This is a genomic window from Pseudomonas brassicacearum (assembly GCF_009601685.2).
GTDB classification, from domain to species: domain Bacteria; phylum Pseudomonadota; class Gammaproteobacteria; order Pseudomonadales; family Pseudomonadaceae; genus Aquipseudomonas; species Aquipseudomonas kilonensis_B.
The window spans coordinates 631,622-746,964 of sequence record NZ_CP045701.2; the positions used below are offsets into that span (position 1 = coordinate 631,622).

Annotated in this window: 98 protein-coding genes, 2 tRNA genes, 2 pseudogenes and 1 riboswitch (2 of these 103 running past the window's edge); of the genes and pseudogenes, 73 read left to right on the forward strand and 29 right to left on the reverse strand. The window is 61.4% G+C overall.

Features of this window, described 5'->3' with window-relative positions:
* The 9 genes from GFU70_RS02705 to GFU70_RS02745 all read left to right on the forward strand — a co-directional run.
* Positions 1 to 296 carry the 3' portion of a lipopolysaccharide kinase InaA family protein gene (locus tag GFU70_RS02705; RefSeq protein WP_153387561.1) on the forward strand. 457 nt of this gene lie to the left of the window's left edge, so the window shows 296 of its 753 coding nt (coding positions 458-753); its start codon lies off the left edge, out of view; its stop codon occupies positions 294 to 296.
* Positions 296 to 1,756: a lipopolysaccharide kinase InaA family protein gene (locus GFU70_RS02710; protein WP_153387562.1), complete on the forward strand. Its 1,461-nt coding sequence runs from the start codon at positions 296 to 298 to the stop codon at positions 1,754 to 1,756. The genes GFU70_RS02705 and GFU70_RS02710 overlap by 1 nt, the downstream gene beginning before the upstream one ends.
* 369 nt (positions 1,757 to 2,125) lie before the next feature.
* A complete protein-coding gene (locus GFU70_RS02715; protein WP_058543033.1) occupies positions 2,126 to 3,883 on the forward strand; it encodes a carbamoyltransferase in 1,758 nt (585 codons plus the stop codon).
* Positions 3,867 to 4,997 (forward strand): glycosyltransferase, encoded by a 1,131-nt coding sequence (locus GFU70_RS02720; protein WP_058543034.1) that lies wholly within the window; start codon positions 3,867 to 3,869, stop codon positions 4,995 to 4,997. The genes GFU70_RS02715 and GFU70_RS02720 overlap by 17 nt, the downstream gene beginning before the upstream one ends.
* On the forward strand, positions 4,998 to 5,894 hold the full coding sequence (locus tag GFU70_RS02725; protein WP_153387563.1) for an antimicrobial resistance protein Mig-14: 897 nt from the start codon (positions 4,998 to 5,000) through the stop codon (positions 5,892 to 5,894).
* A gap of 8 nt (positions 5,895 to 5,902) precedes the next feature.
* Positions 5,903 to 7,303 carry a PIG-L deacetylase family protein gene (locus GFU70_RS02730; RefSeq protein ID WP_153389143.1) on the forward strand — a complete coding sequence of 467 codons (1,401 nt, stop codon included), beginning with the start codon at positions 5,903 to 5,905 and terminating at the stop codon, positions 7,301 to 7,303.
* A gap of 84 nt (positions 7,304 to 7,387) precedes the next feature.
* The gene (locus GFU70_RS02735; protein WP_116643303.1) at positions 7,388 to 8,344 is read left to right on the forward strand and encodes a glycosyltransferase; all 957 of its coding nucleotides are present in this window, start codon (positions 7,388 to 7,390) and stop codon (positions 8,342 to 8,344) included.
* 55 nt (positions 8,345 to 8,399) lie between these two features.
* Positions 8,400 to 9,164 (forward strand): glycosyltransferase family 2 protein, encoded by a 765-nt coding sequence (locus GFU70_RS02740; RefSeq protein ID WP_153387564.1) that lies wholly within the window; start codon positions 8,400 to 8,402, stop codon positions 9,162 to 9,164.
* Positions 9,165 to 9,212: 48 nt separating this feature from the next.
* Entirely contained in the window at positions 9,213 to 10,316 is a 1,104-nt protein-coding gene (locus GFU70_RS02745; RefSeq protein ID WP_153387565.1) for a glycosyltransferase, read from the forward strand.
* Here GFU70_RS02745 and GFU70_RS02750 read toward each other — a convergent pair.
* Positions 10,302 to 10,907 carry a toluene tolerance protein gene (locus tag GFU70_RS02750; RefSeq protein WP_116643300.1) on the reverse strand — a complete coding sequence of 202 codons (606 nt, stop codon included), beginning with the start codon at positions 10,905 to 10,907 and terminating at the stop codon, positions 10,302 to 10,304. The two genes, GFU70_RS02745 and GFU70_RS02750, sit on opposite strands and share 15 nt — an antisense overlap.
* A gap of 107 nt (positions 10,908 to 11,014) precedes the next feature.
* On the opposite strand from GFU70_RS02750, the gene GFU70_RS02755 reads away from it, so the two are divergent.
* The 5 genes from GFU70_RS02755 to hldE all read left to right on the forward strand — a co-directional run bounded on the left by GFU70_RS02755 (position 11,015) and on the right by hldE (position 17,105).
* Entirely contained in the window at positions 11,015 to 12,187 is a 1,173-nt protein-coding gene (locus GFU70_RS02755) for an O-antigen ligase family protein (protein WP_153387566.1), read from the forward strand.
* Between the two features lie 15 nt (positions 12,188 to 12,202).
* Positions 12,203 to 14,008, forward strand: a complete 1,806-nt coding sequence (msbA, locus tag GFU70_RS02760; protein WP_153387567.1) for a lipid A export permease/ATP-binding protein MsbA — start codon at positions 12,203 to 12,205, stop codon at positions 14,006 to 14,008.
* Positions 14,009 to 14,278: 270 nt separating this feature from the next.
* Positions 14,279 to 14,983 (forward strand): sulfotransferase family 2 domain-containing protein, encoded by a 705-nt coding sequence (locus tag GFU70_RS02765; protein WP_058543042.1) that lies wholly within the window; start codon positions 14,279 to 14,281, stop codon positions 14,981 to 14,983.
* Positions 14,976 to 15,584 carry an adenylyl-sulfate kinase gene (gene cysC / locus GFU70_RS02770; RefSeq protein WP_175360473.1) on the forward strand — a complete coding sequence of 203 codons (609 nt, stop codon included), beginning with the start codon at positions 14,976 to 14,978 and terminating at the stop codon, positions 15,582 to 15,584. The genes GFU70_RS02765 and cysC overlap by 8 nt, the downstream gene beginning before the upstream one ends.
* 99 nt (positions 15,585 to 15,683) lie before the next feature.
* Positions 15,684 to 17,105 carry a bifunctional D-glycero-beta-D-manno-heptose-7-phosphate kinase/D-glycero-beta-D-manno-heptose 1-phosphate adenylyltransferase HldE gene (hldE, locus tag GFU70_RS02775; RefSeq protein WP_153387568.1) on the forward strand — a complete coding sequence of 474 codons (1,422 nt, stop codon included), beginning with the start codon at positions 15,684 to 15,686 and terminating at the stop codon, positions 17,103 to 17,105.
* Between the two features lie 124 nt (positions 17,106 to 17,229).
* Here hldE and GFU70_RS02780 read toward each other — a convergent pair whose 3' ends face one another.
* The 4 genes from GFU70_RS02780 to GFU70_RS02795 all read right to left on the reverse strand — a co-directional run bounded on the left by GFU70_RS02780 (position 17,230) and on the right by GFU70_RS02795 (position 20,782).
* Entirely contained in the window at positions 17,230 to 18,195 is a 966-nt protein-coding gene (locus tag GFU70_RS02780) for a metal ABC transporter ATPase (RefSeq protein WP_116643298.1), read from the reverse strand.
* A 34-nt stretch (positions 18,196 to 18,229) separates the two neighbouring features.
* Positions 18,230 to 19,042, reverse strand: coding sequence for an aldo/keto reductase (locus GFU70_RS02785; RefSeq protein ID WP_153387569.1), 813 nt, complete (start codon positions 19,040 to 19,042; stop codon positions 18,230 to 18,232).
* Entirely contained in the window at positions 19,039 to 20,214 is a 1,176-nt protein-coding gene (locus tag GFU70_RS02790; protein ID WP_153387570.1) for an NAD(P)/FAD-dependent oxidoreductase, read from the reverse strand. The genes GFU70_RS02785 and GFU70_RS02790 overlap by 4 nt, the downstream gene beginning before the upstream one ends.
* A 235-nt stretch (positions 20,215 to 20,449) precedes the next feature.
* A complete protein-coding gene (locus GFU70_RS02795) occupies positions 20,450 to 20,782 on the reverse strand; it encodes a DMT family transporter (protein ID WP_003197153.1) in 333 nt (110 codons plus the stop codon).
* A 103-nt stretch (positions 20,783 to 20,885) separates the two neighbouring features.
* Here GFU70_RS02795 and GFU70_RS02800 point away from each other — a divergent pair, with 103 nt between their 5' ends.
* Positions 20,886 to 21,776, forward strand: coding sequence for a LysR family transcriptional regulator (locus GFU70_RS02800; protein ID WP_153387571.1), 891 nt, complete (start codon positions 20,886 to 20,888; stop codon positions 21,774 to 21,776).
* Between the two features lie 22 nt (positions 21,777 to 21,798).
* Entirely contained in the window at positions 21,799 to 23,079 is a 1,281-nt protein-coding gene (gene waaA, locus GFU70_RS02805) for a lipid IV(A) 3-deoxy-D-manno-octulosonic acid transferase (protein WP_153387572.1), read from the forward strand.
* Between the two features lie 155 nt (positions 23,080 to 23,234).
* Here the strand turns inward: waaA and GFU70_RS02810 are convergent, their stop codons facing one another.
* Complete coding sequence (locus GFU70_RS02810) at positions 23,235 to 24,674, reverse strand: TolC family outer membrane protein (RefSeq protein ID WP_058543054.1); 1,440 nt, start codon at positions 24,672 to 24,674, stop codon at positions 23,235 to 23,237.
* Between the two features lie 154 nt (positions 24,675 to 24,828).
* Positions 24,829 to 24,934, forward strand: a riboswitch (TPP riboswitch).
* Between the two features lie 175 nt (positions 24,935 to 25,109).
* Between GFU70_RS02810 and thiC the strand changes: the two genes are divergently transcribed.
* Positions 25,110 to 26,999, forward strand: coding sequence for a phosphomethylpyrimidine synthase ThiC (thiC, locus tag GFU70_RS02815; protein WP_116643295.1), 1,890 nt, complete (start codon positions 25,110 to 25,112; stop codon positions 26,997 to 26,999).
* Between the two features lie 82 nt (positions 27,000 to 27,081).
* Positions 27,082 to 28,374, forward strand: coding sequence for a putative hydroxymethylpyrimidine transporter CytX (gene cytX, locus GFU70_RS02820; protein WP_064107013.1), 1,293 nt, complete (start codon positions 27,082 to 27,084; stop codon positions 28,372 to 28,374).
* Here cytX and GFU70_RS02825 read toward each other — a convergent pair.
* Complete coding sequence (locus GFU70_RS02825) at positions 28,343 to 29,080, reverse strand: DUF3298 domain-containing protein (RefSeq protein WP_058546502.1); 738 nt, start codon at positions 29,078 to 29,080, stop codon at positions 28,343 to 28,345. The two genes, cytX and GFU70_RS02825, sit on opposite strands and share 32 nt — an antisense overlap.
* Before the next feature lie 214 nt (positions 29,081 to 29,294).
* On the opposite strand from GFU70_RS02825, the gene GFU70_RS02830 reads away from it, so the two are divergent.
* From GFU70_RS02830 to GFU70_RS02880, 11 genes are all read left to right on the forward strand, one after another.
* Entirely contained in the window at positions 29,295 to 29,912 is a 618-nt protein-coding gene (locus tag GFU70_RS02830; protein WP_058546503.1) for an NUDIX domain-containing protein, read from the forward strand.
* On the forward strand, positions 29,903 to 30,355 hold the full coding sequence (locus tag GFU70_RS02835) for a DUF1249 domain-containing protein (RefSeq protein WP_003186471.1): 453 nt from the start codon (positions 29,903 to 29,905) through the stop codon (positions 30,353 to 30,355). The genes GFU70_RS02830 and GFU70_RS02835 overlap by 10 nt, the downstream gene beginning before the upstream one ends.
* A gap of 123 nt (positions 30,356 to 30,478) precedes the next feature.
* Positions 30,479 to 31,294: a 3',5'-cyclic-AMP phosphodiesterase gene (gene cpdA, locus GFU70_RS02840; protein WP_058546577.1), complete on the forward strand. Its 816-nt coding sequence runs from the start codon at positions 30,479 to 30,481 to the stop codon at positions 31,292 to 31,294.
* A 359-nt stretch (positions 31,295 to 31,653) separates the two neighbouring features.
* Positions 31,654 to 33,084 (forward strand): IS1182 family transposase, encoded by a 1,431-nt coding sequence (locus GFU70_RS02845; RefSeq protein WP_116641313.1) that lies wholly within the window; start codon positions 31,654 to 31,656, stop codon positions 33,082 to 33,084.
* 846 nt (positions 33,085 to 33,930) lie between these two features.
* Complete coding sequence (locus GFU70_RS02850) at positions 33,931 to 34,263, forward strand: DUF6124 family protein (protein ID WP_064107014.1); 333 nt, start codon at positions 33,931 to 33,933, stop codon at positions 34,261 to 34,263.
* An 806-nt stretch (positions 34,264 to 35,069) separates the two neighbouring features.
* Positions 35,070 to 35,678: a YqiA/YcfP family alpha/beta fold hydrolase gene (locus GFU70_RS02855; protein WP_058546505.1), complete on the forward strand. Its 609-nt coding sequence runs from the start codon at positions 35,070 to 35,072 to the stop codon at positions 35,676 to 35,678.
* Between the two features lie 42 nt (positions 35,679 to 35,720).
* A complete protein-coding gene (gene parE / locus GFU70_RS02860; protein WP_058546506.1) occupies positions 35,721 to 37,625 on the forward strand; it encodes a DNA topoisomerase IV subunit B in 1,905 nt (634 codons plus the stop codon).
* Positions 37,625 to 38,611, forward strand: coding sequence for an esterase-like activity of phytase family protein (locus tag GFU70_RS02865; RefSeq protein WP_058546507.1), 987 nt, complete (start codon positions 37,625 to 37,627; stop codon positions 38,609 to 38,611). Before parE ends, GFU70_RS02865 begins: the two co-directional genes overlap by 1 nt.
* A complete protein-coding gene (locus GFU70_RS02870) occupies positions 38,608 to 39,129 on the forward strand; it encodes a TIGR02281 family clan AA aspartic protease (RefSeq protein ID WP_153387573.1) in 522 nt (173 codons plus the stop codon). The genes GFU70_RS02865 and GFU70_RS02870 overlap by 4 nt, the downstream gene beginning before the upstream one ends.
* A 10-nt stretch (positions 39,130 to 39,139) precedes the next feature.
* Positions 39,140 to 41,404, forward strand: coding sequence for a DNA topoisomerase IV subunit A (gene parC, locus GFU70_RS02875; protein WP_058546509.1), 2,265 nt, complete (start codon positions 39,140 to 39,142; stop codon positions 41,402 to 41,404).
* Positions 41,405 to 41,583: 179 nt separating this feature from the next.
* Positions 41,584 to 42,288 carry a membrane integrity-associated transporter subunit PqiC gene (locus GFU70_RS02880; protein WP_116643292.1) on the forward strand — a complete coding sequence of 235 codons (705 nt, stop codon included), beginning with the start codon at positions 41,584 to 41,586 and terminating at the stop codon, positions 42,286 to 42,288.
* Between the two features lie 235 nt (positions 42,289 to 42,523).
* Here GFU70_RS02880 and GFU70_RS02885 read toward each other — a convergent pair whose 3' ends face one another.
* The gene (locus GFU70_RS02885) at positions 42,524 to 44,038 is read right to left on the reverse strand and encodes an AhpA/YtjB family protein (protein WP_153387574.1); all 1,515 of its coding nucleotides are present in this window, start codon (positions 44,036 to 44,038) and stop codon (positions 42,524 to 42,526) included.
* A 133-nt stretch (positions 44,039 to 44,171) separates the two neighbouring features.
* On the opposite strand from GFU70_RS02885, the gene serB reads away from it, so the two are divergent.
* The gene (gene serB / locus GFU70_RS02890) at positions 44,172 to 45,386 is read left to right on the forward strand and encodes a phosphoserine phosphatase SerB (RefSeq protein ID WP_058546512.1); all 1,215 of its coding nucleotides are present in this window, start codon (positions 44,172 to 44,174) and stop codon (positions 45,384 to 45,386) included.
* A gap of 145 nt (positions 45,387 to 45,531) precedes the next feature.
* Here serB and GFU70_RS02895 read toward each other — a convergent pair whose 3' ends face one another.
* From GFU70_RS02895 to GFU70_RS02910, 4 genes are all read right to left on the reverse strand, one after another.
* Positions 45,532 to 47,292 (reverse strand): hypothetical protein, encoded by a 1,761-nt coding sequence (locus GFU70_RS02895; protein WP_058546513.1) that lies wholly within the window; start codon positions 47,290 to 47,292, stop codon positions 45,532 to 45,534.
* 226 nt (positions 47,293 to 47,518) lie between these two features.
* A complete protein-coding gene (asd, locus tag GFU70_RS02900; protein ID WP_058546514.1) occupies positions 47,519 to 48,379 on the reverse strand; it encodes an archaetidylserine decarboxylase in 861 nt (286 codons plus the stop codon).
* Positions 48,380 to 48,398: 19 nt separating this feature from the next.
* Positions 48,399 to 49,214 carry a rhodanese-like domain-containing protein gene (locus GFU70_RS02905; RefSeq protein WP_116643289.1) on the reverse strand — a complete coding sequence of 272 codons (816 nt, stop codon included), beginning with the start codon at positions 49,212 to 49,214 and terminating at the stop codon, positions 48,399 to 48,401.
* Positions 49,215 to 49,256: 42 nt separating this feature from the next.
* Positions 49,257 to 50,795 (reverse strand): HDOD domain-containing protein, encoded by a 1,539-nt coding sequence (locus GFU70_RS02910; protein WP_153387575.1) that lies wholly within the window; start codon positions 50,793 to 50,795, stop codon positions 49,257 to 49,259.
* A 166-nt stretch (positions 50,796 to 50,961) separates the two neighbouring features.
* Between GFU70_RS02910 and motA the strand changes: the two genes are divergently transcribed.
* Both motA and motB read left to right on the forward strand, forming a co-directional pair.
* The gene (motA, locus tag GFU70_RS02915) at positions 50,962 to 51,813 is read left to right on the forward strand and encodes a flagellar motor stator protein MotA (RefSeq protein WP_058546517.1); all 852 of its coding nucleotides are present in this window, start codon (positions 50,962 to 50,964) and stop codon (positions 51,811 to 51,813) included.
* A gap of 3 nt (positions 51,814 to 51,816) precedes the next feature.
* Entirely contained in the window at positions 51,817 to 52,854 is a 1,038-nt protein-coding gene (gene motB, locus GFU70_RS02920; protein WP_058546518.1) for a flagellar motor protein MotB, read from the forward strand.
* A 189-nt stretch (positions 52,855 to 53,043) separates the two neighbouring features.
* Here motB and rsgA read toward each other — a convergent pair whose 3' ends face one another.
* Positions 53,044 to 54,075, reverse strand: a complete 1,032-nt coding sequence (gene rsgA / locus GFU70_RS02925) for a small ribosomal subunit biogenesis GTPase RsgA (protein WP_028237543.1) — start codon at positions 54,073 to 54,075, stop codon at positions 53,044 to 53,046.
* Between the two features lie 109 nt (positions 54,076 to 54,184).
* Here rsgA and orn point away from each other — a divergent pair, with 109 nt between their 5' ends.
* Positions 54,185 to 54,727, forward strand: a complete 543-nt coding sequence (gene orn, locus GFU70_RS02930) for an oligoribonuclease (RefSeq protein ID WP_058546519.1) — start codon at positions 54,185 to 54,187, stop codon at positions 54,725 to 54,727.
* Between the two features lie 196 nt (positions 54,728 to 54,923).
* Positions 54,924 to 55,535 carry a trimeric intracellular cation channel family protein gene (locus tag GFU70_RS02935; RefSeq protein ID WP_058546520.1) on the forward strand — a complete coding sequence of 204 codons (612 nt, stop codon included), beginning with the start codon at positions 54,924 to 54,926 and terminating at the stop codon, positions 55,533 to 55,535.
* On the opposite strand, the gene queG is transcribed toward GFU70_RS02935, so the two are convergent.
* Positions 55,517 to 56,596 carry a tRNA epoxyqueuosine(34) reductase QueG gene (queG, locus tag GFU70_RS02940; protein ID WP_058546521.1) on the reverse strand — a complete coding sequence of 360 codons (1,080 nt, stop codon included), beginning with the start codon at positions 56,594 to 56,596 and terminating at the stop codon, positions 55,517 to 55,519. The genes GFU70_RS02935 and queG overlap by 19 nt on opposite strands.
* 63 nt (positions 56,597 to 56,659) lie before the next feature.
* Between queG and GFU70_RS02945 the strand changes: the two genes are divergently transcribed.
* The 13 genes and pseudogenes from GFU70_RS02945 to GFU70_RS28985 all read left to right on the forward strand — a co-directional run bounded on the left by GFU70_RS02945 (position 56,660) and on the right by GFU70_RS28985 (position 71,669).
* Positions 56,660 to 58,159: an NAD(P)H-hydrate dehydratase gene (locus tag GFU70_RS02945; protein ID WP_153387576.1), complete on the forward strand. Its 1,500-nt coding sequence runs from the start codon at positions 56,660 to 56,662 to the stop codon at positions 58,157 to 58,159.
* Entirely contained in the window at positions 58,147 to 58,614 is a 468-nt protein-coding gene (gene tsaE, locus GFU70_RS02950) for a tRNA (adenosine(37)-N6)-threonylcarbamoyltransferase complex ATPase subunit type 1 TsaE (protein ID WP_058546523.1), read from the forward strand. Before GFU70_RS02945 ends, tsaE begins: the two co-directional genes overlap by 13 nt.
* 3 nt (positions 58,615 to 58,617) lie before the next feature.
* Positions 58,618 to 60,048, forward strand: coding sequence for an N-acetylmuramoyl-L-alanine amidase (locus GFU70_RS02955; RefSeq protein WP_153387577.1), 1,431 nt, complete (start codon positions 58,618 to 58,620; stop codon positions 60,046 to 60,048).
* Positions 60,045 to 61,958 carry a DNA mismatch repair endonuclease MutL gene (gene mutL, locus GFU70_RS02960; RefSeq protein ID WP_058546525.1) on the forward strand — a complete coding sequence of 638 codons (1,914 nt, stop codon included), beginning with the start codon at positions 60,045 to 60,047 and terminating at the stop codon, positions 61,956 to 61,958. The genes GFU70_RS02955 and mutL overlap by 4 nt, the downstream gene beginning before the upstream one ends.
* On the forward strand, positions 61,958 to 62,929 hold the full coding sequence (miaA, locus tag GFU70_RS02965; RefSeq protein ID WP_153387578.1) for a tRNA (adenosine(37)-N6)-dimethylallyltransferase MiaA: 972 nt from the start codon (positions 61,958 to 61,960) through the stop codon (positions 62,927 to 62,929). The genes mutL and miaA overlap by 1 nt, the downstream gene beginning before the upstream one ends.
* 91 nt (positions 62,930 to 63,020) lie before the next feature.
* Entirely contained in the window at positions 63,021 to 63,281 is a 261-nt protein-coding gene (gene hfq / locus GFU70_RS02970; protein WP_058546527.1) for an RNA chaperone Hfq, read from the forward strand.
* Positions 63,282 to 63,293: 12 nt separating this feature from the next.
* Positions 63,294 to 64,595 carry a ribosome rescue GTPase HflX gene (gene hflX / locus GFU70_RS02975; protein ID WP_003197227.1) on the forward strand — a complete coding sequence of 434 codons (1,302 nt, stop codon included), beginning with the start codon at positions 63,294 to 63,296 and terminating at the stop codon, positions 64,593 to 64,595.
* Between the two features lie 85 nt (positions 64,596 to 64,680).
* Positions 64,681 to 65,853 (forward strand): FtsH protease activity modulator HflK, encoded by a 1,173-nt coding sequence (gene hflK / locus GFU70_RS02980; protein ID WP_058546528.1) that lies wholly within the window; start codon positions 64,681 to 64,683, stop codon positions 65,851 to 65,853.
* On the forward strand, positions 65,853 to 66,722 hold the full coding sequence (gene hflC / locus GFU70_RS02985) for a protease modulator HflC (protein WP_058546529.1): 870 nt from the start codon (positions 65,853 to 65,855) through the stop codon (positions 66,720 to 66,722). The genes hflK and hflC overlap by 1 nt, the downstream gene beginning before the upstream one ends.
* A 325-nt stretch (positions 66,723 to 67,047) precedes the next feature.
* Positions 67,048 to 68,235 carry an ATP phosphoribosyltransferase regulatory subunit gene (locus GFU70_RS02990; RefSeq protein WP_058546530.1) on the forward strand — a complete coding sequence of 396 codons (1,188 nt, stop codon included), beginning with the start codon at positions 67,048 to 67,050 and terminating at the stop codon, positions 68,233 to 68,235.
* Positions 68,236 to 68,289: 54 nt separating this feature from the next.
* The gene (locus GFU70_RS02995) at positions 68,290 to 69,582 is read left to right on the forward strand and encodes an adenylosuccinate synthase (RefSeq protein ID WP_003186407.1); all 1,293 of its coding nucleotides are present in this window, start codon (positions 68,290 to 68,292) and stop codon (positions 69,580 to 69,582) included.
* A 968-nt stretch (positions 69,583 to 70,550) separates the two neighbouring features.
* A pseudogene (locus GFU70_RS28980) lies at positions 70,551 to 70,811 on the forward strand (HAMP domain-containing protein); the annotation flags it as partial.
* Positions 70,812 to 70,919: 108 nt separating this feature from the next.
* A complete protein-coding gene (locus tag GFU70_RS28985; protein WP_413468845.1) occupies positions 70,920 to 71,669 on the forward strand; it encodes a methyl-accepting chemotaxis protein in 750 nt (249 codons plus the stop codon).
* A gap of 214 nt (positions 71,670 to 71,883) precedes the next feature.
* Here GFU70_RS28985 and GFU70_RS03005 read toward each other — a convergent pair.
* Together GFU70_RS03005 and GFU70_RS03010 are read right to left on the reverse strand one after the other, a co-directional pair.
* Positions 71,884 to 71,970: transfer RNA gene (locus GFU70_RS03005), tRNA-Leu, on the reverse strand.
* 177 nt (positions 71,971 to 72,147) lie between these two features.
* Positions 72,148 to 72,234, reverse strand: a tRNA-Leu gene (locus tag GFU70_RS03010).
* A 226-nt stretch (positions 72,235 to 72,460) separates the two neighbouring features.
* Between GFU70_RS03010 and rnr the strand changes: the two genes are divergently transcribed.
* The 16 genes and pseudogenes from rnr to GFU70_RS03090 all read left to right on the forward strand — a co-directional run bounded on the left by rnr (position 72,461) and on the right by GFU70_RS03090 (position 93,092).
* Complete coding sequence (gene rnr, locus GFU70_RS03015) at positions 72,461 to 75,079, forward strand: ribonuclease R (RefSeq protein WP_058546532.1); 2,619 nt, start codon at positions 72,461 to 72,463, stop codon at positions 75,077 to 75,079.
* Positions 75,076 to 75,837, forward strand: a complete 762-nt coding sequence (gene rlmB, locus GFU70_RS03020; protein WP_153387579.1) for a 23S rRNA (guanosine(2251)-2'-O)-methyltransferase RlmB — start codon at positions 75,076 to 75,078, stop codon at positions 75,835 to 75,837. The genes rnr and rlmB overlap by 4 nt, the downstream gene beginning before the upstream one ends.
* A gap of 309 nt (positions 75,838 to 76,146) precedes the next feature.
* Complete coding sequence (gene rpsF / locus GFU70_RS03025) at positions 76,147 to 76,575, forward strand: 30S ribosomal protein S6 (protein ID WP_003186395.1); 429 nt, start codon at positions 76,147 to 76,149, stop codon at positions 76,573 to 76,575.
* Positions 76,576 to 76,603: 28 nt separating this feature from the next.
* Positions 76,604 to 76,834, forward strand: a complete 231-nt coding sequence (rpsR, locus tag GFU70_RS03030) for a 30S ribosomal protein S18 (protein ID WP_002551829.1) — start codon at positions 76,604 to 76,606, stop codon at positions 76,832 to 76,834.
* 36 nt (positions 76,835 to 76,870) lie between these two features.
* Positions 76,871 to 77,761: a hypothetical protein gene (locus GFU70_RS03035; RefSeq protein WP_116643286.1), complete on the forward strand. Its 891-nt coding sequence runs from the start codon at positions 76,871 to 76,873 to the stop codon at positions 77,759 to 77,761.
* Positions 77,762 to 77,779: 18 nt separating this feature from the next.
* Complete coding sequence (rplI, locus tag GFU70_RS03040) at positions 77,780 to 78,226, forward strand: 50S ribosomal protein L9 (protein WP_058546534.1); 447 nt, start codon at positions 77,780 to 77,782, stop codon at positions 78,224 to 78,226.
* Between the two features lie 117 nt (positions 78,227 to 78,343).
* Positions 78,344 to 79,741 (forward strand): replicative DNA helicase, encoded by a 1,398-nt coding sequence (dnaB, locus tag GFU70_RS03045; protein ID WP_027911801.1) that lies wholly within the window; start codon positions 78,344 to 78,346, stop codon positions 79,739 to 79,741.
* A 251-nt stretch (positions 79,742 to 79,992) separates the two neighbouring features.
* Positions 79,993 to 82,293 (forward strand): YgiQ family radical SAM protein, encoded by a 2,301-nt coding sequence (locus GFU70_RS03050; protein ID WP_058546535.1) that lies wholly within the window; start codon positions 79,993 to 79,995, stop codon positions 82,291 to 82,293.
* 360 nt (positions 82,294 to 82,653) lie between these two features.
* Positions 82,654 to 83,571: pseudogene (locus GFU70_RS03055) on the forward strand (NAD synthetase).
* Positions 83,571 to 84,032: a hypothetical protein gene (locus GFU70_RS03060; protein WP_153387580.1), complete on the forward strand. Its 462-nt coding sequence runs from the start codon at positions 83,571 to 83,573 to the stop codon at positions 84,030 to 84,032. The pseudogene GFU70_RS03055 and the gene GFU70_RS03060 overlap by 1 nt, the downstream one beginning before the upstream one ends.
* A 19-nt stretch (positions 84,033 to 84,051) precedes the next feature.
* Entirely contained in the window at positions 84,052 to 84,507 is a 456-nt protein-coding gene (locus GFU70_RS03065) for a hypothetical protein (protein WP_153387581.1), read from the forward strand.
* 96 nt (positions 84,508 to 84,603) lie between these two features.
* On the forward strand, positions 84,604 to 85,530 hold the full coding sequence (locus GFU70_RS03070; protein WP_058546537.1) for a hypothetical protein: 927 nt from the start codon (positions 84,604 to 84,606) through the stop codon (positions 85,528 to 85,530).
* The gene (locus GFU70_RS03075; protein WP_058546538.1) at positions 85,527 to 85,988 is read left to right on the forward strand and encodes a hypothetical protein; all 462 of its coding nucleotides are present in this window, start codon (positions 85,527 to 85,529) and stop codon (positions 85,986 to 85,988) included. Before GFU70_RS03070 ends, GFU70_RS03075 begins: the two co-directional genes overlap by 4 nt.
* A gap of 174 nt (positions 85,989 to 86,162) precedes the next feature.
* Entirely contained in the window at positions 86,163 to 89,453 is a 3,291-nt protein-coding gene (locus GFU70_RS03080; protein ID WP_153387582.1) for a DUF2126 domain-containing protein, read from the forward strand.
* Positions 89,454 to 89,712: 259 nt separating this feature from the next.
* Positions 89,713 to 92,199 (forward strand): circularly permuted type 2 ATP-grasp protein, encoded by a 2,487-nt coding sequence (locus GFU70_RS03085; protein ID WP_058546540.1) that lies wholly within the window; start codon positions 89,713 to 89,715, stop codon positions 92,197 to 92,199.
* Positions 92,199 to 93,092 (forward strand): transglutaminase family protein, encoded by an 894-nt coding sequence (locus GFU70_RS03090; RefSeq protein ID WP_153387583.1) that lies wholly within the window; start codon positions 92,199 to 92,201, stop codon positions 93,090 to 93,092. Before GFU70_RS03085 ends, GFU70_RS03090 begins: the two co-directional genes overlap by 1 nt.
* Before the next feature lie 278 nt (positions 93,093 to 93,370).
* On the opposite strand, the gene GFU70_RS03095 is transcribed toward GFU70_RS03090, so the two are convergent.
* Positions 93,371 to 93,559: a hypothetical protein gene (locus GFU70_RS03095; protein WP_057448273.1), complete on the reverse strand. Its 189-nt coding sequence runs from the start codon at positions 93,557 to 93,559 to the stop codon at positions 93,371 to 93,373.
* A gap of 68 nt (positions 93,560 to 93,627) precedes the next feature.
* Entirely contained in the window at positions 93,628 to 94,215 is a 588-nt protein-coding gene (locus tag GFU70_RS03100; protein ID WP_003197276.1) for a TIGR00730 family Rossman fold protein, read from the reverse strand.
* 341 nt (positions 94,216 to 94,556) lie between these two features.
* On the opposite strand from GFU70_RS03100, the gene azu reads away from it, so the two are divergent.
* Entirely contained in the window at positions 94,557 to 95,003 is a 447-nt protein-coding gene (azu, locus tag GFU70_RS03105) for an azurin (RefSeq protein WP_058546542.1), read from the forward strand.
* A gap of 186 nt (positions 95,004 to 95,189) precedes the next feature.
* Here the strand turns inward: azu and nadE are convergent, their stop codons facing one another.
* From nadE to GFU70_RS03120, 3 genes are all read right to left on the reverse strand, one after another.
* A complete protein-coding gene (gene nadE / locus GFU70_RS03110) occupies positions 95,190 to 96,017 on the reverse strand; it encodes an ammonia-dependent NAD(+) synthetase (RefSeq protein ID WP_153387584.1) in 828 nt (275 codons plus the stop codon).
* A gap of 4 nt (positions 96,018 to 96,021) precedes the next feature.
* Complete coding sequence (pncB, locus tag GFU70_RS03115) at positions 96,022 to 97,248, reverse strand: nicotinate phosphoribosyltransferase (RefSeq protein ID WP_058546544.1); 1,227 nt, start codon at positions 97,246 to 97,248, stop codon at positions 96,022 to 96,024.
* A 279-nt stretch (positions 97,249 to 97,527) separates the two neighbouring features.
* Positions 97,528 to 98,436, reverse strand: a complete 909-nt coding sequence (locus GFU70_RS03120) for a LysR family transcriptional regulator (protein ID WP_058546545.1) — start codon at positions 98,434 to 98,436, stop codon at positions 97,528 to 97,530.
* A gap of 178 nt (positions 98,437 to 98,614) precedes the next feature.
* Between GFU70_RS03120 and GFU70_RS03125 the strand changes: the two genes are divergently transcribed.
* From GFU70_RS03125 to GFU70_RS03160, 8 genes are all read left to right on the forward strand, one after another.
* Positions 98,615 to 100,105, forward strand: a complete 1,491-nt coding sequence (locus tag GFU70_RS03125) for an aldehyde dehydrogenase family protein (RefSeq protein ID WP_058546546.1) — start codon at positions 98,615 to 98,617, stop codon at positions 100,103 to 100,105.
* Positions 100,106 to 100,274: 169 nt separating this feature from the next.
* Entirely contained in the window at positions 100,275 to 101,558 is a 1,284-nt protein-coding gene (locus GFU70_RS03130) for an NAD(P)/FAD-dependent oxidoreductase (protein ID WP_058546547.1), read from the forward strand.
* Positions 101,559 to 101,928: 370 nt separating this feature from the next.
* The gene (locus GFU70_RS03135) at positions 101,929 to 103,062 is read left to right on the forward strand and encodes an ABC transporter substrate-binding protein (protein WP_058546548.1); all 1,134 of its coding nucleotides are present in this window, start codon (positions 101,929 to 101,931) and stop codon (positions 103,060 to 103,062) included.
* Between the two features lie 174 nt (positions 103,063 to 103,236).
* The gene (locus GFU70_RS03140) at positions 103,237 to 104,151 is read left to right on the forward strand and encodes an ABC transporter permease subunit (protein ID WP_058546549.1); all 915 of its coding nucleotides are present in this window, start codon (positions 103,237 to 103,239) and stop codon (positions 104,149 to 104,151) included.
* Between the two features lie 3 nt (positions 104,152 to 104,154).
* On the forward strand, positions 104,155 to 105,438 hold the full coding sequence (gene livM, locus GFU70_RS03145; RefSeq protein ID WP_116643277.1) for a high-affinity branched-chain amino acid ABC transporter permease LivM: 1,284 nt from the start codon (positions 104,155 to 104,157) through the stop codon (positions 105,436 to 105,438).
* Entirely contained in the window at positions 105,435 to 106,307 is an 873-nt protein-coding gene (locus GFU70_RS03150; protein ID WP_058546551.1) for an ATP-binding cassette domain-containing protein, read from the forward strand. The genes livM and GFU70_RS03150 overlap by 4 nt, the downstream gene beginning before the upstream one ends.
* A complete protein-coding gene (locus tag GFU70_RS03155) occupies positions 106,304 to 107,020 on the forward strand; it encodes an ABC transporter ATP-binding protein (protein ID WP_058546552.1) in 717 nt (238 codons plus the stop codon). The genes GFU70_RS03150 and GFU70_RS03155 overlap by 4 nt, the downstream gene beginning before the upstream one ends.
* Before the next feature lie 764 nt (positions 107,021 to 107,784).
* Positions 107,785 to 108,549, forward strand: coding sequence for an SDR family oxidoreductase (locus GFU70_RS03160; protein WP_058546553.1), 765 nt, complete (start codon positions 107,785 to 107,787; stop codon positions 108,547 to 108,549).
* Positions 108,550 to 108,711: 162 nt separating this feature from the next.
* Here the strand turns inward: GFU70_RS03160 and GFU70_RS03165 are convergent, their stop codons facing one another.
* The 8 genes from GFU70_RS03165 to GFU70_RS03200 form a co-directional block, all read right to left on the reverse strand.
* A complete protein-coding gene (locus GFU70_RS03165) occupies positions 108,712 to 109,845 on the reverse strand; it encodes an AGE family epimerase/isomerase (protein WP_153387585.1) in 1,134 nt (377 codons plus the stop codon).
* A gap of 130 nt (positions 109,846 to 109,975) precedes the next feature.
* Positions 109,976 to 110,548, reverse strand: coding sequence for a HupE/UreJ family protein (locus GFU70_RS03170; protein WP_153387586.1), 573 nt, complete (start codon positions 110,546 to 110,548; stop codon positions 109,976 to 109,978).
* 31 nt (positions 110,549 to 110,579) lie between these two features.
* A complete protein-coding gene (gene ureG / locus GFU70_RS03175) occupies positions 110,580 to 111,194 on the reverse strand; it encodes an urease accessory protein UreG (RefSeq protein ID WP_003197309.1) in 615 nt (204 codons plus the stop codon).
* 9 nt (positions 111,195 to 111,203) lie between these two features.
* Positions 111,204 to 111,893: an urease accessory protein UreF gene (locus GFU70_RS03180; protein ID WP_058546555.1), complete on the reverse strand. Its 690-nt coding sequence runs from the start codon at positions 111,891 to 111,893 to the stop codon at positions 111,204 to 111,206.
* On the reverse strand, positions 111,890 to 112,390 hold the full coding sequence (ureE, locus tag GFU70_RS03185; protein WP_058546556.1) for an urease accessory protein UreE: 501 nt from the start codon (positions 112,388 to 112,390) through the stop codon (positions 111,890 to 111,892). The genes GFU70_RS03180 and ureE overlap by 4 nt, the downstream gene beginning before the upstream one ends.
* Positions 112,391 to 112,613: 223 nt before the next feature.
* Positions 112,614 to 112,997: a DUF6124 family protein gene (locus tag GFU70_RS03190; RefSeq protein WP_058546557.1), complete on the reverse strand. Its 384-nt coding sequence runs from the start codon at positions 112,995 to 112,997 to the stop codon at positions 112,614 to 112,616.
* 474 nt (positions 112,998 to 113,471) lie between these two features.
* Positions 113,472 to 114,104, reverse strand: coding sequence for a TetR family transcriptional regulator (locus tag GFU70_RS03195; RefSeq protein ID WP_058546558.1), 633 nt, complete (start codon positions 114,102 to 114,104; stop codon positions 113,472 to 113,474).
* A 156-nt stretch (positions 114,105 to 114,260) separates the two neighbouring features.
* A complete protein-coding gene (locus GFU70_RS03200) occupies positions 114,261 to 114,755 on the reverse strand; it encodes a hypothetical protein (protein WP_064107017.1) in 495 nt (164 codons plus the stop codon).
* Between the two features lie 378 nt (positions 114,756 to 115,133).
* Here GFU70_RS03200 and GFU70_RS03205 point away from each other — a divergent pair, with 378 nt between their 5' ends.
* Positions 115,134 to 115,343, forward strand: the 5' portion of a protein-coding gene (locus tag GFU70_RS03205) for an AsmA family protein (protein ID WP_153387587.1). 1,866 nt of this gene lie beyond the right edge of the window; 210 of the gene's 2,076 nt are visible here — the first part of the coding sequence; its start codon is at positions 115,134 to 115,136; the stop codon falls past the right edge of the window.

The window sequence follows — 115,343 nt, forward strand, 5'->3', positions numbered from 1 at the left end:
TGCACGGCATGCATCAGGTGCACGGTTGCTTCTATCCAAAACACATCTTCCTGCAAGCCACCGCCGACGGCTTCCAGGCGCAACTGATCGACCTGGAAAAGACCCGGCCGCTACTGTTCGGTCTGCGGGATCGAGTCAAGGACCTGGAGCCTTTGCTGCGGCGTGCCTCTGTCTGGAGTGATGCCGATGTGCGCCAGCTGCTGTCCAGTTATCTGGACCAGCCGCTCGACAGTGGGCTGGTCGACCGCTGGATGACCCGTCTGAACGCTCGGCGCAGCCACAAGGAAGCCCGTTGATGCACTTGTCCGAATTGAAGAATTCCGGCCGCAGCCCCGGCCTGCCCCTGAGCCTGGAACTGGCCGATGCCGCCGGCCCGGCGAAGTTGCAACTGCTTTCGCTGTTGCGGGTGTTGCCGGGGCAGCGTTATGTCGGTGCTGGCGTCTGGCGTGGCCGGCCGGTGTTGGCCAAATTATTGGTGGGCAACAAGGCTGCCCGGCATTTCCAGCGGGAACTGCAAGGCGTGCGCCTGCTGGCGGAGCAGGGGATGACCACGCCGTTGTTGCTGGCCGATGGCCTGAAAGAGGGTGAAGGCGGCTGGTTGTTGTTCGAATTGCTCGAAGGCGCCCAGAGCCTGGGGGATGCCTGGAAACAGGTCGAACACCTGCCCTTGCTGGCCGACGAACAGACGGCGGTGCTGGCCGAAGCCCTGGGCGCTATCGCGCAATTGCACAGCAAAGGCCTGTGGCAGGAAGACCTGCACCTGGACAACCTGCTGCGTCACGACGGCAAGCTCTACTTGATCGACGGCGCCGGCATCCGCGCTGAAATCCCAGGCCAACCGTTGTCGCGGCAGAAAGTATTGGAGAACCTGGGGGTGTTTTTTGCCCAGCTTCCCAAAGCCCTCCAGCCGTTCAATGAAGAACTGTTGGTGTATTACCTGCTGGGCAACGCCGAACATGCGCTGCCCATGGAGGCGCTGCAAAAACAGATCGACAAGGTGCAAGCCTGGCGCCTGAAGGATTTCCTCGAAAAAGTCGGGCGCGAGTGCAGCCTGTTCAGCGTGCGGCGCGGGCCGTTCGGCCTGCGGGCGATCCGTCGTGACGAAGAGGCGGCCATGATGCCGGTGCTGGAGCAGGCTGATGCCTTGCTCGACCAAGGCCACTTGTACAAGACCGGTGGCGCGGCGAGCGTCGGCAAAGTCGAGGTGAACGGTCGTACCTTGGTGATCAAGCGCTACAACATCAAGAACTTCGCCCATTGGCTCAAGCGCTTTTGGCGCCCGAGCCGCGCCTGGCATTCCTGGCGTGAAGGTCATCGCCTGGCCTTTCTCGGTATCGCCACGCCCAAGCCCCTGGCACTGCTGGAAAAGCGCTTCCTGTGGCTGCGCCGCGGCGCTTACCTGGTCACCGAACACCTGGCGGGGCCGGACATCATCGAGCGCTTCGGCCCCTACGTGCAAAACGGTGACGCCCCCGAGACGGAGTTGCTGGCGCTGGATCGCTTGTTCGCCGACCTCATCCGCGAACGTATCAGCCACGGCGACTTCAAGGGCCACAACCTGTTCTGGCAACACGACCGCTGGGCGCTGATCGACCTCGACTCGATGTGCCAACACCGCACCCACGCCAGCTTCGCCCAGGCCTACGCCCGGGATCGCGCGCGGTTCATGCGCAATTGGCCGCAGGACAGTGCGCTGTATCGGGTGATCGATGAGCGGTTGCCCAAGGATGTCGATAGCGCGCCATCTGTCTTGTAACCGGTCACTGTTGGCAGAGATTGCTTCCCGCAGGGCTGCGCCTGTAGGAGCTGTCGAGCGAAGCGAGGCTGCGATCTTGCCCAGGTACTAGAGTCTCAAGCGAAAGATCAGAAGATCGTCCGAACGCGGCCCGAGCCTTCGCCAGCACCTACAGAGCCCGGCGGGAAAAAACGCCCTCGCCAAAGGTGCGCGTGGCCCGTCAATAGCGCCAGGCGGCGCGCTCTAAACGCTCCCCACTCACCGCTAGAGGCTTGAGGCCGCTTTTAAGCTATAATCCCGCCCTTTAGCTGCCCTGCGCCTTGGGCGTGCGGCACATCAATTTTTCGAGGCGCTTGTCGCCCGTATGCAGACATAAGAGGCTAGACCCCTGTGGCATTGACGATTCTTGGCCTGTCCGGCGCCCTTAGCCATGATCCTTCCGCCGCGCTGTACATCGACGGCAAGCTGATCGCGGCGGCCGAGGAAGAGCGCTTCGTACGCGATAAACATGCAAAGAACCGCATGCCCTACGAATCGGCGAAGTTCTGCCTGGAGCAGGCCGGCATCAAGCCTTGCGACGTCGATGTGGTGGCGATCCCCTTCGCCCCGATCAGCCTGTTCGGCGAGGCGCGCTGGCACTACGCCAAGCGTTACTGGTACGCCCCGGACCGGGCCCTCGACGCGATCCTGATGGGCAACCGTCGCTACAAGCGCTATCGCCGCAAGATCGTCTGGTGCCTGGAGCAACTGGGCTTCGATCCGAAAAAGATCAAGATCGAGCCGGTCGAGCATCACCTGGCCCACGCCTCCAGCGCCTACCACTGCTCGGGCTTCCAGGAGAAAACCGCAATCCTGGGCATCGACGGCAAGGGCGAATACGCCACGACCTTCTTTGGCTATGGCGAAAACGGCAAGATCCACAAGATCAAGGAATTTTTCGACCCGGACTCCCTGGGCGGCCTGTACGGCGCGATCACCGAGTTCCTGGGCTTTGAAATGCTCGACGGTGAGTTCAAGGTCATGGGCATGGCGCCCTACGGCGATGCCACCAAGTACGATTTCTCGCGCCTGGCCTCTTTTGAAAACGGCGAGTTGGTGATCAACACCGACTACGCCAACGTGATCGGCCTGCGTCGCTATAAAGAGAAGGGCAAGGGTTTCTACTTCTCGCCGAAGCTGATCGAATGGCTCGGCCCGAAGCGTGAAGGCGACATTGCCGACGAACCGTACATTCATTACGCGGCAAGCATGCAGGCGCTGTTCGAAAAGCTCGCGCTGCAAATGATCGACCACTACCTGGGCGACGTGCTCAAGGAAACCGGCAAGCTGGCCTTCGCCGGCGGCTGCGCGTTGAACGTCAAGCTGAACCAGAAAATCATCGCCCGTGACGACGTCAAGGAGCTGTTCGTGCAACCGGCTTCCGGTGACGCCGGTACCGCGGTGGGTGCGGCGGCTTATGTGTCCCACGCCCGTGGCGTGCCGGTAGAGAAGATGGAACACGTCTACCTCGGCCCGGCCTACAGCAACGAAGACGTGATCGCCGCGTGCGCCCGTCATCCGAGCAAGCCTGCGTGGCGCAAGATCGACAACACCCCCGAGCGCATCGCCAAGATCATGGTCGACGGCAACCCGGTGGCCTGGTTCCAGGGACGCATGGAGTTTGGCCCACGAGCCTTGGGCGGTCGTTCGATCATCGGTTGCCCAAGCGCCAGCGGCGTGGCCGATCGGATCAACGAACAAATCAAGTTCCGCGAACGCTGGAGGCCTTTCTGCCCGTCGATGCTCGACACCGTTGCGCCGCAGATGATCAAGGTCGACCACCCGGCGCCGTTCATGACCTTCACCTTCGAAGTGGCCGAAGAATGGAAAACCCGTGTGCCGGAAGTCGTCCATGAAGACGGCACCTCCCGGGCCCAGGTGCTCAAGCGCGAATACAACCCGCGCTACTACGACATGATGAAGGCCCTGGAAGTCCTGACCGGCAACGGCGTGTCGCTGAACACCTCGCTCAACCGTCGTGGCGAGCCGATGATCTGCTCGCCGACCGACGCACTGAACATGTTCTTCGGTTCCGATCTGCAATACTTGATCATGGAAGACATCCTGGTGGTCAAAGACGGCGTGGACGCTTATGACACGCTCGGCTGAGCGACATGTGCTGCAGTTCTGCCACGGCTATGACGGGCCGTTCCTGGACTGCGCCCGTCAGTACGCCAGCCTGTTCGCGGGCACTGGCTATCGCGTGACCACGGTGTTTCTCACCGGGGCGGCGGATGCGCAAGTCGCCGCCGCCTGTGCCTCGGACGAGGTGCTGTTCATGGAGTACAGCTCCAGTGCCATTCGTGGCCTGAAGCTGGGCGCCATTGGCGATCTGCGCAAGATTGCCGCCTCACGCAATTTCAGTTTCTGCATTGCTCATCGCTTCAAACCGATCTACATCGCCCTGCTCGGCACCCGCTTGCCGGTGATCGGCGTGCATCATGCCTTCGGTGACTACGAGCGGCGCACCCGCCGGCTGTTCGCCCAGTTTTTTTGCAAGCGCCTGAGCCTGCTTGGGGTGTCCGATGCGGTGCGCGACGACATGCGCCGCTGCCTGCCGAAATGGCCGGCTGCCCGGATCCAGACCCTCTACAACCGAATCGACCTCGATGCCACGCAGGCCAGCCTGGTTTCCCGGGAGGAGGCGCGGCAGACCCTGGGGCTGGACGCGCATGCCTGGATTGTCGGCAATGTCGGCCGTCTGCACCCGGACAAGGACCAGGCCACGCTGTTGCGCGGCTTTGCTGCGGCGCTGAAGTATTTGCCGGCCAACAGTCAGCTGGCGATTCTCGGCAAGGGCCGTCTGGAGCAGGACCTCCGGGCGTTGGCGCTGGAATTGGGCATCGCCGACCGCGTGCTGTTGCTCGGCCAGGTGCCCGAGGCGCGCCGTTATTTCCGTGCGTTCGATGTGTTTGCCCTGAGTTCCGACCATGAGCCGTTTGGCATGGTGCTGCTCGAAGCCATGGCTGCCGGTGTACCGTTGCTGGCCACTGCTTGCGGTGGCGCCAGGGAAGTGGTCGAAGGCGTCGGTATCCTGTTTCCGTTCGGTGACGCCGAGCACATGGCCCAGGGGCTGCAACACCTGGCGGCCATGGACGATCTGCAGCGTCGCCAATGCGCCGAACTGATGCTCGACCGCTTGCGCGAACGCTTCTCGGATCGCGCCGTACGCGAGGCATTCTGGCGTTTGCCCCAAGTCACCGAACTGGCGCCGAGGGCCTGAATGTTCAATCGATTCCAAGGCTGGCGTGAGCGTGGCTGGACAGCCGTAGACGCGTCGATTTATGCCCAGGCCTGGCAACGTTTTGGCGGCAGTGTGGCGACCCATCCCCTGGTGGTCGAGCGCCTGGCGGCCTTGGCCGGGATCCCCGTGCGTTACCTGGCGTTCGAACAGGGCGGTGAGCTCAAGGCGGCCATACCGACCTGGGGCCGCGACCTGGCGTTGTCCAAAGACGTGCTCAAGCGCAGCGGCAAGAAGGGGTTGTTCGACCTGGGCAATGCCGAATTGATCCTGCCGGCAGCGCCGGATGCACAAGCGCCGTTGCGTCATCGGGGTCGTTACCTGTCGGCCCTCAATGAGGGGCGCTTCAGTGGCTTGAAGTTGCAGCAGGAACAACTGGCCATGGCCCGTACGCCGGAAGAACTGTCCAAGAAGTTTCGCTACAACCAGCGCCGTGAGCTGCGCTTGCTGGAAGAGGCGGGCGGGGTGGTCCGGCCGGTCGGCGAGTTTTCCAGTGCCGAGCTGGCCTCGATCTACTGCGACCTGTTCCTGCGTCGCTGGGGCTTTGCGGCCACTGGTGCCGAGCGCATGGGCGAGGTAATCGAGTTGCTGCGTGAATGGCTGATCGGTTCGGTGATCTTCCTCAACGATGCGCCGATTGCCATCCAGTTGGTGTATCGCGTCGAAGCGCCCGAGTGGATCAGCGTCGAGTACATCAACGGTGGCGTCGACCCACAGACTCGCGAATTCAGCCCTGGCAGTGTATTGAGCTTTCTCAACACCCAAAGCGCCTGGGAACATGCCCGTGCCGCCGGCAAGCCGTTGCGTTTTTCGTTCGGCCGGGCGGACCGGGAATACAAGGACCGTTGGTGCAACCCCGTGCCGGTGTTTGCCGTATGAACCCACCGATGAGCCGCAAGCAACAGTTGCTCAGGCGCCACCGTCGCAACAAGCGCGTGGGGCTGCTGCTGGCCCTCATCGCGCTGGTCTTGCTGGGTGTGGCAGTGGCCTGGTGGTTGCCCCTGGTGCTGGCGGTGCTGGGCTGGATCGCCCATGAGGCGTGGTTCGCCGATCATCTGTTCTATTCGCCCAGGGAGGATTACCAGTACAGCTTCCCACCGTTCACCCAGCAACCCAAGGTACATCTCAATGCCGGGCGGCTGCGGCTGGACGAAGGCGTGATCCTGGACGATGGCGCGACGCTGATTCTCGCGTTGCGGGTCAAGAGCACCTGGCTGGGGCGCTTCATCGACCCGATCGTCGAATTGTCGGGCGATGAAAGGGACCTGCAAACCTTCGAGCGCGGGGTCAACGGCCTGCGCTATCTCAACCTCAGCGAGCAGGGCCCTGCGTTGTCCCGGGGCGAGCTGCGCCTGCGCGGGCGCTTTTGTCGTTTGCTGGGCGAGCCGACGCTATGGTCCTTCACAGCGCCGCCAGTGCAGCGTCAGCGGGTGATGGTCATCGCTCCCCACGCCGACGATGCGGAGCTGGCCGCCTACGGCTTGTACAGTCAGGCTGACGAAGCTTGGGTCGTCACGCTGACCGCCGGTGAAATCGAAGCCGAGCATTATCAGCAGATGGGGCTGGACCGCGTCGAAGCAGCGCGGCTCAAGGGTCGTTTGCGCGCCTGGGACAGCATTGCGGTACCGCGTTGGGCCGGGGTACCTGAAGCGCATTGCGTGCAGTTGGGTTACTTCTGCCTGCAACTGGCCGCCATGCAAGCGGCGCCGAGCCAACCACAAGGTTCTCGCGAGGCTGACCTGAGCGATACGCGGCTGTTCCGTCAGTTGAACCCGTTCCTGCTGCCCGGCGATGCCGACGGCGCGCCGACCTGGAACAACCTGTTGGCGGACCTGCGCGAACTGCTGCTCAAGGCGCGTCCCGAGGTCATTGTGTTGCCGCATCCGACCCTTGATCCGCACCCCGATCATCTCTGCGCCCATCATGCCGTCCTCCAAGCCCTCGAAGGCCTGGAATGGCAACCGACCATGCTGTTGGGCTATGCCAATCACCTGCATGACAATGACCGTTGGCCCATGGGGAATGCGGGCACGGGCATTGCGTTGCCGCCGTGTTTCGATCCGGCCCTGCCAATGCATCCTGTCAGCCTGCCGCTGGCGGTGCCTGAACAGCGCGACAAGGCCATGGCGCTGGGCATGATGCATGACCTGCAGCCGCGCCCGCCGTTCAAACGTCGCCTGCGCCGTGGCATCCAGCGCCTGTTGGCTAGGCGCGCGGGCTCGTCATACGGCGAGAACGAATTTTTTCGCAAGGCTGTGCGTCGCCATGAACTGTTCTGGCGGCTGTAAGGGCCCTGGGCCTGGCCTGTTTGCGCTACGGCGCAAACAGGCCTCCGTTTATTTATCAAGTCGTTCGGTGCCGCAAGGAAGACGATGAAAGTTCTATTTCTGGTGCAGAAAGAACAGCGGGCCATCCTGGACCGACTATACGAAGGCGTGGCCGCTCATTGCGAGTGCGATTTGCGCTGGCTCGACAGCAAGGAGCAACGCAACCTGCGGGGATATTTTCGCCGCCATGTGGACGTCTCGCGTTATGACCGGATCGTATTTTTCCTGCGCTTCAAGCAGGAGATCCGCCAGGCCGGCTTCATCCGCACGATCCCCAACCTGGTGATCCTCGAGCACGACGCCTACCAGAATTACATCCCATGCAAATACACCGGCAAGTTCAGTGCGCATTACCGTCGCCTGCCGTGGGTGCGGGTGATCAGTTCCGGCTTCATGGTGACTGAACGTCTGCGTGGCGAAGGTTTCGATGCGGTTTTCGTGCCCAAGGGCTACGATCAATCGTTATTGCAGGATCAGGGCCGTGAGCGGGACATCGAGTTGGCCTTCGTCGGCAGCACCAATAGTGTTGCTTACAGCGGTCGCAAGGCACTGCTGGATGAGTTGGGCCGCGTTGAGCCGCTGGTCGTGACCCGAACCAAGTCCGGCGAAGAGTATTGCGAGACCCTCAACCGTATCCGCTTTTTCGTCAGTGCCGACGTGGGCATGGGCGAGTTCATGATCAAGAACTTCGAAGCCATGGCCTGCGGCTGTGTGCTGTTGGCGTTTGACCAGGGCATCGACGAGGCGCGTGCATTGGGATTGCAGGACATGCACAACGTGGTGTTGTACCGTGACATCCCGCAACTCCAGGAAAAGCTTTCCCGGCTACGTGCCGACCCCGAGTTGGCGCGCAGTGTGGCGCACAACGGCCAGGAGTTGGCGCTGGAACAGTTCAGTTTCGCGCGCATCGGGCAGAAGATCGTTGAAGCGTTGGAGCCGCCCTTGCGACCTCGGGCTCCATTGAACTTGCTGGAGACATTGCGCCTGAAGCTAGGCGTTTGACACGAACCGTTCAGTCATCCGATACATGGATGGCGTTTGACTAGATGGTATTTCAGTGCAGTTTTCCGACGAGAGTGACATTACTCTGGTAGTAACCAGTTGCGGCCGGCTCGATCTGCTCAAGCGGACCCTGGAGAGCTTCGACCGTTTCAATACCGCGCCGATTCGTGAAGTCTTCATTACCGAAGATGCCGGTGATGAAGGTGTGGATGCCGTTATTCCCGCTCACTGGAAGGATCGCACGACGGCCTTCGTCAATCGACCGAAGCTGGGGCAGTTGGCCTCGATCGATCTGGCGTACGGGCACGTCAAGACGCCTTATATTTTTCACTGCGAGGATGACTGGGAGTTCTATCGTCCGGCCTTCGTGGAGGATTCGCGCACGATCCTGGAGCTGCGGCCGGATATTCTTCAAGTGTGGTTGCGCAATTATGTCTACGACTTGTCTGTACATAGCCCCTACATTCACCTGGGCCAACGTGACGTCATTGGTGGCGTGCCCTGTTATCCATTGATTTCAGACAAAGCCGAATGGCAAAGCTTTTCTCTCAACCCAGGCTTGCGGCGGTTGAAAGAGTATGAGCTCTGCGCACCTTTTTCCGGTTTTGGTGGCGAAAAAGCCCTGTCTATGCGCTATGCCCAGCTGAACTTGACGGCAGTTGCGCTGGAAGGAGATGCTATTTTGCATACCGGATTCGGGGTTCATGTAGAAGTGCCCGTGGAGCGCGAGCGAAAGGCACGCCGCAAGCGCCGCGAGCAGGTCAAGTTGTCCTTGGTTTTCTTGCTCGGAGTCTGCATTGGCTGGCTCATTAACTATTGAATGCCGCCAAGCACGGATCCTGGTCCGCGATAAAAGGTTTGCTGCTCGATGAGCGTTATCAACGTCATGTGGGCGGGCGGTTCGCCGTTCGCTTCGGTACACAAGGTTCATAATCAGATTCTCTCGCGGATGGAGCCTGCGATGCCTGTCAAGACGTGGCTCTTGCAGGGGGCGGCGGCTGCCTGTCGGGTTGATGTCGGGGCGGCGCTTGAATGGAATATGACCTCGGCCCAGCTCAAGGGACGACATGTCTGGCGCCTTCTCAAGCCCTTGATGCGCAGCCGTTTCCGCCAGGCATTTCTCGACAGTGATGCCCGTGTAGTGTTGCTTGATGGCGTTGGTGTGGCGCGTACCTTGTTGCCGGTTCTCAAGGATTTGCCGCAGATCCGCGTGGTGGTGATTTTCCATGGTGCGACACGGCTCAATCCCGCGGGCCGTGAACTGCTGCGTGGCTTCCCTGCTTCACGCCTGACCCTGGCCGCGGTCTCCGAGACCTTGGCGATGTCGCTACAGGACGAGTTGGGCATCCAGGTAACGGCGCTGCGTAGCGCGTTCGATCCGGCGGCCTTCCAGTCTGCACTGTTGTCTCGCGAAGAGGCACGTGCCCGTTTGGGATTGCCTGGCACAGAGGCGCGGGTCTTTGGCGCCGTAGGACGGTTGGTGGACAGCAAGGGATTCGCCAGTTTGCTGGAGGCGTTTAGCCGGGCCGCGGCCAGCCATCCCGACTGGCGGCTGGTGATTGTCGGCGAGGGGCCGAGACGCGAGGCGCTGCAAGCGCGGATCGCCCAGCCGGATCTGGTCGACAAGGTCTTGCTGACAGGGCATCTGGAAGATGTCGCGAAGCTCTACAGGGCGTTTGATTGGGTGCTGATCCCGTCCGTGGACGAGGGCCTCGGGCTGATCCTCCAGGAGGCTGTCCTGGCTGGTGTCCCGGTGCTTGCCAGCGAACTAGCGGTCTTTCGTGAGCAGTTGGGCGACACTGGCTGGTACGCACCGCTCAACGACGAAGTGCGCTGGAGCGAGGCGATCGGGCGGGCGGCACAGGCGCCGGCCAGTGCGGTCGCGGCGGCCCAGTACCAGGCGCTGGCACCTGACGAGGCCTGGTCGAGTTTCAGCCTGGCCGCCCGGCAGTTGATCTCAGGCAGCCAATAGGGCGTTTTCCAATGCCTGCATCGGAAAGCTCCCGTTCAGGTTCTCCCGGGCAATATAACGAGCGAAATGCTGCAAGTTTCGGCGTGCCAGGTAGCGTGGCAGCGGTGAGCGCAGGAAGCGCATGTCGGCCACATCGATCAACCCAAGTTTATTTTCCGGCGTGACGACGATGTTCCCCAGATGCAGTGAGCGGAAATAAATACCGCTGGCGTGCAGGCTGCGGATCAACTCGACCAGCGCAGGAAGGGTATGTTGCCAGCTGAAATTTTCCTGATTTGATAATTGACGCAGGGTTTTTCCCGGAAGCGGCCGATACAGTACGGCGGTCATGCCAGGTTTTTGTAATTTGTAGAAGGCCAGCACTTCGAGAGTCGGTACGCCGAGCGTCTGCAGGCGGGCTGCATTATTGATGAACCGCGTGGAATAAGGCCTTAGAAGGGCCGAAGAAAAAAACCGTTTGCGGCGAAACAGCTTGAGGATATTGCCATCCTGCAGCAGATAGACTTTTGGGCCGTAGCTATCGGCCTCCAGAATGCTGGCGCCTTCAATCAATTGATTCAAAGCGGCTTGGGGAAGCCGTGAGGATTGCATCGTAGGGAAACCTTGTTGAAAGAACCGGTACCGTGGCGGGCCATGATGCCCAAAAGTTTTTGTTTTCACCATGCCGGTTTGGCAGGTACACCGTTTAGGAGCGATAGATGCAGGCGACACGTTGGACTCAGGGTTGGATGGCCTTTGGCTTGTTATGGTTTTTGCTGGCGATAGCCCTTGCACCGACCAACAAAATCTACCAGCAAGGGTTGGTTGCATTTGTCTGGTTGCCGGTAATCGTCCTCGCCTGGCCGGCCCGGCATCGGTTGGTAGAGTTGTGGAGCGCCCAGCGGGTGATCTACACAGCATTGCTGGCGCTGATGCTCTGGGCGTTGGTCACATTGTTCTGGACCGAGGTGGCAGAGCCTGTCCGCGAAGCCAAGCGACTGCTCTACATCCTGGCGTTCCTGGTGTTTTTCCCGATTTTCGCCGACGGCCGGCCCGAGCGTGTGATTCGTATCATGCAATGGGGTGGCCTGGGGCTTGCGTTGACGGCCTTGATGGCCATCGTCCATTTCTACGGATATACGAACCATCGCTGGGATGCTCGCCTGGAAGGGCTGGGGGAGTTGTCCCATCCGATCCTCGGCGGCTACGTGATCGGGTTGGCGGCTATCTGGATGCTGCACTGGATGCCGCGTCATATCGGGCTGCAAGTGCTTTGGGCGTTAGCCCTGGGCGTGTTGGCCGTCTTCGTGGTCGCGAGCCAGAGTCGCGGCGCTGCACTGGCCTTGCTGCTTAGTGTACTGGCCATGCCGATTTACTGTCGGGACCCGCGTGTCCGGATTATCGCCGCGACGACCCTGGTACTGGCGATGCTGACCTTCTGGCTGCTCGAGCCGCTGGTCATGGCGCGCGGTGCCTCCTATCGTCCCGAGATTTTCATGTCGAGCCTGCATATGATTGCCGAGCGCCCGTGGGGCGGTCTTGGCATGGCGGCCGACTACCGGATTACCAGTCACGGCCTCAAGTTTGATCATGCCCACAATCTGTTCAGCCACGTCACCATCCAGCTCGGGCTTCCGGGGTTGTTGTTGTGGTGCATCGTCTGGTTCTCCGTGTTGCGCGAAGCCTGGCGTTCCCGGGACAGCCTGCTGGGCCAAGGGGTGCTTGGTATGTGGGTGTTTTCGTTCCTGGCGATGCAGTTCGACGCTGCGAGCTTGACCGGAACCCCCCGCGCCGAATGGTTCATTACCTGGTTGCCGATTGGCCTGGCCGGCGTTTTGACTTGGGCGCGGGCCAATTCCGGTGGCTGTGATAAAATTCCGCGTTCTTCCTAACCAGTGAGCCCGACGATGAGTGACGCACCGCCCAAAGCGGAACAGGATTCCAGCCTGAAGATTTATTTTCGGTTGCTGGGATACGTCAAACCCTACGCGGGCATTTTCCTGCTGAGTATCGTGGGTTTCGTGATATTTGCTTCGACCCAGCCCATGTTGGCCGGGATTCTTAAATATTTCGTCGACGGCTTGACCAACCCCGATGCGGTGCTCTTTCCCAACGTGCCGTATCTCAAAGACTTGAAACTGCTGATGGCAGTGCCGCTGCTGATTGTTCTGATCGCTGCCTGGCAGGGCCTGGGGTCGTTCCTGGGCAACTATTACCTGGCCAGGGTTTCCCTGGGGTTGGTGCACGACCTGCGCGTCGAGTTGTTCAATAAGTTGCTAGTGCTGCCCAATCGCTATTTCGATACCCACAACTCTGGTCACCTGATTTCCCGAATCACCTTCAACGTGACCATGGTCACCGGTGCGGCCACCGATGCCATCAAGGTGGTGATCCGCGAAGGCCTTACCGTGGTATTCCTCTTCGCCTACCTGGTTTGGATGAACTGGAAGCTGACCCTGGTGATGTTGGCGATCCTTCCACTGATCGCGGTCATGGTCAGCAGCACCAGCAAGAAATTTCGCAAGCAAAGCAAAAAGATCCAGGTGGCCATGGGCGACGTGACCCACGTTGCCTCCGAGACCATCCAGGGCTACCGCGTGGTGCGCAGTTTTGGCGGCGAGGCCTATGAAAAGCAGCGCTTCGCCAGCGCCAGCCAGGGCAATACCGACAAGCAATTGCGCATGACTCGCACCGGCGCGGTCTACACGCCGATGCTGCAACTGGTGATCTACACCGCCATGGCTGCCCTGATGTTCCTGGTGCTGTTCCTGCGCGGCGACGCGACGGCCGGTGACCTGGTGGCCTACATCACGGCGGCTGGTTTGCTGCCCAAGCCGATTCGGCAACTCTCGGAAGTCAGCTCCACCATCCAGAAAGGCGTGGCCGGTGCCGAGAGCATTTTCGAGCAACTGGATGTCGAGCCGGAGGTCGACAGGGGGACGGTCGAGCAGGAACGGGTCAGCGGTCGTCTCGATGTGCGCAACCTGAGCTTTACCTACCCCGGCGCTGACCGCGAGGTGCTCAAGGACATCAGCTTCACCGCGGCACCCGGGCAGATGATTGCACTGGTGGGCCGTTCGGGCAGCGGCAAATCGACTCTGGCGAGCCTTATCCCGCGTTTCTATCACCATGAGGTCGGCCAGATCCTGCTCGACGAGGTGGAAATCGAAGACTATCGCCTGCGCAACCTGCGTCGTCATGTCGCCCAGGTGACCCAGCATGTCACGTTGTTCAATGACACGGTGGCCAACAATATTGCCTACGGCGACCTGGCCGGGGCGCCACGGGCGGATATTGAAAAGGCGGCCCGGGATGCCTATGCCATGGACTTCATTGAGCAGTTGCCCAATGGCCTGGACACCGAAGTGGGCGAAAACGGCGTGCTGCTGTCCGGCGGCCAGCGCCAGCGCCTGGCCATTGCCAGGGCGTTGTTGAAGAACGCGCCGCTGCTGATCCTCGACGAGGCCACCTCGGCGCTGGACACCGAGTCCGAACGGCATATCCAGGCCGCGCTGGACCAGGTCATGAAAGGCCGTACGACCCTGGTCATCGCGCATCGTCTGTCGACCATCGAAAAAGCCGACATGATCCTGGTGATGGACCAGGGCCGTATCGTCGAACGGGGTACCCATGGCGAGCTCCTGGCGCACAATGGCTACTACGCGCGTCTTCATGCCATGGGACTGGACGCCCCTGCCCAGAATATCGCCTGAGTTCGAACCCCTGGCTGTGATAGCCGGCCGGCTTCGCTCAACTGTGGGAGCGAGCCTGCTCGCGATAGCGGCGTGTCTGGGCCGGTGATGTTGAACGTGCGGTTGTCATCGCGGGCAAGCTCGCTCCCACAGGGTTTGTATCGAAATATTTACCTGCCTTGACCAACCCACAATAAATCTGCGCCCCGTGACTGCTAAGGTCTGGCCATAGGATTTTCCTGGATCAACATCAGTCATCGAGGGGATCAACCCTCTCGCGCGGGGACGTGCATGCTACAACGCTATCTATGGAAGCTACTGCCCAAGTCGCAGCGCTCCTTTCTGTTGGGGCGCCTGTCGGTTGTCGACCGACAGGTGGTGAACAAATCGATGTCGGCCAATTGCCGTTTCCCCGAAGCTTTCGCCAAGCGCGGCTGCCTGTTCATCCATGTGCCAAAATGTGCCGGTAGCAGTGTTTGCGTGGGGCTTTTCGATGGCTACAGCCCGGGCCACCTGCCGTTGTATTGGTACCAAGAGCAGTTCGCCCAGCAGTACGCCGCCAGTTTCAAGTTTGCCTTTGTCCGTGATCCGCTGGAACGTGCATATTCGGCCTATGCTTTCCTGCGGGGCAACACGTTGGGGCCGCGCGACCATGCGGCTCAGGAACTGGTTGGCCAATACCGAGACTTCGATGATTTCGTCGCGCGTTGGCTGCATTCGGAGAACATCACCCGGCAAATGCATTTTGCTGCCCAGACGGACTTCCTGACCGACTCCCTCGGCCACCTGGCGATGGACTTCATCGGTTATCAGGAATACCTCGATCGGGACTATCAGCGGGTATGCGAGCATCTGGGGCTGACCGCGACGTTGCCCCATGTGAACCACACCCGGCAGCGTGCTGCGGTGCCGGTAAGGGAAATCTGCTCGGTACGGACCCGTCGGTTGGTGCGGCGGGTGTACCAACGTGACTACGAGATGCTTGGTTATGAATGAAACGTCAAAAATGTCGATGCAACAGGTGCAGATTCGTCCTTATGAGCAGGCGCTCACGCCCCAGGATCGGGCGGCCATCAAAGCCCAGCGCCCCCGCTGTATCTGGTTGACCGGGCTGTCAGGGGCGGGCAAGTCGACGCTGGCCAATGCCTTGGAAGTGCAGCTCTACCAGCAGGGCTTGCACACCGCCCTGCTCGATGGCGACAACCTGCGCCAGGGGCTGTGTCAGGGCCTGGGCATGGATGCCGAGGCCCGCAAGGAAAATATCCGTCGCATTGCCGAGGTGGCGCGCTTGATGGTCGACGCCGGCCTGATCGTCATCGTTGCGGCCATTTCCCCGTTTCGCGCCGACCGGGAAGCGGCCCGGCAGTTGTTCCCCGAGGGCACCTTCGTGGAGGTTTATGTGAGTACCCCTTTCGACGTCTGTGCCCAGCGTGACCCCAAGGGGTTGTACCGCGAGGCCCGTGCCGGGCGGATCAAGAACTTCACCGGGCTCGACAGCCCCTACGAGGCGCCGCTTGCGCCGGACTGTGAGATCAACACCAGCGAGGTGGAGCTGGCCCAGGCTTGTGCGCGGCTATCGGCGTTGCTGCAAATCTGATCGAGCACGCATCCTGGCTTCACGTTGCAGCCATGGACAAGCCTTCGCCAACCCTGTGCTAATATCGCGGCCCTGTTCATTTTGTATGTGGGATGCTCCATGAAGTTGTCCATGCCGCGATTCGATCAAGCCCCTGTATTGGTGGTCGGCGATGTCATGCTCGACCGCTATTGGCATGGCGGTACCTCGCGGATTTCCCCTGAGGCGCCGGTACCGGTGGTCAAGGTCGAGCACATCGAGGATCGCCCCGGTGGTGCTGCCAACGTTGCCCTGAACATCGCCGCTCTCGGCGCTCCGGCTTCCCTGGTGGGCGTGACCGGCGACGACGAAGCCGCCGACAGCCTGACCAATAGCCTCAAGGGCGCAGGGGTGCGGGCAATATTCCAGCGCATTGCGCACCAGCCGACCATCGTCAAGCTGCGGGTCATGAGTCGTCACCAGCAACTGCTGCGCATCGACTTCGAAGAGCCTTTCGCCACTGATCCCCTGGCCCTCGGTGCCGAGGTTGATCGCCTGCTCGAAGGCATCAAGGTCCTGGTGTTGTCGGACTACGGCAAAGGTGCGTTGAAAAACCATCAGGTGTTGATCCAGGCGGCCCGTGCCCGTGGCATTCCGGTAGTGGCCGACCCCAAGGGCAAGGATTTTTCCATCTACCGTGGTGCGAGCCTGATCACGCCGAACCTCAGCGAGTTCGAAACCATCGTCGGCGGTTGCGTCGATGAACACGATTTGGTTAGCAAAGGTGCGCAGTTGATGCAGGACCTCGAGCTCGGCGCCTTGCTGGTGACCCGAGGCGAGCATGGCATGACCCTGCTGCGCCCCGATCACCCTGCGCTGCACCTGCCGGCCCGTGCCCGTGAGGTGTTCGATGTAACGGGGGCTGGCGACACCGTGATTTCCACCCTGGCCGCCGCAATCGCTGCGGGCGAGGAGCTGCCCCATGCGGTCGCCCTGGCGAACCTGGCGGCGGGCATTGTCGTCGGCAAGCTCGGCACGGCCGCCATTAGCGCTCCCGAGCTGCGCCGCGCCATCCAGCGTGAGGAAGGCTCCGAGCGAGGTGTACTAGGCCTGGAGCAGCTGCTGCTGGCTGTTGACGACGCCCGTGCCCACAATGAAAGAATCGTCTTCACCAACGGTTGCTTCGACATCTTGCATGCCGGCCATGTGACCTACCTCGAGCAGGCCAGGGCCCAAGGCGATCGCCTGATCGTCGCGGTCAACGACGACGCCTCCGTAAGCCGTCTCAAAGGGCCGGGGCGCCCGATCAACAGCGTCGACCGGCGCATGGCAGTCTTGGCCGGCCTGGGCGCGGTGGACTGGGTGATCAGCTTTAGCGAAGGTACGCCGGAAAACCTGCTGCGCCAGGTCAAGCCGGATGTACTGGTCAAGGGGGGCGACTACGGGATCGATCAGGTCGTTGGCGCTGATATCGTCGCGGCCTACGGTGGCACCGTGAAGGTGTTGGGGCTGGTGGAAAACAGCTCGACGACGGCGATTGTGGAAAAGATCCGCAATCACTGAGCAATGTATCAGGCAAGGCGCAGAGCCTGTGGGAGCGAGCTTGCTCGCGATGGCGTTGGATCAGTCAGACTCGATCTGGTTGACACACCGCTATCGCGAGCAAGCTTGCTCCCACAGGGGTAGATTAGCGAGCCGCCTTGCGCGGCACGATCTTCTTGAGCAATTGCCGGGCCTTGCCCTTGAGTCGGGTCAGGCCTGACTCCTTGCCTGGTGGTGTCAGCCCTTGCTGGCGCAGCCAGTCCTTCCAGCGAATCCGCTCGTCGCGTACCAGCCATCCGTCCTGCCGGGCGAAACTCTCCGCCAGGTAGAGCCCCCGGGTGCTGGCCGGATACAACTGATCCTTTTTCAGGGTGTACAGCTCGGGCAAGGGTTGTCCATCCTGCAGCGGCATCAGGTACAGGTCGGGTCGCTTGCGGTCCAGGCGCGCGACCAACTGGTCGCCTTCCAGGCGCTCATCGACGTGAAACAGGCTCAGGGACTTGGCTTCCTTGGGCACATCCAGGCGCAAGTCATAGATCAGTTGCAACGATGCCGTCGGCAGATGCACGTAGGCCCGTGGTCGTTCGATCAGTTGCAGGTTGGCGCTGCGCACTGGGCGTGCCGAGCCCGAGAGTGGCGTCAGTCGAAACGGCAAGGCTTCGCGGTAATGCAGGGCCGTGGCGTAGGGGGCCGGCAGCCAGGTGTCGTTGAAGCGCCCGCCCAGCCAGCCTTCCGGGGTTTCCAGCAGGCATTCCTCGGCAATTTCGCTGATGGCGGTGAGCAGTGGCAGGTTGAGCTCGTGGGCCGGGACGTAACCGGAAATCAGCTTGAGTACCACGTCGCCGCGATCCTGCCGGCGCTGGCGCACCAGTACCCAATAGTCGCGGTTCTGCCAATGCAGGGTCAGGCGCACGGAAACGCCCAGGTTTGCCAACTCCAGGGAAAAACGCTCGGCATCGGCCACGGCTACAGGCTTGCGGCGCTGCAGGGTCTGGGCGAAATTCAGCGGCATCCCGACACTCTGGTAACTCAGGCCTTCGGGTGTCGCTTCGACGAGCAGGGGCAGGGTCTTGAAGTTGCTCGGGTTCTTTCTGATGAGCGTACGCGGCATGTCGGCTCCTTCCTTAAGGCCGCGTAGGGCGGCGTCAGTTTTTACGCAGGACCTTGGCTACGGTCGCGACGTTATGGGCGAGGTGCAGCGGATTGATGGTGCCGACAATAGCACTGGCGACCCCAGGATGCTCAAACAACAGTTCAAAGCTGGCGCGAACCGGGTCTACCCCGGGGCTCAGGCAGACGTGACCGCTGGCCAGGGCCTTCTTCACCAGGATCGCTTTGCCGTGTTCGCTGGCGTAGTCAATGACGGCCTTTTCGTTTCGTTCGTTCAGATTGTAGGTGACCATCGCACAATCGCCTTGCTCCAAGGCTTTCAAGCCACCCTCGACGGTCTTGCCGGAAAAACCGAAGCCGCCGATCTTGCCCTCGCGCTTGAGCGCCGCCAGGGTTGGGTAGACCTCGCTGTCGTTGAGGATCGCCAGGTCGTTGCCATCGGAATGTACCAGGACCAGGTCGATATAGTCGGTTTCCAAGCGCTTGAGGCTGCGTTCCACCGAGAATCGGGTGTGGGCGGCACTGAAGTCGTGGCGCGACTGACCGTCGCTGAATTCTTCGCCGACCTTGCTGACAATCACCCAGTCCTGGCGTTGGCCGCGCAGCAGCGGGCCGAGGCGCTCTTCACTGCGGCCATAGGCCGGCGCGGTGTCGATCAGGTTGATGCCCAGGTCGCGCGCCAGTTTGAGCAACATGCGCGCTTCGTCGTCATCGGGGATCCGAAAGCCGTTGGGGTATTTGACGCCCAGGTCGCGACCGAGCTTGACGGTGCCCAGGCCCAGGGGAGAAACCCGCGGGCCGTCATGGCCCAGGGGGCGATAGAGGTCATGCAGGGTCGGTTGGCTCATGGCAGCAGTTGCTCCCAGGCAGGGACGCCCATCGGCGGCTTCGGCAGGTCTGGCAGTGGAGCTGGGTGGCTTGGCTGGATGCCATCGCGTTGCAGGGCATTGACCACCCGATCGGCGAAGTCCGGGGCCAGCGCCAGTTTGGTCGGCCAGCCCACCAGCAGGCGATCCTGCTCGGCGAGGAAGGCGTTGTCCGGGCGGGTCAGGCCCGACTGCAACGGTTCGGCGCGATCCACCCGCAGCGTGGCCCATTGCGCGGTGCTCAGGTCAACCCAAGGCAACAATTGGCCGAGTTCTTTCTGGGCGGCGGCGATTTGCGCGGCAGGCTCGCGGGTCACGCCATCGCCTTCGGCCAGATCGCCCCCCACGTACCAGACCCATTGGCCATCGGCCGCCGGATGAGTGGTCACGGTGACGCGCGGCTTCGGTCCGCCGCCCAGGCAATGGGCGTAGAGCGGCTTGAGGCTGGGGCCCTTGACCAGGACCATGTGCAGTGGCCGGCGCTGCATGGCCGGCTGGTCCAGGCCCAAGGCGCTGAGCAGGTCGGCGGTGCCGCCTCCGGCGCTGAGGACAATGCGTTGGGCGCGAATCTCGCGGCCATCGACCTTGAGTCCGATCAGCTCGCCACCTTCGCGCAGCGGTTCGATGTGCTGCCCGGCCAGCAAGCTGTCGCCGGCCAGTTCCGCCAGGCGCGCGATCACGCTGGGCACGTCCACCACCAGCTCGGCCAGGCGATAGACCTTGCCCTTGAAGCGCTTGTCTTGCAGGGCCGGCGGCAATTGGTCGCCCTTGACCTGGTCGACCCGCCCGCGCACGGCCTTGCTGGCAAAGAAACTGGTGAGGTTGCCGGCCAGGGTGCCGGGGGACCAGAGGTAATGGGCATCGGACAGCATGCGCACGCCGGACAGGTCCAGCTCGCCTTCACCTTTCAGGGCTTCGCGCCAGCGGCGCGGCATGTCGGCGATGGCTTCCGAGGCGCCGGTCAGGGCGCCGTGCAGCGCGTACTTGGCGCCGCCATGGATGATGCCCTGGGATTTGACACTCTGCCCGCCGCCGAGGCTGGCGCTTTCCACCAGCACGGTCGAAAAACCCTTGCGACGCAGGCGTGCATTCAGCCAGAGACCGGCGACGCCTGCGCCGACAATCAGAATGTCGGTGGAAATAACGGATGGCATGAGCGACCTCAGTGTTCAAGACGAGGGCGCAGTATACAGACTCGATGGGTCGGGTTTGGCTACCTTTGCTGTCGCACCTGTGGCGAGGGGATTTATCCCCGCTGGGCTGCGCAGCAGGCCCAAAACCTGACGGCACTTTGCGTCAGGCCGTTTGAATTGGGGGGCGCTTCGCACCCCAGCGGGGATAAATCCCCTCGCCACAAATGTGTTTCCAATCTTGGAATATCGGTGTGTTTCAGTGCCCCGCAGTCTTGGAAAACAGCTGGATCACCACCACCCCCAACACAATCAACGCCATCCCCAGCATCGCCGGCACGTCCAGTTTCTGCCCATAGATGAACAACGCCGCCACGCTGACCATGACGATCCCCAGCCCGGCCCAGACCGCATAGGCCACGCCCACCGGTACGGTGCGCACCACCAGCGTCAGCATCCAGAACGCGGTGCCGTAGCCGACGATGACCAGCAGCAAAGGCAGAGGGGTGCTCAAGCCTTTGATCGCTTTCATCGAAACGGTGGCGATCACTTCGGCGCAGATGGCGATGGCCAAGTAGTAGTAGGCGTTCATAGGCGGTTCCTCTTCGACGGTGGCGTCTTTCGATGGGGCCATTCTAGAGATCGCTCAGATGCGGTAAAGTCATTACCTATCTGATAAAGAGATAGGTCGAACCATGAATGTTCAGTGGAACCTGGAGCAATTGCAGCTGTTTGTCGGGGTCGCCGAGAAACGTTCGTTTTCGGCCGTGGCGCGGGACCAGCGCAAGGCCCAATCGGCCATCAGCAGCGCGATTGCCTCGCTGGAGGCGGATTTGGGCGTGAGCCTGTTCGAGCGCAGCAGCGGCCGTCAGCCCCGGCTCACCGACGCTGGCGAAGCCCTGCTCGAAGAGGCCCGGGAAGTGCTGCGCCAGTGCGAGCGCCTCAATGGCCGGGCGCTGGCCCTGATGCGCGGGCAGGAGGCGTCGCTGCGTCTGGCCCAGGACGAAGCCATGCCCTATCAGCCGGTCATCGACAGCCTGGCGGCTTTGGCCGAACGATTCCCCACCCTTGAAGTGCAACTGGCCAGCGCCGCCCAAGGCGATGTGGCGCGCAAACTGGTGGAGCGGCGTGCCGACCTCGGCTTGCTGTTCTATCACGACCAGATCCCCGAGGCGCTGGAGCGTCGGGTGCTGGGCAGCGTAGAGATGGTCACGGTATGCGGCAGGGGCCATCCGCTGGCGAACCATGGTTATGTGACCTGCCGGGAAATGGCCCGGCACCGCCAGTTGTTGATGGCGACCCAGTCCAGCGTCTACCCCGGCAGTGAGCAGGCCAGCCCGCAGGTCTGGCGGGCCGACAGTTTCTATGTGTTGGCCGAGTGGCTGAGGAGTGGCCTGGGCTGGGCCTGGCTGCCTCGGCATGTGGTGCAATACCCGGCGTACCTGGGCGACATGGTCGAACTCAGCAGCGAATGGACTCCGCCGGCCCTGGTGGTGGAACTGGTCTGGCGCCGCGATGAACCCCTGGGCCCGGCCGCCCGTTGGCTGGCGGAACGTTTTGCCGTGCAGTTGCAGGCGATCGGCTGAAAAACCGATAAACTCCGCCGCCATGAACAGAACTCTCTATAGCGCGTTGTTTTACCTGGGGCTGCCACTGGTAGCGATTCGGCTGTGGTTACGGGCCCGCAAGGCACCGGCTTATGCCCGGCGTATTGGCGAGCGGTTCTCCTGGGGGCTGCCGGTCATGGTGCCGGGGGGCATCTGGGTCCACGCGGTGTCGGTGGGCGAGAGCATTGCCGCCGCGCCGATGGTCCGCGCCCTGCTGCAACGTTATCCACAGCTGCCGATTACCGTCACGTGCATGACGCCCACCGGTTCGGAGCGGATCCGGGCGTTGTTCGCCCACGAACCGCGCATCCAGCATTGCTATTTGCCTTACGACTTGCCTTGCGCCGCCAAGCGTTTTCTCGACCGGGTCCGGCCGTCCCTGGCGGTGATCATGGAAACCGAGCTGTGGCCCAACCACATTCACCAATGCGCCAAGCGCGGCATTCCCGTGGCCCTGGCCAACGCGCGGCTATCGGAGCGTTCGGCGCGGGGTTATGCACGCTTTCCCAGACTCACCCGGCCGATGCTCGCCGAGATGAGTCTGTTCGCCGTGCAGACCGAAGCCGAAGCCGAGCGTTTTCGTCAGTTGGGCGCGCGGGCGGAAACCGTTGAGGTCACCGGTTCGATCAAGTTCGACCTGACCATCGACCCGCAACTGCTCGAAGACGCCAGCGCCTTGCGCCGCCAGTGGCAGGCAACCGAGCGCCCGGTATGGATCGCCGCCAGTACCCATGAGGGTGAGGACGAAGTGGTGCTGGCCGCCCACCGTCGGCTGCTCGACAGTTATCCCGATGCGTTGCTGATCCTGGTGCCGCGTCATCCCGAGCGCTTCGACGCAGTGCACCTACTGTGTGAAAGCGAAGGGTTGGCCACGGTGCGGCGCTCCAGCGGGCAGCCCGTGACCGCACAGGCTTCGGTGTTGCTCGGTGACACCATGGGTGAATTGCTGTTTCTCTACGCGTTGGCCGACAGCGCGTTTGTCGGTGGCAGCCTGGTGCCCAACGGCGGGCACAACCTGCTCGAGCCGGCGGCGCTGGCGAAACCGGTGCTCAGCGGGCCGCACCTGTTCAACTTTCTTGAAATCGCCGCGCAACTGCGCGCTGCCGGTGCATTGGCGGAAGTGGACGATGCCCAAGGCCTGGCCCTGGCGGTCCAGCGCCTGTTCGAACTGCCCCGCGATGCCCAGCGTATGGCCGAGGCGGGGCTTGCGGTGATGCGCCGCAACCAAGGTGCGTTGCAGCGCTTGCTGGACGGGTTGGGGCGGTTGCTCGCCGGACGCTAATCGCTGGCCTGGCGCGTAGGAGCTGCCGAAGGCTGCGATCTTTTGATCTTTTGATCCTTTGATTTTTTGCTTGGGATTCAAGTGTCTGGGAAAAGATCGCAGCCTCGTTGCACTCGACAGCTCCTACACAGCTCCTACACAGCTCCACACAGCTCCTACTGCGCCGGCCGCGAGCGCAATTGCGCCGCTGCCGCCTGGGCCAGGTCCGGCGGCAGGAAGTCCTGGTCCGGGTTGTAGTCGGGCTTGAGGTAGCGCGACAGGTCCTGCAAGTCCGCCGGGCTCAACGTCCCGGCCGCCTGCTTTAGGCGCAGGTTGTCGAGGATGTAGTCGTAGCGGGCGTTGTTGTAGTTGCGCACCGAGGTGTACAGCTGGCGCTGGGCATCGAGCACGTCGACGATGTTGCGGGTGCCCACCTGGTAGCCGATTTCCGTGGCTTCCACCGCGCTCTGGTTGGAGATGATCGACTGGCGCCGGGCCTGGACCTGCTCCACGTCGGTGTTCACTGCACGGTGCAGGTTTCGGGTGTTTTCCACCACCTGCCGGCGCAGGGCTTCGCGTTGCTGTTCGGTCTGGGTGAGTTGCGAGTAGGACTCGCGCACCTGGGAACTGGTCAGCCCGCCGCTGTAGAGCGGGATACTCAGTTGCAGGCCAATGGTGCGTTGCTCGGCATCGCCGCCGTAGCGCTGGCCGGTAAGGCTCGGGTTGGTGAAACCGAGGCCATCGTTATCGCCTTTTTTGTACTGGGCTATCGCATCGAGGGTGGGCGCATGGCCGGCCTTGCGCTGACGCAGCGTATCCTCGGCGGCAGTCACCGCGTAGTTGCTGGCCAGTAAATTGAGGTTCTGCTTGGCCGCCGTATCAACCCAGGCCTTGGCGTCGTTCGGCGCCGGCGGCAGGATCGGCAAGGTGTGGACGATGCCCTGGAGCGAGTTGTACTGGCGATTGGTCAGGGTGATCAAGGCTTCGAAGGCATCGTCGACCTGACGCTGGGCGAGGATCCGGTTGGCCCGGGCGGTGTCGTAGCTGGCCTGGGATTGCAGCACATCGGTCTTGTCCGACAGGCCCACGTCAAAGCGCTCGTTGGACTGGTCGAGCTGACGCTTGAACGCCGCTTCCTCGGCCTTGGTCGAGGCCAGGTTGTCCTGGCTGCGCAGCACATTGAAATAGCTCTCGGCGCTTTGCAGGATCATGTTCTGTTCGGTGGCCGACAGTTGCAGCGATGCTTGTTCGTCGACGGACTTTGCAGCCTGTAACTGAAACCAGCGATCGGCGCGGAAAATCGGTTGGGACAGCGTGGCCTGGTAAACCGTGGAGCTGCGGTTGGCGGTCATCGCCGGCTGGTCGAGCTCGGTACGGGTGTTGTTCAGGTCGGCACCGGCCGAGAGGTTCGGCAACAACCCGGCACGCGCCTGGGGCACTACTTCCTTCTGGGCGCCGTACTGGGCACGGGCAGCGGCCAGGTCGGCGTTGTTATCCACCGCTTCCTGATACACGCTCACCAGATCGGTTTTGGTGGTCAGGGGCGCTTCGGCAGCCCAGGCCATTCCATTGGACGCACAAGACACCGCAAGGGCCAGTGAGAGTTTGCGCAGCATGAGGTGATCCCTACTTCTCAAATGATTGCGCACAAGAGGCGCGGCGTAGCGAGTGTAGTTGCGCCCGCGCATGGCAACAATCCTGTATATGCGCCATTCATCACGCCTTTTGCCCTGGCGATGGCGTTCTCTCGTAGTTGTGTCTAGACTGGCCGGGTTCTTGTCGGGGTGCCTTGCTATGAGGCTGAGATCGAATAATTTCGGATCCCGTTGAACCTGATCAGGTTAGCGCCTGCGTAGGGAACAAGATTTCTCGTCACCCGGCGAGTCCTCTTGTGCTTCGTCCGGGATGTTGTTCGACCATCGACTTTCGATTTTCGAACATGCTCGAGCAGCAAGCACAGCGTCCGCACTTTCGTGCAGGGACGCGTCCATTCGTTACAGGTTCGCTCCGACAAAAATCCACTGCCTGGATGTGTGTCTGGAGAGCCCGTGATGACGACAAAATCAAAAAACGCGACCAACCTCAGTGATTCGGCCAAGGTCGATGAGCAATCGGTTCAGCCCTTTACCCGCTCGCAAAAAATCTATGTCCAGGGCAGCCGCCCGGATATCCGCGTACCCATGCGCGAAATCAGCCTTGACGTGACCCCCACCGACTTCGGCGGCGAAATCAACGCGCCGGTCGTGGTGTACGACACCTCGGGCCCCTACACCGACCCGAACGTGACCATCGACGTGCGCAAAGGCCTGGCCAATGTGCGCTCGCCGTGGATCGAAGCCCGTGGCGACACCGAGCGCCTGGCGGGCCTGAGCTCCAACTTCGGCCAGGAACGCCTGGCCGACCCCGAGCTGACCAAGCTGCGCTTTGCCCACGTGAACAACCCGCGTCGCGCCAAGCCGGGTGCCAACGTCAGCCAGATGCACTACGCGCGCAAAGGCATCATCACCGCCGAGATGGAATACGTCGCCATCCGTGAAAACATGAAGCTGGAGGTGGCCCGCGCCGCCGGCTTGCTTGACCAGCAACACGCCGGCCACAGCTTCGGCGCCAGCGTGCCGAAAGTCATCACCCCCGAATTCGTGCGTGACGAAATCGCCCGTGGTCGCGCGATCATCCCGGCCAACATCAACCACACCGAACTGGAACCGATGATCATCGGCCGTAACTTCCTGGTGAAGATCAACGGCAACATCGGCAACAGTGCGCTGGGTTCGTCCATCGAAGAAGAGGTGGCGAAGCTGACCTGGGGCATCCGCTGGGGTTCGGACACGGTCATGGACCTGTCCACCGGCAAGCACATCCATGAAACCCGCGAGTGGATCATCCGCAACTCGCCGGTACCGATCGGCACTGTGCCAATCTACCAAGCCCTGGAAAAAGTCGGCGGCGCGGCCGAAGACCTGACCTGGGAGCTGTTCCGCGACACGCTGATCGAACAGGCCGAGCAGGGCGTCGACTACTTCACCATCCACGCCGGCGTGTTGCTGCGCTATGTGCCGATGACCGCCAAGCGCGTCACCGGTATCGTCAGCCGTGGCGGTTCGATCATGGCCAAGTGGTGCCTGGCGCACCACAAAGAGAACTTCCTCTACACCCACTTCGAAGACATCTGCGAAATCATGAAGGCCTACGACGTCAGCTTCTCGCTGGGCGATGGCCTGCGTCCGGGCTCGATTGCCGATGCCAACGACGAAGCGCAGTTCGGTGAGCTGGAAACCCTCGGCGAACTGACCAAGATCGCCTGGAAGCACGACGTGCAATGCATGATCGAAGGCCCCGGCCACGTGCCGATGCAATTGATCAAAGAGAACATGGACAAGCAGCTCGAATGCTGCGACGAGGCGCCGTTCTACACCCTCGGCCCGTTGACTACCGACATTGCGCCGGGCTACGACCACATCACCTCCGGTATCGGTGCGGCGATGATCGGCTGGTTCGGTTGCGCCATGCTCTGCTACGTCACGCCGAAGGAACACCTCGGCTTGCCGAACAAGGATGACGTCAAGACCGGGATCATCACCTACAAGATCGCCGCCCACGCAGCCGACCTTGCCAAGGGCCACCCAGGCGCGCAGATCCGCGACAACGCCTTGAGCAAGGCGCGCTTCGAGTTCCGTTGGGAAGACCAGTTCAACCTCGGCCTGGACCCGGACACCGCCCGCTCGTACCACGACGAAACCCTGCCGAAGGACTCGGCCAAGGTGGCGCATTTCTGCTCGATGTGCGGGCCGAAATTCTGCTCGATGAAAATCACCCAGGAAGTGCGCGAATACGCCGCCAACCAACGCATTGAAGCGGTGGACGTGGACGTTGCCCAGGGCTTGGCGGAACAGGCTGAGCGGTTCAAGAAGGAAGGTAGTCAGCTTTACAAGAAAGTTTAAGCGGCGCTCACCCCGTGGCGAGGGAGCTTGCTCCCTCGCCACATCAGCGACCCAAAACAATAATCTCCCCTGAGATATCTCTGTGAACATCCAACCCAGCACATACTCCCCAGACACCGCCGTGCCCCTGGACAAACGCGTCTTCGGCGCCCGCGATCTGTTTTCCCTGTGGTTTTCCCTGGGCATCGGCCTGATGGTCTTGCAGGTCGGCGCCTTGCTTGCGCCGGGCCTGGGCTTGAGTGGCTCGTTGCTGGCGATTTTCCTCGGCACGCTGGTGGGCGTGCTGCTGCTGGCGGCCGTCGGCGTGATCGGCAGCGACACCGGCCTGTCGGCCATGGCGGCCCTCAAGCTCAGCCTCGGCGCCAAGGGCGCGAGCGTGCCGGCGGTGTTGAACCTGCTGCAGCTGATCGGTTGGGGCTCGTTCGAAATCATCGTCATGCGTGATGCCGCCAGCCTGCTCGGTGCCCGGGCCTTCAGCGAAGGCAGCCTGGGGGCGAATCCGTTGCTGTGGACGCTGTTCTTCGGCGCCCTGGCGACTTTGCTCGCGGTCAGCGGGCCGCTGACGTTCGTGCGCAAGGTCCTGCGCAAGTGGGGCATCTGGCTGCTGCTGGCGGCGTGCATCTGGCTGACCTGGAACCTGTTCGCCAAGGCCGACCTGGTTGCGCTGTGGGCCCAAGCGGGCGACGGCTCGATGCCGTTGGCGGTGGGGTTTGATATCGCCATTGCGATGCCGCTGTCGTGGTTGCCGCTGATCGCCGACTACTCGCGCTTCGGCAAACGTGCCAAGAATGTCTTCGGCGGTACTGCCGTGGGATTCTTCATCGGTAACGTCTGGCTGATGAGCCTGGGCGTGGCCTACACCTTGGCGTTCGCGCCGAGCGGTGAAGTCAACGCGTTGCTACTGGCCTTGGCTGGCGCCGGGTTGGGCATTCCGCTGCTGCTGATTCTGCTGGATGAGTCGGAAAACGCCTTCGCCGACATTCACTCGGCGGCGGTCTCCAGTGGCATGTTGTCGGGGCTGAAGGTCGAGCATCTGGCCTTGGCGATCGGCGTACTCTGCACCTTGATCGCCTGCTTCGCGCCGTTGGCGCAATACCAGAACTTCCTGTTGCTGATCGGCTCGGTGTTCGCGCCGCTGTTCGGCGTGGTGCTGGTGGACCACTTCATCCTGCGCAAACGCAGCAGCCAGGTGCTGTCAGCCGCGTTGCGCTGGCCGGCCCTGCTGGCCTGGTTGGGTGGGGTGAGCACTTATCACTTGCTGGCCAACTTCTATCCGGACATCGGCGCAACCCTGCCGTCGCTGATCCTGGCAGGGTTGCTGCAACTGTTGCTGGGCCGGGCTTTCAGCTACGGCCAGGGAACAGCTCGGGCTTGAGGATGCCATTGAGGCGTGGGTAAGCGATCTTCAATTCGATGTGGCCCAGGGCGTACGGCGCAATGGTGCTCACTTCGTACTTGAGGATCACCCCGCCATAGGTCAGCGCCACGTGTGGGGTTTTCTGGAAGGACCACTGTTTCAGGAATTCGGGTTCCTGATCCAGCTTGGTGCTGATCAGCCAACTGTTGTGGGCGACCTGGGCCGCTTTCCAGAAGGCTTCTTCCTGGCCCGGCAGCAGCATGTCCGACAGCGTCAGCACCTTGTGTTGCTGGCGCGAATAGTTGATGAAGCCGCGACCCGGTGTGCCGTGGGCGCCGCCGGTGTCCAGGTAGCTGGACAATTCGATGATCACCAGGCCGTCATGTTGCTCACGTACCTTGGCCTGCAAATAGCTGCTGTTGCGGGGGGCGGCACTGCGCAGGAACTGCTCGCGATAGGCGGCAAGCGTCGGCGCCACCGGGGTGGTACGGGTCATTTGCAGCAGGCGTTTTTCGACGATGCCGTCCAGGGCAGGCTCGGTGGGAAAGTGCAGGGTATCGATGTTCACCAGCGGGCAGTCGGCACTGGCGCAACCTGGTTGCAGTTGTTCCGACGCATCGCGGGTGGTTTCCAGCGGTGCGCGGTAATTGGGTTGGAACAGGCTTTGGCAAGCGCCCAGGGTCAGGGCAATGGCGGCCACGGAGGCAGTTTTGAAAAGCGACATGGGCGTCCTTCATGGAACAGGGAAAGGCGAAAAGTTACCCGCTTCGACTGCCAGCAGGACAATCAGTTCGCCACTAAGCTCATTAGAGTTCTTTCACCTTCTGCCGTCCATCCCGATGAGTGGAAAGGGGCTGCATCAAAGGGTACGGGCGCGTTAGGATGGCGCGAAGCCGAGGTTGGAACCTCGTATTGATCCATTGCACACGAGGATTGTCATGACCGATTTCGCCAACGCCGCACCGAACGCCGTGGAGATCGTCAAGCGCGAGAACTGCTTCCAGGGTTTCTACAAACTCGACCGCGTGCACTTGCGCCACGAATTGTTTGCCGGTGGCATGAGCCGCGAAATCAGCCGTGAATTGTTCGTGCGCCATGACGCGGTGTGCGTGTTGCCTTACGACCCTCAGCGCGATGAAGTGGTGTTGATCGAGCAGTTTCGCGTCGGCGCCATGGGCAAGGTCGCCAACCCTTGGCTGGTGGAATTGGTGGCCGGCCTGATCGACAAGGACGAACAACCGGAAGAAGTTGCTCATCGTGAAGCGCAGGAGGAAGCTGGGCTTGTCTTCGCTGCGCTCTGGCCGATGACCAAGTATTTTCCATCCCCGGGCGGCAGCGATGAATTCGTCCATTTGTACCTGGGGCGTTGCGACAGCACGGGGGCGGGCGGGCTGCATGGCCTGGTGGAAGAGGCGGAAGATATCCGCGTCAAGGTCTGGTCTTTCGAAGATGCCCTGCAAGCTGTGCGCGACGGACAAATCTGCAATGCACCGAGCATCATCGCCCTGCAATGGCTGGCCTTGAACCGCGAGGAAGTGAGGGGGTTATGGTCCTGAACAAGCTGCGCGATCGCTATCGCGTCGATCTGGTGGGGTTGCAGGCCGCCTGCGAGGCCAACTACGCCCGCCTGATGCGCTTGTTGCCGGACATGCGCAACGATCCGGCGCCACGGCGCATCGCCGTGACCCACGGCGACCAGATGCTGGGCGTGCTGGCCCTGGAAGTGCTGCAGACCTGCCCCTACACCACCACGCTGCAAGTGCGCCAGGAGCACAGCCTGCCCTGGCTGCCGGTGCCGCAGCTGGAGGTGCAGGTCTATCACGATGCGCGGATGGCCGAAGTCGTCAGCGCCGAACATGCACGACGCTTTCGCGGCATCTATCCTTACCCCAATGCGTCAATGCACCAGCCGGACGAAAAGGCCCAGTTGAACCTGTTTTTGGGGGAATGGCTGAGTCATTGCCTGGCGCTGGGCCACGAGTTCGAAGTCGTTCGGTAGTTGTCTTTCAAAAACTGGACACTGGTTGTGAACCGGTTCCGCTTCGCGGGTTTCCCCTTTCGATCTTCCCCAGCATAATTGCGGCTTCATCCAATGGCGCGAGTGCGCCTGGGAGAGAGCGATTTGCCGAGCGTATCCACCTTGACCCGCGCCGATGCGGCGTTGCTGGTCCAACTGTCTGACAGCCATTTGTTCGCCGATGCCGACGCCTCGTTGCTGGGCATGAATACCCGTGACAGTTTGCGGGCGGTCGTTGATTTGGTGCTCAAGCAGCAGCCGGACATCGATCTGATGCTCGCCACTGGGGACCTGTCCCAGGACGGTACGCTGGAGTCCTACGCGGCGTTTCGGCAGTTGACTGCGCGAATCGATGCGCCGGCGCGGTGGATTCCGGGTAACCATGATGAGCCGCAGGTGATGCTTGAGGCGGCGGTCAAGAGCACGTTGCTCGATCCGGTGGTGGACATTGGCAACTGGCGCGTGACGATGCTCGACTCTGCCGTGCCCGGATCGGTGCCGGGGTTTTTGGCCGAGGAGCAGTTGATTCTGTTGGCCAATGCCTTGAGTGAGGCGCCGGAGCGGCATCATCTGGTGTGCCTGCATCATCATCCGGTGTCGGTTGGGTGTGTGTGGATGGAGCCGATTGGGTTGCGTAATCCGGAGGCGTTGTTTGCAGTGCTGGATCGGTTTCCTCAGGTGCGGGCGGTGTTGTGGGGGCATGTGCATCAGGAGGTTGACCGGATGCGCGAGAGGGTTCGTTTGTTGGCTTCGCCTTCGACCTGTATTCAGTTTGAGCCGGGGAGTGAGGATTTTGCGGTGGGCTCGCAGGCGCCGGGGTATCGGTGGTTGCGGTTGTTGCCGGATGGGCGGTTGGAGACGGGGGTTGAGCGGGTGGTTGGGTTTGCGTTTACCCCGGACTATGGTTCCAACGGTTACTGAGGACGAGGCGGCCTGACAGCCGACCTGGTTCTTCCGGTCATACCCCCGTCAGATCTGTTTAAGCAGGACTTGTGGGAGCAAAGCTTGCTCGCGATGGCGGCTTGACTGAGTACATATCCATTTCTGCGGTAACGGCCACTTAGGGTTCCGCCCTGACGGCGGGTCACTTTCGAAAAGCGCGAAAGTAACCAAAGCGCTTTTGCCCCACCACTCGGTGCCTCGCCTAGGCTCGGCATGCCCTCACTCCGGCATTGCTCCGTGGGCCCGCCGCGAAGGGCCATCCATGGCCCAGAGTGTGTCAAAACCCTGAAGCCAACCCTTGCTATGATTTCCCCAGGACTTCATTGCAAGGGCTGCCCATGAAACGCTTCATCCAAGGTGAACATCGAGATCAAACTACCTTGCTCCCCGAGAGCTTGGACGACTACGTCAGCGATACCAATCCGGTGCGCGTTGTCGATGTCTTCGTGGATGAACTCGACCTGATCACCTTGGGTTTTGAAAGCGCTGTCCCCGCTAAAACGGGCCGACCGGCTTATCACCCTGCAGTCATGCTGAAAATCTACATCTACGGCTATCTCAACCGTATCCAGTCAAGCCGGCGTCTTGAGTGCGAGGCGCAGCGCAACGTCGAGTTGATGTGGCTGACCGGTCGCCTGATGCCGGATTTCAAGACCATCGCCAACTTCCGCAAAGACAACTCAAAGGCCATTCGAGGAGTCTGTCGGCAGTTCGTCGTGCTGTGTCAACAACTGGGGCTTTTCTCGGAACATTTCGTTGCCATCGATGGCAGTAAATTCAAGGCGGTGAACCACCGCGACCGCAACTTCACCAGCGCCAAGCTGAAGCGCCGGATGGAAGAGATCGAATCAAGCATTGCCCGTTATCTGAAGGCGCTGGATGAGGCTGATCGGCAAGAGCCCAAGTCTTCAGGGCCCAAAGGCGGCCTGGAAGAGAAGATCGCCAAATTGAAGGAGCAGATGAAGGCGCTCCAGGCGATTGAAATACAGCTTGAAGCATCGCCGGACAAACAGATCTCGCTGACCGACCCGGACGCGCGCTCGATGATGATGACGAGCGGTCATGGCATCGTGGGCTACAACGTGCAGACAGCAGTCGATACCAAACACCATTTGATTGTCGCGCACGAGGTGACCAATGTCGGTCACGACCGTGATCAGCTTAGCTCGATGGCCCAGCAGGCCCGTGAGGCGATGCAAATCGAATCGTTGTCGGTGGTAGCGGACCGAGGGTATTACAAAAGCAGAGAAATCCTGGCCTGTCACGAGGCAGGGATCACCGCTTATGTGCCGAAAACGCTGAGTTCGCGGGCCAAATTTGATGGCCGTTTCGGTAATGACGAGTTTATTTACGACGCGGACAAAAATGTGTATGTCTGCCCCGCCAAGCAAGTGCTGATCTGGCGCAACTCTTATGTCGACAAGGGCAAGAAGCTGGACGTTTACTGGCACTCCAACTGCCAGGCCTGTTCGATAAAGGCGCAATGCACGCCGGCCAGAGAGCGAAAGATTCGGCGCTGGGAACATGAGGCGGTACTGGAGGAAATGCAGGTCCGCCTGAACAATGAGCCGCAGATGATGAGCATCCGCAAGCGAACGGTCGAACACCCCTTCGGGACGCTGAAGCAATGGATGGGGGCGACGCATTTTCTGACGCGGCGGCTGGCTGGGGTAAGCACCGAAATGAGCTTGAATGTGCTCGCTTACAATTGGAAAAGGGTGATGAAAATCCTTGGTGCGCAGGGTCTGATGAAAGCGCTGGCGGCCTGAAGCCTGCCGTTTTGCCCCGTTAATCAAGCCTACGGAGCCTTGCTAGCGCTTGTAGGGGCCGTTTGGAGCTACAAGAGCGCTTTAGGTTTTAATCAATTGGCCAACACCTGTCGGCACTACGTGCCGACGATGTTTTATTTGTTTTTACACACCCTGGGCCCAGCGCGGCTATCCCGGCATCCATGCCGGGATGCCCACTGCGCAATACCTGCGTTCGGCCATCGTGGTTAACGGGGCCTCAAGATCAAAAGCCAAGCCGAGGCGGCCTTATAGCCGACCTGGCTCTTGCGGTCGTACACCCATCAGACTTCTTTGAGCAGGACCTGTGGGAGCAAAGCTTGCTCGCGAAGGCGGCGGCACATTCAGCATTGATGCAAGCAGACCCACCGCCATCGCGAGCAAGCTCGGCTCCCACAGGGATCGGCGGTGGACACTGATCTTATAAACGACCCAAAACCTGTGTGTGAGCGAGCTTGCTCGCGATGGCGGCCTGACAGCCGATCAGGATTGTGGGAATGGTCGGACAATCCTCCGGGCTGCAGCAGATTTTTCCGACGAGCTCTGGCGGTTGCCGGGTGGGAAGGGCTGTCGCTAGTCTTTTCCCGTCGCTGCAAATTCAGCGGCCGGGCCTGGAAACCCGATAAGTGAGGGTGCAACAGCGCGTCACATGAGATACTGCATCGCTTTTTTGCGTGTGCAGTTCTGCGTTATGGCGGCTGTGCGCGGGAGACTTTCGAGTCTGCCGGGTTTTGCTCCTTCACTCCGGTTTTCCAGCCCGCGCATAGCTGCCACCCTCTCGCCTGGAAACGGGAGATGGCGGTTCCACTACGTTAGAGGAGCTGCATCATGTTCAAAGCCACACCCAATCCCCCCGAAACCGATCCCCAAAAATTCGATGAAGCCGCCAAGCGCGCCATCGACCACTATCTCGACCCCAAACCTCAAGCCAAAAAGAAAAAGCCCTCAGGCCAACTGTTCACCGTCGTGGACGGCGTCGACACCGAAAGCCTGCTGGCCAACCTCAGCGAAACCCTGGCTTCAGCCGATGCCATGGTCAGCGACCTTGCCTTCGACCTGAAAGGCTCGCGACGCCATGTTGCCCTTGGCATTCAGCAACTGATCGAGCTGGGCGCTTTATTGGCGAATCGGATGCTGGACAACGTCAATACACAACCCTGACCACACCGCGTGCAGAAGCCCGCAAGATCGCTCCCACACAGTTTTTTGGTCGGTTACAAGATCAATGCCCACCGCCGATCCCTGTGGGAGCAAAGCTTGCTCGCGATATCGGTGGGTCTACTTGCATTAATGCTGAATGTGCCGCCGTCTTCGCGAGCAAGCCCGCTCCCACAATGGGATCGGAGTACGACCGCAGAACCAGGCCAGCTGTCAGGCCGTCTCGCGAGCAAGCTTTGCTCCCACAGGACCTGCTCAAACAGATCTGATGGGCGTACGACCAGGAGAATCAGGTCGGCTACTAGGCCGCCTCGTGGTGGACGTTGATCTCGGCGCCCCGTTAACCACGCTGGCCGAACGCAGGCATTGTGGAGTGGGCAACCCGGCATGGATGCCGGGTTAGCCGCGCTGGGCCATGGATGGCCCTTCGCGGCGGCCCACGGAGCAATGCCGGAGTGAGGGCATGCCGAGCCTAAGCGAGGCACCGAGTGGTGGGGCATGAGCGTTTTGCTTACTTTTGCGCTTTTCAAAAGTGAGCCGCCGTAAGGGCGGAACCCTAAGTGGCCGTTACCGCAGCAATGGATATGTACTCAGTCAAGCCGCCATCGCGAGCAGGCTCGCTCCCACAGTTTGATCGAAGTACAACAGGGAGTACCAGGTCGGACACCAGGCCGCCATCGCGAGCAAGCTTTGCTCCCACAGCCACCGTGATCGACGATTCATAGGAGGCAACTACACGGTCAAATCCCCCCAACCACCGCAATCTCCCTGTAAACTCCGGCCTTTGCCCAACACCCAGGGAGTCGGCAATGTCGGGTTCGATCCTTTATATCCATGGCTTCAACAGCGCCCCAGCGTCGACCAAGGCCAGCCAGTTGACCCAAGTGATGGCACGCCTGGGCCTGAGCGACCAGTTGCAGGTGCCCGCCTTGCATCACCACCCCCGCCAAGCCATCGGTCAGCTGGAGCAGGCGATTACAGAACTGGGGCGCCCGCTGCTGGTCGGCAGCTCGCTCGGCGGCTACTATGCGACTCACTTGGCCGAGCGCCACGGCCTCAAGGCCCTGCTGGTCAACCCTGCCGTCAGCCCGCATCGGATGTTCGACGGCTACCTGGGCACGCAGAAGAATTTGTACACCGACGAAGCCTGGGAGTTGACCCACGACCACGTCACGGCCCTGGCCGAGTTGGAAGTGCCGGCGCCCCGGGATCCGCAACGGTATCAGGTATGGTTGCAAACCGGTGACGAAACGCTGGATTATCGCCACGCCCAACAGTATTACGGCGCCTGTGCCTTGCGCATCCAGGCCGGCGGCGACCACAGTTTCCAAGGGTTTGCCCAGCAGTTGCCGGCGCTGTTGAGTTTTGCCGGCATTGGCGCCGATTTGTACCAGGCGATCGACTTCACGTCGCTGTGAGCCCATCGCCCCTTTTTCATTGAACACTGACGACGAGACCCCATGGCCACTCCCAGCGCTAGCTCTTATAACGCAGACGCCATCGAAGTCCTCTCGGGCCTCGACCCGGTGCGCAAGCGCCCCGGCATGTACACCGACACCAGTCGGCCGAACCACCTCGCCCAGGAAGTCATCGACAACAGTGTCGACGAAGCCTTGGCCGGGCATGCGAAGTCGGTGCAGGTCATCCTGCACGCTGACCATTCGCTGGAAGTCAGCGATGACGGCCGCGGCATGCCGGTGGACATTCACCCTGAAGAAGGGGTGTCGGGCGTCGAGCTGATCCTCACCAAGCTCCACGCCGGCGGCAAGTTTTCCAACAAGAACTACCAGTTCTCCGGCGGTCTGCACGGGGTGGGTATTTCCGTGGTCAATGCCTTGTCGACCCAGGTGCGGGTGCGGGTCAAGCGTGACGGCAACGAATACCAGATGACCTTCGCCGATGGCTACAAGGCCACCGAGCTGGAAGTGGTCGGCACCGTCGGCAAGCGCAACACCGGGACCAGCGTGTATTTCGCTCCGGACCCGAAGTATTTCGATTCACCGAAGTTTTCCGTCAGCCGCCTCAAGCACGTGCTCAAGGCCAAGGCCGTGTTGTGCCCGGGGCTGCTGGTCAGTTTCGAGGACAAGGCCACTGGCGAGAAAGTCGAGTGGCATTACGAAGACGGTTTGCGCTCGTACCTGGTGGACGCGGTCAGCGGTTTCGAACGCCTGCCCGACGAGCCGTTCTGCGGCAGCCTGGCCGGTAACAAGGAAGCCGTGGATTGGGCGTTGTTGTGGCTGCCCGAAGGCGGCGAAAGCGTCCAGGAAAGCTACGTCAACCTGATCCCTACGGCCCAGGGCGGCACCCACGTCAACGGCTTGCGCCAGGGCCTGCTCGATGCCATGCGCGAGTTCTGCGAGTTCCGCAACCTGTTGCCCCGTGGTGTGAAGCTGGCGCCGGAAGACGTCTGGGAGCGCATCGCTTTCGTCTTGTCGATGAAGATGCAGGAACCGCAATTCTCCGGCCAGACCAAGGAACGCCTGTCGTCCCGCGAAGCGGCGGCGTTTGTTTCCGGGGTGGTCAAGGACGCGTTCAGCCTGTGGCTCAACGCCAACCCGGAAACCGGTTTGGCCCTGGCCGAACTGGCGATCAATAACGCCGGCCGCCGCCTCAAGGCCAGCAAGAAGGTCGAGCGCAAGCGCATCACCCAGGGGCCGGCATTGCCGGGCAAGCTCGCCGATTGCGCCGGGCAGGACCCGATGCGTTCGGAGCTCTTCCTGGTGGAAGGTGACTCCGCTGGCGGCTCGGCCAAGCAGGCGCGGGACAAAGAGTTCCAGGCGATCCTGCCGTTGCGGGGCAAGATCCTCAACACCTGGGAAGTGGACGGCAGCGAAGTGCTGGCCAGCCAGGAAGTGCATAACATCGCCGTGGCCATCGGTGTCGACCCGGGCGCCGAGGACATGAGCCAGCTGCGCTATGGCAAGATCTGCATCCTCGCCGACGCCGACTCCGACGGTTTGCACATCGCCACGTTGCTCTGCGCCTTGTTCGTCCAGCATTTCCGTCCGCTGGTGGATGCCGGCCACGTTTACGTCGCAATGCCGCCGCTGTACCGCATCGACCTGGGCAAGGAAATCTATTACGCCCTGGACGAAGCCGAGCGCGACGGCATTCTGGATCGCCTGGTCGCCGAGAAGAAACGCGGCAAGCCACAGGTCACCCGATTCAAGGGCCTGGGCGAGATGAACCCGCCGCAACTGCGTGAAACCACCATGGATCCGAACACCCGCCGTCTGGTGCAGTTGACCCTGGATGATTTCGAAGCGACGTCGGAGATGATGGACATGCTGCTGGCGAAGAAGCGCGCCGGCGATCGCAAGTCCTGGCTCGAATCCAAAGGGAACCTGGCCGAGGTGTTGGCCTGATGCGCAACGGTTTCGCCCTGGCGTTGTTGCTGTGGGCGGGGGGTGTCGTTGCCGGGCCTGCACCCGAGCTGAAGTTGCTGTCCGAGCATGCCGTCGATGGCATGCGCGGCGGCAATCTGTCAGGGCTGGCGCTGTGCGGCGACGAAATGTGGACGGTATCCGATCGCGACGATGACCGGATCTACCGCCTCAAACCCGTCGATGCGCCGGTCTGGCAAGCCGAAGTGGTTGAAATCGAGGTGCCCGAGGTGCCGGACAACGGTTTGCCATGGGGTTTGCGCTCACGGACTTGGGCGGCCTCGTTCCTGCGCGGTGGTGAGCTGGATTTCGAAGGCATCAGCTGCGACAGCGCTGGCAATCGCTATGTGGTCAGCGAGTCCCATGCCGCCGTGCTGCAGATACCGCCGACGGGGCCGGCGACCTGGTTGAAAATTGCACCAACCATGCTCCGCCAGGCCCGCGCCAGTGGCATGTTGCTGCATTTCAATGCGTTGTTCGAAGGCTTGGCCGTCAACCCGGCCGGTGACCAACTGTGGTTGGCGGCCGAGCGTGAGCGTCGCGGGCTTTTGCGGGTCAAGCGCCAGCAAACGGTGTGGGACTGCGATGGCAATTGCGTACTGCTGAGCGAAGCGGGGCTGGAGATGCAGCCGGCGCAATTTCCCAAGGCCAAGGCGGTTTCGCGCGATTTTGCTGATCTGTCATTGTTCAATGGCAAGCTGTTTACCCTGGAACGCAACGCCTTCGAGATCTGTCGGCGTGATCCGCAGACCGCCCAAGTGGAGCGGTGCTGGTCGTTCGCCGCCGAGGCGTTGCAGGAGGGTCGGCGTTACTCCCAGGACTATGGGCTGGCCGAAGCGCTGGTCGTGGACGCCGAGGGCGCCTGGATCGGCCTGGACAACAACGACGGTGCCCGCGCCGACGGCGAAACGCGGCCGATCATCTGGCGCTTCGCCGCGCCGGACGGTGGCTGGGGCGCCTCGCCATGAGTCAGCAACTGCCGGGCAAGCGTGCTGGTCGGGTGTTGATGATCGTGGCCTGGTGCGCGGCGCTGTTCCTGGCAACGCGGTTTTTTTCCCAATGGGAACAGCGCCAGCAAAACCCCAATGCCCAGGTGTATTCGCAAAGAGGCGAAGGGTTTATCGAGGTGAAGTTGGTCGGCAACAGGCAGGGACATTTCGTCGCCAGCGGCCAGATCAACGGCCAGCCGGTGGATTTCATGCTCGACACGGGTGCCACCGACGTGGCGATTCCGGTGGAGTTGGCCGAGCGCCTCAAGCTGGTAAAAGGTTTCGGCGTGACGTTGAGTACCGCCAACGGTTTGAGCGAGGGCTATCGCACCCGCATCGACCGGCTGCAATTGGGTGACATCGTATTGCGCGATGTCCGCGCCCTGGTGGCGCCAGGCCTGGGTGGCACGCAAGTGCTGCTGGGCATGAGCGCCCTGAACAAACTTGAATTTACCCAGCGCGACGGCACCATGCTGCTGCGCCAGACAACGAACTGATGAGGCCCGCATGAGCGACATTCTTGCAGACAGCTTAGACGGCGTAGAGCGCCGATCGCTGGCTGACTTCACCGAAAATGCCTACCTCAACTACTCCATGTACGTGATCATGGACCGCGCCTTGCCGCATATCGGCGACGGCTTGAAACCGGTCCAGCGGCGAATCATCTATGCCATGAGTGAGCTGGGGCTGGATGCAGATTCCAAGCACAAGAAGTCGGCGCGTACCGTCGGTGACGTGCTCGGTAAGTTCCACCCCCACGGCGACTCGGCCTGCTATGAAGCCATGGTGCTGATGGCCCAGCCATTCAGCTATCGCTACACGCTGGTGGACGGGCAGGGCAACTGGGGTGCGCCGGACGATCCCAAGTCCTTCGCGGCCATGCGTTACACCGAGGCGCGGTTGTCGCGCTATTCCGAGGTACTGCTCAGCGAGCTGGGCCAGGGCACCGCGGACTGGGGGCCGAACTTCGACGGCACCCTCGACGAACCCCTGGTTTTGCCGGCACGTTTACCGAATATCCTCCTCAATGGCACCACCGGCATTGCCGTGGGCATGGCCACCGACGTGCCACCCCACAACCTGCGGGAAGTGGCCACGGCGTGCGTGCGTCTGCTGGACGAGCCCAAAGCCACGGTGGAGCAACTCTGCGAGCACATCCAGGGCCCGGACTATCCGACTGAAGCGGAAATCATCACGCCGCGCGCCGACCTGCTGAAAATCTACGAGACCGGTCGCGGTTCGGTGCGCATGCGCGCCGTGTACCACATCGAAGACGGCGACATCATTGTCACCGCGTTGCCGCACCAGGTCTCCGGGGCCAAGGTCTTGGAACAAATTGCCGCGATGATGCAGGCAAAACCGTCGAAAGCACCGCAAGTGGCTGACTTGCGCGACGAGTCCGACCACGAAAACCCGTGCCGCATTGTGATCATCCCGGTCAACAGCCGAGTCGATCATGACGCGTTGATGCAGCACTTGTTCGCCAGCACTGACCTGGAGTCCAGCTATCGGGTCAACATCAACATCATCGGCCTGGACGGCAAGCCGCAGTTGAAAAACCTGCGGGCACTGCTGGTGGAGTGGCTGGAGTTCCGGGTCAAGACCGTGCGTCGGCGCCTGCAATTCCGCCTGGATAAGGTCGAGCGTCGCCTGCATCTGTTGGACGGTTTGCTGATTGCCTACCTCAACCTGGATGAAGTGATCCACATCATCCGCACCGAGGAGCACCCCAAGGCCAGCCTGATCGCCCGTTTTGCCCTGAGTGAAATCCAGGCCGACTACATCCTCGACACCCGCCTGCGGCAGTTGGCGCGGTTGGAAGAGATGAAGCTGCGCGCCGAACAGGACGAACTTCTCAAGGAACAGGCCAAGCTGCAAGCCCTGCTGGGCAGCGAAGCCAAGCTCAAGAAGCTGGTGCGCACCGAACTGCTCAAGGATGCCGAGACCTATGGCGATGACCGTCGCTCGCCAATCGTCGAGCGTGCCGAAGCCAAGGCGCTGAGCGAGCACGATCTGCTGCCGAACGAGAAAGTGACTGTCGTGCTGTCAGAAAAAGGTTGGGTACGCTCCGCCAAAGGTCATGATATTGACGCGACGGGGCTTTCCTACAAGGCCGGGGATGGCTTCAAGGCCCTGGCAGCCGGGCGTTCCAACCAGTTTGCGGTGTTCGTCGACTCCACCGGGCGCAGTTATTCGGTGCCGGCGCATACCCTGCCATCGGCTCGCGGCCAGGGCGAACCGCTGACCGGTCGTTTAACGCCACCACCGGGTGCAACTTTTGAGTGCGTGCTGATGCCTGATGATGATGGACTGTACGTAATTGCATCGGACGCCGGTTACGGATTCGTGGTCAAGGGTGAGGATCTGCAAGCCAAGAACAAGGCGGGCAAGGCGTTGTTGAGCTTGCCGAACAACGCCAAGGTCATTGCCCCTCGCCCGGTGGCCGATCGGGAGAACAACTGGCTGGCTTCGGTCACCACCGAAGGCCGGTTGCTGGTGTTCAAGATCAGCGACCTGCCACAGCTGGGTAAAGGCAAGGGCAACAAGATTATTGGTATTTCCGGCGAACGGGTCGCTAGCCGTGAGGAATATGTCACGGATATTGCAGTGTTGCCGGAAGGCGCCACGCTTGTGCTACAGGCAGGAAAACGCACGCTTTCGTTGAAGGCGGACGATCTTGAGCATTACAAGGGTGAACGCGGTCGGCGGGGTAACAAGCTTCCAAGGGGTTTTCAGCGGGTCGATGCACTGCTCGTCGAAAACCTCAATTAGGCGTACTAGAGGGCTCGGTCTGCGATTAAATGCCGCAGATCGATACTTTCGCGCTGGAGTCGGCGCGCATATTCACGGATGATAGGCCCTTTCAAGCGCCGGCGTGGCCGAGCGTTCTTCATAATGACCGAGTATTTTTTCATTGTGGTAAGCCTTGTGGCTGCCACCTGGACGGAACGATGACTGCTCTGCGCCTCCCTATTTTGTGGCTCGCCGGCCTGCTTGGCCTGGCGGGCTGCAGCATGAACCAGCCGGTGTCGCTGTACCAACTGGACAGCGGAACCCCAGCCCAGCCTGCGCAAAGCACAGGCATGGCAGTATTGCTGGGGCCGGTCCTGATCGCCGACTACCTGCAACGCGAAACCTTGTTGCAACGCCAGCCGGACGGCAGCCTGCAAGCCGCCACTGACGGGCGTTGGGCTGGCAGCCTGTCTTCGGACATCGATCAGTTGCTGCTACGCCAGGTTGCCGGGCACCTGGACAGCCAGCGTGTGGTGCTGGCACCTGCAACCCAAGGCTTCACCCCGGATGTACAGGTGCTGCTGTCGATTACCCGCCTGGACTCGGGTAAAGCCCAGCCGGCAGTGCTCGATGCCCAATGGCGATTGATCGACCGTCGTGGCAAGGTGCGTGAGAACCGCATCGTTCATCTGCAAGAGCAGCATACCGGCACCACGGCGGCACAGGTCCAGGCCCAGGGCGTGCTCCTGCAACGCCTGGCCGAACAGTTGTCCGTGTCGCTCAAGCCCCTGGCCAACCAGCCGCCTGTTGCAGACGTTCCACGCAAGCCTGCTCCCGCCCCAGCCAAGCCGGCAGAAAAGAACAACGACAAGATCCCGATGGCCTTGCCGATTCGTACGGACATGGAAGTGTTCAGGTTCTGATGGTGGGACCGGATACAAAACAAAGCCCGCGTTGATGCGGGCTTTGTTGTTTCTGCCGGTTGGATTTTCCGGCGCCTGTATCGGCCCTATCGCGAGCAAGCTCGCACAGGAGGTTCTCTGTATGGCCACAGGCCCCTGTGGGAGCGAGCTTGCTCGCGATGAGGCCGGCCCAGACAACAAAAAAGCCCGCAGACAATCACTCATCTGCGGGCTTCGTCATTTCAGGTCCTGAGACTCAGGCCTGACGCTCATGCATCCGTGCCAACTGCCGCTCCAGCATCGATGGATAAGGCTCCATCAACCGCTCCACGCAGCACGCGCCTTCGGGGCTGGCGATGGGGCGGATGCGGGCGCGCTGGCGGATCAGGGCGTCGTCGTTGATCTTGCGCTCCACCAGCAGCAGGTTGCGGCTGTGCTGCGACAGTGCCAGGGCGTCCTGGGCGGTTTCGGTCAGTAGCAGGTCGATCTGGCTCAGGCCGAACAAGCCATCACCCAGGGTCAGGCCCAGTTGCAGTTGCAGGGTGATGCCGCTGTCGGCGACTTCTATCTGCAACTGGTGGCCCAAGGCGCGCAGCAACTCACCGCAGCAAATGGCGTTGGTCAGGTAGTCGTCGCCGCTGTCTTCGGTGTGGAACAGCATCAGCGTGCTGCCGTCGTTCAGGGTGTGCAATTCGCCCTGATAGAGCGATGCAGCCTGGTCGAGGCAGTCGCGATAGCGCTCGAGCAATTCCTTCAGGCGCGCCTGGGGCAGGCGGCGCAGTTGGTCCTGGGCACCCAGTTGCACGGCCAGTACGGCGCTGTGCTGGGGCAGGTTCGAGACGACTGGCCTGGCGACCGGTTGAGGTGCCCCATCGACTGACTCGTCCCGCAGGTCGGCGAACGCGTCGTCGTCTTCCTCGTCCTCTACCGTGCGCACCAGGTGGCGTGGCGCCGGTCTGGAGGCGGGCATCGGCTGGCTTTCATCAAACCCTGGGTCGCGCAGGTTGCGCACTTCGAAGCCCGGTTCGGCATCGTCGTCCACATAGTCGATGTCTTCAGGTTCCGGCACGGGCTCAGGTTCCGGCGCGAAGCTTTCGTGCAGTTGCCGGGCCAGATCGCCGATTTCGTCCTGGCGCTGGGTGGCCGGCGTGTGTTCGTCGATGTCCCGCAGCCAGACACGCAATTGCAGCAGCGGCGTGGAGATGTGCCGTCCCAGGCGCAGGCTCAAGGCCAATGACAGCGCCAGCAGGATCGCGCTGAGGATACCCATGCTTTGCAGGCTGATGGTCATCGGTTGCTGGAACTGGTCCATGTCCAGGCTGATGCGCAGTTGCCCGGCGGTCACGTCCTGGAAGGTGATCTTGCTCTGGTACATGCCGCCGGACTCGCCCAGCAGGCCAGGCTTGGGGCGCTGGCCGGCCTCGGCGAGGATCCGGTTGTCCACGCTGTAGATGGCGGCGTGGGCGACCAGTTTGTTCTTGGTCAGGTTGTTGAGCAGCACGTTGAGGCTGAGGATGTCGTTGGACACCAGCAGTTCGGTGGCGGATGTGGCAGTCTGGGTGGTCAGGCTTTCACCCAGGGCATCGGCCTGCTCGTGCATGGCTTGCTTGAATTGCAAGCCCATCACGCAGGCATAGATAACCAGGGCCAGGGCGACCAGGATTACGTTATGGCTGGCAATGCGCAATGCAATCGGCACACGACGGTGACGCAGTGCACGGAAGATGAGCAGGAAGAAGTTGTCGGTTTTGACTGGCGTGGGCCGGTTCACTGAGCTCGGCTCTTTGTCCGTGAAATTGACGCGCAGTATAGCGACAGCCCCATGACCGGCAAAGCACTGGCGGTGCCCGATGGTCACTGAATGTGGGTAGAATGCGGTTTTTTTCCACCTGCGGGGGTGCGCCTTGCGCGAAATCGTCCTGATAAACATCACTGGCAGCGACCGTCCGGGTCTGACTGCGGCCATTACCGGCGTTCTGGCCCAGGGTGGTGTGAACATTCTCGACATCGGTCAGGCGGTGATCCACGACACGCTGTCGTTCGGCATCCTGGTTGAAATCCCGGACGCCGAACAAGGCAAGTCGGTGCTCAAGGACATCCTGTTCACTGCCTACAAGCTCGACCAACAGGTGCGCTTCACCCCGGTGTCCGAGGACGATTATCGGCATTGGGTGGCCGGCCAGGGCAAGAAGCGCCACATCGTTACCCTGTTGACTCGCAAGGTGACCGCCGAGCAGTTGCAGCGTGTCAGCTCGATCACCGCCAAGTATGACCTGAACATCGATCACATCGACCGACTGTCCGGGCGCATGCCGCTGGACACCCCGGAAGACAAGGGCAAGGGCTGCATCGAGTTTTCGGTGCGTGGCGAGCCGGCCGATCCCCAGGCGTTGCGTGCCGAGTTCCTCAGTGTGGCCCAGGAGCTGAACGTCGACATCGCCTTCCAGGAAGATTCGCTGTTCCGCCGTAACCGCCGCCTGGCGGTGTTCGACATGGACTCGACGCTGATCGAAGCCGAAGTCATTGACGAACTGGCCAAGGCGGCCGGCGTGGGCGACAAGGTCTCGGCCATCACCGAGCGAGCCATGGCTGGCGAATTGGATTTCCGCGCCAGCTTCAAAGAGCGCCTGGCGCTGCTCAAGGGGCTGGACGTCAGCGTGCTGGACTCCATTGGCGCTTCCCTGCGCCTGACCGAAGGCGCCGAGACGCTGTTCGCCGAACTCAAGCGCCTGGGCTACAAGACCGCCATCCTGTCCGGCGGTTTCACCTACTTCGCCAAGCAGTTGCAGGCCAAGCTCGGTATCGACTACGTGTTCGCCAACGAATTGGAAGTGGTGGATGGCAAGGTGACCGGCGTGGCCGTCGAGCCGATCGTCGATGCCCAGCGCAAGGCGGACCTGCTGCGAGAACTGGCTGAAAAAGAAGGCCTGCGCCTGGAGCAGACCATCGCCGTGGGTGACGGAGCCAACGACTTGCCAATGCTGGCGATAGCGGGCCTGGGCGTGGCGTTCCGCGCCAAGCCGCTGGTCAAGCAGTCGGCCAGGCAGGCGATTTCCACCTTGGGACTCGATGGGGTGTTGTACCTGTTGGGCTTCAGGGATCGTGACGGGCAGCTCTGAGTAACACACCGGTTTTGGAGTCATGCTTTTGTGGCGAGGGAGCTTGTGTAGGAGCTGCCGAAGGCTGCGATCTTTTGATCTTGATCTTTCGTTTGAGACTCAATTGGTGTTGGAAAGATCGCAGCCTCGCTTCGCTCGGCAGCTCCTACAGCGACTTCCACAACGAATCAAAATTCCCTTCTTGCTCGCTGCCATCCCCGGTGGCGGTTGAGTCTTCCGGGTGATAAGCAAACTGATTGAAGCTGTGGGTGCTGGTGACCCGACGGTCCAGGCCGGCGCGGCGTTCCTGGCCGTTGGTGTTGATCAACACCCGCTGGCCCTCCTGGAACGGCAGGCGCGGGGCGATCATAGTGGGGGGGAGGTCAATGGCGCTGATCTCGGGGAGTAACAGCCCGCGCAGGTAGTGACCGTGCTCATTTTCTTCCCGGACCAGTTGCAGCCCGCAAGGCTGGGCATGGGGGGCGACCAGTTCGATGCCCATCTGCATGGCGCCGTTGCGCACTTGCCGGATCCAGCGCACCACGGCAACGCTCCAGGCTTGGTCGCTGGTGTCGCGGATACCGATCATTTCCCCGGCTTGCAGTTGTTCCGGCACCTCTTTTGGCCAACCAAGGCAATAACCACCAGGGCTGTGGTTGATGATCGGCAGGTCGTAGGTCGGGAAGTGATGCTGGTTGTCGGAGCTGCTGCCGTCGTCATCGGCCGGGTTGACCGGATACTCGATTTCTTCATAGGGCAACAGGTCATTGTCGCCGGCCGGGGCGGCGTCGAAAGCCTGCTTCCAAGTGTCGTTGGTCTTGGCTGGCAAGGCTTCGAACTGTGCCTTGCGTGTGCTGGGGTTCTTCAGGATCTCGCTGAAAGAGCGCTCGCCGCCGAGGTAGTAGTGCAGCGCACTCATGCCCACGCACAGTGTCAGCGTGCCGTTGCCCTCGGTGCGCTGGAAACTGCGTTCCGCCGCTTCGCCCCAGGCGGCTTGCAGGTGATGCAAGGTGTCGACACTCATGCCTCCCGGTACTGGCAGGCTGTGCTCGGCAGGTTGTTCCAGGTGCGTGGCGATTGCGCGCACCAGAGGCTGTGGATCGAAGCCCTGCAAGGTTAGCTGCTGTTCGGCGCGGAACTTGGAGCGGTAGCGTGGCCCGACGTCCAGTTGCGGAGCGACCGCGAACAGGCCGGCAGCGCTGCTGGCGGGGTCCAGCTTGACCCACTGGCTCCAGGATTCGAGCGCTTCGGTCAGCCGTCCGATTTGGCTCTGGCGCAGTTGATTGCTGCGTGACGCCCCCAGCAACAGGGCGACGACATAGGTCTGCTCGGTGTTCAGTTGATGAACCTGGCTGGCCAGTTCATCACTCACGGCCAAGTGCTGCAGCCGATGCAGGCAGGCGATCCGGTACAACTGATGCAAGTCGAGCCAAAGCCCTTCAGGCACTGGGCTGTACAACTGACTGGCACGCAGCAGCGGGCCATTGAGGGCGTGTATCGCCCGTTGCAGCGCGGTGCTCAGCAGGCGGGCCCGGTCCTTGGTGTATTTCGACGCGATACGCGCCACGATCTGTTTGTAGCCCATCGCCAACTGGGTTTGCAGCGCCTGGCACAGGTTGACGATCTTGCGCGAGCGTTCATCCAGCACGATGGCCTGTTGCAGGAAGTGCCGCTCCAAGTGCTTGCAGACGTAATACACCTCGGGCCGTAGCAGCTCGAGCAGTTGCAGGCGATTGTCGCTGGGCGTGAGCAGTTGGTTGAGTTCACCAAGGGCTTGGTACAACAGGCGGGCTGTTTCGCCGATGTTGGCCTTGGGCAGGTTGGCGATCCAGCGCTTGAGGTCGCGTGGCGTGGCGTCGCAGAATGACAGGCGTGATTGCGTTGGGGTCAGGACGCGTAATAGCTGGAGAGGGCTGGTCTCATTCATGCCGTGTACGGGCTCCGGCGGGAAATGAACGTGATGTTTCCAACTCTAGCAGCTGACAGGCAGGTGTGTTGCCCTGAATGCGCTGTGGGAGCAAAGCTTGCTCGCGATGCGGGGGGGCGCGGTTTCTTAATCGGCCGCGTTATCGTTCATCGCGGGCAAGCCTTGCTCCCACAGGGCTGAATCCCTGCAGATCCTCTACAAGGCCTGCTTCAAGGGCGGGCGTGAATCAGGCTTTTGGCAGTGCCAGGCCCTGGCCCATCTGCACTGGCGAACCGGCCACCAGGCCTTCGGCCCATTTCACCTGGTCCGGCCCAAACAGCACGACGGCCGTCGAACCCAGCTTGAAGCGACCCAGTTCGGCGCCTTTTTCCAGATGAATCGGCGCGCGGGCAGCTTCGTCATAACGGAAGGTTTTCAGCTGGCGCTTGGGCGGCGTCACCAGCCCGGCCCAGACGGTTTCGATGGATGCCACGATCATCGCGCCCACCAGCACCACGGCCATCGGCCCGCGTTCGGTGTCGAAGATGCACGCCACGCGCTCGTTGCGGGCGAACAGCTCCGGAACGTTTTCGGCGGTGGTCTGGTTGACCGAGAAAATCCGCCCGGGGATGTAGACCATTTCCCGCAGGGTGCCGGCCAGCGGCATGTGCACGCGGTGGTAGTCCTTGGGAGACAGATAGATGGTGGCGAAGTCGCCGCCCATGAACGGCGCCGCGTTGGCCGCATCACCGCCCAGCAGTTCCAGCACGCTGAAGCTGTGGCCCTTGGCCTGGAAGACCCGACCATGCTCGATCGGGCCGAGCTGGCTGACGGCACCGTCGGCGGGGCTGAGGATCGCGCCCGGGGTGTCGTCCAGCGGGCGTGCGCCGTCTTTCAGGGCGCGGGTGAAGAAGGCGTTGAAGTGCTCGTAGGCGCTCAGGTCTTCTACCAGCGCCTGGGACATGTCCACTTGGTAGCGCTTGGCGAACCACGCAGTGAAGGCGTTCTTGAACCAGCGCACGCGGCATTCGGCAATGCAGCCGGCCAGCCGCGACAGCAGGTGGTGGGGCAGCAGGTATTGGGTGAGGATGAACAAACGGTTTTTCATTAACTGTCCTTAAGAACCTTCAAAGCTCGATCGGTGTGTCGGGGTGGTTGCCCCATTCACCCCAGGAACCGGCATAGCCTTTGACCCTTGGATAACCGAGCGCCTTGGCCACCAGGTAGGTGAAGCCGGAGCGGTGGTGAGTCTGGCAGTGGGTGATGATTTCTTTGTCAGGCGTGATGCCCAAACGTTCGAGGATTTGCGGCATGTCCTTGCGGATGCGCAGGTTGCGCGCCTGGTCCATGCCGGCAGTCCATTCGAAATTGACCGCGCCGGGAATGTGCCCGCCTCGGGCTGCGACGACTTTCTCGCCGGAATATTCCAGCGGGCCACGAGCGTCCCAGATCGCCAGGTCGGCCGCGCCGAGGCGGCTTTGCAGGTACTCGCGGGTGGCGGTGGGCTCGTCGTGCAGCATCAGGCCGACCGGGCCTGCAACCGGTGCAGGCACTTCGACGGACACCGGCAGGCCTTCATCCAGCCACGACAGCAAGCCGCCGTCGAGGTAGTGGTAGTTCGAGTGGCCGATCACGTCCAGCAGCCAGATAAACCGCCCGGCCCAGCCGCCGCCTTCATCGTCATAGACCACATAGACCGCATCCGCGTTGTGCCCGAGCTCGCCGAACAGGGCTTCCAGGTCGGCTTGGGCCGGCAGCAGGCCCGGCGCCGGCGGCTGGCCGAGCTGGGTACGCTTGGGGTCGACGAAGCGTGCGCCAGGAATATGCCCGGTGCTGTAGCGGGCGGCGCTGGTAAGGTCCACCAGAATCAGTTCGCGGGCGTCGAGGCGCGGCAGCAGTTCGCTCGGCTCGATCACCAGCGGCAAGCCAGAGAAGTCAGGCATGTGAGGTCTCCAGGGGCGCAAAGGGAAAGGATTGTAGCAAGTTCAGCGGCCGCGGTTGGTAAAGGTATGCAGGGCCCTTTCGATGCATTGCACGGTTTTGCCGAAGGCTTGCACGGTCACGTCCGAGAACGGTCCGCCACCCTGGTCCACCGCCACCAGCATGATCACCCGGCCATTGCAGGTCAGGGAGCGCAACAGCAGGTGCTCACCTCGGAACAGGCTGCGCAGGCCCGGTGGCAGCAGCGCCGAAAACTGCGCGTTGTTGTCCGGGGTCAGGCGAACCTGGGCCTGCTGGGCCAGCAGTCGCTGCACTATTTTGCTCTGGCTGATGGTAAAGCTCATGGCCGCGGCTTCTTTCGGCAGGCCGGCAGTCTGGTGAACGCGCACGCTTGTCTGGTTGCGGTCGGCCATCAGGATCATCACCCGGCGCATGCCACAGGCCACCAACACGTCCCGTGCCGAGGTGGTCAGGTGCATGGCATTGCTGAAGGGGCTCGGTTCCACCAGCAGAGCGGAACATTGCTTGCGCCACTGGCTCAGGTCCTCGGCGCTGGGTGGAGGAGGAGGTAGCAAGCGGGGATGGATGTGACGGCTGCCCCAGGGCCAGATCAGCGCCACGGCCGGATGCCAGAGGTCCGGCATGGCGTCATGACGGGCACTCGTGACGGCTTGTTGGTGCAGCTGTTGCTGGACCTCATCCATCGGCATCTGCAGATACAAACTGGTGAGGTATTGCCAGCGGGCGCTGTGGGGGCCGTCCCAGGCCTGTTGCGCTGACAGTGCCAGGCCGTTGGCCAGCAACACGGTATTGGCCGGTTGATTGAGCCAGCGCCGCAGGGTCGGGTCGTCGTCCAGGCGATTTTGCTGGCGCAGCGGGTGCTCGCTGTCCCGGGCGATGCGCAGGACTTTCACCAGCTCACGGCGTTCATTGAGCAACAGGCGATAACCTTGCGCCACCCAGATAGGCAAGCGCCAGGTCTCTGCCAGCGCCAGGCAGATGTTCAGCAGGCTGACGCCGAACAATTCGCGCTCCACCTTGCGCGCAGGCTCGCCTTTGTGGACGACCCGCAACTCCCATTCCTCCAGCAACCGCGGGTGAGTCAGGGCCAGTGGCCAGAGCGGCGAGAGAAACAACAGGCTGCCCCAGTGTATGTCCTGCCACAGCCGCGCCAGGCGGCTGGCAAAAAAACCATTGGCCTGTTGCGTGGCGTGCTGGCTGATCAATTGCAACTGGCGCAAGGCGATGGGAATTTCGTGCCCCGGCAACGACGGCAGGCGAGCGAGCAGTTCCTCGGTACGCTTGAGACCGAGGCGGTTGATGGCCACTTCGAGATTTTCCGCAGGTTCTGCAAGGCTGCCATGGGTGTGATGGTTGGCCTCGCGGATGACGCTCAGGGCCAGGGCAGGGCTGTCCTGCATCAGTTCGGCGATGTCACGCAACGAACGGCGGCTGTCGGCAATGGCCTTGCAGACCATGTCGTGGCTGGCCTGGGGCACTGGCAGGTGTACGCCACCGAGCAGCTTCACCCAGCCTTCGAGGGTGGTCGGTCGTGGCGTTGGAACCTTCGTTTCGTTAGTCATGGCTGGACGTGATCATCGTATGAATTCTCTACGCCCGGAACGGGGCAAATTGGCTTTTCGCCTGAACAGCCTATAGTCTGGCGCAGTTTTGCCGATAAGTAGAAGAAGAGATTTTTCAGCTTCCGAATATGACCTTGAACCCGACTTAAATAAGTACTTTCTATCTATGGCTAAAATTATCGGCATCATCGTCGTGTTCGCGAGCGTGCTCGGCGGATACGTGCTCTCCCATGGCAAGATTGCCGCCCTGATCCAGCCTTTCGAGGTACTGATCATCGGTGGCGCGGCCCTCGGTGCATTCCTGCAGGCCAACCCTGGCTATATGACGATGCATGTGCTCAAGAAGTCCCTGGGCATGTTCAGTTCGCGTTTCAGCCACACCTTCTACCTTGAGGTGCTGGGCCTGATCTACGAGATTCTCAACAAGAGCCGCCGCGAAGGCATGATGGCGATCGAAGGCGATATCGAAGACGCTGCCGCCAGCCCGATTTTCGCCAAGTACCCTGCGGTACTCAAGGACGCCCGCATGACGGCGTTCATTTGTGATTACCTGCGCATCATGTCGTCCGGCAACATGGCGCCCCATGAGCTCGAAGGCTTGTTCGACATGGAGCTGTACAGCCTCAAGGAAGACCTGGAGCACCCGTCCCACGCGGTCAATGGCATCGCTGACGGCATGCCCGGCTTCGGTATCGTCGCGGCGGTACTCGGGATCGTCGTGACCATGGCGTCCCTGGGGGATGGCGACCAGAAATCCATCGGCCTGCACGTCGGTGCGGCCCTGGTGGGTACCTTCTTCGGTATTTTGGCCGCGTACGGTTTCTTCGGTCCCTTGGCCCACTCCCTGGCCCACGACGCCAAGGAAGAGCTCAATGTCTATGAGGCCATCAAGGCTTCCCTGGTGGCCTCGGCCTCGGGCATGCCGCCATCGCTGGCGGTGGAGTTCGGTCGCAAGGTCCTGTACCCGGCGCACCGTCCAAGCTTCGCCGAGCTGGAACAAGCGGTTCGCGGTCGTTAAACCATGGAAAATAACCAGCCGATTATTGTAAAGCGCGTCAAGCGCATTGCCGGCGGGCATCACGGCGGCGCTTGGAAAATTGCCTTCGCCGACTTCGCGACGGCGATGATGGCGTTCTTCCTGGTGTTGTGGCTGCTGTCCACGGCAACCCCGGAACAGAAGATCGCCATCGCCGGTTACTTCAAGGACCCGGTCGGTTTCTCTGAAAGTGGCACGCCCTACATCATTGACCTGGGCGGTTCGCCGACCTTGGCGCCGGACACGACCCTCAATCCTGAGGTCAAGTCCCAGCCCCAGCCCGACAAGGTGACGGTGGATTCCGAACAGGTCGAAGGCATGGCCGAACAGGTCGAGCGCGAGCGCCTGGAATTGCTGCTGCAGGAATTGCAGAACAAGGTCGAAGAAAATCCTGAACTGCAGAAGTTCAAGGACCAGATTCTGTTCGAGATCACGCCGAACGGCTTGCGCATCCAGATCATGGACGCCGAGAACCGACCGATGTTCGACTCAGGCAGTGCGCGCCTCAAGCCTTATTTCGAAGACATCCTGCTGGCCATGGCCGACACCATCAAGGCGGTGCCGAACAAGATCAGCATCAGCGGTCATACCGATGCCAAGCCCTACATCGGCAAGGGAGACTTCGGTAACTGGGAGCTGTCCGCCAACCGCGCCAACGCGGCACGTCGCGCCCTGGTGGCGGGCAGTTACCCGGATGAGCAGGTGGCACGGGTGGTCGGTTATGCGTCTTCAGCGCTGTTCGATCGCAAGGACCCGTTCAACCCGGTCAACCGACGCATCGATATCGTGGTGTTGACCAAGAAGGCCCAGCAGGCCATCGAGGGCTCACAAACCAATGACCCGGCGCCGGATCCGGCCCAGGGCCAGGGCGCGCCAGGTGAAGTGCCGGCGACGCCGGGAGCTGCGGCGGACCCGAACGCGTTACCGGCGGACCAGCAACCCGTGCCTGCCCATGAATTGCGCGAACGCCTGAACCTGTTCGACGACGTGGCGCCGAAGCCGGCGGAACCGCCGGCGCAGTGATCTGACTGGCGCGAGCAAGTTTGTGGCGAGGGGATTTATCTGGGGCGAGGGGATTTATCCCCGCTGGGCTGCGAAGCAGCCCCTGTTGTTCATCATTCTGAATTCAGAGTGATGCACAGAAGAGGGGCGCTTCGCGCCCCAGCGGGGATAAATCCCCTCGCCACAATTGTGTCTGGCTCACATTCCAGGTCAGTAACTGCTTTCCGGCAGGCTGGCGATGATCGAGCGGTAGCTGTTCATCCGTTGCTGATGCACGCGGCCTTCTTCCAAGGCCTTGAGCAGGGCGCAACCGGGTTCGCGGTCGTGCTTGCAGTCGCGGAAGCGGCAGGTGCCGATCAGCTCGTTGAACTCGATGAACCCGGCTTCGACATCGGCCCGGCTGACGTGGCCCAGGCCGAACTCGCGAATCCCCGGGGAGTCGATCAATTCACCGCCGCCAGGGAAGTGGAACAGCCGTGCCGTGGTGGTGGTGTGGGTGCCCTGGCCGGACAGTTCGGACAGCGGCCCGACGCGCGTCTCGACGTCCGGCAGCAAGCTGTTGACCAGCGATGACTTGCCGACGCCGGACTGGCCGACGAACACACTGATGCGCCCGTCCAGCTGTTGTTGCAGTTGTTCCATGCCGTTGCCGTGGTGGGCCGAGACTTCCAGCACCGGGTAACCCAGATCCCGGTAGACCGACAGCAGCGCGTTCAGCGCCGGGGCGTTGTGCTCGTCGATCAGGTCGAATTTGTTGAGCAGCAACAGCGGACGGATGCCAGCGTGCTCGGCGGCCACCAGGTAACGGTCGATCAGGTTGGCGTGGGGTTCGGGCAGCGGGGCGAACACGATGACAATCATGTCGACGTTGGCGGCCACGGGCTTGAGTTGGCCTCGACTGTCCGGGCGGCACAGCTCGGTGTGGCGCGGCAATTGCGCCACAATCACGCCGATGCCCTGGTTGCCGGCACGCCAAACGACCTGGTCGCCCGTCACCAGCGCTGGCAGGTTGGCGCGCAAGTGGCAGCGGAACACCTGGCCGGCCAGTTCGCCTTCCCGGGCCTCGACCTCGACCTGCACGCCGAAGTGGGCGATGACCAGGCCGGTCTGTTCAGGGCCCAGGTCGCCACCCTCCAGGGCTTCGACAGCACTGGATTCGCGTTTGGCGGCGCGGGCGGCGCGCTCGCCCTGGATCTTTTCGATGCGCCAGTTTTGACGACGATTGAGTTGGCGTTTGGCCATGGGTGTTCCGTATGAAGAAATGCAGCGAATAGGGTAAAACGGCCGCGAGTTTAGCACGCCCAAGGGTCGGCCTAGGCTAAACTGCGTGGCTACGCCGAGGAGCTTCCCTATGCAAAACCCGCAAAACCTGATCTGGATCGACCTGGAAATGACCGGTCTGAACCCGGACACCGACGTCATCATCGAAATGGCCACCATCGTCACCGACAGCGACCTCAACACCTTGGCCGAAGGCCCGGTCATCGCGATCCATCACAGCGACGAAATCCTGGCTGGCATGGACGAGTGGAATACGCGCCAGCACGGCGGCTCGGGCCTGACCCAGCGGGTGCGCGAGAGCAAGATCAGCATGGCCGAGGCCGAAGCCCAGACCCTCGCCTTCCTGGAGCGGTGGGTGCCCAAGGGCAAGTCGCCGATCTGCGGCAACAGCATCTGCCAGGATCGTCGCTTCCTGTATACCCACATGAAGTCCCTGGAAAGCTACTTCCACTACCGCAACCTGGACGTCTCCACCCTCAAGGAGCTGGCCGCCCGCTGGGCGCCGCAAGTACGCGACAGCTTCCAGAAAGGCGGCAGCCACCTGGCGCTGGACGACATCCGCGAGTCCATTGCCGAGTTGCAGCATTACCGTAAGCACTTCATCAAGTTCTAAAGGCGCCCTATAGACGCTGTGTAGGAGCTGTGTAGGAGCTGTACAGGAGCTGTGTAGGAGCTGACGAGTGCAACGAGGCTGCGATCTTTCCCCTGACAATTGAGTCGTGAGTGAAGATCAAAAGATCGCAGCCTCGTTGCACTCGTCAGCTCCTACACAGCACCTACGCGCGCGTATTTCTGAAGGATCGTTGTCAATGTTGCTGATGCTTTATCTGATCGCCATCACCGCGGAAGCCATGACTGGCGCCTTGTCTGCCGGGCGTCGGGGTATGGACTGGTTCGGCGTGGTGCTGATCGCTTGTGTCACGGCGCTGGGTGGTGGCTCGGTGCGCGACGTGCTGCTCGGTCATTACCCGCTCACGTGGGTCAAGCATCCGGAGTACCTGGTGCTGACCACCGCAGCGGCGATGCTGACGGTGTTCCTGGCGCGCTGGATGCGGCATTTGCGCTCGTTGTTCCTGGTGCTCGACGCCGTGGGGCTGGTGGCGTTCACCCTGATCGGCTGCATGACGGCCCTGGAAATGGGCCATGGCATGCTGGTGGCGTCGGTCAGCGGGGTCATCACTGGGGTGTTCGGCGGTATTCTGCGGGACATCTTTTGCAACGATATTCCGCTGATCTTCCGTCGCGAGCTTTACGCCAGCGTTTCGTTTGCCGCGGCGTGGTGTTATCTGTTGTGCGTCTTCCTGCAACTGCCGAGCGAACAGGCGATCCTCATTACCTTGTTCGGCGGTTTCCTGCTGCGGCTCCTGGCGATTCGTTTTCACTGGGAAATGCCGAAATTCGTCTATAACGACGAGGTTTGACGCTCGGCATGTTGACGCAACGCCCACTCCACGTGCTCGCGCACCAGCGCTGACGGGTAGTCGCGCCGTGCCTCCAGCGCTTGCAGCACGGGAATCGTTGACGGCGCATTACCCAGGCCCACCGCGAGGTTGCGCAGCCAGCGCTCGTAACCGGCACGGCGCAGCGGTGAGCCTTCGGTGCTGCTCAGGAAAGTCGCCTCGTCCCACATGAACAGCTCGGCCAGCCCGGCATTGTCCAGGTTGTGCCGTGGCTTGAAGTCGCTTTCCCCGGATGGTCGGGCGAAGCGGTTCCATGGGCAGACGATCTGGCAGTCGTCACAGCCGAACACCCGGTTGCCTATTAATGGCCGCAGTTCCTCGGGGATGGCGCTTTTCAGTTCGATGGTCAGGTAGGAAATGCAGCGACGGGCATCGAGCACGTAGGGCCCGACGAAGGCATTTGTAGGACAGATGTCCAGGCACGCGGTGCATTTTCCGCAATGTTCGCTGGCATGGGGTGGGTCCACCGGCAGCGGCAGGTCGACAAACAGCTCGCTCAGGAAGAAATAGCTACCGGCCTTGCGGTTCAATACCAGGGTGTTTTTACCGATCCAGCCCAGGCCGGCCTGTTCGGCGATGGCTTTTTCCAATACCGGCGCGCTGTCGACGAAGGCGCGATAACCGAAGGGGCCGATGACTGCCTGAATTTTTTCTGCCAATTGCTGCACGCGTTTACGGATCAATTTGTGGTAATCGCGGCCCAATGCATAACGCGAGACGTAGGCTTTCTCCGGTTGGCCGAGCATCTGCGCCATGTGCGTGTCGCCCGACAGGTAGTCCATGCGCAGGGACACGACTCGCAATGTGCCCGGTACAAGCTCTTCGGGGTGCGAGCGTTTGCTGCCGTGGGCGCCCATGTAATCCATCTCGCCGTGATAACCCGCGTCGAGCCAACGTTGCAAATGCTGCTCGTGCTCGGCAAGGTCCAGGCCGCTGATGCCGACCTGCTGGAAACCCAGTTCGCGGCCCCACTCCTTGATGGATTGGGCGAGGGCGGGGAGGTCTGTGGGAATGACAGGCATGAGGCGAGAGAAACCAGAGCTGAGATGCGTATAATTCTGCCAGACATCGGAGCCCGAAGACGCATGCCGCACACTAAAGATGATTTTCCCGACGCGCTGTACAGCGCAGCGCAGGTCCGGGCCCTCGACGCACAACTGATCGCGGCCGGCACCGCCGGCTTCGAATTGATGCAGCGCGCCGCCCGCGCCACTTGGCGAGCCATTGTCCGGCGCTGGCCTGATGCCCGCGAGCTGACGGTGCTGGCCGGGCATGGCAACAACGCTGGCGATGGCTACCTGGTCGCGACCCTGGCCCGGCGCGCCGGTTGGTCGGTGCGGGTGCTGACGGTCGGCGAGCCCGGGCGCTTGCAGGGCGACGCCGCCAACGCCCACGCCGAGGCTGTGGCGGTGGGCGTGCCGATGGAATCATGGTCGGATGAGGCAGAGTTGCGCGGCGTGCTGCTGGATGCGCTGCTCGGCACGGGCTTGAGTGGTGATGTGCGCGAGCCTTATGTGCAGGCTATCGATACGATCAATGTCAGCGGCCTGCCGGTCGCGGCGGTGGATATCCCCTCGGGGTTGTGCGCCGATACCGGCCGGGTGCTGGGCACGGCAGTGGTGGCCGACCTGACCGTGACCTTCATTGGCTTGAAGCTGGGCCTGTTTACTGGCGAGGCGGCGGACCGGGTCGGTGAACTGGTGTTCAACGACCTGCACGCCGATCCAGATATTGTTGACGCGGCACCGGTCAGCGCCCGATTGCTCCTACCCCATAATCTGCCCCGCCTGACGCCTCGCGCTGCCACGTCCCACAAAGGCAAGTTCGGTCACGTGCTGTTGATCGGTGGCGACCGGGGCTTTGGCGGCGCGATCCAGATGAGCGCCGAAAGCGCCCTGCGGTGCGGTGCGGGGATGGTTTCGATGGCGACCCGCAGCGAGCACGTATCCGCCGCGCTGACGCGTTTGCCGGAAGTGATGGTACAAGGCACCCATTCGGCGAACCAATTGATGGGCTTGCTCCAACAGGCCAGCGTGCTGGTGGTCGGGCCGGGCCTGGGCCAGGCTGCGTGGGGGCGCAGCCTGTTGTCGGCGGCGGCCAATGCGCCGCTGCCGCAAGTGTGGGATGCCGATGCGCTGAACCTGCTGAGCAGCGGCGATGTCCACCTGCCTGGGCAGTGTGTCATCACCCCGCACCCGGGCGAGGCGGCACGATTGTTGGAGTTATCCACAGCCCAGGTGCAGGCCGATCGCCCGGCGGCGGCCCATGCATTGAGCCAGAAATACACCGCCACCGTGATCCTCAAGGGCGCCGGCAGCCTGATTGCCAGCCCGGACGGTCGCCTGGCAGTTTGCAGCCAGGGCCATCCGGCCATGGCCACGGCGGGCCTGGGGGATGTGCTGGCCGGTGTGGTCGGCGCCTTGCTGGCCCAGGGCATGGAAGGATTCGAGGCCGCGTGCCTGGCGGTCTGGCTGCATGCCAATGCCGGTGCCCGGGCCGGTCGGTCGGGTCGGGGGATGGCGGCCACCGATCTGATTCCGACCATTCGTCAGTTGTTGGAGGAGCATTCACCGTGTCTGAAGTAACCCTGTACGTGGCGGACGAGCAAGCCATGGCCCAGTTTGGCGCCCGCATCGCGCAGACGACCGCCGGCCACGGCCTGATCTTTCTCGAAGGCGATCTCGGCGCGGGGAAAACCACCTTGTCCCGCGGCATCATTCGCGGCCTCGGGCATGTCGGCTCCGTCAAGAGCCCCACGTTCACCTTGGTCGAGCCTTACGAGATCGGCGACATTCGCGCCTTCCATTTCGACTTGTATCGACTGGTGGATCCTGAAGAGCTGGAATTCCTCGGTATCCGCGATTATTTCGAAGATGACGCCTTGTGCCTGATCGAATGGCCCCAGAAGGGTGCAGGCTTTTTGCCAAAGCCCGACCTGACCATTACCATTGGCGCGCAGAACGGCGGGCGTTCGCTGAAACTGACGCCGCAAGGCTCGCGTGGCGAGTCGTGGTGTGCCGCTTTGGCATTGGAAAACTAATTGATGATGGGGTTTGGTATGCGCTTTCGCGCGGTGGTTGCTGTCGTAGGACTGTTGCTTACGGCAATGGCCGTCGATGCTGTGGCCGAGACAAAGGTCAGCAGCGTTCGCCTCTGGCGGGCGCCGGACAACACACGGCTGGTGTTCGACCTGACGGGCCCGGTGCAGCACAGCGTATTCACCCTGACCGCCCCGGATCGCCTGGTGATCGACATCAACGGTGCGTCCCTGGGCGCGCCATTGAACGTGGCGACCGCCAACACGCCGATTACGGCGATACGCTCGGCCCAACGGACGCCGACCGACCTGCGGGTGGTCATCGACCTGAAAAAAGTCGTGACCCCGAAAAGCTTCACACTGGCTCCCAACGCCCAGTACGGCAACCGGCTGGTGGTTGACCTGTTCGACAACCCGGCCGATGCCGACCCACCGGCACCACCGCCAACCAAGGTCGCCACGGTGCCAGCGGTGCCGGTGACCCCGACCCAACCTACGCTCAAGCTGCCACCGACCCCGTCGGGCAAGCGCGACATCATCGTGGTGATCGACGCCGGTCATGGCGGCGAGGACCCAGGGGCTTCGGGCTCGCGCGGGCAACGTGAAAAAGACGTGGTGCTGTCCATCGCCCGTGAATTGCAGCGTCAGGTCAACGGCATGAAAGGCTTCCGCGCCGAACTGACCCGTACCGGCGACTACTTCATTCCCTTGCGTGGGCGTACCGAAATCGCCCGCAAGAAAGGCGCTGACCTGTTCGTCTCCATCCACGCCGACGCCGCGCCTTCGAAGGCTGCGTTCGGGGCCTCGGTGTTTGCCCTGTCCGACCGTGGCGCGACTTCCGAAACCGCTCGCTGGCTGGCTGATACCGAAAACCGTTCCGACCTGATCGGCGGTGCCGGCAACGTCAGCCTCGACGATAAGGACCGGATGCTCGCCGGTGTCTTGCTCGACTTGTCGATGACGGCCTCGTTGACCTCCAGCCTGAACGTCGGCCAGAAAGTCCTGAGCAACATCGGTCGCGTCACGCCGCTGCACAAGCGGCGCGTCGAGCAGGCCGGGTTCATGGTGCTCAAGTCGCCGGACATCCCGTCGATCCTGGTGGAAACCGGCTTCATTTCCAACGCCAATGAAGCGTCCAAGCTGACCTCCGCCAATCATCAGCAGGCATTGGCCCGCTCGATCAGCAGTGGTGTGCGGCAGTTCTTCCAGCAGAACCCGCCGCCAGGCACCTACATCGCCTGGCTGCGCGACTCTGGCAAGATCGTCCAGGGCCCGCGGGACCATCGGGTCAATCCCGGGGAAACCCTGGCGATGATCGCCGTGCGTTACCAGGTGTCGCCAGCGACCTTGCGCAGCGCCAACCACCTCAAGAGCGACGAGCTCAAGATCGGCCAGACCCTGACCATTCCCGGCAATGACGTGGCGCTCCAGCAATGAGTGATGAAGCGATCGGCAGCACTGCCCGCATCGAACTGCTCAGCCCCCGGCTGGCGAACCAGATCGCCGCCGGTGAAGTGGTCGAGCGGCCGGCGTCGGTCATCAAGGAACTGCTGGAAAACAGCCTTGATTCCGGGGCCAAACGCATCGATGTGGATGTCGAGCAGGGCGGCGTCAAGTTGCTGCGGGTACGCGACGACGGTGGCGGTATTTCTTCCGACGACCTGCCGCTGGCCCTGGCGCGTCACGCCACCAGCAAGATCCGCGACCTGGAAGACCTCGAGCGGGTCATGAGCCTGGGGTTTCGGGGCGAGGCGCTGGCGTCCATCAGTTCGGTGTCGCGCCTGACCCTCACCTCTCGCACCCGCGATGCCGAGCAGGCCTGGCAGGTCGAGACCGAGGGCCGGGACATGGCCTCTCGCGTGCAGCCTGCGGCCCATCCGGTGGGTACCTCGGTGGAAGTGCGCGACCTGTTCTTCAATACCCCGGCCCGGCGCAAGTTCCTCAAGGCTGAGAAGACCGAATTCGATCATCTGCAAGAAGTCATCAAGCGCCTGGCCTTGGCGCGTTTCGACGTGGCGTTCCATTTGCGTCACAACGGCAAGACCATCCTCAGCCTGCACGAGGCCCACGATGATGCGGCCCGCGCCCGCCGTGTCGGCGCGGTGTGCGGTGCAGGTTTCCTGGAGCAGGCATTGCCCATCGAGGTGGAGCGCAATGGCCTGCACTTGTGGGGTTGGGTCGGGTTGCCGACATTTTCCCGCAGCCAGGCGGACTTGCAGTATTTCTATGTGAACGGTCGGGCGGTGCGCGACAAACTGGTGGCCCATGCGGTACGCCAGGCATATCGCGATGTGCTGTTCAATGGCCGGCATCCGACCTTCGTGCTGTTTTTCGAAGTCGACCCGGCCGTGGTGGACGTCAACGTGCACCCGACCAAGCATGAGGTGCGTTTCCGTGACGGGCGCATGGTCCACGATTTCCTCTACGGCACCTTGCACCGCGCCTTGGGCGATGTGCGCCCGGAGGATCAACTGGCGGCTCCGGCGGCGGTGGGCGGCATGGTCCGGCCAACGGGGCTGGACGCTGGTGAATTCGGGCCTCAGGGCGAAATGCGCCTGGCGGCCAATGCACTGCTGGAGCAGCCCCAGTCTCAACCGAGCTACAACACGGCTGGCAGCGGTGCCGGCAGCGGCTATCAGTATCAATACACCCCGCGCCCGCAATCCAGCGTACCGGCGGCCGAGGCCCAGGCGGCCTATCGCGAGTTCTTCAAGCCCTTGCCGGAAGCCGGAGCGGCGGCAATGCCCGACGGCCAGGGCGATATCCCGCCGCTGGGCTATGCCCTGGCGCAACTCAAAGGCATTTATATCCTCTCGGAAAATGCCCAGGGCCTGGTCCTGGTGGACATGCACGCCGCCCATGAGCGAATCATGTACGAGCGGCTGAAAATCGCCATGGCCAGCGAAGGCTTGAGCGGCCAGCCGCTGTTGGTGCCTGAAAGCCTGGCGGTCAGCCAGCGCGAAGCCGATTGCGCCGAAGAGCATGTGGCCTGGTTCCAGCGCCTGGGCTTCGAGTTGCAACGCCTGGGCCCGGAAACCCTGGCGATCCGTCAGATCCCGGCCTTGTTGAAACAGGCCGAGGCCAATCGCCTGGTCAGCGACGTGCTGGCGGACTTGATGGAATACGGCACCAGCGACCGCATCCAGGCGCACCTGAACGAACTGCTCGGTACCATGGCCTGCCACGGCGCGATCCGCGCCAACCGGCGCCTGGCCCTGCCGGAAATGAACGGCCTGCTGCGGGATATGGAAAACACCGAGCGCAGCGGTCAATGCAACCATGGCCGGCCGACCTGGACCCAATTGGGCCTGGACGACCTGGACAAACTGTTCCTGCGCGGTCGTTGATGAACCAGTTGCCACCCGCGATTTTCCTGATGGGGCCGACCGCCGCCGGCAAGACCGACCTGGCTATCGAATTGACCAAGGTCCTGCCCTGCGAGTTGATCAGCGTCGATTCGGCCCTGGTCTATCGGGGCATGGACATTGGCACCGCCAAGCCGTCCAAAGCGCTGCTGGCCGAGTATCCGCACCGGCTGATCGACATCCTCGATCCCGCCGAAGCCTACTCGGCGGCCGATTTCCGTCGTGATGCCCTCCAGGCCATGGCCGATATCACCGCGCGCGGCAAGATCCCGCTGTTGGTGGGTGGCACGATGCTGTACTACAAGGCCTTGGTCGAAGGGCTGGCGGACATGCCGGCAGCCGATCCCGAGGTGCGCGCGCAGATCGAAGAGGAGGCCGCGCGCCTGGGCTGGCAAGCCCTGCACGAGCAGTTGGCGATCATCGACCCGGAGTCGGCGGCGCGTATTCACCCCAACGACCCGCAGCGGCTCAGTCGGGCCCTGGAGGTTTATCGGGTCAGTGGCCAGAGCATGACGGCCCTGCGCCAGCGACAATCTGCGCAAAGTACTGAAGCAGCCGCTTCGGGACTGCAACAATTGCCCTATACTGTCGCGAATCTGGCCATCGCTCCGGCGAACCGGCAAGTGCTGCATCGGCGAATTGAACAAAGATTCACATTAATGTTGGAACAGGGGTTCATAGACGAGGTCGTAGCCCTGCGTGAGCGAAGTGACTTGCATGCCGGGTTGCCGTCTATACGTGCGGTAGGTTATCGACAAGTCTGGGATTACCTGGACGGCAAGCTGACGTCAGCCGAGATGCAGGAGCGTGGGATCATTGCCACGCGCCAATTGGCGAAACGCCAGTTCACTTGGCTGCGCAGCTGGACTGGCCTGCATTGGCTCGACAGTCTCGATTGCGACAATCTGCCACGCGCCTTGAAATACCTTGGGACCATCTCCATATTGAGCTGAGTCCTTGCAATTGCCGTCTATCCTTGGGGGTGTGACGGCCCAAGCCATCTGATTCCGATTTTTATTATTGATCCTTAAAGGAGTGCGGCACATGTCAAAAGGGCATTCGCTACAAGACCCTTACTTGAACACTTTACGTAAAGAAAAAGTTGGGGTGTCCATCTATCTGGTCAACGGGATCAAACTGCAAGGCACGATCGAGTCTTTCGACCAGTTCGTCATCCTTCTGAAAAACACCGTCAGCCAGATGGTCTACAAGCATGCGATCTCGACAGTCGTGCCAGTTCGTCCAATTCGTCTGCCTAGCGCAACCGAATCCGAAGGCGCTGACGCTGAACCGGGTAACGCCTGATAGGAGCCTCCTTTGTTCTTTGAGCGCCACGGTGGTGGTGAACGGGCCATTCTCGTTCACTTGGATGGACAGGACCCTGAGGCGCGCGAAGATCCGCAGGAGTTTCAGGAATTGGCACTTTCGGCCGGCGCCGAGACCGTCGCGTTTTTCAACGTGCCGCGTCATCGGCCAACCGCCAAGTTCCTGATCGGCAGTGGCAAGGTCGAGGAGTTGCGCGACCTGGTCAAGGCCGAACAGGTCGATCTGGTGATCTTCAATCACATCCTCACGCCCAGTCAGGAACGTAACCTCGAACGTGTCTTCGAGTGTCGCGTGATCGACCGTACGGGGCTGATTCTCGATATCTTCGCCCAACGCGCCCGCACCCATGAAGGCAAGCTCCAGGTCGAACTGGCCCAGCTTGAGCACATGAGTACGCGGCTGGTTCGTGGCTGGACTCACCTTGAGCGGCAGAAGGGCGGCATCGGTCTGCGCGGTCCGGGTGAAACCCAGCTGGAAACCGACCGGCGCCTGTTGCGGGTACGCCTGCGCCAGATCAAGGGGCGGCTGGAAAAGGTCCGCAGCCAGCGCGAGCAGTCGCGACGCGGCCGCAAGCGCGCGGACATCCCGACAGTTTCACTGGTGGGCTATACCAACGCCGGCAAATCGACCCTGTTCAATAACGTCACTCAATCCGACGTCTACGCCGCCGACCAGTTGTTCGCCACGCTCGACCCGACCCTGCGCCGGCTCGACCTGGACGACCTCGGACCCATCGTGCTGGCCGATACCGTGGGCTTCATCCGTCACCTGCCGCATAAGCTGGTCGAGGCTTTTCGGGCTACGCTCGAAGAGTCGAGCAACTCCGACCTGCTGCTGCACGTGATCGATGCCGCCGAACCGGACCGGATGCTGCAGATCGAGCAGGTGATGGTGGTACTGGGCGAGATCGGAGCCCAGGACTTGCCGATCCTCGAGGTATACAACAAACTCGATTTGCTCGAAGGTGTGGAGCCGCAGATCCAGCGCGATGCCGATGGCAAGCCGCAACGGGTCTGGCTGTCGGCCCGTGATGGCACCGGCCTGGACCTGCTCAAGCAGGCAGTGGCTGAGCTGTTGGGCAACGATCTGTTTGTCGGCACCCTGAAGTTGCCGCAGCGTTTCGCCCGGTTGCGTGCGCAGTTTTTCGAGCTGGGGGCCGTGCAAAAAGAAGAGCACGACGACGAAGGCGTCTGTTTGCTGGCTGTTCGCCTGCCTCGGGCGGAACTCAATCGACTGGTCAGTCGCGAAGGGCTGCAGCCGATGGAATTCATCGAGCAACACACTTTGCAATAAAAGCCTGAGAAAGCTGTGTCAGGCATTCTGTAGCATTGGTCGGCGCGCCGTGGGTGCGTCTTTGCTTTATCAGATGGAGAGCGCTATGGCTTGGAATGAGCCGGGTGGCAACTCGAATAATCAGGATCCTTGGGGTGGCAAACGTCGTAACAACGGCGACCGCAAGGGGCCGCCGGATCTCGACGAGGCCTTCCGAAAGCTGCAGGAAAGCCTGAACGGTTTGTTCGGTGGTGGTAAAAAACGCGGTGACGATGGTGGCGGTCGTCCGGGCAAGGGTGGCGGTTTAGGCCTGCTCGGCATCGGTCTGGTCGTGCTGGCGGCTGTCTGGCTGTACAGCGCGGTCTATGTCGTGGACGAGCAGGAGCAGGCCGTGGTGCTGCGCTTCGGCAAGTACTACGAGACGGTTGGGCCGGGCTTGAATATCTATTTCCCGCCGATCGACCAGAAGTACCTGGAAAACGTCACGCGTGAGCGGGCGTACACCAAGCAGGGCCAGATGCTGACCGAAGACGAGAACATCGTCGAAGTGCCGCTGACCGTGCAATACAAGATCTCCAACCTGCAGGACTTCGTGCTGAACGTCGACCAGCCGGAAATCAGCCTGCAGCACGCGACGGAAAGTGCCTTGCGCCATGTGGTGGGTTCCACCGCCATGGACCAGGTGCTGACCGAAGGTCGTGAACTGATGGCCAGCGAAATCAAGGAGCGCCTGCAGCGGTTCCTCGATACCTATCGCACCGGTATCACCGTCACCCAGGTCAACGTCCAGAGCGCAGCTGCACCGCGCGAGGTCCAGGAAGCCTTCGACGACGTGATCCGTGCCCGTGAAGACGAGCAGCGTTCGCGCAACCAGGCCGAAACCTATGCCAACGGCGTTGTGCCGGAAGCCCGTGGTCAGGCCCAGCGCATCATCGAGGATGCCAACGGCTACCGTGACGAGGTGGTCTCCCGCGCCAAGGGTGAGGCTGATCGCTTCACCAAATTGGTGGCCGAGTATCGCAAGGCTCCAGAAGTCACCCGCGAGCGTCTGTACCTGGACACCATGCAGGAAGTCTTCAGCAACACCAGCAAGGTCCTCGTGACCGGCAACAAGAACGGCCAGAGCAACCTGCTGTACCTGCCGCTGGACAAGATGGTCGAGAGCGGTCGCAATACCAGCACGCCACCGAACAGCTCGTCGGCCGCCAGCAATGAGACTGGCACCCGTGCGGCGGCGGACCTGCAGCAACAGCAAGCACGTACCAGGGAGAGTCGCTGATGAGCAATAAATCGCTGATCGCCCTTATTGTCGGTGTCGTCGTGGCGATCGCTGCCTGGAACTGCTTCTACATCGTGGCTCAGACCGAGCGCGCGGTGTTGCTGCAATTCGGTCGCGTGGTCCAGGCTGATGTCCAGCCAGGGCTGCATGTGAAGGTGCCGTACGTCAACAAGGTGCGCAAGTTCGACGGCCGCCTGATGACGCTGGATGCACCGACGCAGCGCTTCCTGACGCTGGAAAAGAAAGCCGTGATGGTGGACGCCTATGCCAAGTGGCGCGTGAAGGACGCCGAGCGCTTCTACACCGCGACCTCGGGCCTGAAGCAGATCGCCGACGAGCGCCTGTCCCGGCGCCTGGAATCGGGCCTGCGTGACCAGTTCGGTAAGCGCACGTTGCATGAAGTCGTGTCCGGTGAGCGTGATGCGCTCATGGCCGATATCACCCATTCGCTGAATGCGATGGCGGAAAAAGAGCTGGGTATCGAAGTGGTCGATGTCCGGGTCAAGGCCATCGACCTGCCGAAGGAAGTGAACCGCAGCGTGTTCGAGCGGATGAGCACCGAGCGTGAGCGTGAAGCTCGCGAACACCGCGCCAAGGGTAACGAGCTGGCTGAAGGCATCCGTGCCGACGCTGATCGCCAGCGCCGTGTGTTGCTGGCCGAAGCCTACCGTGAATCGGAAGAGCTGCGTGGTGATGGTGATGCCCAGGCCGCTGCGATCTACTCCAAGGCTTATGGTCAGGATCAGGAGTTCTACGCGTTCTACCGTAGCCTGCGTGCCTACCGTGAAAGCTTTGCGAGCAAATCCGACGTTCTGGTCCTGGACCCAAGCAGCGACTTCTTCCACTACCTGGAAAAGTCCAAGCCTTGATGCGACGTTGACCTGAGACACTCCGCCTGGCGGCTAAAGCGTCGGGCGGGGTGATCCTTTAGGAAAACGTGTGTATGATGCGGCAGCCGGGAAATTCCCGGCTTTTTTGCGTCTGCACGTTCGATTGCGGTTTATGGATGCAGGCGTCGGGTTGAACGACTCGACAGGTTTTTCGAGGGAAGTGCTGGGCGAGGCCGATTGCGGGCCATTCGTCACGTCGCTCTTGCGCGTCTTTTGCCCATGATGCGCGCCTGGCGCAGGCATTTTCTGCTTCACTCAAGGCCAGCCCGAAAGCTGGCCGCCCGGACCATAGGGGAATGGCGTAATGGCAACGGTAGACCGCTGGCTGCTGCCAGATGGCATCGAAGAAGTACTGCCACCGGAAGCTGCGCGTATCGAAGTAGCGCGTCGGCAGGTGTTGGATCTGTTCCAGAGCTGGGGTTACGAGTTCGTCGTCACCCCGCATATCGAGTACCTGGAATCCCTGCTCACTGGCGCGGGCCAGGACCTGGACCTGCGCACCTTCAAGGTTATCGACCCGCAGTCGGGCCGGCAGATGGGCTTTCGTGCCGACATCACGCCGCAAGTGGCGCGCATCGACGCCCACACCCTGCGCCGTGAAGGTCCGAACCGCCTGTGCTACGCCGGCAGTGTGTTACATGCCCAGCCGCGTGCCTTGTCGTCTTCGCGCAGCCCGATCCAGCTGGGCGCCGAGTTGTATGGCGATGCCAGCCCGAGCAGCGACGTAGAGGTCATCAGCCTGATGTTGGCCATGCTGCAACTGGCCGACGTACCGGATGTCCACATGGATCTGGGGCATGTTGGCATCTATCGCGGCCTGGCCCGTGCGGCCTGTTTGTCCGGCGAAGTGGAGCAACAGCTGTTCGATGCCCTGCAACGCAAGGCCATCGACGAAGTCATCAGCCTGACCGAGGGCCTGCCGGCTGATCTGTCGGGCATGCTGCGGGCGCTGGTGGGCCTGTGCGGCGGACGTGAAGTATTGACCGCTGCCCGTGAGCGCCTGGCCCTCGCGCCAGCGCCTGTGTTGGCGGCGCTGGACGACTTGCTGGCGATTGCCGAGCGTCTGTCGGTGCGTTTCCCCGAGTTGCCGTTGTATTTCGACCTGGGTGAATTGCGCGGTTATCACTACCACACGGGTGTCGTGTTTGCCGTTTTCGTCCCGGGCGTGGGCCAGTCCATCGCCCAGGGCGGTCGTTATGACGACATCGGTGCCGACTTTGGTCGTGCCCGTCCGGCGACCGGTTTTTCTACCGATTTGAAAACCCTGGTGACCCTGGGGCGTGCTGAAGTCGAGCTACCGTCTGGCGGTATCTGGATGCCTGACAGTACGGATGCGGCACTCTGGCAAGCAGTCTGCCAGTTGCGCAGTGAGGGTCAGCGTGTCGTCCAGGCCTTGCCTGGGCAGCCTTTGGCCGCCGCCCGTGAAGCGGACTGCGACCGGCAATTGATTCAGCAGAACGGGCTTTGGCAAGTATTGCCGCTGGCTTCTTGAGTTTTCCTGCCGGCCGCGGCCGGCACCAAGTTTGCGCGAATGAGGACAAGTGTTATGGGTAAGAATGTCGTAGTCCTGGGCACCCAGTGGGGTGATGAGGGCAAAGGCAAGATCGTTGATCTGCTGACCGAACATGCTGCCGCCGTAGTGCGCTACCAGGGTGGCCACAACGCAGGTCACACCTTGGTGATCGACGGTGAAAAAACCGTCCTGCACCTGATTCCGTCGGGCGTGCTGCGCGAAGGCGTCCAGTGCCTGATCGGCAACGGTGTGGTGGTTGCTCCCGACGCCCTGCTGCGGGAAATCATCAAGCTGGAAGAGAAAGGCGTACCGGTGCGCGAGCGCCTGCGTATAAGCCCGTCCTGCCCGCTGATCCTGTCCTATCACGTCGCGCTGGACCAGGCCCGTGAAAAGGCCCGTGGCGAGCTGAAGATCGGCACCACCGGTCGCGGCATCGGCCCGGCTTACGAAGATAAAGTCGCCCGTCGTGGGCTGCGCATCGGTGACCTGTTCCATCGTGAGCGTTTCGCCGCCAAGCTGGGCGAGTTGCTGGACTACCACAACTTCGTCCTGGTCAATTACTACAAAGAGCCGGCCATCGACTTCCAGAAAACCCTGGACGAGTGCATGGAGTACGCCGAGCTGCTCAAGCCGATGATGCTCGACGTCACGGCCGAGTTGCACGAGCTGCGTCGCGCCGGCAAGGACATCATGTTCGAAGGCGCCCAGGGTTCGCTGCTGGACATCGACCACGGTACCTACCCGTACGTCACCAGCTCCAACACCACCGCCGGCGGCATCGCCACCGGTTCGGGTTTCGGCCCGATGTACCTCGACTACATCCTGGGTATCACCAAGGCTTACACCACTCGCGTGGGTTCTGGTCCGTTCCCGACTGAGCTGTTCGACGACGTCGGCGCCTTCCTGGCCAAGCGTGGCCACGAGTTCGGTGCTACCACCGGCCGTGCCCGTCGTTGTGGCTGGTTCGATGCCGTCATCCTGCGTCGCGCTATCGACGTCAACAGCATCTCGGGCCTGTGCCTGACCAAGCTGGACGTGCTGGACGGCCTGGAAACCATCAACATCTGCGTGGGCTACAAGAACCAGGACGGTGCCGTCATCGACGCACCGACCGACGCGGACAGCTACATCGGCCTGGAGCCGGTGTACGAGCAGATGCCGGGCTGGACTGAATCGACCGTGGGCGCCAAGACCCTGGAAGAGCTGCCCGTGGCGGCCCGCAACTACATCAAGCGCGTCGAGGAGTTGGTCGGTGCGCCGATCGACATTATTTCGACGGGGCCGGACCGTAACGAAACCATCGTTCTGCGTCACCCATTTGCCTGATAAGTCGTTGATGTAAAACACAAAGGTCCCTCGTTTTGGGGCCTTTGTCGTATCTGCCTGCCGAGCGGCACGACCTTTGCTTCGCATCGTTAACAATAAGTACTTCTTTGAAGTGCCATCAAATTAATGGCGTTTAGTAGAGGGATTCCCCTGTGTCGGCCGTTCTCTCACTGTTACAAAGCCGTCTATTGCGGCCAGTGTTCGTTACCCTGGGTATCGCCCTTTTGGTGCAAGTGCTCGTAGCCGTCGCGCTGACTCGAAGCACGGTCACCGCGCTGGAGGCCGAATTAGAGGCCCGGCTAGGGGGTGACAGTCAGAAACTGTCTGATGAACTGGAGCAAGCTGGGCGTGAGGTCACCTCTAGTCTGGACAGTTTGTCTGCCAGCACTCGTCAGCGCCTCACCGCCGGTTTATCGACGCGCCTGAAAGACGAGCAGGCGCAATTGCGCACGACGCTCGAGAAATCGCTCAAGGATTCCGCCAATGATATGGCGCAACTCCTGGCCTCGGTCGCGCCACGCGCCATGTGGGACAGCGACATACCGACCCTCTCCGAATTCGCCCGCCGGGCCCAGCGCAACCCCAATGTGCTGTTCGTTATTTATGACGACGCCAGCGGTGAGCACCTGACCCGCTACCTGAATCGGCAAAACCCGATCAACAAGGCGCTGCTGGAAAAAGGCAAGGGCGAGCGGGCGTTGGACAAAGTGCTGGATGCGGCGAAGAGCGACCCGTCGGTGTATTACCTCGAAGCCTCGATCAGTCCCAATGGCGTAGAGATCGGTAAAGTCTTGATGGGGGTTTCCACGGCCGCCGTTGAAACCGACCTGAAGGCGCTGGACCAACGCTTCTCGGCCTTGATTGCCAGCGGCGACCAGTTGGTCGGCGATAGCCTAAAGGGGGCAGCGGCGGACAGCGCCACCGCCATGCGCGGTCGACTGGAGTCGGCCCAGGCCACTGCCACACAGATGCAGACCAACACCGCCAGCACCGTGCAGGAAGCGGCAGGCACCTTGCGCTGGCGCATCGGCCTGGGCCTGGCGCTGGTGGGCTTTGGTGTGCTGGTCTTGCTGGCCGTGGTGCTGGGGCGTCGGGTGGTCAATCGCTTGAAGTTGCTGATCGCGGCCATGAACGACCTGGCGGCAGGCGAGGGCGACCTGACCAAGCGTGTGCAAATCAACAGCAAGGACGAAATCGGCGACATGGCGTCGGCGGTCAATCGCTTTGTGGATAAGTTGCAACCTATCGTGCGCGAGGCGGGCGATGTGGCCCAGCGTACCGGTGTGGAAATCGGTGCGATGACCTTGCGCAACTCCGGTGCCGATGCGGCGGCCGGGATGCAGCGTGATGAAGTGGCCGAGAGCCTGCGTGCGCTGTCGCAAATGGCTGATGAGGCTCAGTCGGAAAGCCAGGCGATGCAGGCGGCCTTGCAGCAGGTGGTGGAGATCCGCCAGGCCACCGATGAAAACACCCGCACTTCGGCCAAGGTCGGGGGCTTGATCGAGGCGTTGGCCGGACAGGTCGACACTGGGGCGAAAGTGATCGAGCGGCTGGCGCAGCAGAGCGAACAGATCGAGGTGGTGTTGACGGTGATTCACGGCATCGCCGAGCAGACTAACCTGCTGGCCTTGAACGCGGCCATAGAGGCGGCGCGGGCCGGGGAAACCGGGCGGGGATTTGCCGTGGTGGCGGATGAGGTGCGGGCCTTGGCGAGCAAGACCCAAAGCTCAACGGGTGACATCCAGGCGCATATCGTGGCCTTGCAGCAGGGGGCTCGCGAGGCAGTGGCTGCTATCGGCCAGGCCGGGCGCCAGGCCAGTGAAGGTTTGTTGGTACTGCGAGACAGCGCGCGGTTGCAGCAGTCGGTGCAGGCGTCCGTAGAGCAGGTGCATGCGGCCATTGGTCTGGCGACTCAGGCCGCGGCCCATCAGGCCCAGGGCGCGCAAGCGGTGCGCGGGCGGGTGGAAACTATCCATGCCCAGGCCGAGAAAGCGGCTCAGGCCGTGGTCGAGACCACCGCCAGCGGCAAGGTGCTCGACAGCCTGGCGGCGCAGTTGAAGGCAAGCTTGGGGCAGTTCAGGGCTTGATCGGGCGGCTGGGCTGACCTCATCGCGAGCAAGCTCGCTCCCACAGGTGATTTTTAGTGGATACAGATTTTGTGTCCGGCATGAATCCCTTGTGTGCGAGCTTGCTCGCGATAGCGATGTCAGTGACTCGGATATATTTCCAGAGCCCAGAAACGCAAAAACCCGCTTTCGCGGGTTTCTGTGAAGTTCAAGGTTGTAACCTTGAAACTTGAATTGGTGCCCAGAAGAAGACTCGAACTTCCACGACCTTGCGGTCACCAGCACCTGAAGCTGGCGTGTCTACCAATTTCACCATCTGGGCAGCATCTTCAGCGTTGCCGCTGTTGATGTGGCGCACTATACGGAGCGCATTTTGATCTGTAAACCCCTGTTTTTGTTTTAGTAATTGCCAAATGCAATTGCAGGGGGGCAAAAATGCAAAAACCCGCTTTCGCGGGTTTTTGTTGAGCTGCCAGGTCATTGACCTGTTGCTCGAAATTGGTGCCCAGAAGAAGACTCGAACTTCCACGACCTTGCGGTCACCAGCACCTGAAGCTGGCGTGTCTACCAATTTCACCATCTGGGCAATATCGACATCGTGTGTACGTCGTCGATGGCGCGCACTATACGGAGCGTCTTTTTAACTGTAAACCCCTTCTGAGAAAAAAACCGCTAAATTTCACGAGCGGTGCTTTTCCGGGCTTCCAAGGCAGGCCAAATGTCTTTAGAAAAGCGATCGGATGCTTGAAATTTCCCGTTTCATTAAGCCTATGCCAAACTAACCCGCATATAGACAAGGTGAAAACTCTCTAATGGCCGATTGGCAGTCCCTCGATCCCGAGGCCGCTCGTGAAGCGGAAAAATATGAAAACCCTATTCCTAGCCGCGAACTGATCCTGGCGCATCTCGCCGATCGGGGTTCGCCTGCTAGCCGCGAGCAGTTGGTCGAAGAGTTCGGTCTGACCACCGAGGACCAACTCGAAGCCCTGCGCCGCCGTCTGCGCGCCATGGAGCGCGACGCTCAACTGATCTACACCCGGCGCGGCACCTATGCGCCGGTGGACAAGCTCGACCTGATCCTGGGCCGCATCGCCGGTCACCGTGACGGCTTCGGTTTCCTGATCCCGGACGACGGCAGCGACGACCTGTTCATGAGCCCGGCGCAAATGCGCCTGGTGTTCGACGGTGACCGGGCCCTGGCCCGTGTGTCCGGCCTGGATCGCCGCGGTCGTCGTGAAGGCGTGATCGTCGAAGTGGTGTCCCGTGCCCATGAAAGCATCGTCGGCCGTTACTTCGAAGAAGGCGGCATCGGCTTTGTCGTCCCGGACAACCCGAAGATCCAGCAGGAAGTGCTGGTCACTCCGGGCCGCAACGCCAACGCCCAGGTCGGTCAGTTCGTGGAGGTGAAGATCACCCACTGGCCAACCCCGCGCTTCCAGCCACAAGGCGATGTGGTGGAAGTGGTCGGCAACTACATGGCGCCAGGCATGGAAATCGACGTTGCCCTGCGCACCTATGACATTCCACACGTCTGGCCTGAGGCGGTCCTGAAAGAGGCGGCCAAGCTCAAGCCGGAAGTCGAAGAGAAAGACAAAGAGAAGCGCATCGACCTGCGTCACCTGCCGTTCGTCACCATCGACGGTGAAGACGCCCGGGACTTCGATGATGCGGTCTATTGCGAAGCCAAGCCTGGCAAGCTGCGCCTGTTCTCCGGCGGCTGGAAGTTGTACGTGGCCATTGCCGACGTCTCCAGCTACGTGAAGCTCGGTTCGGCGCTGGACGCCGAGGCCCAGGTACGCGGCAACTCGGTGTATTTCCCCGAGCGCGTCGTGCCGATGCTGCCTGAGCAACTGTCCAACGGGCTGTGCTCGCTCAATCCTCAGGTCGATCGCCTGGCCATGGTTTGCGAGATGACCATCTCCAAGTCCGGCGAAATGACCGACTACTGCTTCTACGAAGCGGTGATCCATTCCCACGCCCGCCTGACCTACAACAAGGTCAGCGCGATGCTGGAGACGCCGAAGCTGGCCGAGTCGCGCAAGCTGCGTGGCGAATACACCGATGTCGTGCCGCACCTCAAGCAGCTCTATTCGCTGTACAAGGTGCTGCTGGGGGCGCGTCATGTGCGTGGTGCGATCGATTTCGAAACCCAGGAAACCCGGATCATCTTCGGTACCGAGCGCAAGATCGCCGAAATCCGTCCGACCGTTCGCAACGACGCGCACAAACTGATCGAGGAATGCATGCTGGCGGCCAACGTGGCCACCGCCGAGTTCCTGAAGAAGCACGAGATTCCTGCGTTGTACCGGGTCCACGACGGTCCGCCGCCGGAGCGCCTGGAAAAACTGCGGGCGTTCCTGGGTGAGCTGGGCCTTTCCTTGCACAAGGGCAAGGAAGGTCCGTCGCCCAAGGATTACCAGGCCCTGCTGGCGAGTATCAAGGACCGTCCGGATTTCCATCTGATCCAGACCGTCATGCTGCGCTCGTTGAGCCAGGCGGTGTACAGCGCCGACAACCAAGGCCACTTCGGCCTGAATTACGAAGCCTATACCCACTTCACTTCGCCGATCCGCCGCTACCCCGACCTGCTCACGCACCGGGCGATTCGCAGCGTGATCCATTCGAAGATGAACACCCCGCACGTCAAGCGTGCCGGTGCGATGACCATTCCGAAGGCGCGTATCTATCCGTACGATGAAGCGGCCCTGGAGCAGCTTGGTGAGCAATGCTCGATGAGCGAGCGGCGCGCCGACGAAGCGACGCGCGACGTGGTGAACTGGCTCAAGTGCGAATACATGAAGGATCGCGTGGGCGAGTCGTTCCCGGGCGTGATCACCGCCGTGACCGGTTTCGGCCTGTTCGTCGAACTGACCGATATCTATGTCGAAGGCCTGGTGCATGTCACCGCGCTGCCGGGCGACTACTATCACTTCGACCCTGTGCATCACCGTCTGGCGGGCGAGCGCACCGGGCGCAGCTTCCGTCTTGGCGATACCGTCGAAGTGCGGGTGATGCGCGTCGACCTCGACGAACGCAAGATCGACTTCGAGATGGCGGAAAAAACCATCAGCGCGCCGATCGGCCGCAAGAAACGCGGTACCGAAACCACGGCGCCTGCGGCCAAGACTGCCGCCGAGCCAGCATCGTCCAGGTCTGGGCGTCGCGGTGCGGCCAAGGAAAAGGTAGTCGAAGCCTATCGTCCGAGCGATGCGGCGGCAAAAAACGCTGAGCTGCGCAAAAGTCGTGAAATGAAGCAGGCGTTGCTGGCCGAAGCCAAGAACGGTGGTAAAGCGGCGTCTGGGGGAAAGGCTGGAAGGTCGGCCCCGGACAAGGCGACCAGCAAGCCGAGCAAACACCGTAAAGGCCCGCCGAAAGCGGGCTCGGCCCCAGCCAAGAGCGGCGGGGCGCGTAAACCCAAGGCCAAGTCATGAGTCAGTTGGAAAAAATCTACGGCGTGCATGCCGTGGAGGCGTTGTTGCGTCATCACCCCAAGCGGGTCAAGCAGATCTGGTTGGCGGAGGGGCGTAGCGATCCACGCGTCCAGACGCTGATCGAGCTGGCCAGCGAAAGCCGCGTTGCGGTGGGCCAGGCCGAGCGGCGCGAGATGGACGCCTGGGTCGAAGGCGTGCACCAGGGCGTCGTGGCCGAGGTCAGCCCGAGCCAGGTCTGGGGCGAGGCGATGCTCGACGAACTGCTCGATCGCACCGAAGGCGCTCCCCTGCTGCTGGTGCTGGACGGCGTGACCGACCCGCATAACCTTGGCGCTTGCCTGCGTTCGGCAGATGCGGCCGGTGCGTTGGCGGTGATCGTGCCTAAAGACAAGTCGGCAACCTTGACGCCAGTGGTGCGCAAGGTGGCCTGCGGCGCGACGGAAGTGATTCCGCTGGTGGCGGTGACCAACCTGGCGCGCACCCTGGAAAAACTCCAGCAGCGCGGCTTGTGGGTGGTCGGTACGGCGGGCGAGGCCGAGGTCAGTATTTACGACCAGGACCTGACGGGCCCGACGATCCTGATCATGGGGGCCGAAGGCAAGGGCATGCGCCGCCTGACCCGCGAGCACTGCGATTACCTGGTCAAGCTGCCGATGGCCGGCAGCGTCAGTAGCCTCAACGTTTCGGTCGCGACCGGTGTGTGCCTGTTCGAAGCGTTGCGCCAGCGCAGCGTCAAGGCTGTCGCCAAAAAGCCCTGACATACCCTTGTAGGAGCTGACGAGTGCAACGAGGCTGCGATCTTGTCCCTGACACTTGAGTCTCAAGCGAAAGATCAGGATCAAAAGATCGCAGCCTTCGGCAGCTCCTACATTGTTCAGCTTCGCAATCGTCGGTGGTTGTTCAAATAATCGCCAATTGCCTTGCACCTCCCTCGGCCCTTCTCTACAATTGCGCCCCTTGCTGTGATGGCAGGCACTTATGTGTCTAGCGTCCACAAGTCCATAAGTGTCATTCACTCCTTGTCTGACCGTTTTTGAGCGGCAGGCTACAACCCGTAAGGAGCATTCATGCGTCATTACGAAATCATCTTTTTGGTCCACCCGGATCAAAGCGAGCAAGTCGGCGGCATGGTTGAGCGTTACACCAAGCTGATCGAAGAAGACGGCGGCAAAATCCACCGTCTGGAAGATTGGGGCCGTCGTCAACTGGCCTACGCAATCAACAATGTTCACAAGGCTCACTACGTGATGCTGAACGTTGAGTGCACTGGCAAGGCCCTGGCCGAGCTGGAAGACAACTTCCGCTACAACGATGCAGTGATCCGTAACCTGGTCATCCGTCGCGAAGAAGCCGTCACCGGCCAATCCGAGATGCTCAAGGCTGAAGAAAACCGCAGTGAGCGCCGTGAGCGTCGCGACCGTCCTGAGCACTCTGACAGCGCCGATGGCGATGACAGCGATAGCGACAGCGACAACAGCGATAACGCTGACGAGTAATCCACGGACCTTTTAAGGAGCCAATCACATGGCACGTTTCTTCCGTCGTCGTAAATTCTGCCGCTTCACCGCTGAAGACGTGAAAGAGATCGATTACAAAGATCTCAACACTCTGAAAGCCTACGTATCCGAGACCGGCAAAATCGTTCCAAGCCGTATCACCGGTACCAAAGCTCGTTATCAGCGTCAGCTGGCCACCGCTATCAAGCGCGCCCGCTTCCTGGCCCTGCTGGCCTACACCGACAGCCACGGCCGCTGAGACCGGGCAGTCGACGAGTAGTAAGGGATTGAATGCATGCGCGCCTTAGCTGACTTCATCATGCGGGGACGTGTGCAGGCCACGTTGGTTGTGGCCGGATCCGCGGCATTGCCGCTGTTGTTCTGGTTGAGTGCCGCCGCTGGGTGCCTTGTGCTCCTGCGGCGCGGTTCGGACGCCTTGAGCGTCCTGGGTATCGGGTTGTTGTCAGCGTTGGTGAGCTGGTACTTCCTGAAGGACCCGACAACACTTTTGGTGTTGCTCGGGGCTTGTGGCCTGGCGTTGGTTTTGCGCGCCGGACATACCTGGAACCGCGTGCTGCTGTGCAGCGTGGCCGTGGGGTTGTTGTGTGCGGTGAGTCTGGGAGCTGTATTCAGCTCCTTCATCGAGTCACTGGCGCAGACGTTCGAACACGTCCTGCCGCTGGCGATGGGTGAGGTCTACGAGACATTCTCGGCAGACCAGAAGGCGTCTCTCACCGCCCTGAGCGCTCCGCTGATGATCATTTCGATAGCGTCTTCGCTGCAGATCTTTAGCGTGCTGTGCCTGATTCTTGGGCGCTATTGGCAGGCGTTGTTGTATAACCCCGGTGGTTTCGGTCGCGAATTTCGCGCCATCCGATTCCCCAAGAGCGTGGCGCTGTCACTGCTGGCCGTCATGTGTGTGGCTCCGTTTTTCGGGCTGCATGCACTGATCCTGTTGCCGTTGTGCAGTGTACCGCTGGTCTTCGCCGGCCTGGCTCTGATTCACGGGCTGGTGGCGCAGAAGCGACTGGCCACGTTCTGGCTGGTGGGGTTGTACGTGACGTTGTTGCCTTTCATGCACTTGCTCGGTCCGTTGCTCGTGGTCATGGCCATCGTCGACAGCCTGATTGATTTTCGCGGTCGTATGGCGCCGAAAGACGCCGACAACGCGAACGGTGAAGGTTAAAAGTTAGAGGATTTTCACATGCAACTGATCCTTCTGGAAAAAGTCACCAACCTGGGCAACCTGGGTGACAAAGTAAACGTTAAGGCCGGCTACGGTCGTAACTACCTGCTGCCTTACGGCAAAGCCACCGCTGCGACCGCTGCCAACCTGGCTGCGTTCGAAGAGCGTCGTGCTGAGCTGGAAAAAGCCGCTGCCGACCGTAAAACTTCGGCTGAAGACCGTGCTGCCCAACTGGCCGAGCTGGAAGTGACCATCACTGCCACCGCTGGCGACGAAGGCAAGCTGTTCGGTTCGATCGGTACTCACGACATCGCTGACGCACTGACCGCCTCCGGCGTTGAAGTGGCGAAAAGCGAAGTTCGTCTGCCGAACGGCACCATCCGCAACGTAGGTGAATTCGACGTAGCCGTGCACCTGCACGCCGAAGTTGAAGCCACCGTACGCGTTGTCGTGGTAGCAGCCTAAGCAATACCTGTCGGCTGGCACCCTCGGGTGCTTGCCGGTAACATCGGGCACGATCCTGTTTACAGGTCGTGCCCTTTGTCTTTCTGCAATTCCTGATTTTCATAACCAGAAGTGGCCATGAACGAAATCACCGCTCCCGAGCAATACGATCTGCAAACCGCTGCCCTGAAGGTACCTCCGCATTCCATCGAGGCCGAACAGGCCGTGCTCGGTGGCCTGATGCTGGACAATAACGCCTGGGAGCGTGTGCTCGATCAAGTCTCCGACGGCGATTTCTACCGGCATGACCACCGCCTGATTTTCCGTGCGATCGCCCGTCTGGCCGATCAGAACATGCCGATCGACGTCGTCACCCTGGCCGAGCAATTGGACAAGGAAGGGCAGACGTCCCAGGTCGGCGGCCTCGGTTACCTGGGCGAACTGGCGAAAAACACGCCGTCTGTCGCCAACATCAAGGCCTATGCCCAGATCGTGCGCGAGCGGGCGACCTTGCGCCAATTGATCGGTATCAGCACCGAGATCGCCGACAGCGCCTTCAACCCGGAAGGCCGCACTGCCGCCGAGATCCTTGACGAAGCCGAACGGCAGATCTTCCAGATCGCCGAGGCCCGCCCGAAGACCGGCGGGCCGGTGAGCGTCAACGACTTGCTGACCAAGGCCATCGACCGCATCGACACCTTGTTCAACACGGACAACGCCATCACCGGCCTGTCTACCGGTTACACCGACCTCGACGAGAAGACCAGCGGCCTGCAACCGTCCGACCTGATCATCGTCGCCGGCCGTCCGTCCATGGGTAAGACCACCTTTGCGATGAACCTGGTGGAAAACGCCGTGCTGCGCAGCGACAAGGCGGTGCTGGTGTACTCCCTCGAGATGCCAGGCGAATCGCTGATCATGCGTATGCTTTCGTCCCTGGGGCGTATCGACCAGACCAAGGTCCGTTCCGGCCAATTGGAAGACGATGACTGGCCGCGCCTTACCTCGGCGGTCAACCTGCTCAACGACCGCAAGCTGTTCATCGACGATACGGCCGGTATCAGCCCGTCGGAAATGCGCGCCCGTACCCGTCGCCTGGTGCGTGAGCACGGTGACATCGCACTGATCATGATCGACTACCTGCAGTTGATGCAGATCCCCGGTTCCAGCGGCGACAACCGGACCAACGAGATTTCCGAAATCTCCCGTTCCCTCAAGGCCCTGGCCAAGGAATTCAACTGCCCGGTGGTGGCACTTTCCCAGTTGAACCGTTCCCTGGAACAGCGCCCCAACAAGCGTCCGGTGAACTCCGACTTGCGAGAATCCGGAGCGATCGAGCAGGACGCCGACGTCATCATGTTCGTGTACCGCGACGAGGTATATCACCCCGAGACGGAGCACAAGGGCATTGCCGAAATCATCATCGGCAAACAGCGGAACGGCCCGATCGGCTTCATTCGCCTGGCGTTCATCGGTAAGTACACCCGGTTCGAGAACCTGGCGCCGGGTAGCTACAATTTTGATGACGACGAGTAACCTGTTCGGCATCTCTTGAGGCAAACCCCTTTTTCAGAAGGTTGTGCTTCTCCTGTGGGAGCGAGCTTGCTCGCGATGGCGGTATAACAGTCAACACATGCATTGAGTGGGCTGACCCCCTCGCGAGCAAGCTCGCTCCCCCATGTGATGTGCAGTGCGCGACCAATTTCCGACCATAGCCGTCGGAATTGGTTATTTTTTGTGCTATATTCCGCGCCCGCGATTTTTCATCTTTTATACCGGTTATCGACATGCAAGCAGCCAAGCCGTTATTTGACTATCCCAAGTACTGGGCCGAGTGTTTCGGCCCAGCGCCGTTCCTGCCCATGAGCAGGGAGGAGATGGATCAGCTCGGCTGGGATTCGTGCGACATCATCATCGTGACCGGTGATGCCTACGTCGATCACCCGTCGTTCGGCATGGCGATCATTGGCCGTTTGCTGGAAGCCCAGGGCTTTCGCGTCGGGATCATTGCCCAGCCGAACTGGCAGTCCAAAGATGACTTCATGAAGCTTGGCGAGCCCAACCTGTTTTTCGGTGTCGCGGCCGGCAACATGGACTCGATGATCAACCGCTACACCGCCGACAAGAAGATTCGCTCCGACGACGCCTACACCCCGGGTGGCATGGCGGGCAAGCGGCCGGACCGTGCGAGCCTGGTCTACAGCCAGCGCTGCAAGGAAGCCTACAAGCATGTGCCGATCGTGCTCGGTGGCATCGAAGCCTCGCTGCGCCGAATCGCTCACTACGATTACTGGCAGGACCGTGTGCGCAACTCGATCCTGATCGACGCTTGCGCCGACATCCTGCTCTACGGCAACGCCGAGCGGGCGATTGTCGAAGTCGCCCAGCGCCTGTCCTACGGCCACAAGATCGAAGACATCACCGACGTGCGCGGCACGGCCTTTATCCGTCGTGACACGCCGCAAGGCTGGTACGAAGTCGACTCCACGCGCATCGACCGTCCGGGCAAGATCGACAAGATCATCAACCCGTATGTGAACACCCAGGACACTGCTGCTTGCGCGATCGAGCAGGAGAAGGGGCCGGTCGAGGATCCGAGCGAAGCCAAGGTCGTGCAGATCCTGGCGAGCCCGAAAATGACCCGCGACAAAACCGTGATCCGTCTGCCATCGGTGGAAAAGGTTCGTGGCGATGCGGTGCTCTACGCCCACGCCAACCGCGTGCTTCACCTGGAAACCAACCCAGGCAATGCCCGCGCCCTGGTGCAGAAGCACGGCGAAGTCGATGTCTGGTTCAACCCGCCGCCCATTCCGATGACCACCGAAGAAATGGACTACGTGTTTGGCATGCCTTACGCACGTGTCCCCCATCCGGCGTACGGCAAGGAGAAGATCCCTGCCTACGAGATGATCCGTTTCTCGGTGAACATCATGCGTGGCTGCTTCGGTGGCTGCACCTTCTGCTCGATCACCGAGCACGAAGGCCGGATCATCCAGAACCGTTCCGAAGAGTCGATCATCCGCGAGATCGAAGAGATCCGCGACAAGGTCCCGGGTTTCACCGGGGTCATTTCCGATCTCGGCGGCCCGACCGCGAACATGTACCGCATCGCCTGCAAGAGCCCGGAAATCGAATCCGCGTGCCGCAAGCCGTCGTGTGTGTTCCCCGGCATCTGCCCGAACCTGAACACTGACCATTCTTCGCTGATCCAGCTGTACCGCAGCGCCCGGGCGTTGCCTGGGGTGAAGAAGATCCTGATTGCCTCGGGCCTGCGTTACGACCTGGCGGTCGAGTCGCCGGAATACGTCAAGGAACTGGTGACCCATCACGTCGGCGGTTACCTGAAGATCGCTCCGGAGCACACCGAGGAAGGCCCGCTCAACCAGATGATGAAGCCGGGCATCGGCAGCTATGACAAATTCAAGCGGATGTTCGAGAAGTACACCAAGGAAGCCGGGAAAGAGCAGTACCTGATTCCGTACTTCATCGCCGCCCACCCGGGCACCACCGACGAAGACATGATGAACCTGGCGCTGTGGCTCAAGGGCAACGGCTTCCGGGCCGACCAGGTGCAAGCGTTCTATCCGTCACCGATGGCCACGGCCACGGCGATGTACCACTCGGGCAAGAACCCGCTGCGCAAGGTCACCTACAAGAGCGACGCGGTGACCATCGTCAAGAGCGAGGAGCAGCGCCGCCTGCACAAGGCCTTCCTGCGTTATCACGACCCCAAGGGTTGGCCGATGCTGCGCGAAGCGCTGACCCGCATGGGCCGCGCCGACCTGATCGGGCCGGGCAAGAACCAATTGATTCCGTTGCACCAGCCGGCCACCGACAGCTACCAGAGCGCCCGTCGCAAGAACTCGACGCCAGCCGGCAGCCACAAGGTAGGCAAGGAAACCACCAAGATCCTGACCCAGCACACCGGCCTGCCACCGCGCGCCAGCGACGGCGGCAACCCGTGGGACAAGCGCGAGCAGGCCAAGGCCGCGGCATTCGCCCGCAACCAGCAGGCCGCCAAGGAACGCAAGGACGCCGCCAAGGGCAAGGGACCGAAGCCGGCGCGCAAGCCTGTCGTGCCGCGCTGATCGCCCTGCCACCTCGCAAAACGCCAGCCTAAGTGCTGGCGTTTTGCTTTCTAGCGGCGGTGCTGGCCGTTTGTTATCGTGGCGCCCGCGTAGCCCTTGTGGCGACGGAGCTTGCTCCCGCTCGGCGGCGCAGACGCTGTGTAGGAGCTATGTAGGAACTATGTAGGAGCTGTGTAGGAGCGGTGTAGGAGCTGTCGAGTGCAACGAGGCTGCGATCTTTCTCCAGACACTTAAATCTCAAGCGAAAGATCAAAAGATCAAAAGATCGCAGCCTTCGGCAGCTCCTACAGGGCATAGCCCAGCGGGAGCAAGGTCCAGTGTGGATAAATTCTCCCCCTCCGATTCTCAAGGACGATTCATATGAGCACTCCGTTACCCGGCATCGGCATGGACAACAGCATCTCCCAGTTGATGGCCCGTCGCCGCATAGAAAGCCAAATCAACCTGCCACGGTTGTTCGCGGCCATTGATGCCGATCCAAGCATCGTCGGCGCCGGTGTGGTGTAGATCGATGCTGAATTCAATGTAGTGACCCTGCGTGAGTTCAAGCCGATCTGCAGCATCAAACCCAAACGGATCATCTTGCGCGAGGCGCAGAAGTACATTGCTCCGGCTCAGTTTGCCCAGCAGGTACAGGACAATCCTCGTGAATCGCGATTGGTAGCTGAGGCGGTGAACACCGGTTTGGCCTGCGCTGCTGCATTTATCAGCTGGACCGTTGTTCTAAGCGGTACCGTGCTGATTCCTTTCAGTGCTGGAGCCAGCACGGTGGTGTCCGCAATTGCTTATACCGCAGCCGCTGCAAGTACCGTCCAGTGTGTGGGTAGTGGTTACCGGGCTCGCAATGAAATAGTCGATCCGTCCATGAATGACTACCTTGATGGCGAAGCTTGGTATCAGAACGTGATGATTGGATTGGACGCAGCATCACTGCTGGGCGTGGGGGCTAGCGCACTCACAACTATCAAATTGGTCAATGTGGCAAAGGCAACCACAGGAAAAAGCTTGCGCGACGTTCTAAAAGGCTTGAATCGCCAGGAGCGAGCCAAACTGACCCAAGAATTGCTGAGTATCAAACACCCGGAGATGTCTCGCAGGATGATCAAGCTGAAGCAACTTGCCGGGGGGCTTCCCAAGCGCTACACACCCACTCAGCTTAGGCATGGCACTGTTACTCAGATACAGGATTCTCTGGGCGCGGCATTGGGGTTCGCCGGCAGCGCCATATCTGGCAATGTCAAAACCATTGCGGTTGGCTTGTATGAGGAGATGGAGTAATGGAGCAGAACCAGACTATCCGTAGTTTCCTGGTACGTTACCTTTTTGTTTTCATGGGAGTCATTTTTGCAGGCTGCTTCGCTGCTTCGGCGACGGTATCGTTAGCGATGAGTACTTATTTTCGAGCTGTCCCAGTGGATATCAGGGCGACTTCCGGGTGGGCGGCGACCGTTATCATCGCCATGGTCATCGTGCACAGCAACTATTTGATCGTTCGAGGGCGACCTTGGTGCGCATGGGTCATGGTCGCCATACTTGCTGCTTGCTTGCTAACCGTTTTGCCGACTATCCAATATGATCCGCACAAGTTTATATATGCGGAGGGGGTGTTTTGGCCCTTGCTTGGTGTGTTGCTGCTCAGTAGCAAACGTCACCGGGAAATGCGTGCTCGACTTTTGGAGATCCGCCACGAACGTCAGCGGATCAAGCGTGAGACCAGGCAGCAGAGCCGATCAAGCTAATGCGCGGGGGGGTTAGTTGATGGACCGCAAGCATTCATTGAACGCGTTCCTTGCTCACTATTTTCCAACCTTCATAGGCGCCTTTTTTCTAGCCTGTTTTGCGGTTTCCGCTTCGATTTCATTGGCCTCAAGTACTTATTTTCGAGGCGATCCTGAGCGGGCTAAATATTCTTTTCTGATTGCACTGGTGCTATCTCTGCTCTTGGCGTTGAGTCATTTCTTCATGATCAGAGGACGGTCGTGGGGTGTTCGGGCCATCGTTGTGTTCTATCTCGTTTGCCTCTTCATTGTCCTTCCCACCTACGGCTATAGACCATATCCCGTTGCCTACGTGACTGGGTTGTTGTTCCCCTTGCTGGGGTTGCTATTGCTCAATAGCAAACGCCACCGCGAGATGCGCAGCAAGCTCGTCGAAATCCGCCACCAGCGCGAACGCATCCTCCAGTCCGCAAAGACGTCGCGACCGCGTCGCTGAGTCGGTGTCGTCAGGCCAGAAATCTGAGCTGGCGTAGATACTTCAGGGCACGGCACAATAAAAAATCAACTCTCCAATTCTTCAAGGACGATTCGTATGAGCAGCGCCGCAACAAGCATCGGCATGGACCTGAGCTTTTCCCAGTTCATGGCCCGCAAACGCATCGAAAGCCAAGTCAACCTGCCGCGTCTGTTCGCTGCCATCGATGCCGATCCCAACATCGCCGGTGCGGGCGTGGTGTACATCGATTCCGAGTACAACGTGGTGACGCTGCGCGAATTCAAGCCGATTTGCAGCATCGCGCCCAAGCGAGTCATCTTGCGCGAGGCGAAGAAATACATCGCCCCACAGCAATTCATTGACCAGGTAAAAAGTAGTCCGCGTGAGTCAAAGCTCGGGACTGAGTCGATGAATGCCGGTTTGTCCTGTGTCGCCGCGGTCATCGGTTGGGTGGTGGTATTCAGTGGGAGCGTCGCTGTGCCCTTTACGGCCGGAGCCAGTGCCTTTGTCGTCGCCTTGGGCGCCGCTGCCGCGACGGCCAGTACCGCGCAGTGCTTTATTGGGGGGATGCGGGTGGCGAATGAGCTGACCAATCCTACTGGCAACGATGAAATGAACGACGCCGATTGGTACAACATTGTAAGCCCCATTCTTGACGGTGTTTCCCTTGTGGGCGTCGGTGGCTCGGCTCTCACGACTGTTCGGCTGCTGAAGGCCAGCAAAGCAGCGGGCACCGGGAAGAGCTGGTATCAGTTGCTCAAGGGCCTGAGTCGTCAGGAGCGCAGCAAACTGACCAAGGAATTGTTGACCCTGAAAGATCCGAGTCTTACCGCGAAGTTGCTTAAACTGCAGCAACGAGCGGGCGCCTTGCCCAAGCGTTATTCTTCCGCTGAAATCAGGCATGCCACGCTGACTCAGATAAAGGATTCTCTCGGTGGTGCTTTGGGGGTCATTGGCAGTTATACCGGCGATGGCGCCGTGAAGACTGTTGCCGTCGGGCTGTATGAGGAGTTCACCGAATGATTGGCGGCGGATCAATGAAGCGGTTCCTCGCCCATTATTTTCCGGTGTTCATGGGTACGATCTTTCTGGGCTGCTTTTCCGGGTCTGCGCTGCTCGTTTTGTCCGCAGGCACTTATTGGCGAGCCTTGGAGCCTTCCGTCAGGAGCAACTATGTTGGACTCGGCACCTTGGCTCTGGTGAGTGTCCTGGTCCTGGGCAATCTCATGATCGCACGCGGACGCGCCTGGGCGATCGGGTGGGTGGCGGGTTATTTCCTCGCCTGTCTGGCGGCGGTGCTGCCGACGTTCGCTTATGGGCCGCATCAAGGTGTGTACGTGTTTGCGGTGCTGTTGCCGCTGCTGGGACTCCTGCTGCTCAATAGCAAACGCCACCGTGAGATGCGCAGCAAGCTCATCGAAATCCGCCACCAACGCGAACGCATCCTCCAGTCTGCCAAGGCATCACGCTCGCGTCGCTGAGTCGATTCGCGCTGCCCGCGCCGCATTTATGTGCATTGCTTTGCAGATGAATTCGGGCCGCGCGCGTTTTTAGTGCTCTACTGCCTTGAGTAGACGAAGAAAGTGTCCGGCCTGCCTGCATGGCATAAGTCTTGCGCCGCTTTCGATAACGCCCAGGCTCGCAGGAGGCACGTCGTGTCGATCCATGTCGCATTGCATCACGTCACGCATTACCGCTACGACCGCGCCGTCGAACTCGGCCCGCAGATCGTTCGCCTGCGCCCGGCGGCCCACAGCCGCACGCGGATTCTTTCCTATTCGCTGAAGGTTTCGCCCGAGCAGCATTTCATCAACTGGCAGCAGGACCCTCAGGGCAACTACTTGGCGCGGCTGGTGTTTCCCGAGAAAACCCGGGAGCTGCGCATCGAAGTCGATCTGCTGGCGGAAATGGCGGTGTTCAATCCGTTCGACTTCTTCCTTGAGCCCTACGCCGAAAAGATCCCGTTCGCCTACGCGGCCGACGAGCGCAAGGAGCTGGCGCCTTACCTGGAAACCCTGCCGTTGACGCCGAAGTTCCAGGCCTATCTGGACGGTATCGACCGCACGCCATTGCCGGCGGTGGATTTTCTGGTGGCGCTCAACCAGCGCCTGAGCGAAGACATCAACTACCTGATTCGCATGGAGCCGGGCGTGCAGACCCCGGAGCACACCCTTGAGCATGCGTCCGGTTCCTGTCGCGACTCGGCCTGGCTGTTGGTGCAGCTGTTGCGCAACCTTGGTTTGGCCGCGCGTTTCGTTTCCGGTTACCTGATTCAGTTGACCGCCGATGTGAAAAGCCTCGATGGCCCGTCCGGCACCGACGTGGACTTCACTGACTTGCATGCCTGGTGCGAGGTCTACTTGCCCGGTGCCGGCTGGATCGGCCTGGATGCGACGTCCGGGTTGTTCGCCGGTGAAGGCCACATCCCGTTGGCCTGTAGTCCCGATCCGTCCTCGGCGGCACCGATCAGTGGTTTGGTGGAGCCTTGCGAGTGTGAGTTCAGCCACGAAATGTCCGTCGAGCGGGTCTGGGAAGCGCCGCGGGTGACCAAGCCTTACACCGACGCACAGTGGCTGGCGATCCAGGCACTGGGACGGCAGATCGATGCCGACCTGCTGGAGGGCGACGTTCGCCTGACCATGGGCGGCGAGCCGACCTTTGTCTCCATCGATGACCCGGACGGTGCCGAGTGGAATACCGCGGCACTCGGGCCGGACAAACGCCGGCTCTCCGCCGAGCTGTTCCAGCGCATGCGCAAGCACTATGCGCCCCAGGGACTGGTGCATTTCGGCCAGGGCAAGTGGTACCCCGGCGAGCAATTGCCGCGCTGGTCGCTCAACTGCTATTGGCGGCGCGACGGGGTGCCGATCTGGCACAACAGCGCGTTGATCGCCGATGAGCAGGAGGACTACGGCGCCGATGGCGAACTGGCTGGACGCTTCCTGGCGAGCGTCGCCGAGCGTTTGAAAATTCCGGCGCGGTTCGTGTTTCCGGCCTACGAAGACAACTTCTATTACCTCTGGCGCGAAGGCGCATTGCCTTCGAATGTCACGGCCCAGGACCCACGCCTGGAAGACGCCCTGGAGCGCGCGCGGCTGCGCAAGGTCTTCAGCCAGGGCCTGGACAAGGTCATCGGCCAAGTCCTGCCGCTGGACCGCACCGCCAAGGGCGATCAATGGCAAAGCGGTCGCTGGTACCTGCGCGACAACCACTGCCGCCTGGTACCGGGGGATTCGCCCCTGGGCTATCGCTTGCCACTGGCGTCCCAGCCGTGGGTGACGGCAGCCGAGTACCCGTTCATCCACCCCACCGACCCGAACCAGGACTTGCCCGAGTTGCCCGGTACCGAGCAACTGGCGCGTCACGGCGAGCCGGCGGCCGAACAGGAGCGTGTCCCGGAGATCGATAAATCCGCCGACTGGCTGACCCGCACCGCCTTCTGTGCCGAGGCCCGTGAAGGTCGGCTGTATCTGTTCATGCCGCCACTGGAGCGGGTCGAGGATTACCTGGAACTGGTCAGTGCTATCGAGGCGACGGCTGAGGAGTTGCACTGCCCGGTGCTGTTGGAAGGCTACGAACCGCCGAGCGACCCGCGCCTGGGCAATTTCCGCATCACCCCCGACCCGGGTGTGATCGAGGTCAACGTGCAACCCTCGGCGACTTGGGATGAGTTGGTCGAGCGCACCGAGTTTCTTTACGAAGAAGCGCGTCAGACCCGGCTGACCACCGAGAAATTCATGATCGATGGCCGGCACACCGGCACCGGCGGCGGTAACCATTTCGTACTGGGTGGCGCGACACCGGCTGACTCACCGTTCCTGCGGCGTCCCGACCTGCTGCGTAGCCTGATCAGTTACTGGCATAACCATCCTTCGTTGTCCTACCTGTTTTCCGGATTGTTCATCGGCCCGACCTCCCAAGCGCCTCGCGTGGACGAGGCGCGCAACGACGCGTTGTACGAACTGGAAATCGCTTTCGCGCAAATGCCGCAGCCCGGCGAGCAATGCCCGCCGTGGTTGGTCGATCGCCTGCTGCGCAACCTGTTGATCGACGTGACCGGCAATACCCACCGCGCCGAATTCTGCATCGACAAGCTCTATTCACCAGACGGCGCCACCGGGCGTCTCGGCCTGTTGGAGTTGCGTGCCTTCGAGATGCCACCTCACGCCCGCATGAGCCTGGCCCAGCAGTTACTGCTGCGGGCGCTGGTGGCGCGGTTCTGGCGCGAGCCTTATGCGCCGGCGAAACTGGCGCGCTGGGGCACGGAGCTGCATGACCGTTTCCTGTTGCCGCACTTTATCGAGCAGGATTTTGCCGACGTCATCCATGAACTGAACGCTGCCGGTTACCCGCTGCGGGCCGAGTGGTTTGCCGCGCACTTGGAGTTCCGCTTCCCCAAGGTGGGCGATTACGCGGTCAGCGGCATCGAACTGCAATTGCGCCAAGCCCTTGAGCCTTGGCATGTGCTGGGGGAGGAGGGCGCGGTGGGCGGCACCGTGCGTTATGTGGATTCGTCCCTGGAGCGCTTGCAGGTCAAGCTCAGCGGCCTGGCGCCACAACGCTACCTGCTGACCTGCAATGGCGTGCCGGTGCCGTTGCAACCCACCGGTCGGGTCGGCGAATTCGTTGCCGGGGTGCGTTTCCGCGCCTGGCAACCGGCCAACTGCCTGCAACCGACCATCCCGGTGCATGCGCCGCTGGTCTTCGATTTGCTCGACACCTGGATGCAACGCTCCGTGGGCGGCTGCCAGTATCACGTGGCCCATCCGGGCGGGCGCAACTACGACAGCTTGCCGGTAAATGCCAACGAAGCCGAGAGCCGGCGGATGGCGCGTTTCTTCCGTCTCGGACACACGCCTGGGAAACTGCCGATACCCAGCCTGGCAGTGGATGACGAGTTTCCACTCACGCTCGATCTGCGACGCTTTCCAGGGGCCTCAACGTAGGCGCTATGTAGGAGCTATGTAGGCGCTATGTAGGCGCTATGTAGGAGCTGTCGAGTGAAACGAGGCTGCGATCTTTCCCCTGCCAATTGAGCCTGGAGTGAAAGATGAAAGATCAAGATCCAGATCAAAAGATCGCAGCCTCGCTTCACTCGACAGCTCCTACAGGGCGCAACCCAGCGTCTGGTCACACGCTTGCACCTATCCGGGCGTCATGCGCTTGCGCTAGTCTCACCTTTCATTGCCGTCTGCCGAGCTTTCCATGCCTGACCTGCTTGACCGTTACCCGCTGACAACGGGCACCTATCATGAGCTGCTGGACGACAGCGGTGCCGTGCGGACGCATTGGCGGCGGCTGTTCGACCAGTTGCAGCGCAGCACGCGGGCCCAGTTGCTCCAGCGCCAGGCCCTGCTGGCTCGGCAGATCCAGGAAAACGGTGTCACCTATAACGTCTACGCCGATCCGAAGGGCGCGGACCGGCCGTGGGAGCTGGACCTGCTGCCCCATGTGATCGACCCGCAGGAGTGGAAACACCTGTCGGCCGGGATCGCCCAGCGTGCGCGGCTGCTCAATGCGGTTCTGGCCGACCTGTATGGGCCACAGCGGCTGATCAGCGAGGGGCTGCTGCCGGCAGAGCTGGTATTCGGGCACAACAATTTCCTTTGGCCCTGCCAGGGCATCGCGCCGCCGGATGGCAGTTTCCTGCATTTGTATGCGGTAGATCTGGCGCGCACACCCGATGGCCGTTGGTGGGTCACGGCGGATCGGACCCAGGCGCCTTCGGGGGCCGGTTATGCGCTGGAAAATCGCATGATCGTTTCCCGTGCGTTCCCCGAGTTGTATCGCGACCTGAGGGTGCGACACCTGTCCGGGTTCTTCCGCACCTTGCAGGAAACCCTGGCACGACAGGCGCCCAGCGACGGTGAGTCGCCACTGGTGGTGCTGTTGACGCCGGGGCGGTTCAACGAAAGTTATTTCGAGCATCTTTATCTGGCACGCCAGCTGGGCTATCCGTTGGTAGAGGGGGGCGACCTGACTGTGCGGGACGCCACGGTCTACCTCAAGACCCTCAGCGGCCTGCGCCGGGTCCACGCCATCATGCGCCGGCTCGACGACGATTTCTGCGACCCCCTGGAGCTGCGCACCGATTCAGCCCTCGGCGTGCCGGGACTGCTGGAGGCGGTGCGCCAGGGCCGGGTGCTGGTGGCCAATGCCCTGGGCAGCGGCGTGCTGGAGTCGCCGGGCCTGTTGGGGTTCCTGCCGAAGATCAACCAGTATCTGTTCGGTGAGGAACTGATACTGCCGTCCATCGCCACCTGGTGGTGCGGTGAGCCGCCGGTGCTGGCCCAGGCCCTGGAAAAACTGCCGCAGCTGTTGATCAAGCCGGCGTTTCCTTCCCAAAGCTTCACCCCGGTATTTGGCCGTGACCTGAACGAGGAGCAGCGCGGCCAATTGGCGGCGCGCATGCAGGCCCGGCCCTATGCCTATGTCGCCCAGGAGTTGGCGCAACTGTCCCAGGCCCCTGTCTGGCAGGCCGAAGACGGCCACATCCAGCCACGGGCGATTGGCATGCGTGTGTATGCCGTGTCCGGCAAGGATGATTATCGGGTGCTGTCGGGTGGCCTGACCCGCGTGGCCGCCGAGGCCGACGCCGAAGTGGTGTCGATGCAGCGCGGTGGCGCCAGCAAGGACACTTGGGTGTTGAGCGAGCAGGCGCCCGGCGGTGAACAATGGACGGCCCAGCGAACGGTAGGTGTCCACGACCTGGTTCGACGCGATCCGTACTTGCCTTCGCGGGTGGTGGAAAACCTGTTCTGGTTCGGCCGTTATTGCGAACGTTGCGACGACAGCGCACGGCTGCTGCGGATCATGCTGGGGCGTTATGTCGATGGCGATGACCCACAGGCCCTGCAATCGGCGGTGTCCCTGGGCGAAAGCCTGATGCTGCTGCCTGAAGAGGGCGAGCTGCACGAGCGTTTGCTGGCGGCGCTGTTGGGGGACGACTGGTCGTTCAGCCTGCGCTCCAACCTGCAGCGCTTGCAGTGGGCGGCCTCGCAGGTTCGCGGCAAGCTGTCCCGGGAGAACTGGCAGGCGCTGGTGGAGTTGCAGCGCGAAGCGATGGAGCTGGAAACCGAGGAGCCGGATTTTGGTGAGTTGCTGGATTTCCTCAATCGGCTGGTGATGTCCCTGGCGGCATTGTCCGGCTTTGCTCTGGACGACATGACCCGTGACGAGGGCTGGCGCTTCTTGATGATTGGCCGGCGCCTGGAACGCTTGCAGTTCCTCAGCAGCAGCCTGGCGGCGTTTTTGCGCAGCGATGCAGTGTTCGACCAGGCTGGGCTGGAGTGGTTGCTGGAACTGGGCAACAGCAGCATCACCTACCGTTCGCGCTACCTGGCGGTGGCGCAACTGATCCCGGTGCTGGACCTGCTGCTACTGGATGAACAGAACCCCCACGCGGTGCTCTTCCAGTTGAAGCTGGTGAACCGCACCCTCAAGCGCTTGAACGATGATTTTGCCGCACCCAGGGAAACGGCATTGCCTGACTTGGTCGCACGTCTGTCGCGCTTTGACCTGCGCTGCCTGGAAAACCCATTGTTCGGTGAAGCCAGCCTGCGCGCAGCACTCGATGGGCTGGCCGACCTGTTGCAGGAAGTGGCCGATGTCGGTGGCCAGGTATCCGATCGCCTGGCCTTGCGCCATTTCGCCCACGTCGATGACGTCAGCCAACGCACGGTGTCTGTCTGATGAACGCCCGTTACCAGATCCTCCACGACACCCATTACCACTATGACAGTCCGGTGTCCCTGGCCCAGCAGCTTGCCCATCTGTGGCCACGCGCCTGTGACTGGCAGCGTTGCACCGAACAGCAGTTGCTGATCAGCCCGGAGCCGACGACCCGTCGCGATGAACGGGATGTGTTCGGCAACCCGCTGACCCGCCTGGCTTTCGAACGGCCCCATGACGAGCTGCTGGTCAATGCCCGCTTGAGCGTCGAGGTACTGGCCCGCCCCGCGCTGGACTTCAACCTGTCCCCGGCCTGGGAGTCGACCTGTCGCGCGCTGACCTATAGCAGCCGACCGATCGCGGCACCGCTGCTGGACGCGTGCCGCTACCGTTTCGAGTCACCCTATGTGCACCTCAAGCGCAGCTTTGTCGAGTTTTCCGAAAGCTGCTTCCCGCCGGGGCGTCCGTTGATGATCGGCGTGCGGGCGCTGATGGAGAAGATTTTCGAGGAGTTCACCTTCGATGCCGAAGCGACCCAGGTGGCCACACCGCTGGTGGAGGTGTTGGAGCGGCGGCGGGGCGTGTGCCAGGACTTTGCCCACCTGATGCTGGCCTGCGTGCGTTCTCGCGGGCTGGCGGCGCGTTACGTCAGTGGCTACCTGCTGACCCAGCCACCGCCCGGCCAACCTCGGCTGATTGGCGCCGATGCATCCCATGCCTGGGTCTCGGTGTATTGCCCGGTATTGGGGTGGGTGGACTTCGACCCGACCAACAACGTCCAGCCGGCCCTGGAACACATCACCCTGGCCTGGGGTCGCGATTTTTCCGATGTGTCGCCGTTGCGGGGGGTGATCCTGGGGGGCGGCAATCATGACCCCGAGGTGCGGGTGACGGTGATGCCGCTGGAATCGTAAGGAGATCACCTTGTGCGAGCGGGCTTGCTCGCGAAAACGGACCATCATTCAACATGGATGTCGACTGAACCACCGCTTTCGCGAGCAAGCCCGCTCCCACAGGGTATGTACTGAATGGATGAGGAAGGTGCATCCCGGCAAGCACGTCTTGATTTACACGTACCGCTGCCAGTTGCCGGGCGGTTTCAAAGCGCTGGAATTGTGAGGGCCGGCAGTGGAGCTGCCGGCCCTGGACACAGAATCGGGGGGCCGGATCGGATCATCGGGCCCTGGGGGTATCAGGCGTCGGGCGCCTGATCTTTCGGTGCATCAACATCATCTTCTGCTGCCACTTCGCCTTCAGTATCCGGGGTCAGTGCAGCTTCTTCTTCAGCTGTGGCTTTCTTGCGCTGCAGCTTTTCCTCTTTCTTCTGCTCCTTGGCCAAGTCTCTCTGACGTTTGGCGAAGGAATAATTGGGTTTGGCCATGGGCGATCCTCTGGGGTCGAAGGTGAGGTTGAGCGGCGCATATTCTGCCCTGTATCGGGGCCGAGCCGTTAGCTGGGTTTTTGTTCGGCCCACTTTGGCTGCACTGACGGTTGCCATTCGTCCAGCGCATCGAGCAGGTTCTGCGCTGATTCGCTCACTTGCAGCATGTCACGATGGGGCGCGCGGACGAAGCCTTCGCCGACGATATGATCGAGAAAACCGGTGAGCTTGCTGTAGAAACCGTTCACTTCCAGCAGCCCCAGCGGTTTGCCGTGGTAGCCGAGTTGGCCCCAGGTCCAGACTTCGAACAACTCCTCCAGCGTGCCGAGGCCGCCGGGCAGGGCGATGAAGGCGTCACTCAGTTCGGCCATGCGTGCCTTGCGCGCGTGCATGCCGTCCACCACTTCCAGGCGAGTCAGGCCGCTGTGGCCGATTTCCTTGTCCTTGAGGCTTTGCGGGATGATGCCGATGACCTCGCCGCCGGCCGCCAGGGCTGCGTCGGCGACGATCCCCATCAGGCCGACGGCACCGCCGCCGTAGACCAGGGTCAATTTTCGTTCCGCCAATGCCCGGCCCAGGGCCTGGGCCGCTTCACGATACGCTGGGTCGGTGCCAGTGCTGGCGCCGCAAAATACACAAACAGACGCGATGGACATGCTTTACTCCATGATCAGTAACCGACCCAGAGTAAAGCCTGGCCTGTGTAGCGCAAAGCGATTAAACCTCGCGACGGGGTTTTTCGTAGGTGCCACTGGCGCCGCAGGCGTAGGCGGCGAGCAAGCTGCATAACAGGCTGTTGATGTTCATGATGGCGCTCCCGAGAGGTGATGAGGCCGATCATAGAGCGGCGTCATCCCTCTGGCTGGTTGATTGTGTCCATCAGGCTGATAGCCTTAAGTTGTATACAATCTTTGATTCAGGTCATAGGAACTTGTCTGAAATTCAGGCAGTCTTCCCCTTTGACGGATTTTTGTTAACCATGCCTTGGAGATTCACGATGTTTGCCAAACTTGTTGCAGTATCCCTGTTGACGCTGGCCAGCAGCCAACTGATGGCAGCGGAGTGCAAGACCACCATCGACTCGACCGACCAGATGTCCTTCAACACCAAGGCCATCGAGATTGACAAGAGCTGCAAGACGTTCACCGTTGAACTGACGCATTCGGGCAGCTTGCCGAAAAACGTCATGGGCCATAACTGGGTGCTGAGCAAAGAGGCTGACATGCAGCCGATCGCCACCGATGGCCTGGGCGCTGGCATTGACAAGAATTACCTCAAGGAAGGTGATGAGCGCATCATCGCCCACACCAAGATCATTGGTGCCGGGGAAAAAGACTCGGTGACCTTCGACGTGTCTAAACTGGATGCCGCTGAAAAATACGGCTTCTTCTGTTCGTTCCCGGGCCACATCTCGATGATGAAAGGCACCGTTACCCTGAAATAATCACTTCAGGTACAAAAAAGCGGCGCTTCTTTCAGAAATGGGGAAGCGCCGTTTTTTTGGGTTTTTTTTAGAAGCTCGGTGTTTAGTTGCTTTGGTGTGTATATCCGTTACCTAAATAACGGATATACACACCAACCCACGCCCCTCAGCCATCGCGAGCAAGCTCGCTCCCACAGGGATTACCCGTTACGGGGCATACGGCATCACCCGCTTGTGCTCAGTCTTGCGATAGGTCTCGCAAATGATCCTGAACGCCTCGTCCCGCACCGGCTCGCCGTGCAGGAACGCATCGATCTCGGCGTAGGTCACGCCGTGGGAGGCTTCGTCCGGCTTGCCTGGCGACAGGTCTTCAAGATCGGCGGTGGGGACTTTTTCCACCAGAGACTCCGGCGCACCAAAGTCACGGGCAATGGCCCGGACCTGGTTTTTGACCAAGCCACTGAGCGGGGCCAGGTCGCAGGCGCCATCACCGAACTTGGTGAAGAAACCCATCACCGCTTCGGCGGCATGATCGGTGCCGATCACCAGGCCGTGCTCGGTGCCCGCGATGGTGTATTGCGCCACCATGCGCATCCGCGCCTTGGTATTGCCCAGCACGAAATCCCGCGAAACCGCTGCCTTGCCTTCGAACGCCGCGACTTGTTCGGCCAGGGCCTTGACCGCCGGACCGATGTTGACGGTATGGCGCTCGTCCGGGTCGATGAAGTCCACGCAGGCTTGGGCTTCATGCTCGTCGAACTGGGTTTCGTACGGCAGGCGCACGGCGATGAACTTGTAGGCGTCGTTACCGGTATTCTCCCGCAGTTCGCGCATGGCACGTTGGGCCAGCAGCCCGGCGGTCAACGAGTCAACGCCACCGCTGATGCCCAGCACGAGGGACTTGAGCCCGGAGTTGACCAGGCAATCCTGAATAAAACTCACCCGACGGGCGATTTCGGCCTTGAGGGCGGCGTCATCGGCGAACGGCGGCTGGACCTTGAGCTGTTCAGCAATCTCACGCTGTACGGCTTGCATGAATTCACTCCTTGCTTGATGTATCTGAAAGGGCGGCAGGTACTTGGAAAACGTGTCGCATGTAGGCGACGAAATTCGGGTCTTTGCAGTGGGTCTTGCCGGGCTCGTCTGAAATCTTGGCCACGGGTTGCCCGTCACAGCTGATCATTTTAAGCACGATGCTCATCGGCTCTACACCTGGAATGTCACACGTCAGGTTGGTGCCAATACCGAAGCTGACATTAATGCGACCACGCAATGCCCGAAAAATCTCCAGGCATTTGGGCAATGTCAGGCTATCGGAGAACACCAGGGTCTTGCTCATGGGGTCGATGCCGAGCTTGTGGTAGTGGGCAATGGCTTTTTCGGCCCAGATCACCGGATCGCCCGAGTCATGGCGCAAGCCGTCGAACAGCTTGGCGAAGAACAGATCGAAATCCTTGAGGAAGGCGTCCATGGTGATGCAATCGGTCAGGGCGATCCCCAGCAGGCCTCGGTACTCGCGCACCCAGCAATCGAGGGCGGCGATCTGGCTGTCGATCAGCCGCGGGCCCAATTGCTGGTGGGCCATGATCCACTCATGGGCCATGGTACCCAGGGGCTTCATGTCCAATTCCCGGGACAGGTGCACGTTACTGGTGCCGACGAAACGCCCGGGGAAGTCGTGCTTGAGCACGTTGACCACTTCTTCCTGGACGCGGAAGGAAAAACGACGGCGGGTGCCGAAGTCCGCGACTTGCAGTTCGGACAGTTCCTCGGCACTGGCGTTGGCGCTCAGCCAGTCGAACTTGCGATAAAGCTGTTCCCGCGCCTGTTCCAGGACGACTTCACGATAGCGATAACGATTGCGCACCTCGCTGACAATGGCCAGCAGCGGCACTTCGAACAGGATGACGTGCAACCACGGCCCGCGCAGGCGGATGAACAACTCGCCGTTTTCGATACCGGTGTGCACGTAACGCAGGTTGAAGCGAAACAGGCCCAGGAAACGCAGGAAGTCCGGCTTCAGAAAGCTGATGCGCTCCAGGAAACCCAACTGGTCGGCGCTCAGGCTCAACTCGGCCAGACGCTCGATCTGAAAGCGGATCTCCGCCAGGTACGGGCGCAGGTCTTCGCTGTTGCGGCAGCGAAACTCCCATTCGACTTCGACGTTGGGGTAGTTGTGCAACACCGCCTGCATCATCGTCAGTTTGTAGAAGTCGGTGTCGAGCAGGTTCTGCACGATACGATCGGCAAACACACTCTCGCTCATAACGGGAATCTCCAGGCAAGCCGCTGCGGTGGGCAGCGGGGTGCAGCGGTTTGTAGTGAAAGGGCTAGTGGCGCATATCACTCATGATGATTGCCAGTTTTTTTTGGCCACTGGGTCTTTTTCGGCAAAGTAGAGCTGTTTGTGGCGAGGGAATTTATCGAAACGTCGCCCCGCCCCGCTGTGGGAGCAAGGCTTGCCCGCGATACAGGCGACTCGGTTTCCGGGAGGCCGTGGCGCGCTCTTCGCGGGCAAGCCTTGCTCCCACAGGTTCGCGTCGGGTTATGCCGGTATATCCGGGTTGTCGATCTGCTCCAGCATCCACTCCACAAAAAGCCGCACCTTGGGCACTTCCGCCGAATGTTCCGGATAGGCCAGGTAATAGGCGTTGGTGCTGGGCATCGCGTGCGGCCAGGGGATGACCAGTTTGCCGTCGGCCAGTTCTTCTTCCACCAGAAACCGCGGCAGCAGGGCGACACCGCAGCCGACCTGGGCGGCGCGAATGCACATGTAGAAGGTTTCGAAGCGCGGCCCGTGGTAGCTGTGTTCGGTGTGGTAGCCCTGGTGGTCGAACCAGTCGTGCCAGGCCTGGGGCCGCGAGGCGTTTTGCAGCAGCACCAGTTCGGCCAGTTGGGTCGGGTCGGTGAAGGGCTGGTCAGGCAGGCTGCCGGGCGCGCAGACCGGTACCAGTTCTTCGCCAAACAGCTTCAGGGATTCGGTACCAGGTCGCGAGCCTTGGCCGAAATAGAACGCCAGGTCGCTGCGCCCTTGCAGCAAGTCGTCAGCCTCCTGCTCGCTGCACAGGTCCAGGTGAATTTTCGGGTGCCGCAATCGCCAGCCCTTCAAGCGTGGGACCAGCCAGCGAGCGCCGAAGGTCGGAGGCGTGGAAACGCGCAGGACTTCGGTGTCGCCGCCGTAGGAGCGCAGGTAATGGGTAGACATCTCCACCTGCGTGAGGATTTTTCGCACTTCCCCCAGGTACAAATCACCGGCTGGCGTCAGTTGCAGGCGTCGACGTACGCGCCGGAACAGCAAGTGCTGCAGCAACTCTTCCAATTGCGCGACTTGTTTGCTGACGGCGCTCTGGGTCAGGTTCAGCTCTTCGGCGGCACGGGTGAAGCTCAGGTGGCGGGTCACCGCTTCGAAGCATTGCAGCGCCGTGATCGACGGCAAATAGCGTTTATTGAGCATGATGAGGCCTTATTTCTTGTGGCTCTGCTTATCCGGTCATGGCCAGCATGAATAAACGGAATGATATCTCGCTTAAAGGTCGTTTGTTGGCAAGTCTCGGGCCAGCTACAACTACAGGTCTGATCAGCCGTATTTGTCCGGCTGCCAATCCTTCGTCTTTCGTGTGAGGAAATTTTCCATGGTTGCTGCATTGCTTGATCGTCTGGGTGTCGACTCGGCCCTGTACCAGAACGGCACACAACCGGTGCATTCGCCCATAGATGGCAGCCGTATCGGCGCTGTGAACTGGGAAGGCGCGGCTGAAGTCGAGCAGCAGGTCAGCCGTGCCGAACACGCCTTCGACCTGTGGCGCCAGGTGCCGGCCCCGCGTCGCGGCGAGCTGGTGCGTCAATTTGGCGACCTGTTGCGTGAATACAAGGCCGACCTCGGCGAGTTGGTGTCGTGGGAAGCCGGCAAGATCACCCAGGAAGGCCTGGGTGAAGTGCAAGAGATGATCGATATCTGCGACTTCGCCGTCGGCCTGTCCCGTCAACTGTATGGCCTGACCATCGCCTCCGAGCGTCCGGGCCACCACATGCGTGAATCCTGGCATCCGCTGGGCGTGGTCGGGGTGATCAGTGCCTTCAACTTCCCGGTGGCGGTCTGGGCCTGGAACACCACGCTGGCCCTGGTGTGCGGCAACGCAGTGATCTGGAAACCGTCGGAAAAGACCCCGCTCACCGCCCTGGCGTGCCAGGCGCTGTTCGAGCGCGTGCTGAAGAATTTCAGCGACGCTCCCCCGTACCTGAGCCAGGTGATCATCGGCGGTCGCGATGCCGGTGAAGCGCTGGTGGATGACCCGCGCGTGGCCTTGATCAGCGCCACGGGCAGCACCCGCATGGGCCGCGAAGTGGCACCGAAAGTCGCCGCGCGTTTCGCCCGCAGCATCCTGGAACTGGGCGGCAACAACGCCATGATCCTGGCGCCGAGCGCCGACCTGGACATGGCCGTGCGCGCCATCCTGTTCAGCGCCGTCGGCACCGCCGGCCAGCGTTGCACCACCCTGCGCCGGCTGATTGCCCACGAATCGGTGAAGGAAGAAATCGTCACCCGCCTCAAGGCCGCCTATTCGAAAGTGCGTATCGGCCATCCGCTGGAAGGCAACCTGGTCGGGCCGCTGATCGACAAACATAGCTTCGACAACATGCAGGATGCGCTGGAGCAGGCCTTGAGCGAAGGCGGGCGAGTCTTTGGTGGCCAGCGCCAGCTTGAAGACCAGTTCCCGAATGCTTATTACGTCTCGCCGGCCATCGTCGAGATGCCCGAACAGAGCGACGTGGTGCGCCACGAAACCTTCGCACCGATCCTGTACGTGGTTGGCTACAAGGACTTTGCCGAGGCCTTGGACCTGAACAACTCCGTGCCCCAGGGCCTGTCGTCCTGCATCTTCACCACCGACGTGCGTGAAGCCGAGCAATTCATGTCGGCCGTGGGCAGCGACTGCGGCATCGCCAACGTCAACATTGGCCCGAGCGGCGCGGAGATCGGCGGCGCATTCGGTGGTGAAAAGGAAACCGGCGGCGGTCGCGAATCCGGCTCCGACGCCTGGCGCGGCTACATGCGCCGCCAGACCAACACCGTGAACTACTCGCTGGAGTTGCCGTTGGCGCAGGGGATTACCTTCGACTGAGGACGTTGGGGCCGGATCTTCAATGCGTGGAGATCCTTTGTGGGAGCGAGCTTGCTCGCGATGACGGCGGCACATTCAATAGGAAAGTGACTGTAGGGCCGCTATCGCGAGCAAGCTCGCTCCCACACTAAATAGTGTGATGGTTAGGTTTCATTTCCGGAGTCTGGCAATGCCGTTACGCGAAGAATGTCTGTGGGAAAACCTGACGCCGCAAAGGCCTGAAAACACCGCTCTGGCCGGCGAAGTCAGCGTCGATGTGTGTGTGATTGGCGCCGGCTTCACCGGGCTGTCGGCGGCGGTGCATTTGCTGGAACAGGGCAAGCGCGTTGCCGTGTTGGAGGCTCATCGGGCCGGGCACGGCGGATCGGGGCGTAACGTCGGGTTGGTCAACGCCGGCCTGTGGATCCCGCCGGACGACATCGAGGCCGGGTTCGGCGAGGCGGTGGGCAGCCAGCTCAACCGCATGCTGGGGGCTGCGCCGGCCCTGGTGTTCAGCCTCGTCGATAAATACAACATCGATTGCCAACTGCGCCGCGAAGGCACCCTGCACATGGCCCATAACGCCCGGGGCGAGGCCGACCTGCGCAGTCGCGAAGAGCAATGGAAGCGCCGTGGTGCCCCGGTGCAATTGCTCACCGGCCAGGCCTGTGTCGAGGCCACCGGCACGTCGAAAATCGCCGCGGCATTACTCGACCGTCGCGCCGGTACGCTCAACCCGATGGCCTACACCAGCGGATTGGCCAAGGCGGCCACGGACCTGGGTGGCCAGCTGTTCGACCATTCACCGGTGACGCGCCTGGAACGCCAGGGCCAGCGCTGGTCGGTGCAGACCGCCCAGGGTTCGGTACTGGCCGAGCAGGTGGTGATCGCCTCCAACGCCTATACCGAGGGCGACTGGACCGAACTGCGGCGCAATTTCTTCCCTGGTTATTACTATCAGGTCGCCTCGGTCCCGCTGACCGACGACGCCGCCCGACGCATTCTGCCGGGCGGGCAGGGCTCGTGGGATACCCGCCAGGTGTTGAGCAGCATCCGCCGGGACAAGGACGGCCGTTTGCTGCTGGGCAGCCTGGGCAACGGCAACCGCAAGCCGACCTGGTTCCTCAAGGCCTGGGCCGACCGGGTGCAGCAGCACTATTTCCCCTACCTCAAGCCAGTGGAATGGGAATGCACCTGGACCGGGCGCATCGCGTTTACGCCCGACCACCTGATGCGCCTGTTCGAACCTGCCCCAGGGTTGGTGGCAGTGACCGGTTACAACGGTCGAGGCGTGACTACCGGCACGGTGGTCGGCAAGGCGTTCGCCGACTACCTGTGCCACGGTGACGCCAAGGCGCTGCCGATCCCCTTCGCACCCATGCAGCCAGTGGCCGGGGTGGGCTTGCGCAGTTGCCTGTATGAAGCCGGTTTTTCGCTGTATCACGCGGGCCAGTGCCTGCGGATCGTCATTTGAGTGTTGAAAATTGTTGCAGGCCCCCGCGTTTTCCGGCGTAGCGTCTAGCCTGTTATGGTGCGGGTTGTAGCAATCGCGCACCGACAGTGTGCAGTTCGGTGACGTGGGTTGTTACACAGTGGTTGCACGCCGTTTCGTGCAATGGTTGCAATGATGGCTCACGGAGGGTTTCACCTATTTAAATAAAAGGTTGCACCTCGTGCGGTTTAGACGGTTGCACGCCCTATGAAAAAGGGCTCGAAACAGTCGAAATAACAATAAAGCAGCGACTTTTTTCAGAATAAAAAACCGATGGCACGGCCCTTGCTCTGAGCTTTTCAGTGAAATGAAGTCGCAGTGCCAACTAAAAAAAACCTTGGAGCACCACCTCATGTCCCAGACGTTTTACAAGAAAGGTTTCCTGGCCCTAGCAGTGGCAACTGCGTTGGGTGTTTCTGCGTTTGCTCAAGCTGATGTAAAAATTGGTGTGGCTGGGCCGATGACCGGCGCCAACGCTGCATTTGGCGAGCAGTACATGAAGGGTGCCCAAGCGGCAGCCGATGCCATTAACGCGGCGGGTGGCGTCAACGGTGAGAAGATCCTGCTGGTCAAGGGCGATGACGCCTGTGAACCGAAACAGGCTGTTACGGTGGCCAAGGACCTGACCAACCAGAAAGTGGCGGGCGTGGTCGGTCACTTCTGCTCCTCGTCGACCATTCCGGCCTCCGAGATCTACGACGAAGCCGGCATCATTGCAATCACCCCGGGTTCTACCAACCCACAGGTGACCGAGCGCGGCCTGGGCGCCATGTTCCGTATGTGCGGTCGTGACGACCAGCAAGGTATCGTCGCTGGCGACTACATCGTTGACGTGCTCAAAGGTAAAAAAGTCGTTGTGCTGCATGACAAGGACACCTACGGTCAGGGCCTGGCGGATGCGACCAAGGCTCAACTGGCCAAGCGCGGCGTTACGCCAGTGCTGTACGAAGGCCTGACCCGCGGTGAAAAAGACTTCAGCACCATTGTCACCAAGATCCGTGGCGCTGGCGCCGACGTCGTGTACTTCGGTGGTCTGCACCCGGAAGCCGGTCCCCTGGTTCGCCAACTGCGTGAGCAAGGCCTCAAGGACGTCAAGTTCATGTCCGACGACGGTATCGTGACTGACGAGCTGGTCACCACCGCTGGCGGCCCGCAATTTGTCGATGGCGTGCTGATGACCTTCGGTGCCGACCCGCGCCTGCTGCCAGATAGCAAGGCCGTAGTGGATGCGTTCCGCAAAAGTGGCACCGAGCCGGAAGGCTACACCCTGTACGCCTACGCTTCGGTGCAGGCCCTCGCGGCTGCCTTCAATGGCGCCAAGTCCAACGACGGCGAAAAAGCAGCTGAATGGCTGAAGAAAAACCCGGTCAAGACCGTCATGGGCGAGAAGACCTGGGACGCCAAGGGCGACCTGAAAGTCTCCGACTACGTGGTTTACGAGTGGGACAAGGACGGCAAATACCACCAATTGGAAAAACAGAAGTGATATGAGCTGCTGATTTGCCCGGTGCCTCGTGCGCCGGGCAATCCAACAACTCTGTCCATGCAGTACCTGTCTTTTCTCGTAGAGCTGCACTCAACTGTGTTGCGCGGGTGGTTGAACCCTCGGCTCGTCGCATCCAGCTTTTGTGCAGTCTCTCCAATTGCGTGAGATTGCGTTATGGATGGTATTTTCCTGCAGCAACTGGTCAACGGCCTGACCCTCGGGTCGGTCTATGGCCTGATCGCCATCGGCTACACAATGGTCTATGGCATCATCGGCATGATCAACTTCGCCCATGGCGAGGTTTATATGATCTCTGCGTACCTCGCGGCGATCAGTCTGGCTCTGCTGGCATACTTCGGTATTGAATCCTTCCCTCTACTGATGCTTGGCACACTGGTCTTCACCATCGTCGTCACGGCGGTGTATGGCTGGGTCATCGAGCGTGTCGCCTACAAACCCCTGCGTAATTCCACCCGGCTGGCACCGCTGATCAGCGCCATCGGGATTTCGCTGATCCTGCAAAACTATGCACAAATCGCCCAGGGCGCGAAGCAACAAGGCGTTCCAACCTTGCTGACCGGTGCCTGGCGTGTCGAAGTCGGCACAGGATTCGTACAACTGACCTATACCAAGGTCTTCATTCTGGTTGCCGCGTTTGCCGGCATGGCCCTGCTGACCTACGTCATCAAGTACACCAAGCTCGGCCGTATGTGCCGCGCGACCCAGCAAGACCGCAAGATGGCCTCGATCCTGGGGATCAACACCGACCGGGTGATTTCCTACGTGTTCATCATCGGTGCCGCGATGGCGGCCCTGGCTGGTGTGCTGATCACCATGAACTACGGCACGTTCGACTTCTATGCCGGATTCATCATCGGCATCAAGGCGTTCACCGCAGCGGTGCTCGGCGGGATCGGCTCACTGCCTGGTGCGATGCTTGGCGGGATCATTCTCGGAATTTCCGAATCTCTGTTCTCCGGCCTGGTCAACTCGGACTACAAAGACGTCTTCAGCTTCTCGCTGCTCGTTCTCGTTCTGGTCTTTCGGCCTCAAGGTCTGCTCGGCCGTCCTCTTGTGTCGAAGGTGTAAGCGATGTCATCAACCACTAAAAAAAATATTGAACTGAAAAAAAGCCTGGTTGACGCAATTCTCGCCGGCCTTGTCGCCCTGATTGTGTTCGGGCCGATTGTCGGTGTGGTGCTGGACGGCTACGACTTCAACCTGCAGCCGACCCGTGTGGCATGGATTGTCGCTATCGTCATGGCTGGCCGCTTTGCCCTGGGCCTGTTCCTGCAGACGCCCAAGGGGCTGAGAATTCTTGATGGCTTCGAAAGCACCAGCTCCGGGGTTCATGTACTGCCGCCTGATTACAAAACCCGGTTGCGCTGGATCATCCCGCTGGTGATTGTCGTCGCCGTGGTATTCCCGTTTTTCTCCAATTCATACCTGCTGGGCGTGGTCATCCTAGGGTTGATCTACGTGCTGCTGGGTCTGGGCTTGAACATTGTGGTAGGCCTGGCTGGCCTGCTCGACCTGGGCTACGTGGCGTTCTACGCCATCGGTGCCTATGGGCTGGCGCTCGGTTATCAGTACCTGGGGCTGGGTTTCTGGACGGTGCTGCCGCTGGCTGCGATCATGGCGGGGCTGGCCGGTTGCATCCTCGGTTTCCCCGTGTTGCGTCTGCACGGTGATTACCTGGCGATCGTGACCCTGGGCTTCGGTGAAATCATCCGCTTGGTCCTCAATAACTGGCTGAGCCTGACCGGTGGCCCGAACGGCATGTCCGCGCCGCTGCCAACCTTCTTCGGTCTGGAATTCAGTAAAAGAGCCAAGGACGGTGGTGTCCCCTTCCATGAGTTTTTCGGCATCGCCTACAACCCGGACGTGAAGTACTACTTCATCTACGCGGTATTGTTCCTCGTCGTACTGGCCGTGTTGTACATCAAGCATCGCCTGACCCGCATGCCGGTCGGTCGCGCATGGGAAGCCTTGCGTGAAGATGAAATCGCCTGCCGCTCGATGGGCCTGAACCATGTCCTGGTCAAGCTCTCGGCATTCACCATCGGCGCCTCGACGGCCGGCCTGGCCGGAGTGTTCTTCGCCACTTACCAAGGCTTCGTCAATCCGACATCGTTCACCTTCTTTGAATCGGCGCTGATCCTCGCCATCGTGGTATTGGGTGGCATGGGCTCGACCATTGGCGTGGTGATTGCGGCATTTGTGCTGACCGTCGCCCCGGAACTGCTGCGCGGCTTTGCGGAATACCGGGTGCTGCTGTTCGGCATACTGATGGTGTTGATGATGATCTGGCGCCCACGCGGCCTGATCCGTATCAGCCGTACCGGGGTGACGCCGCGCAAGGGGGTAGCGCCATGAGCGAAGTCGTACTCAAAGTTGAAAACCTGATGATGCAGTTCGGTGGCATCAAGGCCCTCAGCGACGTCAGCCTGCAAGTCAAACGCAACTCGATCTTCGCCCTGATCGGCCCCAACGGCGCGGGCAAGACCACGGTGTTCAACTGCCTGACCGGTTTCTACAAGGCCTCGGGCGGCAAGATCGAGCTCAACGTGCGTGGCGAGCAAACCAACGTCATCAAGTTGTTGGGCGAGGCGTTTCGCCCGACGGACTTCGTGTCGCCGAAATCCTTCGCCAGCCGGCTGTACTACAAGATGTTTGGCGGCACCCACCTGGTAAACCGCGCTGGCCTGGCGCGTACCTTCCAGAACATTCGCCTGTTCAAGGAAATGTCGGTGCTGGAAAACCTGTTGGTGGCCCAGCACATGTGGGTCAACCGCAGTCTGTTGGCGGGCGTGCTCAACACCAAGGGTTACCGCCAGGCAGAAAGCGACGCCCTGGACCACGCCTTCTATTGGCTGGAAGTGGTGGACCTGGTCGATTGTGCCAACCGCCTCGCCGGGGAGCTTTCCTATGGCCAGCAGCGGCGCCTGGAAATCGCCCGGGCCATGTGCACGCGTCCGCAGATCATCTGCCTCGACGAGCCGGCCGCCGGCCTCAACCCTCAGGAAACCGAAGCGCTGAGCGCGATGATCCGGCTGCTGCGCGACGAGCACGATCTGACCGTGGTGCTGATCGAACACGACATGGGCATGGTAATGAGTATTTCCGACCACATCGTGGTGCTGGACCACGGCACGGTGATCGCCGAGGGCGGTCCCGAGGCGATTCGCAACGATCCGAAGGTGATCGCGGCTTACCTGGGTGCCGACGAAGAGGAACTGGTATGAGTGGACCTATCCTCGAGCTCAAGGAGCTGGACGTGTTCTACGGGCCGATCCAGGCCCTGAAAAAAGTCTCGATGCACATTGACGAAGGTGAAACCGTGAGCCTGATCGGCTCCAACGGTGCCGGCAAGTCCACGCTGCTGATGTCGATTTTCGGCCAGCCCCGTGCGGCGGGCGGGCAGATCATCTACCAGGGCGTGGACATCACCCACAAGTCGTCGCACTACATTGCGTCCCACGGCATCGCGCAGTCGCCGGAAGGGCGGCGGGTATTCCCGGACATGACCGTCGAGGAAAACCTGCTGATGGGCACCATTCCCATTGGTGACAAATACGCCAGCGAAGACATGCAGCGCATGTTCGAGCTGTTTCCACGGCTCAAGGAACGCCGCAACCAGCGGGCCATGACCATGTCCGGCGGCGAGCAGCAAATGCTCGCCATCGCCCGGGCATTGATGAGCCGGCCAAAGTTGTTGCTGCTCGATGAGCCGAGCCTGGGGCTGGCGCCGATCGTGGTGAAGCAGATCTTCGCCACCCTGCGTGAGCTGGCGTCCACCGGGATGACCATCTTCCTGGTGGAACAGAACGCCAACCACGCCCTCAGGCTGTCGGACCGGGCCTATGTGATGGTCAACGGAGAAATCCGCCTGACCGGCACGGGCAAGGAGTTGCTCGCCAATGAAGAGGTGCGCAACGCGTATCTGGGCGGGCATTGAGGCTGTTGTTGCGATGAAAACAAACCGGCGAGTGATCGCCGGTTTTTTTATCTCCCCCAAACACCGCCGCTCCCACAGGGGTTTTGTATGTTTTTCACAATTGTGGACAACAATCCTGAGCCCCTGCGAAACCGCGACATAAAGTCGCCGCAAACAGTTGTTTTGTCACAGTTTTGACTTGTCCCCGTTTGCTGTGGAACTGGCTGTGGGTAACGTGGGAGTAGCTGGCTGCAAGCCTTTGAATACGTGGCTTGCAGGGCTGTGATCGTTTTTTGATCAGGTGTTTTCCGCCAGGCGGTAGTGGCTGTTGTCAACACTTTTATGAGCGCTGCGATGGGCGCTAAAGTCGGTGGGAAAGTCTGTGGATAAGTCTGTGACTAAACTCTGGAAAGACTGCGCTGAGCAGCGTCGTTACTGGCTTGGAGCCATCGTCCATCTGGTGTTGGCTTATAGCAGATAACTTGGGCTGCACAACCTCACTTGCAGGGTCAAGCGAAAAAAATTTCCAAATACCCCGCAAAGCCTTATGCACAGCGGCTTGCGGGTTTTGCACTTGCCCCCTATTACTGTGGACGTGCCTGTGGATAAGGTGCGGGCAATCGCCTGCGGGCCTTATTGAGCAAGGCCTGGCGTGGATTGGTTATTTTATGAGCAGTTGTGGTCCGAAAGCTGGCGCGCAAGCCTTGCTCCTCCCATGCCAGGCCGGGCATGCTGTGGGCCGATTTCCATTCAATGGCTTTTGAAGTTCAAACAAGGAGAACACGATGTCTGACACCCTGTTTATCACCGGCGCGACATCCGGTTTTGGTGAAGCCTGTGCCCGTCGTTTTGCCGAGGCCGGTTGGAAACTGGTGCTGACCGGTCGTCGTGAAGAACGCCTCAATGCCCTCTGCGCCGAGCTGTCGAAGCAGACCGAAGTCCATGGCCTGGTCCTGGACGTGCGTGATCGCAAGGCCATGGAGGAGGCCGTCGCCAACCTGCCGCCGTCCTTCGCCAAATTGCGCGGGTTGATCAACAACGCCGGCCTGGCCCTGGGCGTCGACCCGGCGCCCAAGTGCGACCTCGATGACTGGGACACCATGGTCGACACCAATGTCAAAGGGCTGATCTACAGTACTCGCCTGCTGTTGCCGCGTCTGATCGCCCACGGCCGTGGTGCCGGGATCGTCAACCTGGGCTCCATCGCCGGCAACTACCCGTATCCGGGCAGCCACGTGTATGGCGCGAGCAAGGCGTTCGTCAAGCAGTTCTCCCTGAACCTTCGGTGCGACCTGCAAGGCACGGGCGTGCGGGTGAGCAATATTGAGCCGGGCCTGTGCGAGAGCGAATTCTCCCTGGTGCGCTTCGGTGGCGACCAGGAGCGCTACAACGCCACCTACGCCGGCGCCGAGCCGATCCAGCCGCAGGACATCGCCGATACGATTTTCTGGGTGCTCAACACGCCGGCGCACATCAACATCAATAGCCTGGAACTGATGCCGGTGAGCCAGACCTGGGCTGGGTTTGCCATTGAGCGCAACAAGGCCTGACGAGTGTTTTGAAGTGAGCTTTTGTGGCCAGAGATTGCTCCCGCTTGGCTGCGCTGTAGGAGCTGCCGAAGGCTCGGGCCGCGTTCGGACGATCTTTTGATCTTGGAAAGATCGCAGCCTCGCTTCGCTCGACAGCTCCTACAGGTCCAGTGGGGGCAATCTCTACGCCAGATAATCGGCCAGTCCGCGATAGCAGGTCAGCAGGTGATACGGCGTGGTGGACGGCATGTCCCGGCGGCTGACAATGCCGTCGGCGTCCAGGCATTCATGCCAGCCCTTGGCATGCAGGAAATGTTGCTGCAGCGCTTGCAGTTGGCGCAGCAACAACCCCTGGCTGCCCGGGCGCAATGTGAGGGCCCGCAAGTATTCCGCCTGGGCCCAGATGCGTTGGGTGGCATCGCGTGGGTCTGCCTGTGATCCCAAGGCCAGCATTGCACACACAGCACCGGAGTCCGGGTCGATGCCGCGTTGCTCGGTATGGCCGAAGCTATGCTCCAGAGCTGTGTGCAACTTGCCGTTGCGCAACAGGGGCGATGAGGCCAGCAAGTAATACCATTCGAACTGGTGCCCCGGTTCGAACCAGTTATCCACAGCCTTGAGCGGCTTCTCCATCATTACGCCTTGCTGCGGCTCGATGAACTGCTTGGCCATTGCGTCGCACAGGCTCAGCAATGCCTGGCGGACGTTGGCGTCTTCGCGGACCGAGAGGGTGGCGAGAAACGCTTCGGCCAAGTGCATCAACGGGTTTTGCAGCGGGCCGGATCCGGTCGTTGACCAATCACGCTTGAGGCTGGCTTCGTAGAGACCGTCTGCGCTGGCGAAGCGCCGGGCAATGACCTCCAGGCTCGCGTTGAGTACCGATTCCACCAGCGGCTCGCGGACCTTGCCCCAGTAATGGGCGCAGGCGAACAGGATGAAGGCGTGGGTGTAGAGGTCCTTGCTGGTGTCCAGCGGCGCGCCTTGCGGATCGATGCTGTAGAACCAGCCGCCATGCTCGGCGTCGTGGAAATGACGCTGCAGCGAGCGGAACAGTGCGCCGGCCCGTTCCTCGGCCTGGGGCACTTCGCCAATCAGGCTGGCGAACACATACAACTGCCGCGCACAGGCCATGGCGCGGTAGCGCTGGGGTGGCAGCGGCGCATGTTCGGCATCAAGTGATTCATAGGGCAGCGCCAGTTCGGCATTCCAGCCCGGGCCTTGCCACATCGGCACGATCACGTCGTGAAAATGCTGACGCACTGTTGCGAACAGGGCGGTCAATTCAGGCTGGGGAGCGGGGCGGGAAGCATCAGGCATGGGCGGACGTCGTCACGGCTGGGGGCGATTGCGCGACATGGTAGCAGAGTGACCGACTCCAGAGAGATGGCGCCTGCAAGTCCGTCATCGCGAGCTTGCTCGCGATAGCGGCCCGGCAGGCGCTAGAGAATCAGCCCGCCAGCAACCAAACCCCAGCCGCCGCCGAAGCCGCCCCGGCCAACCGGACCAATGGCGCCGCCGCGCGCGGCAACACCCGCACCAGGGCAAACCCGGCGCCGTGCAGCGCCGCTGTCGCCACGACGAAGCCCGCCGCATAGGCCCACGGGCTCGACATGTCCGGTAGTTCCAAACCATGGGCCACGCCATGGAACAGCGCAAACAGTGCCGTCGCACCGACTGCCAGGCTCAATGGCGGACGCACCGCCAGTGCCACCGCCAGGCCCAGGGCGAGCACCGAGGCGGCGATCCCGCTTTCCAGCGCCGGCAGGTCCAGGCCTTCAAAGCCCAGTAGGCCGCCGAGCAGCATCGTCCCGACGAAGGTGCACGGCAGCGCCCAGCGCGCGGCACCTTGTTGTTGTGCGGCCCACAAACCGACCGCCAGCATCGCCAGCAAGTGGTCGAGCCCGCCGATGGGGTGGCCGAGGCCGGCGATCACGCCATTGTCGCCATGGCCGGGATGGGCGAAGGCCAGGGCTGGGGTCAGCAGCAGGGCAAGGGCGCCGAGGATACGTTTGAAGGTCATGGATAAGCTTCCTTGTGGTCAGTCGGAAAGATCAGGCGGCGGTCAGCAGACCCTGGCGCTCGATGAAGGCGATGATGTCGTCCAGGCCCTGGCCGGTCTTCTGGTTGCTGAACACGAAGGGCTTGCCGTTGCGCATCCGCCGGGTGTCGCTGTCCATCATTTCCAGGGACGCACCCACCAGGGGGGCCAGGTCGATTTTATTGATGACCAGCAGGTCGGATTTGCAGATGCCCGGCCCACCCTTGCGCGGCAGCTTGTCGCCGGCCGAGACGTCGATCACATAGATGGTCAGGTCCGACAGCTCGGGACTGAAGGTCGCCGACAGGTTGTCGCCGCCCGATTCCACCAGGATCAGGTCCAGGCCCGGGAAGCGCCGGTTCAACTGGTCCACCGCCTCAAGGTTGATCGACGCGTCTTCGCGAATCGCCGTGTGCGGGCAGCCGCCGGTTTCCACGCCGATGATCCGCTCCGGTGCCAGGGCCTCGTTGCGCACCAGGAAGTCGGCGTCTTCGCGGGTATAGATGTCGTTGGTGACCACCGCCAGGTTGTAGCGTTCACGTAGAGCCAGGCACAGGGCCAGGGTCAGGGCGGTCTTGCCGGAACCCACCGGGCCGCCGATACCGACGCGCAGAGGTTGTGTATTCATGAGTGTCTCCTAGGAACGGAATAGACGGCTGTACTGGCGCTCATGGGCCATGCACGCCAGGGACAGGCCAAATGCGGCGCTGCCGTAATGGTCAGGGTCGATGTTCGAGGCGTCGTGCTGGGCCTGTTGCAGCAGCGGCAGCAGTTCGCTGGTCAAGCGCTGGGCGGCTTGCTGGCCCAGGGGCAGGGTTTTCATCAGCACCGCCAATTGGTTTTCCAGCCAGCTCCACAGCCAGGCGGCGAGGGCGTCCTGGGGGGCGATCTGCCAGGCGCGGGCCGCCAGAGCCCAGCACAAGGCCAGGTGCGGCTCGCTGCGCTGTTGGAGGCTGAGCTGTTCAAGAAAGCCGCGCGCGGCACGGTCGAGTTCCGGCAGGCCAGCGAGCAGTTGCTGCAATGAGTAGCCCATCTGCCGGCTCTCTTGATACAGCTCACGGGTTTCCCGGCTGGCGCGGTGTTCTTGGCAATGCAGCAGCAGCGCATCCCAATCGTCAGCCGCGGCTGCGCTGCAGTGCGCCAGCAACAAGGGCGCTTCGAAACGCGCCAGGTTCAGCAGCAGTTGATCGCTGATCCAGCGACGGGCGTCGTCGGGATTCTTCACCTGGCCGTTGTCCACCGCCATCTCCAGCCCCTGGGAATAGCTGTAGCCGCCAATCGGCAACTGCGGGCTGGCCAGACGCAACAGCGCCCAGGCCGGGTTCATGTGCGCACGCCAAACTGATGCAGGCGCGGCGCGTAGTTGAACGCTTCGTCGCCGTGCCGGGAGTGATGGTGACCGCCGCCATAGGCGCCGTGTTCCGGTTGGAATGGGGCTTCGATGGGTTCGGCGCGGGCGCCCAGTTGTTCGAGCATCGCCTTGAGCACGTAGTCGTCGAGCAGGCGCAACCAGCCATCGCCCACTTGCAAGGCGACATGGCGATTGCCCAGGTGATAGGCGGCGCGGGTCAGTTCGAACGCGTTGGCGCAGGTGACATGCAGCAATTGTTCGGCGCGGGCGCAAACACGCACGATGCGCCCGTCTTCAGCTTGCAGGCATTCGCCGTCGTACAGTGGCGGTTGGCCTCGTTCCAGGAACAACCCCACGTCTTCACCTTCGGCACTGAAACAGCGCAGGCGGCTTTTGCTACGGGCGTCAAAGGTCAGGTGCAGCTCGGCGTCCCAGCGCGGTTGAGTGTCGATTCTGCGATGAATCACCAGCATCGGAGTGCTTCCAGCAATGAATAGTGCTGTGTTTAGAGCAAGGGGCTTGCCAACCGAAAGAGATGTAGGAAATAGCTGGGATGGCGTTTCAGGATGGGGCGGGATGTGTGCCAGGTTGGTGCGCATTGGAGTTTTGCGCACCATTTTGCGACCTGCGCAAAAGAACCTGTGGGAGCGGGCTTGCTTGCGATGGCGCCGGCTCAGCCTGCATCAATGCAAAGCGCTACCCCTTGGCTCCAGGCGCCGCCATCTCCTTGGTTTCCAGATGATCCAATGCCCGCTCGACCAACAACTGCACTCCATCGGCCATCCGGCTGATTGCCAGGGCGACGCAGCGGCGTGAATCGTCCACGTCGTCAGCCAGGTCGGCGGCGATGGTGCTGATGGAGAGCAGGTCTTCGGAGGCGTTGGCGAGCAGGGTTTCGGTGTCGATGTGTGGGGAAACGATGAAGAGTTGGTTTTTGTCAGGTTCGGGCGGTGAGGCGGGCTTGGGCTTGAGGTAGTAGTCGAGGGCGCGGGTGGCGGCGTCATCGAGCTTTTTTTCTTCCTGCGTTTCGACGCGGGACTTATGGCCGCTTTGTGGGGGATTCGGAGTTGCTATGAACATAGTGAAAATTCCTGGAAGTGGAGCCGGCACCCTCCGATTGCACGTCGAAAAATGGGTGGCAGCTGTACGTAGGTGTGCAAGACCGGTCCAGGAACCCGGCAGACCCGAAGGTCTCCCACGCGCAGCCGCCATAACAGTCGGCGAGCATAGAAAAATGCTCGGCGAATAGCCATAACGAATGCGTTCCTAGATCGGACTTGCACGTCCGTATCACCGTTTTTTGCGATGACGAACAAAGGTTAACGGCGCTCGAAAGCGCTGCCTAGTTCATGAACAGCCCGGCGTGTTGAAGGAAATGTCCGAGGGTTTGGCGGGGGAAAAGCACCGAAAGATCACAGCGGTCGGCAGCTCCTACAGAGATGGCCATATTTACCAGGCGGTTCTTCGGGAGGCGGTGTGTCAGGTGAGCAATCAGGGGGCTGAGACTCCGCTATCGCGAGCAAGCTCGCTCCCACAGTGGGGTACATCCGGGGTTTATTCGGTACTGCCCAACCCTTGCCAATGCTTGAGGCCAATAAAGATGAACCGCAGTTGCTGGGTGATCTTCGCCTGGGGCGTGAGGTGTTCGGGGAGGGCTTGGGCGGGTGGGTCGATGATGTCCGGCAGGGTGGCGAACACGCTCTTGACGATGAGGTCGGCCATCACGCCCAGGGCAGCCAGGTCCAGGTGCTGCAGCTTGGGCATCAAGGCCAGGTCGGCTGCCAGGTCCGAGCTGATGTCTTCGCGCAGCTGGGCGATGGCCTGGCGCACTGGCAGGGAGCCGCCGTATTGCTCGCGGGCCAGGAACAGGAACTGCGATCGGTTGGCCTGCACCACATCGAGAAAGATCCGCACCGACGCGTCGATAATGCCGCCCATGACGAATTCGTTGTGGCGCACCAGGCGGATGGTTTCGCGGAAGGTCTGGCCGACTTCGCTGACCAGTGCCAGGCCCAATTGGTTCATATCGTCGAAGTGCCGGTAGAACCCGGTGGGCACGATGCCGGCAGTCCGGGCGACTTCCCGCAGGCTCAGGCTGCCGAACCCCCGGCCGCACTCCATCAAATGGCGGGCTGCGTCCATCAGGGCAATTCGGGTCTGTTGTTTCTGTTCGGCGCGGGGCAGCATCGCAAGGCTGGCTTCTGATTCATGGGAGCGACGCACTCTAGCAAATCGGCTTTGCCGACGTCGAACGGTAGAGAGGGATCAGGCGGGAAAACGAAGGGCTTGAAAAGTCAAAAGCCCGATTGCAGGAATCGGGCTTTTTTCCGGGCCACCATGGGCTCAGCTCACTGTGCTGTTGCGTTCGATCACGCGATCACCACCGCCTTCGGCGAGGGTTTCGCCCTGTTTGGTGCGATCAAAACCGTCTTCGGCAAGGGTTTCGCCCAGCTTGGTACGATCAGAACCGTCTTCAGCGAGAGTCTGGCCAGGTGTGCGGTCAGAGCCATCTTCGGCGAGAGTCTGGCCAGGTGTGCGGTCAGAACCATCTTCGGCGAGGGTCTGGCCAGGTGTGCGGTCAGAACCATCTTCGGCGAGGGTCTGGCCAGGTGTGCGGTCAGAACCATCTTCGGCGAGAGTCTGGCCAGGTGTGCGAGAAGAGCCGTCCTCAGCCAGACCTTTTTCTTCCAGGCGATCACGGCCACCTTCGGCAACAGTCTGGCTGTAGACAGAGTGGCTGTCCTTGACCTGTGGCGTAGCTTGTTCGGAGGCTGGCAATGCAAAGGCAGTCGAGGCCAGCAGTGAAAGGGAAAGGCTCATCAGTAGTTGGCGTTTCATGATCGTTGCTCCTTGGGAGGGCGATAAAGTGGGTACGAGGGCAATGCTACTCTCGATAAGTCGATATAAAAGTTCATAAACGCAATGGTAATAATCAACGGAATTGATTGTTCGGGGCGAAGGCTCTAGGGCGGGCCTTTCCGAGGGTTGGTTTTGCACCGTGGTGGGTATTTTGTACCCATCGCTGCCTCGCAAGTGTGCGGGCGCGGTAACAGTTTGTTGTCTGATCGGTCAGCAATCTTGCAGTTTTTTGTGCCGTTCATCGGCACCTGTGGACCGTTTTACCAGTCCAACCCTTCATAACGAACCGACTGCAGGGTTGTGTTCCCAGCGGCGTCGCGGTTACGGACGCCGATCTTGTCATCAGGAGCCTTGTGCATGACGCGCACCTCGAAAATCCTCGCCTGGAGCTTTGCCAGCCTTGTTGTCCTGCTGGCCGTGCTGATCCTGATCATCGCCTTCTTCGACTGGAACCGCATCAAGCCTGCGCTCAATACCAAGGTTTCCGAGGAGTTGCATCGTCCCTTTGCCATCAACGGCAACCTGGCGGTGACCTGGCAGCGTGAGCCGGAGGAAGGGGGCTGGCGA

Coding starts and splice junctions, on each gene's coding strand:
- GFU70_RS02710 (WP_153387562.1), top strand. CDS start 296: ATGCACTTGTCCGAATTGAAGAATTCCGGCCGCAGCCCCGGCCTGCCC.
- GFU70_RS02720 (WP_058543034.1), top strand. CDS start 3,867: ATGACACGCTCGGCTGAGCGACATGTGCTGCAGTTCTGCCACGGCTAT.
- GFU70_RS02725 (WP_153387563.1), top strand. CDS start 4,998: ATGTTCAATCGATTCCAAGGCTGGCGTGAGCGTGGCTGGACAGCCGTA.
- GFU70_RS02730 (WP_153389143.1), top strand. CDS start 5,903: ATGAGCCGCAAGCAACAGTTGCTCAGGCGCCACCGTCGCAACAAGCGC.
- GFU70_RS02735 (WP_116643303.1), top strand. CDS start 7,388: ATGAAAGTTCTATTTCTGGTGCAGAAAGAACAGCGGGCCATCCTGGAC.
- GFU70_RS02745 (WP_153387565.1), top strand. CDS start 9,213: ATGAGCGTTATCAACGTCATGTGGGCGGGCGGTTCGCCGTTCGCTTCG.
- GFU70_RS02750 (WP_116643300.1), bottom strand. CDS start 10,907: ATGCAATCCTCACGGCTTCCCCAAGCCGCTTTGAATCAATTGATTGAA.
- GFU70_RS02755 (WP_153387566.1), top strand. CDS start 11,015: ATGCAGGCGACACGTTGGACTCAGGGTTGGATGGCCTTTGGCTTGTTA.
- msbA (WP_153387567.1), top strand. CDS start 12,203: ATGAGTGACGCACCGCCCAAAGCGGAACAGGATTCCAGCCTGAAGATT.
- GFU70_RS02765 (WP_058543042.1), top strand. CDS start 14,279: ATGCTACAACGCTATCTATGGAAGCTACTGCCCAAGTCGCAGCGCTCC.
- cysC (WP_175360473.1), top strand. CDS start 14,976: ATGAATGAAACGTCAAAAATGTCGATGCAACAGGTGCAGATTCGTCCT.
- hldE (WP_153387568.1), top strand. CDS start 15,684: ATGAAGTTGTCCATGCCGCGATTCGATCAAGCCCCTGTATTGGTGGTC.
- GFU70_RS02780 (WP_116643298.1), bottom strand. CDS start 18,195: ATGCCGCGTACGCTCATCAGAAAGAACCCGAGCAACTTCAAGACCCTG.
- GFU70_RS02785 (WP_153387569.1), bottom strand. CDS start 19,042: ATGAGCCAACCGACCCTGCATGACCTCTATCGCCCCCTGGGCCATGAC.
- GFU70_RS02790 (WP_153387570.1), bottom strand. CDS start 20,214: ATGCCATCCGTTATTTCCACCGACATTCTGATTGTCGGCGCAGGCGTC.
- GFU70_RS02795 (WP_003197153.1), bottom strand. CDS start 20,782: ATGAACGCCTACTACTACTTGGCCATCGCCATCTGCGCCGAAGTGATC.
- GFU70_RS02800 (WP_153387571.1), top strand. CDS start 20,886: ATGAATGTTCAGTGGAACCTGGAGCAATTGCAGCTGTTTGTCGGGGTC.
- waaA (WP_153387572.1), top strand. CDS start 21,799: ATGAACAGAACTCTCTATAGCGCGTTGTTTTACCTGGGGCTGCCACTG.
- GFU70_RS02810 (WP_058543054.1), bottom strand. CDS start 24,674: ATGCTGCGCAAACTCTCACTGGCCCTTGCGGTGTCTTGTGCGTCCAAT.
- thiC (WP_116643295.1), top strand. CDS start 25,110: ATGACGACAAAATCAAAAAACGCGACCAACCTCAGTGATTCGGCCAAG.
- GFU70_RS02825 (WP_058546502.1), bottom strand. CDS start 29,080: ATGTCGCTTTTCAAAACTGCCTCCGTGGCCGCCATTGCCCTGACCCTG.
- GFU70_RS02830 (WP_058546503.1), top strand. CDS start 29,295: ATGACCGATTTCGCCAACGCCGCACCGAACGCCGTGGAGATCGTCAAG.
- GFU70_RS02835 (WP_003186471.1), top strand. CDS start 29,903: ATGGTCCTGAACAAGCTGCGCGATCGCTATCGCGTCGATCTGGTGGGG.
- GFU70_RS02845 (WP_116641313.1), top strand. CDS start 31,654: ATGAAACGCTTCATCCAAGGTGAACATCGAGATCAAACTACCTTGCTC.
- GFU70_RS02850 (WP_064107014.1), top strand. CDS start 33,931: ATGTTCAAAGCCACACCCAATCCCCCCGAAACCGATCCCCAAAAATTC.
- GFU70_RS02855 (WP_058546505.1), top strand. CDS start 35,070: ATGTCGGGTTCGATCCTTTATATCCATGGCTTCAACAGCGCCCCAGCG.
- parE (WP_058546506.1), top strand. CDS start 35,721: ATGGCCACTCCCAGCGCTAGCTCTTATAACGCAGACGCCATCGAAGTC.
- GFU70_RS02865 (WP_058546507.1), top strand. CDS start 37,625: ATGCGCAACGGTTTCGCCCTGGCGTTGTTGCTGTGGGCGGGGGGTGTC.
- GFU70_RS02870 (WP_153387573.1), top strand. CDS start 38,608: ATGAGTCAGCAACTGCCGGGCAAGCGTGCTGGTCGGGTGTTGATGATC.
- parC (WP_058546509.1), top strand. CDS start 39,140: ATGAGCGACATTCTTGCAGACAGCTTAGACGGCGTAGAGCGCCGATCG.
- GFU70_RS02880 (WP_116643292.1), top strand. CDS start 41,584: ATGACTGCTCTGCGCCTCCCTATTTTGTGGCTCGCCGGCCTGCTTGGC.
- GFU70_RS02895 (WP_058546513.1), bottom strand. CDS start 47,292: ATGAATGAGACCAGCCCTCTCCAGCTATTACGCGTCCTGACCCCAACG.
- asd (WP_058546514.1), bottom strand. CDS start 48,379: ATGAAAAACCGTTTGTTCATCCTCACCCAATACCTGCTGCCCCACCAC.
- GFU70_RS02905 (WP_116643289.1), bottom strand. CDS start 49,214: ATGCCTGACTTCTCTGGCTTGCCGCTGGTGATCGAGCCGAGCGAACTG.
- GFU70_RS02910 (WP_153387575.1), bottom strand. CDS start 50,795: ATGACTAACGAAACGAAGGTTCCAACGCCACGACCGACCACCCTCGAA.
- motA (WP_058546517.1), top strand. CDS start 50,962: ATGGCTAAAATTATCGGCATCATCGTCGTGTTCGCGAGCGTGCTCGGC.
- motB (WP_058546518.1), top strand. CDS start 51,817: ATGGAAAATAACCAGCCGATTATTGTAAAGCGCGTCAAGCGCATTGCC.
- rsgA (WP_028237543.1), bottom strand. CDS start 54,075: ATGGCCAAACGCCAACTCAATCGTCGTCAAAACTGGCGCATCGAAAAG.
- orn (WP_058546519.1), top strand. CDS start 54,185: ATGCAAAACCCGCAAAACCTGATCTGGATCGACCTGGAAATGACCGGT.
- GFU70_RS02935 (WP_058546520.1), top strand. CDS start 54,924: ATGTTGCTGATGCTTTATCTGATCGCCATCACCGCGGAAGCCATGACT.
- queG (WP_058546521.1), bottom strand. CDS start 56,596: ATGCCTGTCATTCCCACAGACCTCCCCGCCCTCGCCCAATCCATCAAG.
- GFU70_RS02945 (WP_153387576.1), top strand. CDS start 56,660: ATGCCGCACACTAAAGATGATTTTCCCGACGCGCTGTACAGCGCAGCG.
- GFU70_RS02955 (WP_153387577.1), top strand. CDS start 58,618: ATGATGGGGTTTGGTATGCGCTTTCGCGCGGTGGTTGCTGTCGTAGGA.
- mutL (WP_058546525.1), top strand. CDS start 60,045: ATGAGTGATGAAGCGATCGGCAGCACTGCCCGCATCGAACTGCTCAGC.
- miaA (WP_153387578.1), top strand. CDS start 61,958: ATGAACCAGTTGCCACCCGCGATTTTCCTGATGGGGCCGACCGCCGCC.
- hfq (WP_058546527.1), top strand. CDS start 63,021: ATGTCAAAAGGGCATTCGCTACAAGACCCTTACTTGAACACTTTACGT.
- hflK (WP_058546528.1), top strand. CDS start 64,681: ATGGCTTGGAATGAGCCGGGTGGCAACTCGAATAATCAGGATCCTTGG.
- hflC (WP_058546529.1), top strand. CDS start 65,853: ATGAGCAATAAATCGCTGATCGCCCTTATTGTCGGTGTCGTCGTGGCG.
- GFU70_RS02990 (WP_058546530.1), top strand. CDS start 67,048: ATGGCAACGGTAGACCGCTGGCTGCTGCCAGATGGCATCGAAGAAGTA.
- GFU70_RS02995 (WP_003186407.1), top strand. CDS start 68,290: ATGGGTAAGAATGTCGTAGTCCTGGGCACCCAGTGGGGTGATGAGGGC.
- GFU70_RS28985 (WP_413468845.1), top strand. CDS start 70,920: ATGCAGCGTGATGAAGTGGCCGAGAGCCTGCGTGCGCTGTCGCAAATG.
- rnr (WP_058546532.1), top strand. CDS start 72,461: ATGGCCGATTGGCAGTCCCTCGATCCCGAGGCCGCTCGTGAAGCGGAA.
- rlmB (WP_153387579.1), top strand. CDS start 75,076: ATGAGTCAGTTGGAAAAAATCTACGGCGTGCATGCCGTGGAGGCGTTG.
- rpsF (WP_003186395.1), top strand. CDS start 76,147: ATGCGTCATTACGAAATCATCTTTTTGGTCCACCCGGATCAAAGCGAG.
- rpsR (WP_002551829.1), top strand. CDS start 76,604: ATGGCACGTTTCTTCCGTCGTCGTAAATTCTGCCGCTTCACCGCTGAA.
- GFU70_RS03035 (WP_116643286.1), top strand. CDS start 76,871: ATGCGCGCCTTAGCTGACTTCATCATGCGGGGACGTGTGCAGGCCACG.
- rplI (WP_058546534.1), top strand. CDS start 77,780: ATGCAACTGATCCTTCTGGAAAAAGTCACCAACCTGGGCAACCTGGGT.
- dnaB (WP_027911801.1), top strand. CDS start 78,344: ATGAACGAAATCACCGCTCCCGAGCAATACGATCTGCAAACCGCTGCC.
- GFU70_RS03050 (WP_058546535.1), top strand. CDS start 79,993: ATGCAAGCAGCCAAGCCGTTATTTGACTATCCCAAGTACTGGGCCGAG.
- GFU70_RS03060 (WP_153387580.1), top strand. CDS start 83,571: ATGGAGCAGAACCAGACTATCCGTAGTTTCCTGGTACGTTACCTTTTT.
- GFU70_RS03065 (WP_153387581.1), top strand. CDS start 84,052: ATGGACCGCAAGCATTCATTGAACGCGTTCCTTGCTCACTATTTTCCA.
- GFU70_RS03070 (WP_058546537.1), top strand. CDS start 84,604: ATGAGCAGCGCCGCAACAAGCATCGGCATGGACCTGAGCTTTTCCCAG.
- GFU70_RS03075 (WP_058546538.1), top strand. CDS start 85,527: ATGATTGGCGGCGGATCAATGAAGCGGTTCCTCGCCCATTATTTTCCG.
- GFU70_RS03085 (WP_058546540.1), top strand. CDS start 89,713: ATGCCTGACCTGCTTGACCGTTACCCGCTGACAACGGGCACCTATCAT.
- GFU70_RS03090 (WP_153387583.1), top strand. CDS start 92,199: ATGAACGCCCGTTACCAGATCCTCCACGACACCCATTACCACTATGAC.
- GFU70_RS03095 (WP_057448273.1), bottom strand. CDS start 93,559: ATGGCCAAACCCAATTATTCCTTCGCCAAACGTCAGAGAGACTTGGCC.
- GFU70_RS03100 (WP_003197276.1), bottom strand. CDS start 94,215: ATGTCCATCGCGTCTGTTTGTGTATTTTGCGGCGCCAGCACTGGCACC.
- azu (WP_058546542.1), top strand. CDS start 94,557: ATGTTTGCCAAACTTGTTGCAGTATCCCTGTTGACGCTGGCCAGCAGC.
- nadE (WP_153387584.1), bottom strand. CDS start 96,017: ATGCAAGCCGTACAGCGTGAGATTGCTGAACAGCTCAAGGTCCAGCCG.
- pncB (WP_058546544.1), bottom strand. CDS start 97,248: ATGAGCGAGAGTGTGTTTGCCGATCGTATCGTGCAGAACCTGCTCGAC.
- GFU70_RS03120 (WP_058546545.1), bottom strand. CDS start 98,436: ATGCTCAATAAACGCTATTTGCCGTCGATCACGGCGCTGCAATGCTTC.
- GFU70_RS03125 (WP_058546546.1), top strand. CDS start 98,615: ATGGTTGCTGCATTGCTTGATCGTCTGGGTGTCGACTCGGCCCTGTAC.
- GFU70_RS03130 (WP_058546547.1), top strand. CDS start 100,275: ATGCCGTTACGCGAAGAATGTCTGTGGGAAAACCTGACGCCGCAAAGG.
- GFU70_RS03135 (WP_058546548.1), top strand. CDS start 101,929: ATGTCCCAGACGTTTTACAAGAAAGGTTTCCTGGCCCTAGCAGTGGCA.
- GFU70_RS03140 (WP_058546549.1), top strand. CDS start 103,237: ATGGATGGTATTTTCCTGCAGCAACTGGTCAACGGCCTGACCCTCGGG.
- livM (WP_116643277.1), top strand. CDS start 104,155: ATGTCATCAACCACTAAAAAAAATATTGAACTGAAAAAAAGCCTGGTT.
- GFU70_RS03150 (WP_058546551.1), top strand. CDS start 105,435: ATGAGCGAAGTCGTACTCAAAGTTGAAAACCTGATGATGCAGTTCGGT.
- GFU70_RS03155 (WP_058546552.1), top strand. CDS start 106,304: ATGAGTGGACCTATCCTCGAGCTCAAGGAGCTGGACGTGTTCTACGGG.
- GFU70_RS03160 (WP_058546553.1), top strand. CDS start 107,785: ATGTCTGACACCCTGTTTATCACCGGCGCGACATCCGGTTTTGGTGAA.
- GFU70_RS03165 (WP_153387585.1), bottom strand. CDS start 109,845: ATGCCTGATGCTTCCCGCCCCGCTCCCCAGCCTGAATTGACCGCCCTG.
- GFU70_RS03170 (WP_153387586.1), bottom strand. CDS start 110,548: ATGACCTTCAAACGTATCCTCGGCGCCCTTGCCCTGCTGCTGACCCCA.
- ureG (WP_003197309.1), bottom strand. CDS start 111,194: ATGAATACACAACCTCTGCGCGTCGGTATCGGCGGCCCGGTGGGTTCC.
- GFU70_RS03180 (WP_058546555.1), bottom strand. CDS start 111,893: ATGAACCCGGCCTGGGCGCTGTTGCGTCTGGCCAGCCCGCAGTTGCCG.
- ureE (WP_058546556.1), bottom strand. CDS start 112,390: ATGCTGGTGATTCATCGCAGAATCGACACTCAACCGCGCTGGGACGCC.
- GFU70_RS03190 (WP_058546557.1), bottom strand. CDS start 112,997: ATGTTCATAGCAACTCCGAATCCCCCACAAAGCGGCCATAAGTCCCGC.
- GFU70_RS03195 (WP_058546558.1), bottom strand. CDS start 114,104: ATGCTGCCCCGCGCCGAACAGAAACAACAGACCCGAATTGCCCTGATG.
- GFU70_RS03200 (WP_064107017.1), bottom strand. CDS start 114,755: ATGAAACGCCAACTACTGATGAGCCTTTCCCTTTCACTGCTGGCCTCG.